The sequence below is a fragment of the Citrobacter sp. 506 genome, assembly GCF_050434985.1.
GTDB classification, from domain to species: domain Bacteria; phylum Pseudomonadota; class Gammaproteobacteria; order Enterobacterales; family Enterobacteriaceae; genus Citrobacter; species Citrobacter braakii.
The window spans coordinates 401,481-516,823 of sequence record NZ_JBNDJN010000003.1; the positions used below are offsets into that span (position 1 = coordinate 401,481).

98 protein-coding genes and 1 pseudogene (2 of these 99 cut by a window edge) are annotated in these 115,343 nt (G+C 53.4%); 57 read left to right on the plus strand and 42 right to left on the minus strand.

Going from position 1 to position 115,343, the window contains the following annotated elements; all coding sequences use genetic code 11:
- A protein-coding gene (gene araC, locus ABIE10_RS14855; protein WP_003018834.1) for an arabinose operon transcriptional regulator AraC crosses the window boundary here: on the plus strand, positions 1-661 show its 3' portion. 185 nt of this gene lie to the left of the window's left edge; only the last 661 of its 846 coding nucleotides appear in the window; its start codon lies beyond the left edge, outside the window; it ends in the stop codon at positions 659-661.
- A 119-nt stretch (positions 662-780) separates the two neighbouring features.
- Positions 781-1,548 (plus strand): DedA family protein, encoded by a 768-nt coding sequence (locus tag ABIE10_RS14860; protein ID WP_016155679.1) that lies wholly within the window; start codon positions 781-783, stop codon positions 1,546-1,548.
- A 49-nt stretch (positions 1,549-1,597) separates the two neighbouring features.
- Here ABIE10_RS14860 and thiQ read toward each other — a convergent pair whose 3' ends face one another.
- From thiQ to sgrR, 4 genes are all read right to left on the minus strand, one after another.
- Positions 1,598-2,299: a thiamine ABC transporter ATP-binding protein ThiQ gene (thiQ, locus tag ABIE10_RS14865; protein ID WP_429156166.1), complete on the minus strand. Its 702-nt coding sequence runs from the start codon at positions 2,297-2,299 to the stop codon at positions 1,598-1,600.
- Complete coding sequence (gene thiP, locus ABIE10_RS14870; protein WP_429156168.1) at positions 2,283-3,893, minus strand: thiamine/thiamine pyrophosphate ABC transporter permease ThiP; 1,611 nt, start codon at positions 3,891-3,893, stop codon at positions 2,283-2,285. Before thiP ends, thiQ begins: the two co-directional genes overlap by 17 nt.
- Entirely contained in the window at positions 3,869-4,852 is a 984-nt protein-coding gene (thiB, locus tag ABIE10_RS14875; RefSeq protein ID WP_429156170.1) for a thiamine ABC transporter substrate binding subunit, read from the minus strand. Before thiB ends, thiP begins: the two co-directional genes overlap by 25 nt.
- Positions 4,853-5,227: 375 nt before the next feature.
- Complete coding sequence (sgrR, locus tag ABIE10_RS14880) at positions 5,228-6,883, minus strand: HTH-type transcriptional regulator SgrR (protein WP_016155682.1); 1,656 nt, start codon at positions 6,881-6,883, stop codon at positions 5,228-5,230.
- Between the two features lie 99 nt (positions 6,884-6,982).
- Here sgrR and sgrT point away from each other — a divergent pair, with 99 nt between their 5' ends.
- Together sgrT and ABIE10_RS14890 are read left to right on the plus strand one after the other, a co-directional pair.
- Positions 6,983-7,105, plus strand: a complete 123-nt coding sequence (sgrT, locus tag ABIE10_RS14885) for a glucose uptake inhibitor SgrT (protein ID WP_047498374.1) — start codon at positions 6,983-6,985, stop codon at positions 7,103-7,105.
- 115 nt (positions 7,106-7,220) lie between these two features.
- A complete protein-coding gene (locus ABIE10_RS14890; RefSeq protein ID WP_429156173.1) occupies positions 7,221-8,399 on the plus strand; it encodes a sugar efflux transporter in 1,179 nt (392 codons plus the stop codon).
- Positions 8,400-8,444: 45 nt separating this feature from the next.
- On the opposite strand, the gene leuD is transcribed toward ABIE10_RS14890, so the two are convergent.
- The 5 genes from leuD to leuL form a co-directional block, all read right to left on the minus strand.
- Complete coding sequence (gene leuD, locus ABIE10_RS14895; protein WP_016151683.1) at positions 8,445-9,050, minus strand: 3-isopropylmalate dehydratase small subunit; 606 nt, start codon at positions 9,048-9,050, stop codon at positions 8,445-8,447.
- Positions 9,051-9,060: 10 nt separating this feature from the next.
- On the minus strand, positions 9,061-10,461 hold the full coding sequence (leuC, locus tag ABIE10_RS14900; protein ID WP_047498383.1) for a 3-isopropylmalate dehydratase large subunit: 1,401 nt from the start codon (positions 10,459-10,461) through the stop codon (positions 9,061-9,063).
- 2 nt (positions 10,462-10,463) lie between these two features.
- Positions 10,464-11,555, minus strand: coding sequence for a 3-isopropylmalate dehydrogenase (leuB, locus tag ABIE10_RS14905; RefSeq protein ID WP_181221202.1), 1,092 nt, complete (start codon positions 11,553-11,555; stop codon positions 10,464-10,466).
- Complete coding sequence (gene leuA / locus ABIE10_RS14910) at positions 11,555-13,126, minus strand: 2-isopropylmalate synthase (protein ID WP_016151686.1); 1,572 nt, start codon at positions 13,124-13,126, stop codon at positions 11,555-11,557. Before leuA ends, leuB begins: the two co-directional genes overlap by 1 nt.
- A 90-nt stretch (positions 13,127-13,216) precedes the next feature.
- Positions 13,217-13,303: a leu operon leader peptide gene (gene leuL / locus ABIE10_RS14915; protein ID WP_049269161.1), complete on the minus strand. Its 87-nt coding sequence runs from the start codon at positions 13,301-13,303 to the stop codon at positions 13,217-13,219.
- Between the two features lie 655 nt (positions 13,304-13,958).
- Here leuL and leuO point away from each other — a divergent pair.
- The 23 genes from leuO (at position 13,959) to mutT (ending at position 41,208) form a co-directional block, all read left to right on the plus strand.
- Positions 13,959-14,906, plus strand: a complete 948-nt coding sequence (gene leuO / locus ABIE10_RS14920) for a transcriptional regulator LeuO (protein WP_016151687.1) — start codon at positions 13,959-13,961, stop codon at positions 14,904-14,906.
- Between the two features lie 318 nt (positions 14,907-15,224).
- Positions 15,225-16,949, plus strand: coding sequence for an acetolactate synthase 3 large subunit (gene ilvI / locus ABIE10_RS14925; RefSeq protein WP_016151688.1), 1,725 nt, complete (start codon positions 15,225-15,227; stop codon positions 16,947-16,949).
- A gap of 2 nt (positions 16,950-16,951) precedes the next feature.
- The gene (ilvN, locus tag ABIE10_RS14930; protein WP_003829566.1) at positions 16,952-17,443 is read left to right on the plus strand and encodes an acetolactate synthase small subunit; all 492 of its coding nucleotides are present in this window, start codon (positions 16,952-16,954) and stop codon (positions 17,441-17,443) included.
- A gap of 175 nt (positions 17,444-17,618) precedes the next feature.
- Positions 17,619-18,623, plus strand: coding sequence for a catabolite repressor/activator (cra, locus tag ABIE10_RS14935; RefSeq protein WP_016151689.1), 1,005 nt, complete (start codon positions 17,619-17,621; stop codon positions 18,621-18,623).
- A 613-nt stretch (positions 18,624-19,236) separates the two neighbouring features.
- Positions 19,237-19,695, plus strand: coding sequence for a division/cell wall cluster transcriptional repressor MraZ (mraZ, locus tag ABIE10_RS14940; protein ID WP_005124560.1), 459 nt, complete (start codon positions 19,237-19,239; stop codon positions 19,693-19,695).
- Between the two features lies 1 nt (position 19,696).
- Positions 19,697-20,638 carry a 16S rRNA (cytosine(1402)-N(4))-methyltransferase RsmH gene (gene rsmH / locus ABIE10_RS14945; protein WP_016151690.1) on the plus strand — a complete coding sequence of 314 codons (942 nt, stop codon included), beginning with the start codon at positions 19,697-19,699 and terminating at the stop codon, positions 20,636-20,638.
- On the plus strand, positions 20,635-21,000 hold the full coding sequence (gene ftsL / locus ABIE10_RS14950; RefSeq protein WP_006686695.1) for a cell division protein FtsL: 366 nt from the start codon (positions 20,635-20,637) through the stop codon (positions 20,998-21,000). The genes rsmH and ftsL overlap by 4 nt, the downstream gene beginning before the upstream one ends.
- Before the next feature lie 15 nt (positions 21,001-21,015).
- Positions 21,016-22,782 carry a peptidoglycan glycosyltransferase FtsI gene (gene ftsI / locus ABIE10_RS14955; RefSeq protein ID WP_016151691.1) on the plus strand — a complete coding sequence of 589 codons (1,767 nt, stop codon included), beginning with the start codon at positions 21,016-21,018 and terminating at the stop codon, positions 22,780-22,782.
- Positions 22,769-24,256, plus strand: coding sequence for a UDP-N-acetylmuramoyl-L-alanyl-D-glutamate--2,6-diaminopimelate ligase (murE, locus tag ABIE10_RS14960; protein WP_429156179.1), 1,488 nt, complete (start codon positions 22,769-22,771; stop codon positions 24,254-24,256). Before ftsI ends, murE begins: the two co-directional genes overlap by 14 nt.
- The gene (murF, locus tag ABIE10_RS14965) at positions 24,253-25,611 is read left to right on the plus strand and encodes a UDP-N-acetylmuramoyl-tripeptide--D-alanyl-D-alanine ligase (RefSeq protein ID WP_429156181.1); all 1,359 of its coding nucleotides are present in this window, start codon (positions 24,253-24,255) and stop codon (positions 25,609-25,611) included. The genes murE and murF overlap by 4 nt, the downstream gene beginning before the upstream one ends.
- Positions 25,605-26,687: a phospho-N-acetylmuramoyl-pentapeptide-transferase gene (gene mraY / locus ABIE10_RS14970; RefSeq protein ID WP_016151694.1), complete on the plus strand. Its 1,083-nt coding sequence runs from the start codon at positions 25,605-25,607 to the stop codon at positions 26,685-26,687. Before murF ends, mraY begins: the two co-directional genes overlap by 7 nt.
- Before the next feature lie 2 nt (positions 26,688-26,689).
- A complete protein-coding gene (gene murD / locus ABIE10_RS14975) occupies positions 26,690-28,006 on the plus strand; it encodes a UDP-N-acetylmuramoyl-L-alanine--D-glutamate ligase (protein WP_016151695.1) in 1,317 nt (438 codons plus the stop codon).
- Complete coding sequence (ftsW, locus tag ABIE10_RS14980; protein ID WP_016151696.1) at positions 28,006-29,250, plus strand: cell division protein FtsW; 1,245 nt, start codon at positions 28,006-28,008, stop codon at positions 29,248-29,250. Before murD ends, ftsW begins: the two co-directional genes overlap by 1 nt.
- Complete coding sequence (murG, locus tag ABIE10_RS14985; protein ID WP_429156184.1) at positions 29,247-30,314, plus strand: undecaprenyldiphospho-muramoylpentapeptide beta-N-acetylglucosaminyltransferase; 1,068 nt, start codon at positions 29,247-29,249, stop codon at positions 30,312-30,314. The genes ftsW and murG overlap by 4 nt, the downstream gene beginning before the upstream one ends.
- Before the next feature lie 51 nt (positions 30,315-30,365).
- Entirely contained in the window at positions 30,366-31,841 is a 1,476-nt protein-coding gene (gene murC / locus ABIE10_RS14990; RefSeq protein WP_016151698.1) for a UDP-N-acetylmuramate--L-alanine ligase, read from the plus strand.
- Positions 31,834-32,754, plus strand: coding sequence for a D-alanine--D-alanine ligase (locus ABIE10_RS14995; RefSeq protein WP_016151699.1), 921 nt, complete (start codon positions 31,834-31,836; stop codon positions 32,752-32,754). The genes murC and ABIE10_RS14995 overlap by 8 nt, the downstream gene beginning before the upstream one ends.
- Before the next feature lies 1 nt (position 32,755).
- The gene (gene ftsQ, locus ABIE10_RS15000) at positions 32,756-33,589 is read left to right on the plus strand and encodes a cell division protein FtsQ (RefSeq protein ID WP_003018758.1); all 834 of its coding nucleotides are present in this window, start codon (positions 32,756-32,758) and stop codon (positions 33,587-33,589) included.
- A complete protein-coding gene (ftsA, locus tag ABIE10_RS15005) occupies positions 33,586-34,848 on the plus strand; it encodes a cell division protein FtsA (RefSeq protein WP_003018755.1) in 1,263 nt (420 codons plus the stop codon). The genes ftsQ and ftsA overlap by 4 nt, the downstream gene beginning before the upstream one ends.
- Before the next feature lie 186 nt (positions 34,849-35,034).
- Positions 35,035-36,186 carry a cell division protein FtsZ gene (gene ftsZ / locus ABIE10_RS15010; protein ID WP_003018753.1) on the plus strand — a complete coding sequence of 384 codons (1,152 nt, stop codon included), beginning with the start codon at positions 35,035-35,037 and terminating at the stop codon, positions 36,184-36,186.
- Positions 36,187-36,286: 100 nt separating this feature from the next.
- Positions 36,287-37,204, plus strand: a complete 918-nt coding sequence (gene lpxC, locus ABIE10_RS15015; protein WP_006686706.1) for a UDP-3-O-acyl-N-acetylglucosamine deacetylase — start codon at positions 36,287-36,289, stop codon at positions 37,202-37,204.
- Positions 37,205-37,489: 285 nt separating this feature from the next.
- Positions 37,490-37,996: a secA translation cis-regulator SecM gene (gene secM / locus ABIE10_RS15020; protein ID WP_029139762.1), complete on the plus strand. Its 507-nt coding sequence runs from the start codon at positions 37,490-37,492 to the stop codon at positions 37,994-37,996.
- Between the two features lie 60 nt (positions 37,997-38,056).
- Positions 38,057-40,762, plus strand: a complete 2,706-nt coding sequence (gene secA, locus ABIE10_RS15025; RefSeq protein WP_016151702.1) for a preprotein translocase subunit SecA — start codon at positions 38,057-38,059, stop codon at positions 40,760-40,762.
- 56 nt (positions 40,763-40,818) lie between these two features.
- Positions 40,819-41,208, plus strand: coding sequence for an 8-oxo-dGTP diphosphatase MutT (gene mutT / locus ABIE10_RS15030; protein ID WP_429156189.1), 390 nt, complete (start codon positions 40,819-40,821; stop codon positions 41,206-41,208).
- 88 nt (positions 41,209-41,296) lie between these two features.
- Here mutT and yacG read toward each other — a convergent pair whose 3' ends face one another.
- The 3 genes from yacG to coaE are packed head-to-tail and all read right to left on the minus strand — an operon-like array spanning position 41,297 to position 42,864.
- Positions 41,297-41,491, minus strand: a complete 195-nt coding sequence (gene yacG / locus ABIE10_RS15035) for a DNA gyrase inhibitor YacG (RefSeq protein WP_016151704.1) — start codon at positions 41,489-41,491, stop codon at positions 41,297-41,299.
- A 9-nt stretch (positions 41,492-41,500) separates the two neighbouring features.
- Positions 41,501-42,244, minus strand: coding sequence for a cell division protein ZapD (gene zapD / locus ABIE10_RS15040; protein ID WP_429156191.1), 744 nt, complete (start codon positions 42,242-42,244; stop codon positions 41,501-41,503).
- On the minus strand, positions 42,244-42,864 hold the full coding sequence (gene coaE, locus ABIE10_RS15045) for a dephospho-CoA kinase (RefSeq protein WP_046275369.1): 621 nt from the start codon (positions 42,862-42,864) through the stop codon (positions 42,244-42,246). The genes zapD and coaE overlap by 1 nt, the downstream gene beginning before the upstream one ends.
- Before the next feature lie 225 nt (positions 42,865-43,089).
- Here coaE and ABIE10_RS15050 point away from each other — a divergent pair, with 225 nt between their 5' ends.
- Positions 43,090-44,133, plus strand: coding sequence for a GMP reductase (locus ABIE10_RS15050; RefSeq protein WP_003829510.1), 1,044 nt, complete (start codon positions 43,090-43,092; stop codon positions 44,131-44,133).
- 55 nt (positions 44,134-44,188) lie between these two features.
- On the opposite strand, the gene hofC is transcribed toward ABIE10_RS15050, so the two are convergent.
- From hofC to nadC, 4 genes are all read right to left on the minus strand, one after another.
- Positions 44,189-45,391, minus strand: coding sequence for a protein transport protein HofC (gene hofC / locus ABIE10_RS15055; protein WP_429156194.1), 1,203 nt, complete (start codon positions 45,389-45,391; stop codon positions 44,189-44,191).
- Positions 45,381-46,766: a type II secretion system protein GspE gene (gspE, locus tag ABIE10_RS15060; protein ID WP_049269183.1), complete on the minus strand. Its 1,386-nt coding sequence runs from the start codon at positions 46,764-46,766 to the stop codon at positions 45,381-45,383. The genes hofC and gspE overlap by 11 nt, the downstream gene beginning before the upstream one ends.
- A 9-nt stretch (positions 46,767-46,775) precedes the next feature.
- On the minus strand, positions 46,776-47,213 hold the full coding sequence (ppdD, locus tag ABIE10_RS15065) for a prepilin peptidase-dependent pilin (protein WP_016151710.1): 438 nt from the start codon (positions 47,211-47,213) through the stop codon (positions 46,776-46,778).
- A 244-nt stretch (positions 47,214-47,457) separates the two neighbouring features.
- Positions 47,458-48,351 carry a carboxylating nicotinate-nucleotide diphosphorylase gene (nadC, locus tag ABIE10_RS15070; protein WP_016151711.1) on the minus strand — a complete coding sequence of 298 codons (894 nt, stop codon included), beginning with the start codon at positions 48,349-48,351 and terminating at the stop codon, positions 47,458-47,460.
- Positions 48,352-48,438: 87 nt separating this feature from the next.
- Between nadC and ampD the strand changes: the two genes are divergently transcribed.
- Together ampD and ampE are read left to right on the plus strand one after the other, a co-directional pair.
- Positions 48,439-49,002, plus strand: a complete 564-nt coding sequence (gene ampD / locus ABIE10_RS15075) for a 1,6-anhydro-N-acetylmuramyl-L-alanine amidase AmpD (protein WP_016151712.1) — start codon at positions 48,439-48,441, stop codon at positions 49,000-49,002.
- Positions 48,999-49,853, plus strand: a complete 855-nt coding sequence (gene ampE, locus ABIE10_RS15080; RefSeq protein ID WP_016155697.1) for a beta-lactamase regulator AmpE — start codon at positions 48,999-49,001, stop codon at positions 49,851-49,853. The genes ampD and ampE overlap by 4 nt, the downstream gene beginning before the upstream one ends.
- 85 nt (positions 49,854-49,938) lie before the next feature.
- Here ampE and ABIE10_RS15085 read toward each other — a convergent pair whose 3' ends face one another.
- The 3 genes from ABIE10_RS15085 to aroP form a co-directional block, all read right to left on the minus strand.
- Entirely contained in the window at positions 49,939-50,889 is a 951-nt protein-coding gene (locus ABIE10_RS15085) for a glycoside hydrolase family 43 protein (RefSeq protein WP_429156197.1), read from the minus strand.
- Positions 50,889-52,295 carry a glycoside-pentoside-hexuronide (GPH):cation symporter gene (locus ABIE10_RS15090; RefSeq protein ID WP_016151715.1) on the minus strand — a complete coding sequence of 469 codons (1,407 nt, stop codon included), beginning with the start codon at positions 52,293-52,295 and terminating at the stop codon, positions 50,889-50,891. The genes ABIE10_RS15085 and ABIE10_RS15090 overlap by 1 nt, the downstream gene beginning before the upstream one ends.
- A 157-nt stretch (positions 52,296-52,452) precedes the next feature.
- Positions 52,453-53,826, minus strand: a complete 1,374-nt coding sequence (gene aroP / locus ABIE10_RS15095; protein WP_087121850.1) for an aromatic amino acid transporter AroP — start codon at positions 53,824-53,826, stop codon at positions 52,453-52,455.
- Between the two features lie 564 nt (positions 53,827-54,390).
- On the opposite strand from aroP, the gene pdhR reads away from it, so the two are divergent.
- The 5 genes from pdhR to traT all read left to right on the plus strand — a co-directional run bounded on the left by pdhR (position 54,391) and on the right by traT (position 62,409).
- A complete protein-coding gene (gene pdhR, locus ABIE10_RS15100; protein ID WP_003018699.1) occupies positions 54,391-55,155 on the plus strand; it encodes a pyruvate dehydrogenase complex transcriptional repressor PdhR in 765 nt (254 codons plus the stop codon).
- A 162-nt stretch (positions 55,156-55,317) separates the two neighbouring features.
- The gene (gene aceE, locus ABIE10_RS15105) at positions 55,318-57,981 is read left to right on the plus strand and encodes a pyruvate dehydrogenase (acetyl-transferring), homodimeric type (RefSeq protein WP_016151717.1); all 2,664 of its coding nucleotides are present in this window, start codon (positions 55,318-55,320) and stop codon (positions 57,979-57,981) included.
- A gap of 14 nt (positions 57,982-57,995) precedes the next feature.
- Positions 57,996-59,882, plus strand: coding sequence for a pyruvate dehydrogenase complex dihydrolipoyllysine-residue acetyltransferase (gene aceF / locus ABIE10_RS15110; protein ID WP_200046652.1), 1,887 nt, complete (start codon positions 57,996-57,998; stop codon positions 59,880-59,882).
- A 175-nt stretch (positions 59,883-60,057) separates the two neighbouring features.
- The gene (gene lpdA / locus ABIE10_RS15115; protein WP_016155701.1) at positions 60,058-61,482 is read left to right on the plus strand and encodes a dihydrolipoyl dehydrogenase; all 1,425 of its coding nucleotides are present in this window, start codon (positions 60,058-60,060) and stop codon (positions 61,480-61,482) included.
- Between the two features lie 195 nt (positions 61,483-61,677).
- Positions 61,678-62,409 (plus strand): conjugal transfer complement resistance protein TraT, encoded by a 732-nt coding sequence (traT, locus tag ABIE10_RS15120; RefSeq protein ID WP_043018444.1) that lies wholly within the window; start codon positions 61,678-61,680, stop codon positions 62,407-62,409.
- Between the two features lie 60 nt (positions 62,410-62,469).
- Here traT and ABIE10_RS15125 read toward each other — a convergent pair whose 3' ends face one another.
- Together ABIE10_RS15125 and ABIE10_RS15130 are read right to left on the minus strand one after the other, a co-directional pair.
- Complete coding sequence (locus ABIE10_RS15125) at positions 62,470-63,264, minus strand: DUF2950 family protein (RefSeq protein ID WP_047499851.1); 795 nt, start codon at positions 63,262-63,264, stop codon at positions 62,470-62,472.
- Positions 63,265-63,274: 10 nt separating this feature from the next.
- Entirely contained in the window at positions 63,275-64,876 is a 1,602-nt protein-coding gene (locus ABIE10_RS15130; protein ID WP_429156202.1) for a DUF3300 domain-containing protein, read from the minus strand.
- 447 nt (positions 64,877-65,323) lie between these two features.
- Between ABIE10_RS15130 and acnB the strand changes: the two genes are divergently transcribed.
- Both acnB and yacL read left to right on the plus strand, forming a co-directional pair.
- Positions 65,324-67,921, plus strand: a complete 2,598-nt coding sequence (gene acnB / locus ABIE10_RS15135; protein WP_016151723.1) for a bifunctional aconitate hydratase 2/2-methylisocitrate dehydratase — start codon at positions 65,324-65,326, stop codon at positions 67,919-67,921.
- Between the two features lie 174 nt (positions 67,922-68,095).
- Entirely contained in the window at positions 68,096-68,458 is a 363-nt protein-coding gene (yacL, locus tag ABIE10_RS15140; protein ID WP_075847966.1) for a protein YacL, read from the plus strand.
- 83 nt (positions 68,459-68,541) lie between these two features.
- On the opposite strand, the gene ABIE10_RS15145 is transcribed toward yacL, so the two are convergent.
- Positions 68,542-70,605 (minus strand): glycoside hydrolase family 36 protein, encoded by a 2,064-nt coding sequence (locus ABIE10_RS15145; protein ID WP_429156204.1) that lies wholly within the window; start codon positions 70,603-70,605, stop codon positions 68,542-68,544.
- 17 nt (positions 70,606-70,622) lie between these two features.
- Complete coding sequence (locus ABIE10_RS15150) at positions 70,623-72,026, minus strand: sugar porter family MFS transporter (RefSeq protein ID WP_181546585.1); 1,404 nt, start codon at positions 72,024-72,026, stop codon at positions 70,623-70,625.
- A gap of 238 nt (positions 72,027-72,264) precedes the next feature.
- On the opposite strand from ABIE10_RS15150, the gene ABIE10_RS15155 reads away from it, so the two are divergent.
- Positions 72,265-73,260: a LacI family DNA-binding transcriptional regulator gene (locus ABIE10_RS15155; protein ID WP_103766822.1), complete on the plus strand. Its 996-nt coding sequence runs from the start codon at positions 72,265-72,267 to the stop codon at positions 73,258-73,260.
- Between the two features lie 27 nt (positions 73,261-73,287).
- Here the strand turns inward: ABIE10_RS15155 and ABIE10_RS15160 are convergent, their stop codons facing one another.
- On the minus strand, positions 73,288-73,635 hold the full coding sequence (locus ABIE10_RS15160) for a YacC family pilotin-like protein (protein WP_003018667.1): 348 nt from the start codon (positions 73,633-73,635) through the stop codon (positions 73,288-73,290).
- Between the two features lie 153 nt (positions 73,636-73,788).
- Between ABIE10_RS15160 and cueO the strand changes: the two genes are divergently transcribed.
- Both cueO and ABIE10_RS15170 read left to right on the plus strand, forming a co-directional pair.
- On the plus strand, positions 73,789-75,405 hold the full coding sequence (cueO, locus tag ABIE10_RS15165; RefSeq protein ID WP_181598580.1) for a multicopper oxidase CueO: 1,617 nt from the start codon (positions 73,789-73,791) through the stop codon (positions 75,403-75,405).
- A 121-nt stretch (positions 75,406-75,526) separates the two neighbouring features.
- Positions 75,527-76,048, plus strand: a complete 522-nt coding sequence (locus ABIE10_RS15170) for a hypothetical protein (RefSeq protein WP_016155709.1) — start codon at positions 75,527-75,529, stop codon at positions 76,046-76,048.
- Positions 76,049-76,082: 34 nt separating this feature from the next.
- On the opposite strand, the gene ABIE10_RS15175 is transcribed toward ABIE10_RS15170, so the two are convergent.
- Positions 76,083-78,473: a glucose/quinate/shikimate family membrane-bound PQQ-dependent dehydrogenase gene (locus ABIE10_RS15175; protein WP_429156206.1), complete on the minus strand. Its 2,391-nt coding sequence runs from the start codon at positions 78,471-78,473 to the stop codon at positions 76,083-76,085.
- 203 nt (positions 78,474-78,676) lie between these two features.
- On the opposite strand from ABIE10_RS15175, the gene hpt reads away from it, so the two are divergent.
- A complete protein-coding gene (hpt, locus tag ABIE10_RS15180) occupies positions 78,677-79,213 on the plus strand; it encodes a hypoxanthine phosphoribosyltransferase (RefSeq protein ID WP_016151732.1) in 537 nt (178 codons plus the stop codon).
- Between the two features lie 70 nt (positions 79,214-79,283).
- Here the strand turns inward: hpt and can are convergent, their stop codons facing one another.
- Positions 79,284-79,973, minus strand: coding sequence for a carbonate dehydratase (gene can / locus ABIE10_RS15185; RefSeq protein ID WP_016151733.1), 690 nt, complete (start codon positions 79,971-79,973; stop codon positions 79,284-79,286).
- A gap of 101 nt (positions 79,974-80,074) precedes the next feature.
- Here can and ABIE10_RS15190 point away from each other — a divergent pair, with 101 nt between their 5' ends.
- The 4 genes from ABIE10_RS15190 to ABIE10_RS15205 all read left to right on the plus strand — a co-directional run bounded on the left by ABIE10_RS15190 (position 80,075) and on the right by ABIE10_RS15205 (position 83,603).
- Positions 80,075-81,001 (plus strand): ABC transporter ATP-binding protein, encoded by a 927-nt coding sequence (locus ABIE10_RS15190; RefSeq protein WP_046275357.1) that lies wholly within the window; start codon positions 80,075-80,077, stop codon positions 80,999-81,001.
- Positions 80,998-81,768 carry an ABC transporter permease gene (locus ABIE10_RS15195; protein WP_003829467.1) on the plus strand — a complete coding sequence of 257 codons (771 nt, stop codon included), beginning with the start codon at positions 80,998-81,000 and terminating at the stop codon, positions 81,766-81,768. The genes ABIE10_RS15190 and ABIE10_RS15195 overlap by 4 nt, the downstream gene beginning before the upstream one ends.
- A gap of 103 nt (positions 81,769-81,871) precedes the next feature.
- Complete coding sequence (locus ABIE10_RS15200) at positions 81,872-82,312, plus strand: PTS sugar transporter subunit IIA (RefSeq protein WP_016151735.1); 441 nt, start codon at positions 81,872-81,874, stop codon at positions 82,310-82,312.
- Positions 82,313-82,373: 61 nt separating this feature from the next.
- Positions 82,374-83,603 (plus strand): polysaccharide deacetylase family protein, encoded by a 1,230-nt coding sequence (locus ABIE10_RS15205; RefSeq protein WP_016151736.1) that lies wholly within the window; start codon positions 82,374-82,376, stop codon positions 83,601-83,603.
- Positions 83,604-83,609: 6 nt separating this feature from the next.
- Here the strand turns inward: ABIE10_RS15205 and panD are convergent, their stop codons facing one another.
- The 9 genes from panD to thpR all read right to left on the minus strand — a co-directional run bounded on the left by panD (position 83,610) and on the right by thpR (position 90,770).
- Positions 83,610-83,990: an aspartate 1-decarboxylase gene (panD, locus tag ABIE10_RS15210; protein WP_000621526.1), complete on the minus strand. Its 381-nt coding sequence runs from the start codon at positions 83,988-83,990 to the stop codon at positions 83,610-83,612.
- A 95-nt stretch (positions 83,991-84,085) separates the two neighbouring features.
- On the minus strand, positions 84,086-84,940 hold the full coding sequence (panC, locus tag ABIE10_RS15215) for a pantoate--beta-alanine ligase (protein ID WP_181221212.1): 855 nt from the start codon (positions 84,938-84,940) through the stop codon (positions 84,086-84,088).
- Between the two features lie 125 nt (positions 84,941-85,065).
- Positions 85,066-85,857 (minus strand): 3-methyl-2-oxobutanoate hydroxymethyltransferase, encoded by a 792-nt coding sequence (gene panB, locus ABIE10_RS15220; RefSeq protein WP_429156215.1) that lies wholly within the window; start codon positions 85,855-85,857, stop codon positions 85,066-85,068.
- Positions 85,858-85,977: 120 nt separating this feature from the next.
- Positions 85,978-86,457 (minus strand): 2-amino-4-hydroxy-6-hydroxymethyldihydropteridine diphosphokinase, encoded by a 480-nt coding sequence (gene folK, locus ABIE10_RS15225; protein WP_016151739.1) that lies wholly within the window; start codon positions 86,455-86,457, stop codon positions 85,978-85,980.
- Positions 86,454-87,848 (minus strand): polynucleotide adenylyltransferase PcnB, encoded by a 1,395-nt coding sequence (gene pcnB, locus ABIE10_RS15230; RefSeq protein ID WP_203457720.1) that lies wholly within the window; start codon positions 87,846-87,848, stop codon positions 86,454-86,456. Before pcnB ends, folK begins: the two co-directional genes overlap by 4 nt.
- A gap of 71 nt (positions 87,849-87,919) precedes the next feature.
- The gene (gene gluQRS / locus ABIE10_RS15235; protein ID WP_429156217.1) at positions 87,920-88,816 is read right to left on the minus strand and encodes a tRNA glutamyl-Q(34) synthetase GluQRS; all 897 of its coding nucleotides are present in this window, start codon (positions 88,814-88,816) and stop codon (positions 87,920-87,922) included.
- A gap of 70 nt (positions 88,817-88,886) precedes the next feature.
- On the minus strand, positions 88,887-89,342 hold the full coding sequence (gene dksA / locus ABIE10_RS15240) for an RNA polymerase-binding protein DksA (RefSeq protein ID WP_003018625.1): 456 nt from the start codon (positions 89,340-89,342) through the stop codon (positions 88,887-88,889).
- A gap of 177 nt (positions 89,343-89,519) precedes the next feature.
- Positions 89,520-90,224, minus strand: coding sequence for a DNA/RNA nuclease SfsA (sfsA, locus tag ABIE10_RS15245; RefSeq protein WP_016151742.1), 705 nt, complete (start codon positions 90,222-90,224; stop codon positions 89,520-89,522).
- A 15-nt stretch (positions 90,225-90,239) separates the two neighbouring features.
- Complete coding sequence (gene thpR, locus ABIE10_RS15250; RefSeq protein ID WP_016155716.1) at positions 90,240-90,770, minus strand: RNA 2',3'-cyclic phosphodiesterase; 531 nt, start codon at positions 90,768-90,770, stop codon at positions 90,240-90,242.
- A 73-nt stretch (positions 90,771-90,843) separates the two neighbouring features.
- Here thpR and hrpB point away from each other — a divergent pair, with 73 nt between their 5' ends.
- The 6 genes from hrpB to fhuB all read left to right on the plus strand — a co-directional run bounded on the left by hrpB (position 90,844) and on the right by fhuB (position 102,130).
- Entirely contained in the window at positions 90,844-93,273 is a 2,430-nt protein-coding gene (gene hrpB / locus ABIE10_RS15255; RefSeq protein ID WP_429156220.1) for an ATP-dependent helicase HrpB, read from the plus strand.
- Between the two features lie 135 nt (positions 93,274-93,408).
- Complete coding sequence (gene mrcB, locus ABIE10_RS15260; protein ID WP_279265262.1) at positions 93,409-95,949, plus strand: bifunctional glycosyl transferase/transpeptidase; 2,541 nt, start codon at positions 93,409-93,411, stop codon at positions 95,947-95,949.
- Between the two features lie 232 nt (positions 95,950-96,181).
- Positions 96,182-98,416, plus strand: coding sequence for a ferrichrome porin FhuA (gene fhuA, locus ABIE10_RS15265; protein WP_016155718.1), 2,235 nt, complete (start codon positions 96,182-96,184; stop codon positions 98,414-98,416).
- 47 nt (positions 98,417-98,463) lie between these two features.
- A complete protein-coding gene (gene fhuC, locus ABIE10_RS15270) occupies positions 98,464-99,261 on the plus strand; it encodes a Fe3+-hydroxamate ABC transporter ATP-binding protein FhuC (RefSeq protein ID WP_003845793.1) in 798 nt (265 codons plus the stop codon).
- Positions 99,261-100,151 carry a Fe(3+)-hydroxamate ABC transporter substrate-binding protein FhuD gene (gene fhuD, locus ABIE10_RS15275; RefSeq protein ID WP_049042714.1) on the plus strand — a complete coding sequence of 297 codons (891 nt, stop codon included), beginning with the start codon at positions 99,261-99,263 and terminating at the stop codon, positions 100,149-100,151. Before fhuC ends, fhuD begins: the two co-directional genes overlap by 1 nt.
- Positions 100,148-102,130, plus strand: a complete 1,983-nt coding sequence (fhuB, locus tag ABIE10_RS15280) for a Fe(3+)-hydroxamate ABC transporter permease FhuB (protein WP_103766818.1) — start codon at positions 100,148-100,150, stop codon at positions 102,128-102,130. Before fhuD ends, fhuB begins: the two co-directional genes overlap by 4 nt.
- 100 nt (positions 102,131-102,230) lie before the next feature.
- Here fhuB and hemL read toward each other — a convergent pair whose 3' ends face one another.
- Positions 102,231-103,511 carry a glutamate-1-semialdehyde 2,1-aminomutase gene (gene hemL, locus ABIE10_RS15285; protein ID WP_429156223.1) on the minus strand — a complete coding sequence of 427 codons (1,281 nt, stop codon included), beginning with the start codon at positions 103,509-103,511 and terminating at the stop codon, positions 102,231-102,233.
- 168 nt (positions 103,512-103,679) lie between these two features.
- Here hemL and clcA point away from each other — a divergent pair, with 168 nt between their 5' ends.
- The 3 genes and pseudogenes from clcA to erpA all read left to right on the plus strand — a co-directional run bounded on the left by clcA (position 103,680) and on the right by erpA (position 105,527).
- Positions 103,680-105,101, plus strand: a complete 1,422-nt coding sequence (gene clcA / locus ABIE10_RS15290; protein ID WP_019078400.1) for a H(+)/Cl(-) exchange transporter ClcA — start codon at positions 103,680-103,682, stop codon at positions 105,099-105,101.
- A 23-nt stretch (positions 105,102-105,124) separates the two neighbouring features.
- Positions 105,125-105,190 (plus strand): annotated as a pseudogene (gene yadW / locus ABIE10_RS15295) (small protein YadW).
- Positions 105,183-105,527: an iron-sulfur cluster insertion protein ErpA gene (gene erpA, locus ABIE10_RS15300; RefSeq protein ID WP_003018581.1), complete on the plus strand. Its 345-nt coding sequence runs from the start codon at positions 105,183-105,185 to the stop codon at positions 105,525-105,527. Before yadW ends, erpA begins: the two are co-directional and overlap by 8 nt.
- Before the next feature lie 119 nt (positions 105,528-105,646).
- Here the strand turns inward: erpA and ABIE10_RS15305 are convergent, their stop codons facing one another.
- The 3 genes from ABIE10_RS15305 to mtnN are packed head-to-tail and all read right to left on the minus strand — an operon-like array spanning position 105,647 to position 107,799.
- Positions 105,647-106,270, minus strand: coding sequence for a TRIC cation channel family protein (locus ABIE10_RS15305; protein WP_006686772.1), 624 nt, complete (start codon positions 106,268-106,270; stop codon positions 105,647-105,649).
- 37 nt (positions 106,271-106,307) lie between these two features.
- Positions 106,308-107,108: a vitamin B12 ABC transporter substrate-binding protein BtuF gene (gene btuF / locus ABIE10_RS15310; protein ID WP_016155723.1), complete on the minus strand. Its 801-nt coding sequence runs from the start codon at positions 107,106-107,108 to the stop codon at positions 106,308-106,310.
- On the minus strand, positions 107,101-107,799 hold the full coding sequence (gene mtnN / locus ABIE10_RS15315) for a 5'-methylthioadenosine/S-adenosylhomocysteine nucleosidase (RefSeq protein ID WP_016151752.1): 699 nt from the start codon (positions 107,797-107,799) through the stop codon (positions 107,101-107,103). The genes btuF and mtnN overlap by 8 nt, the downstream gene beginning before the upstream one ends.
- An 83-nt stretch (positions 107,800-107,882) precedes the next feature.
- Between mtnN and dgt the strand changes: the two genes are divergently transcribed.
- The 3 genes from dgt to cdaR all read left to right on the plus strand — a co-directional run bounded on the left by dgt (position 107,883) and on the right by cdaR (position 112,269).
- Positions 107,883-109,400 carry a dGTPase gene (dgt, locus tag ABIE10_RS15320; RefSeq protein WP_200108410.1) on the plus strand — a complete coding sequence of 506 codons (1,518 nt, stop codon included), beginning with the start codon at positions 107,883-107,885 and terminating at the stop codon, positions 109,398-109,400.
- 129 nt (positions 109,401-109,529) lie between these two features.
- Entirely contained in the window at positions 109,530-110,963 is a 1,434-nt protein-coding gene (gene degP / locus ABIE10_RS15325; protein ID WP_016151754.1) for a serine endoprotease DegP, read from the plus strand.
- 148 nt (positions 110,964-111,111) lie between these two features.
- Complete coding sequence (gene cdaR / locus ABIE10_RS15330) at positions 111,112-112,269, plus strand: DNA-binding transcriptional regulator CdaR (protein WP_016151755.1); 1,158 nt, start codon at positions 111,112-111,114, stop codon at positions 112,267-112,269.
- A 42-nt stretch (positions 112,270-112,311) separates the two neighbouring features.
- Here the strand turns inward: cdaR and ABIE10_RS15335 are convergent, their stop codons facing one another.
- The 3 genes from ABIE10_RS15335 to glnD form a co-directional block, all read right to left on the minus strand.
- A complete protein-coding gene (locus ABIE10_RS15335; RefSeq protein ID WP_003018562.1) occupies positions 112,312-112,698 on the minus strand; it encodes a DUF3461 family protein in 387 nt (128 codons plus the stop codon).
- 109 nt (positions 112,699-112,807) lie between these two features.
- The gene (dapD, locus tag ABIE10_RS15340; RefSeq protein WP_003829186.1) at positions 112,808-113,632 is read right to left on the minus strand and encodes a 2,3,4,5-tetrahydropyridine-2,6-dicarboxylate N-succinyltransferase; all 825 of its coding nucleotides are present in this window, start codon (positions 113,630-113,632) and stop codon (positions 112,808-112,810) included.
- 31 nt (positions 113,633-113,663) lie between these two features.
- Positions 113,664-115,343, minus strand: partial view of a bifunctional uridylyltransferase/uridylyl-removing protein GlnD gene (glnD, locus tag ABIE10_RS15345; protein ID WP_016151756.1) — the 3' portion only. Its footprint extends 993 nt past the window's final position; only the last 1,680 of its 2,673 coding nucleotides appear in the window; its start codon lies beyond the right edge, outside the window; the stop codon is at positions 113,664-113,666.

Below are 115,343 nucleotides of genomic sequence, written 5' to 3' on the forward strand. Positions count from 1 at the left end.
ACAATTTGTCTGTCGGCCTGGCGATATTTTGCTGTTTCCACCCGGAGAAATTCACCACTACGGACGCCATCCTGATGCCAGTGAGTGGTATCACCAGTGGGTTTACTTTCGCCCACGCGCCTACTGGCAGGAGTGGCTGACCTGGCCGGCCATTTTTGCCCAGACTGGATTCTTTCGTCCGGATGAAGCACATCAGCCGCATTTTAACGAACTGTTTGGGCAGATAATCAACGCCGGGCAGGGAGAAGGTCGCTATTCCGAACTGCTGGCGATTAATTTACTGGAACAGTTATTGCTCCGCCGTATGGAAGCCATTAATGAATCGCTGCATCCCCCCATGGACAACCGCGTGCGCGACGCCTGCCAGTACATCAGCGATCACCTGGCGGACAGTAATTTTGATATTGCCAGCGTCGCACAGCACGTCTGCCTGTCGCCTTCCCGTTTGTCGCATCTGTTCCGTCAACAGTTGGGTATCAGCGTATTAAGCTGGCGCGAGGATCAGCGTATCAGCCAGGCCAAGCTATTGCTGAGTACCACTCGTATGCCCATTGCTACGGTGGGGCGCAATGTTGGCTTTGACGATCAGCTCTATTTTTCTCGCGTTTTCAAAAAATGTACCGGTGCCAGTCCGAGCGAGTTTCGCGCCGGATGTGAATAAAAAGTGAATGATGTGTCCTGAAAGTTGTCATAACTCGCAATCTATTCAGACAATTGATGGCTTGACGAAGTTGAGACGGGTTATCAAAATCCCTGCTTCGTAAATCTGACGGACACATTATGCAAGCATTGCTGGAACACTTTATTCTTCAGTCCGCCCTGTACTCCCTGATCGCCGTACTGCTGGTGGCCTTTCTGGAGTCACTGGCGCTGGTTGGCCTGATTCTGCCCGGTACCGTGATGATGGCGGGACTGGGGGCGCTGATTGGCAGTGGCGAACTGAACTTCTGGCATGCCTGGCTTGCGGGCATCATTGGTTGCCTGTTAGGGGACTGGATCTCTTTCTGGCTGGGCTGGCGCTTTAAAAAGCCGCTGCACCGTTGGTCGTTCATGAAAAAGAACAAGGCGTTGCTGGATAAAACCGAGCACGCGCTGCATCAGCACAGCATGTTTACCATTCTGGTGGGGCGTTTTGTGGGACCGACGCGTCCGCTGGTGCCAATGGTGGCGGGCATGCTGGATCTGCCTGTCGCTAAATTTATCGTCCCGAATATTATTGGTTGCATACTGTGGCCGCCGTTCTACTTCCTGCCGGGGATCCTGGCGGGGGCGGCAATTGATATTCCTTCTGAGATGCAGAGCGGGGATTTCAAATGGTTGCTGCTGGCGACGGCGCTGTTGCTATGGGTAGGGGGCTGGTTTTGCTGGCGACTGTGGCGTAGCGGCAAAGCGGCAGTCGATCGCTTAACCGCGTATTTCCCCCGCAGCCGTTTACTGTATCTGGCGCCGTTGACGCTTGGGATCGGCGTGGTTGCGCTGGTGGCGTTACTGCGCCATCCGCTGATGCCGGTGTATATTGATATTCTGCGTAAAGTCGTGGGTTTCTGACGATTCTTTTGCCGGATGGCGCTGACGCTTATCCGGCCTGGGAAATCAATCACTCGGCTTTGATGCCCAAGAGCGTCGAGGCGCTGGCCTGACCGCTTAATAACTCATCCGTTTTGCCCTGCCAGGCGATGCGCCCGTCGGCGACCACAATCGAACGGGACGCAATTCGCGCCGCATCTTCTACGCTGTGGGACACCATCAGCAACGTAAGCTGTTTATCGCGACAGACCTCGGCAACCAGCGTTAACATCTCCTGGCGCAGGGCGGGATCGAGCGCAGAGAACGGTTCATCAAGCAGCAAAATGGGTTGTTCCCGCACCAGGCAACGCGCCAGCGCTACGCGCTGTCGCTGACCGCCGGAAAGCTCACCGGGGAGGCGCTCCAGCAGTGAGTCGATCCCCATTTGCTGGGCGATGTGATGCATTTTCTCCCGCTGCGATGCGTTCAGCTTCAATCCCGGGTTAAGGCCCAGGCCGATGTTTTGCTGCACGCTCAGGTGGCTGAACAGGTTATTTTCCTGAAACAGCATCGAAACAGGGCGACGTGAGGGCGGCGTGGCGGTGTGATCTTCACCTTTAATCAACATGGTACCGCTGGCAGGCGTGAGAAAGCCGGCGATCAGATTCAGCAGCGTACTTTTCCCGGCGCCGCTGGGCCCGAGGATCGCGACCTGCTCACCGCGTGCGATCGACAGCGTAAAGCGCATCGGCAAATGGTGATAAAGCCATGTGATATCAATCAGTTTTAACATTTCGACCCGGCAATTTCTCAATAACGGTAAACAGCGTAAAGCACAGGATCAGCAGCAATAACGCCGTAACTGCGCCATCCTGACTGCGATAAGAGCCAATCTGCTGATATAAATAAAACGGCAGGGTGCGGAAATCCTCATTACCAAATAGCGCGACCACGCCAAAATCGCCAATCGACAGCACGCAGGCAAAAGCCATCGCCTGCGCCAGCGGGCGCTTCAGGGCACGCAGTTCAACCACTTTCAGGCGCGACCATCCCTCAATTCCCAACGACTGGCACAACATACTGTAGCGGGCGGTGACGTCCCGCATTGGGTTTTCCAGCACCTTCAGCGCGTAAGGGATCGCCATCAGCGCATTGGTAAAAATGACAATGCCGTCGGCTGATTCGGGGAGTCCAATGGTGTTATTGAGCAGCAGAAAGAAGCCGGTTGCCAGCACGATGCCCGGCATGGCGAGGATCAACATGCCGCTAAGTTCCAGCATCTGACCTGCCAGTACCTGCTGTCGGGCACGCAGTTCACGACTGCTCCATAACAGCATCATGGTGAGAACTACGCACAACGCACCTGCCGCCAGCGCAATGCGCAGCGAGGTTCCCAGTGCGTGCCACAGTACAGGTTGCTTAAGAACATCCAGCATATGGCGGTTAAAACCATCGACAATTACCGCCAGCAGCGGCGGCAGCAGTAGCAGCAGGGCCAGAATAATCAGCAGTGCGTCTGCCAGGCGGCTGTGCAGACGATCGTCGGGATCGCGCCAGCCCTGAACCAGCGTGGTACTGGGGGCAATGGCGCGGCTCAGACGTTGGCTGAAGAGCACCAGCGCTAAACAACAAACCATCTGGATCAACGCCAGCATGGCGGCGCGGGCGGGATCGTAATCAAAGTTCAGCGCCTGATAAATCGCCAGCTCGATGGTTGTGGCCTGCGGTCCACCGCCCAGTGACAAAACGGTGGCGAAGCTGGCGAAACAGAGCATAAAGATGAGCGCCGCGACGGGAAGGATTTGCCGACGCAGCCACGGCCATTCAACAAAGCGGAAGAAATGCCAGCCGCGCAGACCCAACTGAGCGGCTAACTGTCGCTGTTCGCCGGGAATATTCTCCAGCGACTGCAACAGCAGACGACTGGCCATCGGCAGATTGAAAAAGACGTGCGCCAGCAGAATGCCCTGCAGACCGTACGGCGAAAACGTCCATTCCAGCCCGAATGTATGCCAGATCGAGGCCAGCCAGCCCTGACGACCGTACACGCTAAGAATACCGAAGACCGCGACCAGCACTGGCAGGATTAACGTCATCGCGCACAGGCGCAGCAGCGCCAGTCGTCCTGGAAAACGGCGGCGATAGAGCGCTCTGGCAAGGAAAATCGCCGGGATGACCGACAGCACTGCGGATAAAAAAGCCTGCCAGAAAGAAAAACGCACCACGTGCCACAGGTAGTCGTCTTGCCACAGTGAGAGCCACTCCCCCCGTGGGGCGTTAAACCATAGCGCCAGAAACGCGGCCAGGGCAACGGCCACCATCAGCGTGGCGGTGGTAAGCCCTGGAACCAGCCAGCCGGGAATTAACGGCTGACGGCGCGTTGCCATTCGCTAATCCATGCCTGGCGTTGAGCCGCAACCTGCTGCGGCGTAAATTCCAGCGCGGTGGCTGGCTTATTCAGTTGCTCGAATCCAGACGGTAGGGCGACCTGGGTTACCGGATACATCCAGTTGCCGGTCGGAATCGCATTCTGGAAGGCTGGAGACACCATAAACTTGAGGAATTTCTCGGCCAGTTCCGGCTGTTTGCTGGCCGCAGTACGGGCGGCGACTTCTACCTGCAAATAGTGGCCTTCGCTAAAGTTGGCTGCGGCGTAGTTGTCTTTTTTCTCGGCGATGATGTGATAGGCCGGAGAGGTGGTGTAGCTGAGTACCAGGTCGCTTTCGCCTTTCAGGAACAGGCCGTAGGCTTCACTCCAGCCCTTGGTGACCGTGACGGTTTTTGCCGAAAGCGCGCGCCAGGCCTCCGGCGCCTTATCGCCATAGACTTTCTGCATCCATAGCAGCAGGCCCAGCCCCGGCGTGCTGGTACGCGGGTCCTGATAAATGACGCGCCATTTTTGATCGCTCTCTACCAGTTCTTTCAGGCTTTTGGGCGGATTCTTCAGCTTGTTCTTATCATAAACGAAGGCGAAATAGCCGTAATCAAACGGAACGAAGGTATCGTTTTTCCAGCCGCCGGGCACGTTTACGGCTTCACTTGCTACACCGCTTTTGGTAAACAGTTTGGTTTGGGTGGCGGCTTCCAGAAGGTTGTTATCGAGGCCCAGTACGACGTCAGCTTTACTGTTTTTTCCTTCCATGCGCAGGCGGTTAAGCAGCGAGACGCCATCTTCCAGCGCGACCAGTTTCAGTTCACAGTTGCAGTCAGCTTCAAAGGCTTTTTTTATTGTCGGGCCCGGGCCCCAGTCAGCTGCGAACGAGTCGTAGGTATAAACGGTCAGTACAGGTTTGGCGAAAGCAGGCGCTGCGCACAGCAGTAAAAGCGGAAGACATTTTTTAAACACTTTGCACCTCATAAAGTTGGGTGGCAAAGGACTTGAGTTGCAGCCTCAAATCCCTTCGCCGGCATTATCCGGATCAGGTTCGACGGGTATCTCTCAGCCCATACACTTCATCATTCACGCTGCCTCTGTGTTGGCTGCGTTACTCGGCCCATCTCCGGGCCTCGCCCCTTCGGGGCCGCTGCAAGCAGCGTTCAAATCTGCTCCCGGCAGATTTGTCGCTCACCCCAGTCACATAGTTATCTATGCTCCTGGGGACTCACTCGCTTGCCGCCTTGATGCAGCGTGAATGATTTTGTGTATGTTTTTATTTAGCACCCCGTTGAGAACGGCGTTAGTGTAATGATTTTGTTGCTATGCGGCAATCAAGAGCCGGATCTAAGGATCCGGTGGTGCAAACCACGCTGATTTAAAATCAAACCAGCCGAGGGTGTTCATGCGTAATCCGCGCATACTGCGCTGTCCTTGAATGATGAGCCAGTGGTGGATCAGCGGCACAATGGCCTTTGTGGCGAGCAGCTGTTGGCACCATGCCGCCAGGCTCATTTCGCCCGTTCGCCAGCGGGCCGCATCGTTTTCCCAGTCCCGCGAGATACAGTTTTGCAGCAACGGGACTTCGCACAAATGGGCGAACAGCGAGAAATCCAGCGGTAGGGTAAAGTTGGCGCTGTTGAGCCAGATATCGCTGACAATTTCACCCGCATGCCATTGATCGTAGTCGATCTCCTGAATATTTAACTGTACCTGATGCTCTGCCAGCAACGTCTTCATGATCTGCGCGATAATCCGATGTTCGATGTGATCGCGATAGTAGGTAATCGTCAGCGTTTCCAGTCCGGCGGGTTTTTCACCATGGCCGGGTTTGGCATGGTGCCAGCGGGGGAGCAAACCGTAGGCGGGAAACCACAGTCGCTGAAACTGTTCGTCGGCGTGGCAGATGAGATGGGTTGGCGAAAGAACGCGGCTAACCCAATCGCGAACCTCCTGATTAGCGCCACGGTGGGTGCGCGCATCAAACAGCAGGTAGTAGCAACCTTCCTCGAGGCGGCTTTCGATCGCCTTTTCATCCTCCGTGGGGCCTTTTAGCGTCAACCCACCGCCAGGCTCTTCGCCGATATCGGGTAACACCCAAACGTTAACTTCGTCGATCAGCGCCCGGTAGCCAAAATAATCATCAAATGCATGAATTTTCAGTTGGTTATTGGTATTGCGCATCACCGCATAGGGACCAGTACCAATTGGGTGGCTGGAGAAGTTGCTGAGCGTCTCCCATTCTCGCGGCAGGATCATGGCGGGGACTTGCCCCAATAGCCAGGGAAGCCAGCGGTCGGGTTGGGCGAGATGGATATCCAGCGTCCAGGCCGTGGGAGAAACGATCTGCGTGATGTGCGAGTACAGCGGCAGGGCGTTAATGCGCATCAGCGAGGTGATGACATCTTCCATTTCCAGTTCGCGGCCATGATGAAAATGAATCCCCGGACGCAGGAAGAATCGCCAGTGTAAAGGTGAAATCTGCTGCCAGTGATGGGCGATGTCCGCTTCCAGTTCCCCATTTTCCTCATTTACCCGAATTAAGGCGCTGAAGATTTGCCGGGCGATATGAGTTTCTGAACGGCGTAGCGCCGTACCGGGAAGCAGGTTGTGCATGGGACGATAATAGAGAACGCGCATGATGTGCCGCCCCTGGCGAAAACTGCGCCCCAGGTGAGAAACCAGCATCTGTCGTACGGCCGTTTTGTCACCGACCAGCTGCACCAGTTGATCGATGCGATCCTGTTCCAGCAGGTCTTCTGCCCGCTGCTGCTGGAGTGCCAGCCCGGTATAGAGGAAAGTCAGGCGCGAGCGTTTACCTCGCCCCACTTCGGCTTCCCACGTTAACCAGCCGCGTTCTTGCATGGTATTGAGCAGGGTACGCATATGGCGGCGCGAACAACTCAGCAGCTCCGCTAGCTCGTTCAGCGTCGTGTCTTGCGTTTTGCCGTCACAGCATTGCCACAGACGGATGAACTGTTGTTGCAGACGACCAGAAGACATAAAAGGGGAACTCCTGCGAAAAACTCAGCAATTTTATTATCCCTATATTAAGCCAATAATAGATTCCGATGAAGCGATGAGACAACGAAGGGGTCATCTATGCGTCAGTTCTGGTTGAAATACTTTACCGCGACAGAAACATCGTCCTGGTTGGCTTGCCTGAGCGCACCGCAGCGCTTAAAGATGCTCGAAGAACTGATGCAGTGGGAGGTGACAACCTGACTCCTGAATTGGGAATTGCAGACATCATGTGTGACTGAGTATTGGTGTTAATCGCCGCGCCAGCAGATAATCACTGCTGGCTTTTTTTGTTTCTGCTGCGCTAAAAGGAACTGTAATGCTCTGGATTATGACCATGGGACGGCGCCTCAACGGCGTTTACGCGGCATTTATGCTGGTTGCTTTTATGATGGGCGTAGCAGGTGCGTTGCAGGCACCCACGCTGAGCTTGTTCCTGAGCCGTGAAGTCGGGGCGCAGCCGTTTTGGGTCGGGCTGTTTTATACCGTCAATGCGATTGTCGGGATCGTTGTCAGCCTTGCCCTCGCGAAACGATCCGACAGCCAGGGCGACAGGCGCAAGCTGATCATGTTTTGCTGCCTGATGGCAATTGGAAACGCGCTGCTGTTTGCGTTTAATCGTCACTATCTTACGCTTATCACCTGCGGTGTGCTGCTGGCCTCGCTGGCGAATACTGCCATGCCGCAGCTGTTTGCGCTGGCGCGGGAATACGCTGATAACTCCGCGCGTGAAGTGGTGATGTTTAGCTCGGTGATGCGTGCGCAGCTTTCGCTGGCCTGGGTAATTGGACCGCCGCTGGCCTTCATGCTGGCGCTGAATTACGGCTTTACGGCGATGTTTTCCATTGCCGCAGGGATTTTCGCCATTAGCCTGGTGCTGATTGCGCTGATACTGCCGTCAGTCACACGGGTGGAGCAACCTGTTGACGTACCGCTGGAACAGACTGGCGGTTGGCAGGACAAAAATGTGCGCATGTTGTTTATTGCCTCCACGCTGATGTGGACCTGCAATACCATGTACATCATCGATATGCCGCTGTGGATAAGCCTTGAGCTGGGGTTACCGGACAAGCTGGCCGGGCTCCTGATGGGGACGGCGGCTGGGCTGGAAATTCCGGCGATGATCCTGGCGGGCTACTATGTGAAGCGCTTTGGCAAACGGCGAATGATGATCGCGGCCGTCGCGGCGGGCGTACTGTTTTATCTTGGTTTGATCTTCTTTCACAGCCGCACGGCGCTGCTGGTGCTGCAATTATTTAATGCAGTATTTATCGGTATCATCGCCGGGATAGGAATGCTGTGGTTTCAGGATCTTATGCCCGGGCGTGCGGGGTCAGCGACCACATTATTTACCAACAGTATTTCAACGGGGGTCATTCTCGCGGGAGTGATTCAGGGGGCTATTGCGCAAAGCTACGGTCACTTTGCCGTCTATTGGGTGATTGCGGCGATTTCTGTGGTCACGCTGGTGATGACCGGGCGGGTGAAGGACGTTTGATTTTTGGCGTGCCGGATGCGCTGCGCTTATCCGGCACCACAAGGACTAGCGCATAAACGCTGGCTGCTTGTCTTCGTACTCGGTGATGGCTGCTTCATGCTGCAGCGTCAGCCCGATGCTGTCCAGACCGTTCAGCATGCAGTGGCGGCGGAAGTCGTCGATTTTAAAGCTGTAGGACTTATCGCCCGCTTTCACCACCTGCGCTTCCAGATCCACTTCAAATTTAATGCCCGGATTGGCTTTCACCAGGGCGAACATTTCATCTACCTGCGCGTCGCTCAGGGTCACCGGCAGCAGTTGGTTATTGAAGCTGTTGCCGTAGAAAATGTCAGCGAAGCTTGGCGCGATCACTACTTTAAAGCCGTAATCGGTCAGCGCCCATGGCGCATGTTCACGGGAAGAGCCGCAGCCAAAGTTTTCCCGCGCCAGCAGAATTGACGCGCCTTTATATTCCGGGAAGTTCAGTACGAACTCTGGGTTAGGCTGTTGCCCTTTTTCATCCAGAAAACGCCAGTCGTTAAACAGATGAGCGCCAAAACCGGTGCGCGTAACCTTCTGCAAAAACTGTTTGGGAATAATCGCGTCGGTATCCACGTTGGCGGCATCCAGTGGGACAACCAGGCCGGTATGTTGGGTAAATTTCTCTGCCATGGTAGTTTCCTTATTTGATGCTGCGAATGTCGGCAAAATGACCGGTAACGGCGGCAGCGGCGGCCATGGCCGGGCTGACTAAGTGCGTGCGACCACCGCGGCCCTGGCGGCCTTCAAAGTTACGGTTGCTGGTGGATGCACAGCGCTCGCCTGGGTTCAGGCGGTCATTGTTCATGGCCAGACACATGGAACAGCCCGGTAAACGCCATTCAAACCCGGCTTCGATGAAGATCTTGTCCAGACCTTCCGCTTCAGCCTGCGCTTTCACCGGACCAGAACCCGGCACAACCAGCGCCTGTACGCCTGGCGCAACTTTGCGCCCTTTGGCGATTTGGGCCGCAGCGCGTAAATCTTCAATACGCGAGTTGGTACAGGAACCGATAAACACTTTATCAATAGCCACTTCTGTTAACGGAATACCCGGTTTCAGCCCCATATATGCCAGCGCTTTTTCAGCCGATGCGCGCTCAACGGGATCGGAAAATGACGCCGGGTCGGGAATATTATCGTTCACCGAGATGACCTGACCCGGGTTCGTACCCCAAGTGACCTGCGGTGCGATTTCTTCTGCCTGCAGGGTAACGACGGTATCAAACGTCGCGTTGTCGTCGGTTTTCAGCGTTTTCCAGTACGCAACCGCGTTGGTAAAATCCTCACCCTTCGGTGCGTGTAAACGCCCCTGCACATAGTTAAAGGTGGTTTCATCCGGTGCGACCAGACCCGCTTTGGCGCCCATTTCAATGGCCATGTTGCACAGGGTCATACGACCTTCCATGCTCAGCGCACGGATGGCTTCGCCACAAAATTCAACGACGTGCCCGGTACCGCCTGCACTACCGGTTTTACCGATAATCGCCAGCACGATATCTTTGGCGGTAATGCCAGGTGCTGCCGCGCCGTTAACTTCAATCTTCATAGTTTTGGCACGCCCCTGTTTCAGGGTCTGCGTCGCCAGAACGTGTTCAACTTCAGAGGTGCCAATACCAAAGGCCAGCGCGCCAAACGCGCCGTGTGTGGCGGTGTGGGAGTCGCCGCAAACGATGGTCATACCCGGCAACGTTACGCCTTGCTCAGGCCCCATCACGTGAACGATCCCCTGATACGGGTGGTTCAGGTCGTACAGTTCGACGCCAAACTCATTGCAGTTTTTGATCAATTCCTGCATCTGAATGCGCGCCATTTCGCCGGAAGCGTTAATGTCTTTGGTTTGCGTGGAGACGTTATGGTCCATGGTGGCAAAGGTTTTACCCGGCTGGCGCACCTGACGGCCATGCGCACGCAGGCCATCAAACGCCTGCGGAGAGGTCACTTCATGCACCAGATGTCTGTCGATATACAACAGCGGGGTTTCGTTTTGCGCTTCGTAGACGACGTGCGCATCGAACAATTTTTCGTATAACGTTTTGGCCATGATTACACCCCTTCTGCGACGTAACGGGCAATAATGTCACCCATTTCATCGGTACCGACTGCGGCAGCGCCACGGGCTAAGTCACCGGTGCGAATGCCTTCTTCTAATGCGCGGTTGATGGCGCTCTCAATTGCGGTTGCCGCATCATTGGTGTCCAGGCTGTAGCGCAGCAGCAGCGCCAGCGAAAGGATTTGGGCGATAGGGTTAGCAATGTTTTTCCCGGCGATATCCGGAGCGGAGCCGCCAGCGGGCTCGTACAGACCAAAGCCCTGCTCATTCAGGCTGGCGGACGGTAACATCCCCATTGATCCGGTGATCATGGCGCATTCGTCAGACAGAATGTCGCCAAACAAGTTGGAGCATAGCAGCACGTCGAACTGGGATGGATCTTTGATCAACTGCATCGTCGCGTTGTCGATGTACATATGCGCCAGCTCAACGTCCGGATATTCATTAGCAATTTCATTGACGATTTGGCGCCACAGAATAGACGTTTGCAGTACGTTGGCTTTATCAATCGACGTGACTTTGCGGCGACGCTGGCGAGCAGATTCAAACGCGATACGTGCGATACGCTCGATCTCGAAACGGTGATAAACCTCGGTATCAAAGGCTTTTTCATGTTGTCCGCTGCCTTCGCGGCCTTTTGGCTGACCGAAGTAGATACCGCCGGTCAGTTCGCGCACGCACAGGATGTCGAAACCGTTCGCGGCAATATCTGCGCGCAGAGGGCAAAATGCTTCCAGCCCCTGGTACAGCTTAGCCGGGCGCAGGTTGCTGAATAATTTGAAGTGTTTACGCAACGGCAGCAGCGCGCCGCGTTCAGGCTGCTGATTGGGTGGCAGATTTTCCCATTTCGGACCGCCAACGGAGCCAAACAGAATGGCGTCAGCTTGCTCACAGCCTTCAACCGTCGCTGGCGGCAGCGGCTGACCATGGTTATCGATAGCGGCCCCCCCCACGTCGTAGTGGCTGGTGGTAATGCGCATGTTAAAACGGTTGCGGATTGCGTCCAGTACCTTCAGGGCTTGCGCCATCACTTCCGGGCCAATACCGTCGCCCGGCAAAACAGCAATATGATAATTCTTCGACATCACACGGTTTCCTTGTTGTTCTCGTTGTTCTGAGCTTTGCGTTGCAATTCTTTTTCGACTTCTTCGGCGCGCCAAATGTTGTTCAGCACATGAACCATCGCTTTCGCGGACGATTCGACGATATCTGTTGCCAGACCGACGCCGTGGAAGCGGCGACCGTTATAATTAGCAACGATATCCACCTGGCCCAGCGCATCTTTACCGTGCCCTTTGGCGGTCAGGCTGTATTTCACCAGTTCGATGTTGTACTCGGTCACACGGTTGATGGCCTGATAAATGGCATCGACCGGACCGTTACCGTTCGCCGCTTCGGCTTTGACTTCTTCACCGCAGGCCAGCTTGACGGAGGCGGTGGCGATGTCATTTGAGCCGGACTGCACGCTGAAGTAATCCAGACGGAAATGCTCCGGCTCTTCCTGCTGTTTATTAATAAAGGCCAGCGCTTCCAGGTCGTAATCAAATACCTGACCTTTTTTATCCGCCAGCTTCAGGAATGCGTCGTACAGGTTGTCCAGGTTGTATTCGTTCTCTTTATATCCCATCTCGTCCATACGGTGTTTCACCGCGGCGCGTCCGGAACGGGAAGTCAGGTTCAACTGCACCTGGTTCAGACCGATGGATTCAGGCGTCATGATTTCGTAGTTTTCACGATTTTTCAGTACGCCGTCCTGATGGATGCCAGAGGAGTGGGCAAAGGCGCCGCTACCGACAATGGCTTTGTTGGCCGGAATGGGCATGTTGCAGATTTGGCTGACTAACTGACTGGTACGCCAGATTTCCTGGTGATTAATGCGGGTCTGTACGTTCAGGATATCTTTGCGCACTTTGATCGCCATGATCACTTCTTCCAGTGAGCAGTTACCGGCGCGTTCGCCGATACCGTTCATCGCGCCTTCCACCTGGCGAGCACCGGCGTGGACGGCCGCCAACGCGTTGCCAACGCCCAGACCTAAATCATCATGGGTGTGCACGGAGATGATGGCTTTATCGATATTCGGTACGCGTTCATACAGACCAGAAATGATTGCTCCGAATTCGAAAGGCATGGTGTAGCCAACGGTATCGGGGATATTGATAGTTTTGGCACCCGCATTAATCGCGGCTTCGACCACGCGGGCCAGATCGGCAATAGGGGTACGGCCAGCATCCTCGCATGAGAACTCCACGTCATCCGTATAATTACGCGCACGCTTCACCATGTAGACTGCTCGCTCGATCACTTCATCCAACGTGCTGCGCAGTTTCGTCGCGATATGCATCGGCGAGGTGGCGATGAACGTATGAATGCGGAAGGCCTCAGCGACCTTCAGAGATTCTGCGGCAACGTCGATATCTTTTTCTACGCAGCGGGCTAAGGCGCAAACGCGGCTGTTCTTCACCTGACGAGCGATGGTTTGTACGGACTCAAAGTCACCCGGTGAAGAGACCGGAAAACCGACCTCCATCACGTCAACGCCCATACGCTCGAGGGCCAGCGCAATCTGCAGTTTTTCTTTCACACTCAGGCTCGCCTGTAACGCCTGTTCACCGTCACGTAAGGTGGTATCGAAAATAATGACTTGCTGGCTCATGGTTTAGGTCCTTGGTCTTTAGGGCGCCTTGCTTCGAGCATAAAAAAACCCGCGCAACGGCGCGGGTTTTTTGTCTTAACTGGAGCTGACTTAATGCTGAATGTCGTCCACCAGTCTACCGCGCAATGAGAATGCGTTTAGTAGTAGTAGACCGATAAAACGAGCAATGTAAGTCATCAATCAAGCTCCAGGCGAATGCGATATGCTTTTAGTGGTACTGGATATGAAGACTGATGTCAACCCCATTCCCTGCAAATGCTCCCGTTAAGGGGGGGGAGTTTATGATAAACTTAAGCGAATTGTGCTGAATTTCTCAGGGTATATTAAATTAATCATCTGATCGTTGAACATGTTTTTCACGGTTTGACATATTTAAGCATATTTATTTGCATTTATGGTCACGAAGAACTGAAGATAACGCCTCGTTTGGGATTCCATATCTTTATGATTTATCAGAATTTATAGCTATTCTGAATGGATTGAATCAATGTGCCACCCTATAATTGATAAATTAATGTTAACTTTTAATGTGTTAATAATAGAAATGTTTAATTAAAACTTAAAAACGTATTCACTGTGCGCATGATTGTGTATTCGCCACGCTTATGGTTATATTGTTTTCGAAATTTAAACATATGAATCATCGCGCAGTGACATCTGCCACACTACGTTTGTAGTGTTTTTTTGTACATTTAGATTTGTGCCTTTATGTTTTCCTAATTTTAATGTTTTTCCTTTTTCTTATTTTATATGCATGGTAAATCATATTAACGGAGATTATTTCTGCACTCCGTCTGGGAAAAGGGAGTTTAGAGTGACAGTGGAGTTAAATATGCCAGAAGTAAAAATAATAGATAAATCTAATCTCATAGAGATGGGGAAGCCACAGCTTCGCATGGTTGATCTTAATTTATTAACTGTTTTTGATGCGGTGATGCAGGAACAAAATATTACGCGTGCTGCACATACGCTGGGGATGTCGCAACCCGCTGTCAGTAATGCGGTGGCACGCCTGAAAGTCATGTTTAACGATGAGCTTTTTGTTCGTTATGGCCGTGGAATCCAGCCGACAGCAAGAGCCTTCCAGCTGTTTGGCTCCGTTCGTCAGGCTTTACAATTAGTGCAGAATGAACTGCCTGGTTCCGGCTTTGAACCTACCAGCAGCGAGCGTGTATTCAATCTTTGCGTATGCAGTCCATTGGATAATATTCTTACTTCGTTGATTTATAATCGGGTTGAGCAAGTCGCACCGAACATCAATGTCGTTTTTAAATCCTCACTAAATCTAAATACCGAGCACCAATTACGTTATCAGGAAACTGAGTTTGTTATTAGCTATGAAGAATTCCGTCGTCCGGAATTTACCAGTGTTCCGTTATTCAATGACGAAATGGTGTTAGTGGCAAGTAAAAAACATCCGCGCATTAGTGGCCCATTGCTGGAAAGCAATCTCTATCATGAACAGCATGCCGTGGTTTCGCTTGATCGCTTCGCCTCATTCAGCCAGCCGTGGTATGACACACCGGATAAACAATCCTGCGTGGCTTATCAGGGAATGGCATTAATCAGCGTGCTTAATATTGTGTCGCAAACGCACCTGGTCTCTATTGCGCCGCGTTGGTTGGCGGAAGAGTTCGCCGATTCTTTAGAACTGCAGATATTGCCTTTACCTTTAAAATTGAATAGCCGCACATGTTATCTTTCCTGGCATGAGGCTGCGGGGCGCGATAAAGGACATCAATGGATGGAAGAACTGTTGGTCTCCGTCTGTAAGAAGTAGCCGCTGGCAGAATAAATCGGGGAATACATCTGGTTTATTCTGCTTTTATCTTTATATCTAAAATTTTGTGCTGAACTCGACTTTTTACGTATGTCCGAAAGTGTAAAAAAATAGACTAATTGCTGTAAGTCCCCCTTTTTAAGCGATTATTTATCATATCAATTGCTTATGCTGGTTTAATTCTCCATTTATTCAATTCTTACCTCCGTTTTATTCTTATTTACTCCAGTGCCACCCCTTCGGAGTCAATTGCCATGCGTCATCGTCAGCGGTTAATGTGTTGTTAAACCGTAATTCATTATAAGAGTGAGGCAAGCCATGGAGATGTTGTCTGGAGCCGAGATGGTCGTCCGATCGCTTATCGATCAGGGTGTGAAGCAGGTATTCGGTTATCCCGGGGGGGCCGTCCTCGATATTTATGATGCATTGCATACGGTCGGCGGTATTGATCATGTGTTAGTCCGTCATGAGCAAGCCGCAGTACATATGGCTGATGGCCTGGCGCGTGCCACAGGAGAAGTGGGCGTCGTTTTGGTCACTTCCGGACCAGGAGCAACCAATGCGATCACCGGGATTGCAACGGCATATATGGATTCCATTCCGTTGGTGATCCTCTCCGGCCAGGTCGCCACCTCCCTGATTGGCTACGATGCCTTCCAGGAGTGCGACATGGTGGGTATATCCCGCCCGGTGGTAAAACACAGTTTTCTGGTTAAACAAACGGAAGATATCCCGCAGGTGCTGAAAAAAGCCTTCTGGCTGGCGGCAAGCGGTCGTCCGGGGCCGGTGGTGGTGGATTTGCCGAAAGATATTCTGAATCCGGCGAAAAAACTGCCTTATAGCTGGCCGGAGTCGGTGAGTATGCGTTCGTATAACCCGACAACGACCGGGCACAAAGGACAGATAAAACGTGCTTTGCAGACGCTGGTCGCGGCGAAGAAACCGGTTGTCTATGTTGGTGGTGGCGCGGTGAATGCCGCCTGTCACGAACAACTGGGGCAAATTGCCGAAGCACTCAATCTGCCGGTTGTCTCCTCGCTGATGGGGTTAGGCGCGTTTCCGGCCACGCATCGCCAGGCGCTGGGAATGTTGGGCATGCATGGTACTTACGAAGCGAATATGACCATGCATCATTCTGATGTGATCTTTGCCGTCGGCGTTCGTTTTGACGATCGAACGACCAATAACCTGGCAAAATATTGCCCGAATGCGACCGTGCTGCATATCGACATCGATCCGACCTCAATTTCAAAAACCGTCACTGCGGATATTCCGATTGTGGGCGATGCTCGCCTGGTGCTGGATCAGATGCTTGAACTGCTGCCGCAGGAGAAATCGCAGCAGCCGCTGGATGATAACCGTGACTGGTGGCAACAGATCGAACACTGGCGCGCTCGTCAGTGCCTGAAATACGACACGCAAAGTGAAAGTATTAAACCGCAGGCGGTGATTGAAACCATCTGGCGTCTGACGAAAGGGGATGCATACGTGACCTCTGACGTTGGTCAGCATCAAATGTTTGCCGCACTTTACTATCCGTTCGATAAACCACGCCGCTGGATTAACTCAGGCGGCCTCGGCACCATGGGATTCGGTTTACCCGCGGCGTTAGGGGTGAAAATGGCGCTGCCGGATGAAACGGTGGTGTGCGTTACCGGGGATGGCAGCATTCAGATGAACATCCAGGAACTGTCGACGGCGCTGCAATATGAGCTACCGGTACTGGTGCTTAACCTTAACAACCGCTATCTCGGCATGGTCAAACAGTGGCAGGACATGATTTACTCCGGGCGTCACTCCCAGTCTTACATGCAGTCGCTACCCGATTTTGTGCGCCTTGCTGAAGCTTATGGGCATATCGGTATCCAGATTAATCATCCAGGCGAACTGGAGAGCAAGCTGGGCGAAGCGCTGGAACATGTGCGTAACCATCGCCTGGTGTTTGTTGATGTCACCGTCGACGGCAGTGAGCATGTCTACCCGATGCAGATTCGTGGGGGCGGGATGGACGAAATGTGGTTAAGTAAAACGGAGAGGACCTGATTATGCGCCGGATATTATCAGTATTGCTGGAAAACGAGTCGGGTGCATTGTCACGTGTGATTGGCCTCTTCGCCCAGCGCGGATACAACATTGAAAGCCTGACCGTCGCGCCGACTGACGACCCGACCTTATCGCGGATGACGATTCAAACGGTAGGGGATGAGAAAGTCCTGGAGCAGATCGAAAAGCAGCTACACAAACTGGTGGATGTTCTGCGCGTCAGCGAACTGGGGCAGGGCGCCCACGTTGAACGAGAAATCATGCTGGTGAAAATCCAGGCCAGCGGCTATGGCCGGGAAGAGGTGAAACGCAACACGGAGATATTCCGTGGGCAAATCATCGATGTTACGCCGTCGATCTACACCGTACAGCTGGCGGGCACCAGCGATAAGCTGGATGCGTTTCTGGCAACGCTACGGGAAGTCGCCAAAATCGTGGAAGTTGCCCGTTCCGGCGTGGTGGGGCTTTCCCGCGGCGATAAAATTATGCGCTAACGCTTACCTGACCTACGCGAGATGCATTGGCTATCGGTTGCTTTTTTTTGCGAAATCAGCAGTAACCAGAGACAAAAGCGGTTGCCGCAGTCATTATTCTGCGCTTAGATGTTAAGAAGTTTAACCCATGCCATCTCAAAGGTTATGGTTTGTACATTTTACGCAAGGGGCAATTGTGAAACTGGATGAAATCGCTCGGTTGGCCGGCGTTTCGCGAACGACTGCAAGCTACGTTATTAACGGCAAAGCAAAGCAATACCGCGTAAGCGACAAAACGGTTGAAAAAGTCATGGCGGTGGTGCGTGAGCATAATTACCACCCGAATGCCGTGGCGGCCGGGCTGCGTGCTGGACGCACACGTTCTATCGGGCTGGTGATCCCGGATCTCGAAAACACGAGCTATACCCGGATCGCAAACTATCTGGAGCGCCAGGCGCGTCAGCGCGGGTATCAACTACTGATTGCCTGCTCTGAAGATCAGCCTGATAACGAAATGCGCTGTATTGAGCATCTTTTACAACGTCAGGTTGATGCCATTATCGTTTCGACTTCCTTGCCGCCTGAACATCCGTTTTATCAGCGCTGGGCGAACAGTTCATTCCCGATTGTGGCGCTGGATCGCGCGCTGGATCGTGAACATTTCACCAGCGTGGTGGGCGCAGACCAGGATGATGCGCAGATGCTGGCGGAGGAGTTACGTAAATTCCCTGCTGAAACCGTGCTCTATCTGGGGGCGCTTCCTGAATTGTCCGTCAGTTTCCTGCGCGAACAGGGTTTCCGTACCGCGTGGAAGGACGATCCGCGTGAAGTGCATTTTCTCTATGCCAACAGCTATGAGCGGGAGGCGGCCGCGCAGTTATTTGATAAATGGCTGGAAACGCATCCAATGCCTCAGGCGCTGTTTACCACGTCGTTTGCCCTGTTGCAGGGGGTGATGGATGTGACCCTGCGCCGCGACGGGCAGTTACCGTCTGATTTAGCGATTGCGACTTTTGGCGACCACGAGCTGCTCGACTTCCTGCAGTGCCCGGTACTGGCGGTGGCGCAGCGCCATCGAGATGTCGCGGAACGCGTGTTGGAGATTGTGTTGGCAAGCCTGGATGAGCCGCGTAAACCCAAACCAGGTTTAACGCGTATACGGCGTAATCTGTACCGTCGCGGTATTCTAAGCCGTAACTAAGTTGCCTCAATTGATGATGTCGGCGGATAAGCCTCTGACATCATCAATTATCCCGTTCTCGGAAATAACCGCATTATAATTAAGAATATTCTTTAGAATTATCTGAAATTGATTCTTCTATTATGCCGAATTAAAAATGCAACTATCCATTTTTGGGTAATTGAGACGTAACGATGCGTTACGGTTGTATTATTTTGTTACAAGCATGTTGGGATTTGCCGAATTAACAAACACTTTACTGGTGTGTTGCGGCAATCTCGCCCTTATCTCGCTCCTGTGCGGCGTACAGACTGATTAACTGGTACTGTTATCTCGCTGCATATTGTCCTAAAATGCCGCTCGCGTCGCAAACTGACACTTTATATTTTTCTTTTGATGATATTCAGTTGTTTTAAACAATCATGAGTTGTTGGATTTTTTTCTTACAAATATTCATGACGTTAATTTGCTTCGTTTGCTGTACGGAATTTGTTCAACGCTGATATTAGCCGTAAACAATGGGTTTTTTGCTCCGCTAAGCGCCGTGACTTGCTTGACAAGGTTTTCCTCCGCTCCGTAAACTCCTTTAAGTGGGAATTTGTGGGATAAAGTGGTAATCGGGGGTGAGGCTGGCATGTTCCGGGGAGCAACGTTAGTTAATCTCGACAGTAAAGGGCGCTTATCTGTGCCTACCCGTTATCGGGATCAACTGCTCGAGAGCGCTACCGGTCAAATGGTTTGTACCATTGACATCCATCACCCGTGCCTGCTGCTGTACCCCCTGCCTGAATGGGAAATTATCGAGCAGAAGTTATCGCGTCTGTCGAGCATGAATCCAGTTGAGCGTCGCGTACAGCGCCTGTTGTTGGGTCATGCTAGCGAATGTCAGATGGATAGCGCTGGTCGATTATTGATAGCGCCCATTCTGCGGCAACACGCAGGGCTAACGAAAGAAGTGATGCTGGTTGGGCAGTTCAATAAGTTTGAGCTGTGGGATGAAACGACCTGGTATCAACAGGTCAAGGAAGATATCGACGCTGAGCAGTCTGTTACCGGCGCGCTGTCGGAACGATTGCAGGATTTGTCTCTATAAAATGATGGAAAATTATAAACATACAACGGTGTTGCTGGATGAAGCCGTAAACGGCCTGAATATTCGTCCAGACGGCATCTACATTGACGGGACATTTGGTCGCGGTGGTCACTCACGTCTGATCCTCTCGCAACTTGGCGAAGAGGGGCGTTTACTGGCCATCGATCGCGATCCGCAGGCGATTGCCGTTGCAAAGACGATTACCGATCCCCGTTTTTCCATCGTCCATGGTCCTTTTTCTGCGCTGGCTGATTATGTCGCCGAGCGCGGACTTACCGGTAAGATCGACGGGATTCTTCTTGATCTTGGGGTGTCTTCTCCACAGCTTGATGATGCTGAGCGCGGATTCTCATTTATGCGTGACGGTCCGTTAGATATGCGTATGGACCCAACACGCGGTCAGTCAGCGGCCGAATGGCTGCAAACCGCCGATGAAGCAGACATTGCCTGGGTGATTAAAACCTTTGGCGAAGAGCGCTTCGGCAAACGCATTGCTCGCGCCATCGTAGAGCGCAACCGCATCGAACCGATGACCCGCACTAAAGAGCTGGCGGAAGTGATTGCGGCGGCAATGCCGGTGAAAGACAAATTCAAACATCCCGCGACCCGTACCTTCCAGGCGGTGCGCATTTGGGTGAACAGTGAACTGGAGGAGATAGAGCAGGCGCTAAAAAGCTCGCTCAGCGTGCTGGCACCAGGTGGTCGCCTTTCGGTAATCAGTTTCCATTCGCTTGAAGATCGCATTGTGAAACGCTTTATGCGCGAACAAAGCCGTGGTCCTCAGGTTCCGGCTGGAATACCGATGACTGAAGCGCAGATCAAAAAGCTGGGCGGCCGTGAGTTAAGAGCACTAGGCAAGATGATGCCGGGTGAAGAAGAGGTAGCTGAAAATCCTCGTGCCCGTAGTTCAGTTCTGCGTATTGCAGAGAGGACGAACGCATGATCAGCAGAGTGACAGAAGCCCTCAGCAAAGTTAAAGGATCGATAGGAAGCAACGAGCGCCATGCCTTGCCTGGCGTGATCGGTGACGATCTTTTGCGGTATGGGAAGCTGCCACTCTGCCTGTTCATTTGCATTATTTTGACGGCGGTTACCGTCGTGACAACAGCACACCATACGCGGTTACTGACCGCGCAGCGTGAGCAGCTGGTTCTGGAGCGAGATGCGCTGGATATCGAATGGCGCAACTTGATCCTTGAGGAGAACGCGCTCGGCGACCATAGCCGTGTTGAACGGATCGCAACGGAAAAGCTGCAAATGCAGCATGTTGATCCCTCACAAGAAAATATCGTAGTACAAAAATAAGGATAAACGCGACGCATGAAAGCAGCGGCAAAAACGCACAAGCCAAAACGCCAGGAAGAACAAGCCAACTTTATCAGTTGGCGTTTTGCGTTACTGTGCGGCTGTATTTTGCTGGCACTGGGTTTTCTGCTGGGGCGCGTTGCCTGGCTGCAAATCATCGCGCCGGACATGCTGGTGCGTCAGGGCGACATGCGCTCTCTGCGCGTACAGGAAGTGTCCACATCGCGCGGGATGATTACTGACCGTTCAGGTCGTCCGCTGGCGGTGAGCGTTCCGGTTAAGGCGATTTGGGCCGACCCAAAAGAGGTGCATGACGCAGGCGGCGTAAGCGTTGGTGAACGCTGGAGAGCGCTGTCGACCGCGCTGAATCTCCCGCTCGATCAACTGGCTTCCCGCATTAACGCCAACCCGAAAGGGCGCTTTATCTATCTGGCGCGTCAGGTAAACCCTGACATGGCTGACTACATCAAAAAACTGAAGCTGCCAGGCATTCACCTGCGCGAAGAATCCCGCCGTTACTATCCTTCCGGAGAAGTGACCGCTCACCTTATCGGTTTTACTAACGTCGACAGCCAGGGGATTGAAGGCGTTGAGAAGAGCTTCGATAAATGGCTCACCGGGCAACCGGGCGAACGCATTGTACGTAAAGACCGTTATGGCCGCGTCATTGAGGATATTTCCTCTACCGACAGCCAGGCGGCGCATAACCTTGCGCTGAGTATCGATGAGCGTTTACAGGCGCTGGTCTACCGTGAACTGAATAACGCCGTGGCGTTTAACAAGGCGGAGTCAGGCAGTGCGGTACTGGTGGATGTGAACACCGGTGAAGTGCTGGCGATGGCCAACAGCCCGTCCTACAACCCGAACAATCTCACCGGTACGCCGAAGGATGCGATGCGTAACCGTACGATTACCGACGTGTTTGAACCGGGTTCCACCGTCAAACCGATGGTGGTGATGACGGCGCTGCAGCGTGGCGTGGTTCGCGAAAATACCGTACTTAACACTATCCCTTACCGAATTAATGGCCACGAAATTAAAGACGTGGCGCGTTATAGCGAATTGACCCTCACCGGGGTTTTGCAGAAGTCGAGTAACGTCGGTGTTTCCAAGCTGGCGTTAGCGATGCCGTCCTCAGCGTTAGTAGACACTTACTCACGTTTTGGGCTGGGAAAAGCGACCAATTTGGGGTTGGTCGGAGAACGCAGTGGCTTATATCCTCAAAAACAACGGTGGTCTGACATAGAGAGGGCCACCTTCTCTTTCGGCTACGGGCTAATGGTAACGCCGTTACAGTTAGCGCGAGTCTATGCAACGATCGGCAGCTATGGCGTTTATCGGCCACTGTCGATCACCAAAGTTGACCCTCCTGTTCCGGGCGAGCGTATCTTCCCGGAATCAACCGTGCGTACCGTAGTGCACATGATGGAAAGCGTGGCGCTGCCCGGCGGCGGCGGCGTGAAGGCGGCGATTAAAGGCTATCGTATCGCCATTAAAACCGGTACGGCGAAGAAAGTAGGGCCGGATGGCCGCTACATCAACAAATACATTGCTTATACCGCAGGCGTTGCGCCTGCGAGTCAGCCGCGCTTCGCGCTGGTTGTTGTTATCAACGATCCGCAGGCGGGTAAATACTACGGTGGCGCCGTTTCCGCGCCGGTCTTTGGTGCCATCATGGGCGGCGTACTGCGCACCATGAACATCGAGCCGGATGCGCTGACAACGGGCGATAAAAATGAATTTGTGAATAATCAAGGCGAGGCAACAGGTGGCAGATCGTAATTTGCGCGACCTTCTTGCTCCATGGGTGCCGGGTGCACCGGAGCGAGCACTGCGGGAGATGACGCTCGACAGCCGTATGGCTGCATCGGGCGATCTCTTTGTCGCAGTATTGGGTCATCAGGCGGACGGGCGTCGATATATCCCGCAGGCGATAGCGCAAGGTGTGGCTGCCATTATTGCAGAAGCAAAAGATGAAGCTACTGACGGTGAAATCCGTGAAATGCACGGCGTTCCAGTTATCTATCTCAGTCAGCTTAACGAACGTTTATCTGCACTGGCGGGCCGCTTTTACCACGAGCCTTCTGAAAAAATGCGACTGGTCGGCGTGACCGGGACCAACGGTAAAACCACCACCACCCAATTGCTGGCACAGTGGAGCCAACTGCTTGGCGAAACCAGCGCGGTGATGGGAACAGTCGGCAATGGCCTGCTGGGCAAAGTGATCCCGACGGAAAATACCACCGGTTCAGCCGTTGATGTCCAGCATGTGCTGGCGGGGCTGGTTGCACAAGGCGCAACGGTTGGCGCAATGGAAGTGTCTTCACATGGTCTGGTTCAGCATCGCGTGGCGGCGCTGAAGTTTGCCGCATCAGTATTTACTAACTTAAGCCGTGACCATCTTGATTACCACGGCGACATGGAACATTACGAAGCCGCGAAATGGCTGCTGTATTCCACGCACCATTGCGGCCAGGCCATCGTTAATGCGGATGATGAAGTCGGTCGTCGCTGGTTGGCCAAACTTCCGGATGCGGTTGCCGTATCGATGGAGGACCACATCAACCCGAACTGTCACGGTCGTTGGTTAAAGGCGATTGACGTGAATTATCACGACAGCGGGGCAACAATTCGTTTTACCTCCTCATGGGGTGACGGCGAAATTGAAAGTCGCCTGATGGGCGCGTTTAACGTCAGCAATCTGCTGTTGGCGCTGGCAACGCTGCTGGCGTTGGGATATCCGTTAGCTGATTTACTGAAAACGGCGACACAATTACAGCCGGTTTGTGGGCGCATGGAAGTGTTCAGCGCGCCGGGTAAAACCACCGTTGTGGTTGATTATGCCCATACGCCAGATGCGCTGGAAAAAGCGCTGCAGGCGGCACGTCTGCACTGTACTGGCAAACTGTGGTGCGTCTTTGGCTGCGGCGGCGATCGCGACAAAGGTAAACGTCCGTTGATGGGCGCGATTGCCGAGCAGTTTGCTGATGTTATCGTGGTGACCGATGACAACCCGCGTACCGAAGAGCCGCGCGCCATTATTAACGACATTCTGGCGGGTATGCTGGATGCCGGACAGGCGAAAGTGATGGAAGGTCGCGCAGAGGCTGTGACAAACGCCATTATGCAGGCGAAAGAAAACGACGTGGTGCTGGTGGCCGGGAAAGGTCACGAAGACTACCAGATCGTTGGCTCGCAGCGCCTCGACTATTCTGACCGCGTCACGGCAGCGCGTCTGCTGGGAGTAATCGCATGATTAGCGTAACGCTCAGCCAACTGGCGGAGATCCTCCGTGGCGAACTGAAAGGAGTCGATCTGACTCTTGATGCGGTGACAACCGATACGCGTAAAGTTACGCCGGGCTGCCTGTTTGTCGCGCTGAAAGGCGAACGCTTTGATGCCCACGATTTTGCAGACAAGGCGCAAGAGAGCGGGGCGGGTGCGCTGCTGGTCAGCCGTCCGTTGGACACCAACCTGCCGCAGCTGATTGTTAAAGATACACGTCTGGCGTTTGGTGAACTGGCGGCATGGGTACGCGCCCAGGTTCCGGCGCGCGTTGTCGCGCTGACCGGCTCTTCCGGTAAAACGTCCGTCAAAGAGATGACCGCATCCATTCTGAGTCAGTGTGGCAACACCTTATATACCGCGGGCAACCTGAATAACGACATCGGCGTACCGATGACGCTGTTGCGCTTAAACAACGATTACGACTATGCCGTGATTGAGCTTGGCGCTAATCATCAGGGCGAAATCGCCTGGACCGTTGGTCTGACGCGTCCGGAAGCGGCGCTGGTGAATAACCTGGCGGCCGCGCATCTGGAAGGCTTTGGTTCACTGGCGGGCGTTGCGAAGGCAAAAGGTGAGATTTTTACCGGCCTGCCAGCGAACGGAATCGCCATTATGAATGCCGACAATAACGACTGGCTGAACTGGCAAAGCATTATCGGCGATCGCAAAGTCTGGCGCTTCTCCCCGAATGCGGCCAACAGCGACTTTTCGGCGGCCAATGTTCATGTGACTTCACACGGCACAGAGTTTTCTCTGCAAACGCCAACCGGAAGCATTGATGTTCTGCTGCCGTTGCCGGGTCGTCACAATATTGCTAACGCCCTGGCGGCGGCTGCGCTCTCTATGGCGGTAGGCGCGACGCACGAAGCGATTAAAGCGGGTCTGAAGGAACTGCAAGCGGTACCGGGGCGTCTGTTCCCGATTCAACTGGCAGAAAATCAGCTACTGCTGGATGACTCCTATAACGCAAATGTCGGGTCAATGACCGCAGCGGTAAACGTGCTGTCCGAAATGCCGGGCTACCGCGTGCTGGTCGTTGGCGATATGGCAGAGCTTGGCGCGGAAAGCGAAGCATGCCACGTGCAGGTGGGTGAAGCTGCGAAGGCTGCAGGTATCGACCGTGTGCTGAGTACAGGGAAACTGAGTCAGGCAATTAGCCATGCCAGCGGTGTGGGTGAGCATTTTGCGGATAAAACCGCGTTGACCGCGCATCTTAAGGCGCTGATTGCAGAACATCAGATTATGACGATTTTAGTGAAGGGTTCACGTAGTGCCGCCATGGAAGAGGTAGTACGCGCATTACAGGAGAATGGGACATGTTAGTTTGGCTGGCCGAACATTTGGTCAAATATTATTCCGGCTTTAACGTCTTTTCCTATCTGACGTTTCGCGCCATCGTCAGCCTGCTGACCGCGCTGTTCATCTCTTTGTGGATGGGCCCGCGCATGATCGCCCGCTTGCAAAAAATGTCCTTTGGACAGGTCGTGCGTAACGACGGTCCGGAATCACACTTCAGTAAACGCGGTACGCCGACCATGGGCGGGATTATGATCCTCACCGCGATTGTTATCTCCGTACTGCTGTGGGCATACCCGTCGAACCCGTACGTATGGTGCGTGCTGGTGGTATTGGTCGGTTACGGCATTATCGGTTTTGTCGATGACTACCGCAAAGTGGTACGCAAAGACACCAAGGGCCTGATCGCGCGCTGGAAATACTTCTGGATGTCGGTGATTGCGCTGGGCGTGGCCTTTGCCCTGTATCTGGCTGGTAAAGATACCCCGGCCACTGAGCTGGTGGTGCCGTTCTTTAAAGACGTGATGCCGCAGTTGGGGCTGTTCTACGTGCTGCTGGCGTACTTCGTGATTGTGGGTACTGGCAACGCGGTCAACCTCACCGATGGTCTGGATGGTCTGGCGATTATGCCGACCGTGTTTGTGGCCGCAGGTTTTGCGTTGGTAGCGTGGGCGACCGGTAACATGAACTTCGCCAACTATCTGCATATTCCCTATTTACGTCATGCCGGCGAATTGGTGATCGTTTGTACGGCAATTGTCGGTGCGGGGTTAGGCTTCTTGTGGTTTAACACCTATCCGGCGCAGGTCTTTATGGGCGACGTCGGATCGCTGGCGCTGGGCGGCGCGCTGGGCATTATTGCCGTGCTGCTGCGTCAGGAGTTCCTGCTGGTGATCATGGGCGGTGTATTCGTCGTAGAAACACTGTCGGTCATTTTGCAGGTTGGCTCCTTTAAGCTGCGCGGACAGCGCATCTTCCGTATGGCGCCGATCCACCATCACTATGAACTGAAAGGCTGGCCGGAACCGCGCGTAATTGTGCGCTTCTGGATTATTTCGCTGATGCTGGTGCTGATTGGCCTGGCAACGCTGAAGGTACGTTAATCATGGCTGATTACCAGGGTAAAAAAGTCGTCATTATCGGTCTGGGTTTGACCGGGCTGTCCTGCGTGGATTTCTTCCTGGCGCGTGGCGTGACGCCGCGCGTAATGGATACCCGCGCGACGCCGCCGGGCCTGGACAAATTACCGGAAGCGGTTGAGCGTCATGTTGGCAGTCTGAATGATGACTGGCTGCTGGCCGCTGATCTTATTGTCGCCAGCCCTGGTATTGCCCTGGCGCATCCTTCGTTGAGCGCCGCCGCCGATGCGGGAATTGAAATTGTCGGCGACATTGAGCTGTTCTGTCGCGAAGCACAGGCACCGATCGTCGCGATCACCGGTTCCAACGGGAAAAGCACAGTCACTACGCTGGTAGGTGAGATGGCGAAAGCGGCCGGTGTGAACGTGGGGGTTGGCGGTAATATTGGCCTGCCCGCGCTGATGCTGCTGGATGACGAACGTGAGCTGTATGTTCTGGAACTGTCGAGCTTCCAACTGGAAACGACCTCCAGCTTACAAGCCGTAGCCGCTACCATTTTGAACGTCACCGAAGACCATATGGACAGATATCCGTTTGGCTTGCAGCAGTACCGTGCGGCCAAACTGCGCGTCTATGAAAACGCGAAAGTGTGTGTGGTCAACGCTGATGATGCGCTGACCATGCCGGTTCGCGGAGCGGATGAGCGTTGCGTGAGCTTTGGCATCAACATGGGTGACTATCACCTGAACCGTCAGCAGGGCGAAACCTGGCTGCGAGTGAAGGGTGAAAAAGTTCTTAACGTGAAAGAGATGACGCTTTCCGGTCAGCATAACTATACCAACGCCCTGGCTGCGCTGGCGCTGGCGGATGCCGCAGGTCTGCCGCGGGCGTCGAGCCTGAAAGCGCTCACCACGTTTACCGGTCTGGCGCACCGTTTCCAGACTGTGCTTGAGCACAACGGCGTGCGCTGGATTAACGATTCTAAAGCCACCAACGTCGGCAGCACTGAAGCCGCTCTGAATGGCCTGCACGTTGACGGTACGTTGCACCTGCTGCTGGGTGGCGACGGGAAATCCGCTGACTTTACGCCGTTGCAACGATATCTGACCGGCGACAACATTCGTCTGTACTGCTTTGGTCGCGATGGCGCGCAGCTTGCCGCTCTGCGACCTGACGTTACGGAACAAACTGAAACCATGGAGCAGGCAATGCGTCTGCTCGCACCGCGCGTGAAGTCGGGCGATATGGTGCTGCTGTCGCCCGCCTGCGCCAGCCTCGACCAGTTCAAGAACTTTGAGCAACGCGGTGACGTATTTACCCGTCTGGCGAAGGAGTTGGGTTGATGCGCTTATCTCTCCCTCGTCTGAGAATGCCGCGCTTACCGGGACTGGGTATCCTGGCGTGGGTCTTCGCGGCACTTAAAGGCTGGGTGATGGCTTCGCGTGATAAAGACGCGGATAGCCTGATCATGTATGACCGCATGCTGCTGTGGTTGACCTTTGGTCTGGCAGCGATCGGTTTTGTGATGGTGACATCGGCATCGATGCCCGTAGGGCAACGCCTGGCGGGCGATCCTTTCCTGTTTGCTAAGCGTGATGCACTGTACATCTTCCTCGCCTTCTGCCTGGCGATGGTGACGCTGCGTCTGCCGATGGAGTTCTGGCAAAAGTACAGTACGACGATGCTGATAGCCTCGATCATCATGCTGCTGATTGTGCTGGTGGTGGGTAGCTCCGTTAACGGGGCGTCGCGCTGGATTGCGCTCGGGCCGCTGCGTATTCAGCCTGCGGAATTTACTAAGCTGTCGCTGTTCTGTTACCTCGCCAACTACCTGGTGCGTAAAGTTGATGAAGTGCGTAACAACTTGCGCGGTTTCTTAAAACCGATGGGCGTGATCCTGGTGCTGGCTATTTTACTGCTGGCACAGCCTGACCTTGGTACGGTGGTGGTGTTGTTTGTCACTACCCTGGCGATGCTGTTTCTCGCCGGAGCGAAACTGTGGCAGTTCATTGCCATCATTGGCATGGGGATTTCAGCGGTCGTGCTGCTGATCCTTGCCGAACCGTATCGTATTCGCCGCGTAACCTCCTTCTGGAACCCATGGGAAGATCCGTTCGGCAGTGGCTACCAGCTGACGCAATCCCTGATGGCATTTGGTCGCGGTGAGGTTTGGGGGCAAGGCTTAGGTAATTCAGTCCAAAAACTGGAGTATTTACCAGAAGCGCACACCGACTTCATCTTCGCCATCATTGGGGAAGAGCTGGGTTATATCGGTGTGGTATTGGCACTTTTAATGGTATTCTTCGTCGCTTTTCGCGCGATGTCGATTGGCCGTAAGGCGTTGGAAATTGACCACCGTTTTTCAGGCTTTTTAGCCTGCTCAATCGGGATCTGGTTTAGCTTCCAGGCACTGGTAAACGTCGGTGCGGCGGCGGGTATGCTGCCAACCAAAGGTCTGACGCTGCCGCTGATCAGTTATGGTGGTTCAAGTTTGTTGATTATGTCGACGGCCATCATGTTTTTGTTACGTATTGATTATGAAACGCGTCTGGAAAAAGCCCAGGCGTTTACACGAGGTGCACGATGAGTGGTCAACCGAAGCGGTTAATGGTGATGGCAGGCGGTACCGGCGGGCATGTATTCCCGGGGCTGGCGGTCGCGCACCATTTAATGGCCCAGGGCTGGCAGGTTCGTTGGCTGGGCACCGCCGATCGTATGGAAGCGGACTTAGTGCCGAAACACGGCATTGAAATTGACTTTATTCGTATCTCCGGTTTGCGTGGTAAAGGCGTCAATGCGCTGCTTGCCGCACCTGTGCGTATTTTTAATGCCTGGCGTCAGGCGCGCGCCATCGTGAAGCAGTTTAAACCCGATGTGGTGCTGGGTATGGGCGGCTACGTGTCTGGCCCTGGCGGTCTGGCGGCCTGGTCATTAGGTATTCCGGTTGTACTGCATGAGCAGAACGGCATTGCGGGATTAACTAACAAATGGCTGGCGAAGATTGCCACTACGGTGATGCAGGCTTTTCCTGGTGCTTTCCCGAATGCGGAAGTGGTAGGTAACCCGGTGCGCACTGACGTGCTGGCGCTGCCATTGCCCAAAGCGCGTCTGGCCGGGCGTGAAGGTCCGGTTCGTGTATTGGTCGTCGGGGGATCTCAGGGGGCACGCGTACTGAACCAGACGATGCCGCAGGTTGCCGCAAAGCTTGGCGACGCGGTGACTATCTGGCATCAGAGCGGCAAAGGCGCGCAGCAGACCGTTGAACAGGCGTATGCCGACGCGGGACAACCGCAGCACAAGGTCACTGAGTTTATTGATGATATGGCAGCGGCCTACGCGTGGGCTGATGTCGTGGTTTGTCGCTCAGGCGCGCTGACGGTGAGCGAAATTGCCGCCGCGGGTTTGCCTGCGCTGTTTGTGCCGTTCCAGCACAAAGACAGACAGCAGTATTGGAATGCGCTGCCGCTGGAGAAAGCGGGCGCCGCCAAAATTCTGGAGCAGCCGCAGTTTACTGTGGATGCCGTCGCCAGCACCCTTGCCGGGTGGTCGCGAGAAACGTTATTAACCATGGCAGAACGTGCGCGCGCCGCATCCATACCGGATGCCACAGAGCGCGTTGCAAATGAAGTGAGCCGGGCTGCCCGGGCGTAATTGTGGTGATGCCTTTTGCATCGCATGAACTAAGAAGTTAATGGCTAAAGAATGAATACACAACAACTGGCAAAACTGCGTTCCATCGTGCCCGAAATGCGTCGCGTTCGGCACATTCACTTTGTCGGCATCGGTGGTGCTGGTATGGGCGGTATTGCCGAAGTTTTGGCCAATGAAGGTTATCAGATCAGCGGTTCTGACTTAGCGCCGAATCCTGTGACGCAGCAGTTGACGAATCTGGGGGCCACGATTTTCTTCAACCATCGCCCGGAAAACGTGCGCGATGCGAGCGTGGTGGTGGTATCCAGCGCTATTTCTGCGGATAACCCGGAAATTGTTGCAGCGCATGAAGCACGTATTCCGGTGATTCGTCGTGCTGAAATGCTGGCGGAGTTAATGCGTTTTCGTCACGGTATTGCTATTGCCGGGACGCACGGTAAAACCACGACTACGGCAATGGTCTCCAGCATCTACGCGGAAGCGGGTCTGGATCCCACTTTTGTCAACGGCGGTCTGGTGAAGGCTGCAGGCGTGCATGCGCGCCTGGGTCATAGCCGTTATTTGATTGCTGAAGCGGATGAGAGCGACGCGTCGTTCCTGCATTTGCAGCCGATGGTGGCGATTGTCACCAATATCGAAGCTGACCACATGGATACCTACCATGGCGACTTCGAAAATTTAAAGCAGACGTTTATTAATTTCCTGCATAACTTGCCGTTTTATGGTCGTGCCGTGATGTGCGTTGACGATCCGGTTATCCGCGAACTGTTACCGCGAGTTGGCCGTCAAACCACAACCTATGGTTTCAGTGATGATGCCGATGTGCGCGTTGAAGATTACCAGCAGATTGGTCCACAAGGACACTTCACGCTGGTACGTCAGGGGATGGCCGATTTACGTGTTACGTTAAACGCGCCGGGTCGTCACAATGCACTGAACGCGGCAGCAGCAGTGGCGGTCGCGACGGAAGAAGGTATTGAAGACGACGCTATTCTGCGCGCGCTGGAAAGTTTCCAGGGTACCGGACGTCGTTTTGACTTCCTCGGCGAATTCCCGCTTGAGCCGGTGAACGGTAAAGCCGGGACCGCGATGCTGGTTGATGATTATGGCCACCACCCAACGGAAGTGGACGCTACGATTAAAGCCGCGCGCGCGGGTTGGCCGGACAAAAACCTGGTGATGCTGTTCCAGCCGCACCGTTTTACGCGTACTCGCGATCTGTACGACGACTTTGCCAACGTGCTGACCCAGGTCGATGCGCTGTTGATGCTGGATGTGTATGCCGCGGGCGAAGCCGCGATTCCGGGGGCCGACAGCCGCTCGTTGTGCCGTACGATTCGTGGCCGCGGTAAGATCGATCCGATTCTGGTATCCGATCCGGCCCAAGTGGCAGAAATGCTGGCACCCGTATTAACCGGCAACGATCTGATTTTGGTGCAGGGCGCTGGAAATATCGGCAAAATCGCGCGTTCCTTAGCTGAAATCAAACTGAAGCCGCAAAACCCGGAGGAAGAACAACATGGCTGATAAAATCGCGGTCCTGTTAGGGGGAACCTCCGCTGAACGTGAAGTATCGCTGAATTCAGGCGCGGCCGTATTGGCAGGGTTACGCGAAGGTGGTGTAGATGCCCATCCGGTTGACCCTAAAGAGGTCGATGTCACTCTTCTGAAATCTATGGGGTTTCAGAAGGTGTTTATTGCGCTGCACGGTCGTGGCGGTGAAGATGGCACATTGCAGGGCATGCTGGAGCTGATTGGCCTGCCGTATACCGGCAGCGGCGTCATGGCTTCCGCGATTTCCATGGACAAACTGCGCAGCAAGTTGCTGTGGCAGGGCGCAGGTTTACCCGTCGCCCCATGGGTTGCGCTGACCCGCGCTGAGTTCGAAAAAGGTCTTAGCGATGAAGCAGTTACAAAAATTTCTGCGTTAGGCTTGCCGTTGATTGTAAAGCCAAGCCGTGAAGGTTCCAGCGTAGGGATGTCAAAAGTTGAAGAAGAAAATGCTTTGCAGGGTGCATTAGCATTGGCTTTTCAGCATGATGAAGAAGTACTGATTGAAAAATGGCTCAGTGGCCCGGAATTTACAGTTGCGATACTTGGCGAAGAAATTTTACCGTCAATACGTATCCAACCCGCGGGAACCTTCTATGATTATGAGGCGAAGTATCTCTCTGATGAGACACAATATTTCTGCCCTGCTGGTCTGGAAGTCGAACAAGAAGCCTTTTTACAGGAATTAGTCCTGAAAGCGTGGACTGCATTGGGCTGTAAAGGTTGGGGTCGCATTGACGTCATGCTGGACAGCGATGGCCAGTTTTATCTGCTGGAAGCGAATACCTCTCCGGGTATGACCAGCCACAGCCTGGTGCCGATGGCGGCGCGTCAGGCGGGCCTGAGCTTCTCGCAGTTGGTGGTAAGAATTCTGGAGTTGGCGGACTGATATGTCGCAGGCTGCGCTGAACACGCGAAACGGTGATGAAGAAGAAGTAAACTCCTCACGCCGCAATAATGGAACGCGTCTTGCAGGAATACTGTTCCTGCTGACAGTGCTGTGCACCGTGTTTGTCAGCGGCTGGGTAGTGTTGGGATGGATGGAAGATGCGCAGCGCCTGCCATTGTCAAAACTGGTGTTAACCGGTGAACGGCATTACACGCGCAATGATGATATCCGTCAGTCCATCCTGGCGCTGGGCGCTCCGGGAACATTTATGACTCAGGATGTGAACATCATCCAGAGTCAGATTGAACGCCTCCCCTGGATCAAACAGGCGAGCGTCAGAAAGCAATGGCCTGATGAATTGAAGATTCATCTGGTTGAATATGTGCCAATAGCGCGTTGGAATGACCAACATATGGTGGATGCCGAAGGAAATACCTTCAGTGTCCCAACCGGTCGGGCCAATAAGCAGGTATTACCTATGTTGTACGGACCGGAAGGCAGCGCAAGTGAAGTGCTGCAAGGGTTCCGCGATATGGGGCAGGTGCTGGCTAAGGACAGATTCACCCTGAAGGAAGCGGCAATGACCGCTCGTCGTTCCTGGCAGTTGACGCTGAATAACGATATTAAGCTGAATCTGGGCAGGGGCGATACGATAAAACGTTTGGCTCGCTTTGTGGAACTCTACCCGGTTTTACAGCAGCAGGCGCAAACCGATGGCAAACGGATTAGCTACGTTGATTTGCGTTATGACTCAGGAGCGGCAGTAGGCTGGGTTCCCTTGCCTCCTGAGGAATCTAATCAGCAACAGAATCAGGCACAGGCAGAACAACAATGATCAAGGCGACGGACAGAAAACTGGTAGTTGGACTGGAGATTGGCACCGCGAAGGTAGCCGCTTTAGTAGGGGAAGTTCTGCCCGACGGTATGGTCAATATCATTGGCGTGGGCAGTTGCCCATCGCGAGGTATGGATAAAGGCGGGGTGAATGACCTTGAGTCAGTGGTGAAGTGCGTACAGCGCGCCATTGACCAGGCTGAACTGATGGCAGATTGCCAGATCTCTTCAGTGTATCTGGCGCTTTCCGGTAAACATATTAGCTGTCAGAATGAAATTGGTATGGTGCCCATTTCCGAAGAGGAAGTGACGCAGGAAGATGTGGAAAACGTGGTACATACGGCAAAATCCGTACGCGTTCGCGATGAACATCGTGTTCTGCACGTCATCCCGCAGGAATACGCCATCGACTACCAGGAAGGTATCAAAAATCCGGTCGGTCTTTCCGGTGTGCGTATGCAGGCAAAAGTGCATCTTATTACCTGCCACAACGACATGGCGAAGAATATTGTCAAAGCCGTTGAACGTTGTGGTCTGAAAGTTGACCAACTGATTTTTGCCGGGTTGGCAGCCAGTTATTCCGTATTGACGGAAGATGAACGTGAACTGGGTGTCTGCGTGGTGGATATTGGTGGTGGTACAATGGACATCGCCGTTTATACTGGCGGGGCGTTGCGCCACACTAAAGTTATCCCTTATGCAGGGAATGTCGTGACCAGCGATATCGCGTATGCCTTTGGTACGCCGCCGAGCGATGCTGAAGCCATCAAAGTGCGTCATGGCTGCGCACTGGGTTCCATCGTGGGTAAAGACGAGAGCGTTGAAGTGCCAAGCGTTGGTGGTCGTCCGCCGCGTAGCCTGCAACGTCAGACTCTGGCAGAGGTCATTGAGCCGCGTTATACCGAGCTGCTCAACCTGGTCAACGAAGAAATTTTGCAATTACAAGAACAGCTTCGCCAGCAGGGTGTGAAACATCATCTGGCGGCGGGGATTGTGTTAACCGGCGGTGCTGCGCAAATTGAAGGTCTTGCGGCCTGCGCACAGCGCGTGTTCCATACACAAGTACGTATTGGCGCACCGCTGAATATTACCGGTCTGACGGATTATGCCCAGGAGCCGTATTATTCAACGGCGGTGGGGCTGCTGCACTACGGGAAAGAATCCCATTTAAGTGGTGAGGCTGAAGTAGAAAAGCGCGTAACTGCCTCGGTCGGCTCGTGGATCAAGCGACTGAATAGCTGGTTACGTAAAGAGTTTTAATTTTTAAAGAGACCGACGCAAATTAACGGTCTCAGGCGACAGGCACTACACAAAGTCATTCAAGTTGCATCGCGGCGGCAACTGAGCGAATCTCCTGGAGCATAGTTTACTATGTCACGGGAGTGAGTGAAGGCAGCCAACAACGAGGCGGCTTGAAGGATGAAGTGTAAAACGGAGAGAGAAACTATGTTTGAACCTATGGAACTAACCAACGACGCGGTGATTAAAGTCATCGGCGTCGGTGGCGGCGGCGGTAATGCCGTTGAACACATGGTGCGTGAGCGCATCGAAGGTGTTGAATTCTTCGCGGTGAATACCGACGCTCAGGCGTTGCGTAAAACCGCGGTTGGACAGACCATTCAGATTGGTAGCGGCATCACCAAAGGTCTGGGCGCGGGTGCAAACCCGGAAGTCGGTCGTAATGCGGCAGACGAAGATCGCGAAGCGCTGCGCGCAGCGCTTGACGGTGCAGACATGGTGTTTATCGCAGCTGGCATGGGCGGCGGTACCGGTACCGGTGCAGCGCCAGTGGTAGCTGAAGTCGCAAAAGATTTAGGTATTCTGACCGTTGCTGTCGTGACTAAGCCTTTCAACTTTGAAGGCAAGAAGCGTATGGCATTCGCGGAGCAGGGTATCACCGAGCTGTCCAAACACGTGGACTCTCTGATCACTATCCCGAACGACAAGCTGCTGAAAGTACTGGGCCGTGGTATCTCCCTGCTGGATGCATTTGGCGCAGCGAACGACGTGCTGAAAGGCGCAGTCCAGGGTATCGCTGAACTGATTACTCGTCCGGGCCTGATGAACGTCGACTTTGCAGACGTGCGCACCGTGATGTCCGAAATGGGCTACGCGATGATGGGTTCTGGCGTGGCGAGCGGTGAAGACCGTGCAGAAGAAGCGGCTGAAATGGCTATCTCTTCTCCGCTGCTGGAAGATATCGATCTGTCCGGCGCACGCGGCGTGCTGGTTAACATTACTGCGGGCTTCGACCTGCGTCTGGATGAGTTCGAAACCGTGGGTAACACGATTCGTGCCTTTGCATCGGATAACGCGACCGTGGTTATCGGTACCTCTCTGGACCCGGATATGAACGACGAACTGCGCGTGACCGTTGTTGCGACTGGAATTGGTATGGACAAGCGTCCTGAAATCACTCTGGTGACCAACAAACAGGTACAGCAGCCGGTAATGGATCGTTACCAGCAGCACGGTATGGCGCCGTTGACGCAAGAGCAGAAACCGGTAGCGAAAGTGGTTAACGACAATACGCCGCAAACCACGAAAGAGCCGGATTATCTGGATATCCCTGCATTCCTGCGTAAGCAAGCTGATTAAGAATTAGCTGGAATTTGGGAATTGTGGCTCTTTGTGCTAAACTGGCCCACCGAATGTATAGTACACTTCGGTTGGATAGGTAATTTGGCGAGATTATACGATGATCAAACAAAGGACTCTTAAACGTATCGTTCAGGCGACTGGCGTCGGTTTGCATACCGGCAAAAAAGTCACCCTGACATTACGCCCTGCGCCGGCCAACACCGGGGTCATCTATCGTCGCACCGACTTGAATCCTCCGGTAGATTTCCCGGCCGATGCCAAATCTGTGCGTGATACCATGCTCTGTACGTGTCTGGTCAATGAGCATGATGTGCGGATTTCAACCGTAGAGCACCTTAATGCTGCTCTGGCGGGCTTAGGTATCGATAACATCGTTATTGAAGTTAACGCCCCGGAAATCCCGATTATGGATGGCAGTGCCGCTCCGTTCGTTTACCTGCTGCTTGATGCAGGTATTGAAGAACTGAGCAGCGCCAAAAAATTTGTTCGCATCAAAGAGACCGTTCGTGTCGAAGATGGCGATAAGTGGGCTGAGTTTAAGCCGTATAATGGTTTTACGTTGGATTTCACCATCGACTTTAACCATCCGGCGATCGACTCCAGCACGCAGCGCTACGCGATGAACTTCTCTGCGGATGCGTTCATGCGCCAGATCAGCCGCGCGCGTACTTTCGGCTTCATGCGTGATATCGAATATCTGCAGTCCCGCGGCCTGTGCCTGGGCGGCAGCTTCGATTGTGCCATCGTTGTTGACGATTATCGCGTATTGAACGAAGACGGCCTGCGTTTTGAAGACGAATTCGTTCGTCACAAAATGCTCGACGCGATTGGTGACTTGTTCATGTGTGGTCACAACATTATTGGTGCATTCACCGCGTATAAATCCGGTCATGCACTGAATAACAAACTATTACAGGCAGTCCTGGCAAAACAGGAAGCCTGGGAATATGTGACCTTCCAGGACGATGCAGAACTGCCGTTGGCGTTCAAAGCACCTTCGACTGTACTGGCATAACGACATACGCTGTCGCATAAATTCGACTGGTAAATCTGGCACTCTCTCCGGCCAGGTGAGCCAGTCGTTTTTTTATCTTCCGATTGCAAAACCACCTTATCTGAAGCGACTTTTTCCCCACCGACAGATTAAAACACCGTTCGATCGCTGCTTTCTTAAGCATATTTACCCGCGACTTGCTGTCATTACTGCTGTGGAGCGTACGCTTTAATGGTAATATTTATGCGCAAAAAAATGGTTTTGCATTTGTAACCCCAAACGCAGGGTATATCAGGTGGCAATAACGTGAGTGGAATACTGACGCGTTGGCGACAGTTAGGCAGACGGTACTTCTGGCCGCATCTCCTGTTGGGGATGGTCGCGGCTAGTTTTGGCCTGCCTGCGCTCGGTAATGCTGCTGAACCTAATACTCCCGCGAAGGCGACCGCCAGCAATCACGATCAATCTGCCAAAGTTAACTTTAGCCAGCTTGCTTTGCTGGAGGCAACCAATCGCCGCCCGAATTTTACCGTTGACTACTGGCATCAGCATGCCATTCGTACAGTCATTCGCCATCTTTCTTTTGCTATGGCTCCTCAGGCGCTGCCTGTTGCCGAAGAGCCGTTGCCAATCCAGGCGCACCATCTTGCGTTACTGAATACGCTCAGCGCGATGCTGACGCAAGAAGGCAGACCGCCCGCGACCGTGAGTCGCGTGACATATGCCCATTTTACCTCTCAGGCCGCATTTAGCGTTCCGGTCTGGATCAGCCAGCTGCAGGGTATCCGCGCTGGCCCTCAACGCCTCAGCTAAAAAAGAACCTTCCAACTTATAATTTTTGACTCCGCATCGCGGGGCGTTTGAGATTTTATTATGCTAATCAAATTATTAACAAAAGTATTCGGTAGCCGTAACGAGCGTACGCTGCGTCGTATGCGTAAAGTGGTCAATGTCATCAATGCAATGGAACCGGAGATGGAAAAACTCTCCGATGATGAACTGAAAGCGAAGACCGCTGAATTCCGCGCCCGTCTGGAAAAAGGCGCCAGCGTTGAAAGCCTGATCCCGGAAGCGTTCGCGGTGGTCCGCGAAGCGAGTAAGCGTGTGTTCGGCATGCGTCATTTCGACGTACAGCTGCTGGGTGGTATGGTGCTTAACGATCGCTGCATCGCGGAAATGCGTACCGGTGAAGGTAAAACCCTGACCGCAACGCTGCCAGCCTACCTCAACGCCTTAAGCGGGAAAGGTGTACACGTGGTAACCGTGAACGACTACCTGGCTCAGCGTGACGCCGAAAATAACCGCCCGCTGTTTGAATTCCTCGGCATGACCGTGGGTATCAACATGTCTGGCCTGCCTGCGCCAGCCAAGCGTGAAGCCTACAATGCCGATATTACTTACGGTACCAACAACGAATACGGCTTTGACTACCTGCGCGACAACATGGCGTTTAGTCCGGAAGAGCGCGTTCAGCGTAAACTGCACTATGCGCTGGTCGATGAAGTCGACTCCATCCTGATCGATGAAGCGCGTACGCCGCTGATCATTTCCGGTCCGGCTGAAGACAGCTCGGAAATGTATAAAAAAGTGAACAAAATCATCCCGCACCTGATTCGTCAGGAGAAGGACGATTCCGACACGTTCCAGGGGGAAGGCCACTTCTCTGTTGATGAGAAAGCGCGCCAGGTCAACCTCACCGAACGTGGTCTGGTACTGATTGAAGAGCTGTTGGTTAACGAAGGCATTATGGATGAGGGCGAGTCGCTGTACTCTCCGGGCAACATTATGCTGATGCACCACGTGACTGCTGCACTGCGCGCGCACGTTCTGTTTACCCGCGACGTTGACTATATCGTGAAAGACGGTGAAGTTATCATCGTCGACGAACACACCGGTCGTACCATGCAGGGCCGCCGCTGGTCCGATGGTCTGCACCAGGCTGTTGAAGCCAAAGAAGGCGTAGATATCCAAAACGAGAACCAGACGCTGGCATCTATTACCTTCCAGAACTACTTCCGTTTGTACGAAAAACTGGCCGGTATGACCGGTACAGCAGACACTGAAGCCTTTGAATTCAGCTCCATCTACAAACTGGATACCGTTGTTGTGCCGACCAACCGCCCGATGATCCGTAAGGATTTACCGGATCTGGTGTACATGACTGAAGCGGAAAAAATTCAGGCGATCATTGAAGATATTAAAGAGCGTACCGCAAATGGCCAGCCGGTGCTGGTTGGTACTATCTCTATTGAAAAATCGGAAGTGGTTTCTAACGAGCTGAACAAGGCGGGTATCAAACACAACGTTCTGAACGCCAAGTTCCACGCCAACGAAGCCGCAATCGTCGCCCAGGCGGGTTATCCGTCCGCCGTGACTATCGCGACAAACATGGCAGGTCGTGGTACCGATATCGTGCTGGGTGGTAGCTGGCAGGCGGAAATTGCCGAGCTGGAAGACCCGACTCCAGAACAAATCGCGCAGATCAAAGCCGAGTGGCAGGTTCGCCATGATGCGGTGTTAGCAGCAGGTGGTTTACATATTATCGGTACCGAGCGTCACGAATCTCGTCGTATAGATAACCAGCTGCGTGGTCGTTCTGGTCGTCAGGGGGATGCGGGGTCTTCTCGTTTCTATCTGTCGATGGAAGATGCGCTGATGCGTATTTTTGCTTCTGACCGCGTGTCCGGCATGATGCGTAAACTGGGCATGAAGCCTGGTGAAGCGATTGAACACCCGTGGGTGACTAAAGCGATTGCAAACGCGCAGCGTAAAGTAGAAAGCCGCAACTTCGATATTCGTAAGCAACTGCTGGAATATGATGACGTTGCCAATGACCAGCGTCGCGCAATCTACACCCAGCGTAACGAACTGCTGGACGTAACTGACGTTAGCGAAACCATTAATAGCATCCGTGAGGATGTCTTCAAAGCGACGATTGATGCCTATATTCCGCCGCAGTCTCTGGAAGAAATGTGGGATATCCCAGGTCTGCAGGAACGTCTGAAAAACGACTTCGATCTGGAAATGCCTATTTCAGAGTGGCTGGATAAAGAGCCTGAGCTGCATGAGGAAACGCTGCGCGAACGTATTCTGGCAAACGCCATCGAAGTTTATCAGCGTAAAGAAGAAGTTGTGGGCGCGGAGATGATGCGTCACTTCGAAAAAGGCGTGATGCTGCAAACTCTCGATTCTCTGTGGAAAGAGCACCTTGCGGCGATGGACTACCTGCGTCAGGGTATCCACCTGCGTGGTTATGCGCAAAAAGATCCGAAGCAGGAATACAAGCGTGAATCCTTCTCTATGTTTGCATCAATGCTGGAATCACTGAAGTACGAAGTGATCAGCACCCTGAGCAAAGTTCAGGTACGTATGCCTGAAGAAGTAGAAGCGATGGAGCAGCAACGTCGTGAAGACGCGGAACGTTTAGCGCAGATGCAGCAGTTGAGCCATAAAGGTGACGATTCTGCTGCGGCAGAAGAGCTGGCAGCACAAACTGGCGATCGTAAAGTGGGTCGTAACGATCCGTGTCCTTGCGGTTCCGGGAAAAAGTACAAACAGTGCCATGGCCGTCTGAGCTAAGAAAGTAACTTACTGAAAAGGCGCAGAATTCTGCGCCTTTTTTATGGACTATAAAGATGAAAATACTGCAGATCGCCGTCGGGATTATTCGCAACCAGCACCATGAAATTTTTATAACCCAGCGTGCGGCTGATGCCCACATGGCAAATAAGCTGGAGTTCCCCGGCGGGAAAATTGAAGCAGGCGAAACGCCGGAGCAGGCGCTGATTCGCGAGTTACAGGAAGAAGTAGGCATTACGCCGTCTCAAAGCTCACTGTTCGAAAAGCTGGAGTACCAGTTTCCGGACCGGCATATCACTCTGTGGTTCTGGCTGGTTGAAAGCTGGGAAGGCGAACCGTGGGGGAAAGAGGGGCAACCGGCGCAGTGGATTGCGCAAGATGCTCTGAATGCAGAAGATTTTCCGCCTGCGAATGCGCCGGTAATTGAAAAGCTGATTGCTGGATAAAGGTGTTCGTAGGCCGGATTAGGCAACCCCACCATCCTGCAAATTAGGGCGGGGTCGCTACGCTTGCCCGCCCTACGTTTTAGCTGAATTACTTCTGCTCTTCACTCCAGTCGTCGTTTTCCGACAGATCACCAGAGCTTGGGATACGTTTCTCTTCTGCGGCCCACTCACCCAGATCGATTAACTGGCAGCGCTTGCTGCAGAATGGGCGAAACGGGCTGACTTCACCCCACACTACGGGTTTGCCGCAGGTTGGGCAGTTGACGATGGTTTGTTCAGACATGTTGACTCCTTAACAGCACGCCAGATCAAAATCGAGACGCTCAGGCACCTGGCCATTCTCGCTATCCAGCGGCATAAAGCGAATAGCAAAGCGGCTCTTATGACCAGAAATTTGCGGATAAAGCTGCGAATCAAGCGGCAGCTGCAAGCGAAGCAGATCGGCATCTTCGCCGTTGTCCTGATAAAAACCATTCAAGCTGGTTTGCTTACGGAATGGCGCAGAGTTGCGAATTAAATCCAGCACCAGCGACAGTGCCTGATTGAGCGGATTCAGACTTGCAAGCCATATTTCAACCTGCGCGTCGCGATGCGACTGCGGTAGATGTAACCAGATATGCAGGGTCGGCAGATCGAAACTGCAGCATCCGCCAGGAATGCTTAAACGCTGACGTACAAGGCCAATTAGACGATCTTCGCGCAGCGTCTGTCCAATGCGCGGAGCCGAAATCAGAATGCTGCCCGCGCTTTTTAACTGCTGGCGCAATGCGTCGATCCTGTTTTGATCGACGCCGGGAACTTCAACCCAGACCTGGAGTTTACGCTGTTGTCTTTCCAGCTCTTTGAGGAGTTCGGTACGGACTTCGCCGCGTTCAAAGACATCCAGTAAGTCTCCGATGTTGCGGAAAAAATGCAGTGCGCCTGCATGGTCCGCTATGGGTACATTAACGGAGAGCTGTTGGATTAAAAACTCAATGCGCAGCCATGTACGCATCTTCTCATTGAGAGGGTGTTCAAAAAGGACCTGGGTGTGCATTACGGTTTTTCCTGTGAGACAAACTGCAACGCGCATTGCAAATAGAGCGCGTGCAGGCGGGCGACATCCGAGGCGATGGCCTCCGGTGCGCCATTATTATCAATAACATCGTCTGCCACGGCCAGACGCGCTTCGCGCGTTGCCTGGGCAGCAAGAATTTGTTCAACATGCTCACGCGTGACGTCATCGCGCTGCATAGTGCGTCTGAGCTGTGTCTCGGGGGTAACATCCACCACGAGTACGCGGTTGGCTTTTTTATACAGCGAATTTTCCACCAGCAAAGGTACAACCCACAACAGATAAGGGGAGGTTGCTTGCTGAAACTGGCGCTGCGTTTCCTGCTGAATAAGCGGATGGAGCAAGGCATTCAGCCAGCTTTTCTCCTCAGGACTGGAAAAAATGCGTTCGCGTAAAATGCGTCGCTGCAACGATCCGTCGGTAGCTATAACTTCGGTACCAAAATGTTCTTCGATCGCCTTAAGGGCTGGGGTACCGGGTTCAACTACCTGGCGCGCAATAATATCTGCATCAATGACGTTTATTCCGAGGTCAGCGAACGCATTTGCAACGGTACTTTTACCACTGCCAATGCCGCCGGTTAAGGCTACCGTATACCTCATAGATGCAGATCCTGGAGTTTAAGTTTGATTATCAAACAGTTAAAAGTTACGCGTGCGACGGCGAGGTTGCTGCAGGATTAACCTACTATTCGCCAGGTAAATTTATGGGATTGTAGCGTAAAAAAAGAGAATTTCGCAGTCTTGCGCGGCATTGATTAGTGCGTATGATAGCGTCACTGGAGTTGTGAGTTTCGATTTTTCGCCATTAACCCCAGGAATCCGCACATGCGTATCGAAGAAGATCTGAAGTTAGGTTTCAAAGACGTTCTTATCCGCCCTAAGCGTTCTACTCTCAAAAGCCGTTCCGATGTTGAGCTGGAACGTCAATTTACCTTTAAGCACTCAGGTCAGACCTGGTCCGGCGTACCGATTATTGCCGCGAACATGGACACTGTCGGGACGTTTGCCATGGCAACGGCGCTGGCATCCTTCGACATCCTGACTGCGGTGCACAAACACTATTCTGTTGAAGACTGGGCTGCTTTCATCGCAGAGAGCTCTGCTGATGTGCTCAAACACGTAATGGTTTCAACCGGCACCTCTGATGCAGATTTCGAAAAAACCAAACAGATTCTGGCGCTCAACCCGGCGCTGAACTTTATCTGCATTGATGTGGCAAATGGCTACTCAGAGCATTTTGTTCAGTTTGTGTCGAAAGCGCGTGAAGCATGGCCGACAAAAACAATTTGTGCGGGCAATGTGGTTACTGGAGAAATGTGTGAAGAGCTGGTACTTTCCGGCGCGGACATTGTTAAAGTCGGCATTGGCCCGGGTTCTGTATGTACCACACGTGTAAAAACCGGCGTTGGCTACCCACAGCTTTCTGCGGTTATTGAATGTGCCGATGCAGCTCACGGTCTGGGCGGCATGATTGTCAGTGACGGCGGCTGCACAATGCCGGGTGACGTGGCAAAAGCGTTCGGCGGTGGCGCGGACTTCGTTATGCTCGGCGGTATGTTGGCCGGTCATGAAGAAAGCGGCGGCAAAATTGTTGAAGAGAACGGTGAGAAATTCATGCTGTTCTACGGCATGAGCTCTGAATCAGCCATGACGCGTCACGTCGGTGGTGTTGCACAATACCGCGCTGCTGAAGGTAAAACCGTTAAGTTGCCTCTGCGTGGCCCGGTTGATAACACTGCACGCGATATCCTTGGCGGCCTGCGTTCTGCCTGTACCTATGTCGGTGCATCTCGCCTGAAAGAACTGACCAAACGTACAACGTTTATTCGTGTACAGGAACAAGAAAACCGCGTTTTCAATAGCCTGTAAGAACAGGTAGGACTATGACATGCCGGATAAGCAGTGCGCCATCCGGCATTTGAATTTATCCCACCCCGCTCATCGCATCTCCTAAATGAAAAATCGGCAAATACATCGCAACGACCAGCGTACCGATTATCAGCCCCGTAATGACCAGTAACGCAGGCTCGAGTAGCGCAGCCAGATTCTCTGCCTGAGACAATGTTTTCTCGCCGTGGTGATGGGCGAGATTACGCAGCATTGTATCCAGCGAGCCGGAAGCCTCACCTGTTCTGACCAACTGTATGCACAATGGGCTGAATTCACCGCAATTTTTTAGCGCTAACCAGACCGGTTTTCCGGCGCTGATGTCGTGATGTACCTGCGCTAAGCGTTGCGACCAGAAAGGGTTGGCCAGCGTTTCAGTGACGCTCTCAAGACCTTGCAGAAAAGGAATACCTGCATTTTGCGTTAACGCCAGAACAGTGAAGATCTGCGTGAGTTTTTGCCCTCTCACCATCGGTCCTATGACCGGGGAGCCGAGCAGCAATTTCTGGCGCAGAGTGAGCCAGTATGGCTGCTGCTTCATCAGGTGATATGCTGCAACCGCTATCAGGCTGAATGCTCCCGCCAGCCATCCCCATTGGCTGCTAAAATGCGCGATGGCAATAATCCACTGAGTGAGTACTGGTAGCGGGGTGTTAAACGTCTGGTAAATGGCGGCAAACTCAGGGAGTACAAACTGCAGCATCGCGAATACCACCATCACTGCCATCGTGATGATGAATATCGGATAGCGCAGGGCTTTTTTAACTTTATCCGCCAGCTGCTGTTGATTCTTCTGCTGGCGGGCGAGTTCAAAGCAGCAGTCGTCCAGCTTACCCGTAAGCTCTCCGGTACGGATCATTGCCTGATAAAGAGGCGGAAAAACGTGTTGCCACTGAGATAGCGAGGTGGAGAGAGAAATACCCTGTTCAATATCGTGAGCCAGCGTGCGCAGTAGCGCTTGCCATTGGCTGCTGGGATGCTGTTCAGCCAGCAAAGCTAAACTTGCCGAGAGTGTTAGCCCTGCTTTCAGCAACGTCGCCAGTTGATGTATGGTTTCAGCGCTTTTTTCACGGCTCCATTGTGAGGCTTTGACACGCATACGATTAATGCGCAGCGGCGTAATATGCCGTTGCTCGAGAGCAAGCATCAATGAGGGGCGGGTATCGGCCCAAAGTACGCCTTCCAGTGGATTACCTTCGTTGCTAATACCTTGCCAGCGCCAAAGCAGTTTAGCTGACATGGGGCATGCCCAGTACGCGTACCAACTCTTCAAATGTTGTTAACCCTTGTTCGACGGCCTTGCAACCATTTTCGAAAAGCGTGCTCATCCCCAGTTGCTGAGCATTCGATTCCACTCCGTCTACGGACGTACCGTTGGCGATGCTCTGGCGCAATGCAGGTGTAACGGGGAGAACTTCAAACAATGCCGTACGGCCATAAAATCCGTGATAGCAATGTTGGCAGCCCGGAGCCTGCCAACGAGGCAGTGGCGTAGGCCAGATCGCTTCCGGGAGCATGATCGGCGTTTCCAGACGTTGTCGGCAATGGGGACACAATTTTCTCACCAACCGCTGCGCAATAACGAGCGTCAGCGCGGAGGCGATCATCCAGCGTGCAACCCCCATTTGCTGCAAGCGTATTAGTGTTTCTGTGGTGGAATTGGTATGCAGTGTTGATAGAACCAGATGACCGGTTTGTGCGGCTTTAAGGGCTATTTCAGCCGTTTCGCCATCACGGATTTCACCCACCATGATAATGTCGGGATCCTGGCGCAGCAGCGCGCGCAATACTCCCTGAAAAGTGAGACCGGCACGTGGATGAATTTGTGTTTGGTTAAGACCTGCGATCGGGATCTCGACTGGATCTTCCACGCTACAGAGGTTAACGTCCGGAGTGTTTCGGGTCTGCAGCGCACTGTACAGCGTGACCGTTTTACCGCTTCCGGTCGGTCCGGTGACCAGAATCAGCCCCTGAGGCTGCTGCAACGCTTGTGAAAATGCTGCCAGCTGCGCGTCCTGCATTCCCAGCGCGGTGATTTCCAGCGCTTGATCGACCTGATGCAGTAGCCGTAGCACCACTTTTTCGCCAAAGCGACAGGGCAGGGTGGCGATGCGAAACGAGACCGGCTCTCCTGAAATCTCAACGGTAAACTGGCCGTCTTGCGCAAGTCGGTGCTCGGCAATATCCAGACTGCCTAAAACTTTTAGTCTGGCAGTGATGGCGATACCCATCTCGGTCGTGACGTCCGGTAAAGCATGCAGTACGCCATCTACACGTAATCTGATGCGATAGTGATTTTCCGCTGGCTCAAAATGAATATCAGAAGCCCGTTGCACCAGAGCGGATTGAAACGTCTGATTCAGCAAATCTGCTGCGCTGGCGCTGCTTTTCGTGACCACTGCCGGGAGCATTTTCTGTGGCGTATGCGTGTGGCCTTCCATTTGTTGACGCGTCCAGCAGACAATGTCGATACGTCGGGTGGTGGCAAAATGCAGTGCGTCCAGCAATTCGTGGGACGGAGCGTCCACGACGGCGATGTGCACCACTTCATTGTCTGCATCCAGTAATATTCCCTGATGACGTTGGCACAGCGCCGTAAGTTGGGTGGTATTCATCTCTTTTCCTTAATTAATATCGAAACGGAAAACATCTTCACAGGCCTGTTGCAATGCGCTGTCATTCTGGATAACGCAGTTACGGCTCCAGCCGGTAATACCGTTGGCATTGTCCCAACCCGGCGTCATGGTGATGCTTAACCCGTTCAGGCTTTCTTGTCCGCTGAGGCTGACCACCCCTTTTTCAACGCTCATGGCGGAGACATAACGGGTGGTGGCTGGAGAAGGGATGCCATTCGTTCCGGCATCACAGGTTGTTGTTCCGCCATGCTCCAGCGCACAGAGCTCAACCGCCGTGCGATAGGGAACAAAGGTTTGCAGCATGTCTGTTAACGCAGCTTTGCGCAGATAGTTTTGATAAGCCGGAATACCGATGGCGCTAAGGATGGCAATAATGCCAATGACCACCATGAGTTCGATAAGTGTGAAGCCTCGTTGCTTGTCCATCGTTCGCTCCTTGAGTTAGCTGGCGCTACTTTGGCAAACGCTCGGGGTCACGGCGAGAGGCAAAAAACAGAACGGGAAGGCGGGTTCCGAGGATTTTTATGAAATTACAGAGTCAGACAACGTAGTTGCGAAGAGGCTCGAAGAAACAGCCGTATGGCGGCGTAAACGCTTTATCCGGCCGATAGAAAAAACCGACGTGATGGGCCCGATAAGTGAAAGTACTATCGGGCTACACCATCAGTAATTAGCGAAAACGCATAGAGAGATCGAGCGCGCGAACATGCTTGGTCAGCGCGCCAACAGAGATGAAATCCACGCCGGTTTCAGCAAATTCGCGCAGAGTTTCATGAGTGACGTTACCCGACACTTCCAGACGCGCCTGGCCGTTGGTGCGTTTTACCGCTTCCCGCATTTGGTCAGTTTCGAAGTTATCGAGCATGATGATGTCGGCCCCTGCTTTCAGCGCGTCGTCCAGTTCATCCAGGCTTTCTACTTCGACTTCAACCGGCACATCCGGGTGCAGCCAGAAGGCTTTTTCAACGGCCTGACGTACCGAACCTGAAGCAATAATGTGGTTTTCTTTAATCAGGAAAGCGTCAGAAAGGCCCAGACGATGATTTGCGCCGCCGCCGCATAATACGGCGTATTTCAGCGCGGTACGTAGCCCCGGCAGAGTTTTACGTGTATCCAGTAGTTGGGTTTTTGTTCCCGCCAGCAGGTCGACATATTTACGCACCTCGCTCGCCACACCCGAAAGCGTCTGTACAAAATTAAGCGCGGTACGTTCGCCGGTTAGCAGCACGCGGGAAGGGCCGTCCAGTTCAAATAGCGGCTGATTGGCCTTAATGCTGTCGCCATCTTCGACATGCCAGGTGATGTTGACATCATCGCCAGCCAGTTGAATAAAGACCTCTTCCACCCAACGTTTTCCACAAAAAACGCCATCTTCGCGGGTGATCACGGTGGCGTGGGAGCGCATCTCCGCGGGTAAAAGCTGTGCGGTGATATCGTTATTGGCATCAACTTCTCCGCCTAAATCTTCACGCAGCGCCTGAGCTACAGCGGCAGGGATATCCAGATTTATGCGTTCCAACAGCGCGTCACGTCGGTAGTCAGGGTTATAGCGGCGAGGCGGCATGATAAAACTCCAAATTGCTAACGAATCATAAGGTGGAAACATGCTACCCTGAACCTGATATGAGCACCACCAATAAGGAGATTCTGCATGTTGTTAGACGAGGGCTGGCTGGCAGAGGCGCGACGCGTTCCCTCTCCTCATTACGATTGCCGCCCGGATGACGAAAACCCTTCTCTGCTGGTGGTGCATAATATCAGCCTGCCGCCCGGCGAGTTTGGCGGCCCGTGGATCGATGCGCTGTTTACGGGCACGATTGATCCCAATGCCCATCCTTATTTTGCCGGGATCGCCCATTTGCGCGTTTCGGCACATTGTTTAATTCGCCGTGACGGTGAAATCGTGCAGTATGTCCCCTTTGATAAACGCGCCTGGCATGCTGGCGTGTCCAACTATCAAGGCCGCGAACGCTGTAATGATTTCTCAATTGGTATTGAGCTGGAAGGGACGGATACGCTGGCCTATACCGATGCGCAGTATCAGCAACTGGCAGCCGTGACGAATGCCCTGATTACGCGTTATCCGGCCATTGCCAACAACATGACAGGACATTGCAATATTGCGCCCGAGCGTAAGACCGATCCCGGGCCCTCTTTTGACTGGGCAAGGTTTCGCGCCCTGGTCACCCCCTCGTCGCACAAGGAGATGACATGACGCTGTTTACAACATTACTGGTGTTGATTGTTGAACGCCTGTTTAAGCTGGGTGAGCACTGGCAGCTTGATCACCGGGTTGAAGCTTTTTTCCGCCGGGTGAAGCATTTTTCGATGATGCGTACGGTAGGCATGGCCCTTATTGCGATGGGGGTGACGTTCCTGCTGCTGCGCGCACTTCAAGGCCTGTTGTTTAACGTGCCTTTGCTGGTGGCGTGGATCTTAATTGGTTTGCTGTGCATCGGCGCTGGCAAGACGCGTCTTCATTATCATGCATATCTGAACGCGGCTGCTCGCGATGACGCTCACGCCCGTGAAGCGATGGCCAGCGAGCTGACCCTGATTCATGGGATTCCGCCTGAGTGCGATGAGCGTGAGTTCTTGCGCGAACTGCAGAACGCGCTGTTATGGAACAACTTTCGCTTTTATCTTGCGCCGTTATTCTGGCTGATTGTCGGTGGCCCGTGGGGACCGGTGACGCTGGTGGGTTATGCCTTTCTACGTGCCTGGCAGTCCTGGCTGGCGCGCTATCAGACGCCGCACCAGCGTTTGCAATCAGGTATCGATGCGATCCTGCATGTGCTGGACTGGATCCCGGTGCGCCTGGCGGGTGTCGTCTATGCGCTGCTGGGGCACGGCGAGAAGGCGTTGCCTGCCTGGTTTGCGTCGCTGGCGGATCTGCATACTTCGCAATATCAGGTGCTTACTCGCCTTGCACAGTTTTCTTTGGCGCGTGAACCACATACCGATAAAGTCGCAACGCCAAAAGCCGCGGTTTCGATGGCGAAGAAGACCTCGTTTGTGGTGGTGGTGGTCATTGCCGTGCTGACCATTTATGGAACATTAATTTAAGCCATTATTATTGGTGGATGGCGTTGCGCTTATCCGTCGAGGAAAAAAGATTGGCCCGGTCACTTTGTGCTTGCGGGCCAATCTTTCAAAACGTATCAGCAGGTGGGATGCCAAAATCTGGCATCCCGTTTTTGTTCCAGCGCACCAGCTTCAGACGAGTGTGGCGGTTTGGGTCGTACAGCGGATCGCCCTCGATTTCAGTGTAATTTCTCGCGTGGTACACCAGCACATCTTCACCTTCCGGCGTTTGCGTAAAGCTGTTGTGCCCCGGCCCGTATTGGCGGTTTTCGTAGCTGGTGGTAAAGACCGGGCGCGGCGATTTGTGCCAGTTCTGCGGGTTGAGCGGATCGGCATTGAGATCAATCCACAATAATCCCATACAGTAGTTCTCATCGGTGGCGCTGGCGGAATAGCTGATAAACAGCTTATCGCCGTGAACCATGACGGCCGGGCCTTCGTTGACCCAAAAACCCCGGCATTCCCAGTCATACTCTGGATGACTGAGCATTACCGGCTCGCCTTTAATCGTCCATGGATTTTCCAGTTCGGCGAGATAGATATTGGAGTTTCCGGCGATATCGGGGGATTTCTGCGCCCACAGATACCACTGTTTTCCCTGATGGTTAAAGGTGGTGGCATCGAGCGCGAAGGTATCAAACTGCGTTTTAATCTGCCCTTTCACTGTCCATTGGCCAGTCAGCGGATCGGCGTCTGCACATTCGAGCGCAAACATACGGTGCTGGAACATCCCCTGCTTGTCGAGCGCCTGTGTGTGGGCGGCGGCAAAATAGATGTACCACTTGCCTGCCAGATGATGGATCTCAGGCGCCCAGATCAGCTGGCTCATGGGGCCGTTTTCTGGTTTGCGCCAGACGACAACCGGGACGGCGGTGCGTAACCCTTCCAGCGAGTCCGCTTGGCGGATCTCCAGACGATCGTATTCGGGCACTGAAGCAATGAAATAGTAGTGGCTACCGTCACGTAAAATAAACGGGTCGGCACGCTGTTCAATAAAGGGGTTTGGCCACTGATTCATTAGGCTTTCCTTACGTTTTCAGTCGTTTTTATATCGTGGTACTCATTCAGTTCACGGTAGTTGGCGCGGCGCTTTTCTAAATCTGTCTGGATTTGTTGCATAAACTCGCGGTCAACTTTCAGCAGACGAACTACGCCTGCGGTAATCAGGTAGCCTACACCCGGTATGATGGTAAACAGCAGCATAATACCGTTAATGGCGGAGTCGCTTTGCGCTTTCGCCCCTGCGTCGTAGCCATACCAGGAGAGCAGGAAACCAACCATCGCTCCGGCAATCGCCAGGCCCAGTTTCAGGAAGAACAGGTTGCCGGAGAAGCTGATTCCGGTGATACGTTTACCGGTTTTCCACTCGCCGTAATCATCGACATCCGCCATCAGCGACCAGTGCAGTGGGGATGGGATCTGATGCAGAATGTTGAGCAGGAAGTAAAGCACCATAATCATCATGGTGGCTTTAGGATCGAAGAAGTAAAACGCGCCGGAGAAAATCGCCAGGATGATATTGGTCCAGAAGAAGACTTTCAGTTTGCACCAGCGATCGGTTAACACCTTCGCCAGCATGCTGCCGATCATCATGCCCACAACGCCAAGGCTGATAAACAGCGTTGCGAACTGCGTGCTTTGCTGCATAACCCAGGTTACGTAGTACATGGTGGCAGCCATGCGAATAAAGCCCGGACAGACGTTGCACAGGGTTAACAGCAGGATTTTTACCCACTGATCGTTCTTCCATACGTCTTTCAGGTCGGCTTTTAAATCGTCGTTAGTCGGGACGGCAGGACGTACGCGCTCACGGACGGTTGCAAAGCAAAACAGGAACATACACATGCCGATGAAGGCCAGCACTGCCATCGCCATCTGATAGCCTTTAGCTTTATCTTCCCCGCCAAACCAGTCCGCCATTGGCAGCAAGGTGAGGGAGAGCAGCAGGGTTGCAATTCCTACCAACACAAAGCGATATGACTGGCAGGCGACACGTTCCTTTGGATCGTTAGTGATGACGCTGCCGAGCGAGCAGTAAGGGATGTTGATCGCCGTATAGGTGATAGAGAGCAGGAAGTAGGTGACGAACGCATAGATTACTTTGCTGTTATATGTCCACTCAGGGGTGGTAAACATGAGTACGCTAAATAATGCGTATGGGAAAGCCATCCACAAAAGCCATGGACGAAATCGACCATATTTGCTGCGGGTGCGGTCGGCCATCGCGCCCATAATAGGGTCGGTAACGGCATCTATAACGCGTACTGAGAGCAGTAACACGCCGACCAGGGCCGGGGCCAGGCCAAAAATATCTGTGTAAAAATAGTTAACAAACAACATGATGGCGCCAAAGATGATGTTGCATCCGGCGTCGCCCATTCCATAGCCGATCTTTTCTTTCACCGTGAGCTTACTGGTTTCCATCAACTGCACTCCATTAATAAGATATGGAGATAATTATTGTCTGGTAGAGGTGTTTTTGCGTTGCAGGATAACGCCAGTGATATGGACGAAACAGTCGTGAGTGGGAAAGTGTGAGGCAGGTAACAACCCCCACCTGATGCCGGTGGGGGAGGGAGAATTAATGTGCTTTAGCTACTTTGGCGGTTTTCTGTTTGCACAAATAGCCGATGCCAAGAATGGCAATCCATACCGGGATTAAGTACACCGAAATCGCCATGCCCGGCGTCATCAGCATAATCACCAGCACTGCAGCCATGAAAATCAGACATACCCAGTTACCAAGCGGATAGAGCAGCGCCGGGAAACGGGTGGTAACGCCTTGCTGCTGTTTGGCTTTGCGGAACTTCATGTGCGCCAGGCTAATCATTGCCCAGTTGATCACCAGTGCGGAAACCACCAGCGCCATCAGCAGGCCAAAGGCGGATTCCGGTGCCAGATAGTTGATCAGTACACACAGAGCCGTAACCAGCGCGGAGACCAGAATGGTGTTCACCGGTACGCCGCGTTTGTCGACGTTCATCAGCGCTTTTGGCGCGTTGCCCTGCTGTGCCAGACCGAACAGCATACGGCTGTTGCAGTATACGCAGCTGTTATAGACAGAAAGGGCAGCGGTCAGCACTACGATGTTCAGAGCATTGGCAACAAAGGTGTCGCCCAGCTCGTGGAAAATAAGGACAAACGGGCTGGTATCAGCCGTGACGCGCGTCCACGGCATCAGGGAAAGCAGAACAGCCAGCGAACCTACATAGAAAATCAGGATACGGTAGATAACCTGGTTGGTTGCTTTGGGAATGCTTTGCTCCGGGTTATCGGCTTCTGCTGCGGTGATCCCGACCAGCTCCAGCCCACCGAAAGAGAACATAATAATAGCCATCATCATCACCAGACCGGTGAAGCCGTGCGGCAGGAAGCCCCCCTGGCTCCACAGGTTACTGACGCTGGCCTGCGGGCCGCCGTTGCCGCTAAACAACAACCAGCCGCCGAACAGAATCATCGCAACCACGGCAATGACTTTAATAATGGCGAACCAGAACTCCATTTCCCCAAACACTTTCACGTTGGTCAGGTTGATGGCGTTGATCAGCACGAAGAAGGCTGCAGCAGAAACCCAGGTGGGGATCTCCGGATACCAGAACTGGATGTATTTACCTACGGCAGTCAGTTCAGCCATGGCAACCAGGACGTACAGTACCCAATAGTTCCAGCCAGAAGAGAAACCCGCGAAACCGCCCCAGTATTTATAAGCAAAGTGGCTAAAGGAGCCTGCAACCGGCTCTTCAACCACCATTTCACCTAACTGACGCATAATCAAAAAGGCGATAAAGCCGGCAATTGCGTAACCCAGAATAATACCCGGTCCTGCAGACTGGATAACAGATGCGCTACCGAGGAATAACCCGGTACCAATCGCGCCACCCAGCGCGATTAGCTGTATATGGCGGTTCTTAAGACCGCGCTTGAGCTGATCGCCATGCTGTTGACTTTCCATCATTAAACCTCGTGTGTGGTTTTACTCTTCATATTTCGAGTACTTATTTTTTGAACTACGCAGCAATGCGTGTGTAAGTTTGCAATTCCGTTTGTTGTATTTATTTGTTTACAGATGCTTTAGATAAAATGTTGCCTCAATGCTTTTGTCTTGATCAGAATAATGATATGCGAGCGCGAATGCACCTGCTTTATGCGGGCAAGATGACGAGTTGAATAAAAAGAAACCATTTGTAAATGCGAGTTTATCTACCACAAAATTTCCATTTTGAATTTTTATTCACTAATTGTGGCTAATGTGTCGATAAATAATCAGGTGAATCGGTTCAGATGAGATATTTTTTCGTTTCAATTCCGTTAAAACTACCCCGTGGTGGGTAAATTTAACATTTGTGCATAGTTACATGTTTGAAACGTTATTTCTGTAATGTTGTTAAAATATGCCCCCTTTACTGATTTCAATCAAAACCTGTATGGACAGAAGGTGAATACTTTGTTACTTTAGCGTCAAGAACATGAAATTGGTAAGACCAATTGACTCCGGGCAAATGGCTTAAGACAGGAAATCATGGCCTACAGCAAAATCCGCCAACCAAAACTCTCCGATGTGATTGAGCAGCAGCTGGAGTTTTTAATTCTTGAGGGGACACTTCGCCCCGGAGAAAAACTCCCACCGGAACGCGAGCTGGCAAAACAGTTCGACGTCTCCCGCCCCTCCTTACGCGAGGCGATCCAACGCCTTGAAGCGAAGGGGTTACTGCTTCGTCGTCAGGGCGGTGGCACTTTTGTTCAGAGCAGCCTGTGGCAGAGCTTTAGCGACCCACTGGTAGAGCTGCTCTCCGACCATCCTGAATCCCAGTTTGACCTGCTTGAGACGCGCCATGCGCTGGAAGGTATTGCAGCCTATTACGCTGCACTGCGCAGCACGGATGAAGACAAAACGCGTATCCGTGAACTCCACCATGCGATCGAGCTTGCTCAACAGTCCGGCGATCTTGACGGCGAATCTGACGCGGTACTCCAGTATCAAATTGCTGTCACCGAAGCGGCACATAATGTGGTGCTGCTCCATTTGCTAAGGTGTATGGAGCCGATGCTGGCCCAGAACGTTCGGCAAAACTTCGAATTGCTGTATGCGCGTCGCGAGATGCTGCCGCTGGTGAGCAGTCACCGTACCCGCATCTTTGAAGCAATTATCGCCGGGAAGCCTGAAGAAGCGCGTGAAGCGTCTCACCGTCACCTGGCGTTTATCGAAGAGATTCTGCTGGACAGGAGCCGTGAGGAAAGCCGTCGTGAACGCGCCTTACGCCGTCTGGAGCAACGAAAGAATTAGTGATTTTTCTGGCAGAACGTTAACCAGAAGATGTTGTAAATCAAGCGCTATCGAAAGGCGCGGCAACTAAACGCAGAACCTGTCTTATTACGCTCTCTGGTGAGAACGTAATGGGACAGGTTCCAGATAACTCAACGTATTAGATAGATAAGGAATACCCCCATGTCAGAACGTTTCCCAAATGACGTGGATCCGATCGAAACTCGCGACTGGCTACAGGCGATCGAATCGGTCATCCGTGAAGAAGGTGTTGAGCGTGCTCAGTATCTGATCGACCAACTGCTTTCAGAAGCTCGCAAAGGCGGCGTGAAAGTAGCGGCAGGTGCTGGGGCCAGCAATTATGTAAACACTATTGCCGTTGAAGATGAACCGGAATACCCGGGCAATCTGGAGCTGGAGCGTCGTATTCGTTCTGCTATCCGCTGGAACGCCATCATGACCGTACTGCGCGCGTCTAAAAAGGACCTCGAGCTGGGTGGCCACATGGCATCCTTCCAGTCCTCCGCAACGGTGTATGATGTTTGCTTCAACCACTTCTTCCGTGCACGCAACGAGCAGGATGGCGGCGATCTGGTTTACTTCCAGGGCCACATCTCTCCGGGCATCTACGCTCGCGCATTCCTGGAAGGTCGTCTGACTGAAGAGCAGATGAACAACTTCCGTCAGGAAGTACATGGCAAAGGCCTGTCTTCCTACCCGCACCCGAAACTGATGCCGGAATTCTGGCAGTTCCCGACCGTATCTATGGGTCTGGGCCCAATCGGTGCAATCTATCAGGCTAAATTCCTGAAATATCTGGAACACCGTGGCCTGAAAGATACCTCTAAACAAACCGTTTACGCCTTCCTGGGCGACGGCGAAATGGATGAGCCAGAATCTAAGGGTGCTATCACCATCGCGACCCGTGAGAAACTGGACAACCTGGTCTTTGTTATCAACTGTAACCTGCAGCGTCTTGACGGTCCGGTCACCGGTAACGGCAAGATTGTTAACGAACTGGAAGGCATCTTCGCGGGCGCTGGCTGGAACGTTATCAAAGTCATGTGGGGCGGTCGTTGGGATGAGCTGCTGCGTAAAGATACCAGCGGTAAACTGATCCAACTGATGAACGAAACCGTTGACGGCGACTACCAGACCTTTAAATCCAAAGATGGCGCATACGTACGTGAGCACTTCTTCGGTAAATACCCGGAAACCGCAGCCCTGGTTGCTGACTGGACTGACGAGCAGATTTGGGCTCTGAACCGTGGTGGCCACGATCCGAAGAAAGTCTACGCTGCACTGAAGAAAGCGCAGGAAACCAAAGGCAAAGCAACTGTAATCCTGGCCCATACCATCAAAGGTTACGGCATGGGTGACACCGCCGAAGGTAAAAACATCGCTCACCAGGTTAAGAAAATGAACATGGACGGCGTGCGTTATATCCGCGACCGTTTCAACGTTCCTGTGACCGATGAGCAGGTTGAAAACCTGTCTTACATCACCTTCCCGGAAGGTTCTGAAGAGCACACTTATCTGCACGCTCAGCGTCAGAAACTGCACGGCTATCTGCCTGCTCGTCAGCCGAACTTCACCGAGAAGCTGGAACTGCCTGCTCTGGAAGACTTCGGTGCACTGCTGGAAGAGCAGAACAAAGAAATCTCCACCACTATCGCTTTCGTTCGTGCCCTGAACGTGATGCTGAAGAACAAGTCGATCAAAGATCGTCTGGTTCCGATCATCGCTGACGAAGCGCGTACTTTCGGTATGGAAGGTCTGTTCCGTCAGATCGGTATCTACAGCCCGAACGGTCAGCAGTACACCCCGCAGGACCGTGAGCAGGTTGCTTACTATAAAGAAGACGAGAAAGGTCAGATCCTGCAGGAAGGCATCAACGAACTGGGTGCTGGCGCATCCTGGCTGGCTGCTGCGACCTCCTACAGCACCAACGATCTGCCGATGATTCCGTTCTACATCTACTACTCCATGTTCGGGTTCCAGCGTATCGGTGACCTGTGCTGGCAGGCAGGCGACCAACAGGCTCGCGGCTTCCTGGTAGGGGGAACTTCTGGTCGTACGACGCTGAACGGCGAAGGTCTGCAGCACGAAGATGGTCACAGCCATATTCAGTCTCTGACTATCCCGAACTGTATCTCTTACGATCCGTCTTACGCGTACGAAGTTGCGGTCATCATGCACGATGGTCTGGAGCGTATGTACGGTGAGAAACAAGAGAACGTTTATTACTACATCACCACGCTGAACGAAAACTACCACATGCCGGCAATGCCAGCAGGTGCCGAGGAAGGTATCCGTAAAGGTATCTACAAACTCGAAACCCTCGAAGGTAAGAAAGGTAAAGTTCAGCTGCTGGGCTCCGGTTCTATCCTGCGTCACGTGCGTGAAGCAGCACAGATCCTGGCGAACGACTACGGTGTAGGTTCTGACGTTTACAGCGTAACCTCCTTCACTGAACTGGCGCGTGATGGCCAGGATTGTGAACGCTGGAACATGCTGCACCCGATGGAAACTCCGCGCGTTCCGTACATCGCTCAGGTGATGAACGACGCTCCGGCAGTGGCATCTACTGACTATATGAAACTGTTTGCCGAACAGGTTCGTACTTATGTACCGGCTGATGATTATCGCGTACTGGGTACTGACGGCTTCGGTCGCTCTGACAGCCGTGAAAACCTGCGTCACCACTTCGAAGTTGATGCTTCTTATGTGGTTGTAGCGGCCCTAGGCGAACTGGCTAAACGTGGCGAAATCGATAAGAAAGTGGTTGCTGACGCAATCATCAAATTCAACATCGATGCAGATAAAGTTAACCCGCGTCTGGCGTAAGAGGTAAAAGAATAATGGCTATCGAAATCAATGTACCGGACATCGGGGCTGATGAAGTTGAAATCACCGAGATCCTGGTCAAAGTAGGCGACAAAGTTGAAGCTGAACAGTCGCTGATCACCGTAGAAGGCGACAAAGCCTCTATGGAAGTTCCGTCTCCTCAGGCAGGTATCGTTAAAGAGATCAAAGTCTCTGTTGGCGACAAAACTGAGACCGGCAAACTGATCATGATTTTCGATTCCGCCGATGGTGCAGCAGCCGCTGCACCTGCTCCGGCAGAAGAGAAGAAAGAAGCAGCTCCGGCAGCAGCACCTGCTGCGGCAGCGGCGAAAGAAGTACACGTACCGGACATCGGCGGTGACGAAGTCGAAGTTACCGAGGTTATGGTTAAAGTGGGCGACACCGTTGCGGCTGAACAGTCTCTGATCACCGTTGAAGGCGATAAAGCGTCGATGGAAGTTCCGGCGCCGTTCGCGGGCACCGTTAAAGAGATCAAAATCAACACGGGCGACAAAGTGTCTACCGGTTCTCTGATTATGGTCTTCGAAGTTGCAGGCGCAGCGCCTGCTGCAGCACCGGCTCAGGCGGCAGCTCCAGCAGCAGCGGCGGCTCCGGCAGCTTCTGGCTCGAAAGAGGTTAACGTTCCGGATATCGGCGGTGACGAAGTTGAAGTCACTGAAGTGATGGTTAAAGTGGGCGATAAAATTGCCGCTGAGCAGTCACTGATTACCGTTGAAGGCGATAAAGCGTCGATGGAAGTTCCGGCACCGTTCGCGGGCACCGTGAAGGAAATCAAAATCAGCACCGGTGACAAAGTCAAAACCGGTTCTCTGATTATGATCTTCGAAGTTGAAGGCGCAGCACCTGCTCCTGCTGCCGCGGCTGCTCCAGCCTCTGCAGCTGCACCGGCTCAGGCTGCTAAACCAGCCGCAGCTCCGGCCGCGAAAGCGGAAGGTAAATCTGAGTTCGCTGAGAACGACGCTTACGTTCATGCAACGCCGCTGATTCGTCGCCTGGCGCGCGAGTTCGGTGTAAACCTGGCGAAAGTGAAAGGTTCTGGCCGTAAAGGTCGTATCCTGCGTGAAGACGTTCAGGCTTACGTGAAAGACGCTATCAAGCGTGCTGAAGCTGCTCCGGCAGCAGCAGGCGGCGGTATTCCGGGCATGCTGCCTTGGCCGAAAGTGGACTTCAGCAAGTTTGGTGAAATCGAAGAAGTGGAACTGGGTCGTATCCAGAAAATCTCTGGTGCTAACCTGAGCCGTAACTGGGTGATGATCCCGCACGTTACTCACTTCGACAAGACCGATATCACCGATCTGGAAGCGTTCCGTAAACAGCAGAACGCCGAAGCTGAAAAACGTAAACTGGATGTGAAATTCACGCCAGTGGTCTTCATCATGAAAGCCGTTGCCGCCGCTCTGGAACAGATGCCACGCTTCAACAGCTCTCTGTCTGAAGACGGTCAGCGTCTGACCCTGAAAAAATACATCAACATCGGTGTTGCGGTAGATACGCCGAATGGTCTGGTTGTTCCGGTCTTCAAAGACGTGAACAAGAAGAGCATTACCGAGCTGTCTCGTGAACTGACCACCATCTCCAAGAAAGCGCGTGATGGCAAGCTGACCGCTGGCGAAATGCAGGGCGGTTGCTTCACCATCTCCAGCATCGGTGGCCTGGGTACGACCCACTTCGCGCCGATTGTGAACGCGCCGGAAGTGGCTATCCTCGGTGTCTCCAAGTCCTCTATGGAGCCAGTGTGGAACGGTAAAGAGTTTATGCCGCGTCTGATGATGCCGATTTCGCTCTCCTTCGACCACCGCGTAATCGACGGTGCTGATGGTGCGCGCTTTATCACCATCATCAACAACATGCTGTCTGACATTCGCCGCCTGGTGATGTAAGCGAAAAAGCCGGCCCGACGGCCGGCTTTTTTCTGGTAATCTCATGAAGTCAGTGAGGTTATTGTGCGAAAGACAAATCGGTTGCCGTTTGTTGTTTCAAAATTGTTAACAATTTTGTAAAATACGGGCGGATAGAACGACCCGGTGGACGACGGGTATAAATTAAGAGGTCATGATGAGCACTGAAATCAAAACTCAGGTCGTGGTACTTGGGGCAGGCCCTGCAGGTTACTCTGCTGCCTTCCGTTGCGCAGATTTAGGTCTGGAGACCGTCATCGTAGAACGTTACAGCACCCTCGGTGGTGTTTGTCTGAACGTCGGCTGTATCCCTTCTAAAGCGCTGCTGCACGTAGCAAAAGTTATCGAAGAAGCCAAAGCGCTGGCTGAACACGGTATCGTTTTTGGCGAGCCGAAAACCGATATCGACAAGATTCGTACCTGGAAAGAAAAAGTTATCACTCAACTGACCGGCGGTCTGGCGGGTATGGCCAAAGGCCGTAAAGTGAAAGTGGTTAACGGTCTGGGTAAATTTACCGGGGCAAACACCCTGGAAGTTGAAGGTGAAAACGGCAAAACCGTGATCAACTTTGACAACGCGATCATCGCGGCGGGTTCCCGTCCGATCGAACTGCCATTCATTCCGCATGAAGATCCGCGCGTGTGGGATTCCACCGATGCACTGGAACTGAAAACTGTTCCTAAGCGCCTGCTGGTAATGGGCGGCGGTATCATCGGTCTGGAAATGGGTACCGTGTACCATGCGCTGGGTTCAGAGATCGACGTGGTTGAAATGTTTGACCAGGTTATCCCGGCTGCCGATAAAGACGTGGTTAAAGTCTTTACCAAACGCATCAGCAAGAAATTCAACCTGATGCTGGAAACCAAAGTAACCGCCGTTGAAGCGAAAGAAGACGGTATCTACGTTTCCATGGAAGGCAAAAAAGCGCCTGCTGAAGCTCAGCGTTACGATGCAGTGCTGGTGGCTATCGGTCGTGTACCGAACGGCAAAAACCTCGACGCGGGCAAAGCTGGCGTGGAAGTTGATGACCGTGGCTTCATCCGCGTTGACAAACAGCTGCGTACCAACGTGCCGCACATCTTTGCTATCGGCGATATCGTCGGTCAGCCGATGCTGGCGCACAAAGGTGTTCACGAAGGTCACGTTGCCGCTGAAGTTATCGCCGGTAAGAAACACTACTTCGATCCGAAAGTTATCCCATCCATCGCATACACTGAACCAGAAGTTGCATGGGTTGGCCTGACTGAGAAAGAAGCGAAAGAGAAAGGCATCAGCTTTGAGACCGCCACCTTCCCGTGGGCTGCTTCTGGTCGTGCTATCGCTTCCGACTGCGCAGACGGTATGACTAAACTGATTTTCGACAAAGAATCTCACCGTGTTATCGGTGGTGCGATTGTCGGTACCAACGGTGGTGAGCTGCTGGGTGAAATCGGTCTGGCGATCGAAATGGGTTGTGATGCTGAAGACATTGCGCTGACCATCCACGCGCACCCGACTCTGCACGAGTCTGTGGGCCTGGCGGCAGAAGTGTTCGAAGGTAGCATCACCGACCTGCCAAACCCGAAAGCGAAGAAAAAGTAATCTTCCCGCTTTTGTGAAAACGCCTCTTCGGAGGCGTTTTTTTTGCCTGAAAGCTACCAGTTCTGGTAGTCATCTTATTGATATTTCCACTAAAAAAAATTGCGCAACTGCCGATACTTTTTTCGCCATTGTGTGGCTACTGGCCGCGCGGTTAAGAGGCTCTGGATTCTCTATTACACGAAAAAAGGAAATAACATGTCTTTAAAAAAAATCGCGGTTGTTGGCATGGTTGTCGCGACAATGACGCTGACTGGTTGTGGCGCGATGACCACCGCCGTTAAAAAACGTAATCTCGAAGTGAAAACGCAGATGAGTGAAACCATCTGGCTGGAGCCTTCCAGCGAGAAGACCGTCTACATTCAGGTAAAAAACACTTCTGATAAAGACATGAGCAACCTGCAAACCCTGCTGGCAAACGACCTGTCTGCGAAGGGCTATAAAGTGACCAGTTCACCAGACAGCGCTTACTACTGGGTACAGGCGAACGTACTGAAAGCGGACAAAATGGATCTGCGTGAAGCTCAGGGCTTCCTGAAGACCGGCTATGAAGGGGCAGCGGTGGGTGCTGCGTTGGGAGCGGGCATCACCGCCTATAACAGCAACTCCTCCGGCGCGGCGCTGGGCGTTGGCCTGGCGGCGGGGCTGATCGGTATGGCCGCGGATGCCATGGTAGAAGACGTGAACTACACCATGGTCACTGACCTGCAAATCTCTGAGCGCAGCAAAGCGAAAGTGACAACGGATAACGTTGCCGCACTGCGCCAGGGCACGTCCGGTATCAAGCTGCAAACCAGCAGCGCGCAGGGCGATCGCGCAAAATACCAGACCCGCGTCGTGTCTAATGCCAACAAAGTGAACCTGAAGTTCGAAGAAGCGAAACCGGTTCTGGAAGCGCAGCTGGCGAAATCCGTCGCTAACATCCTGTAATCTCTCGTGAGTTGGCCGGAGGGGGGCGCTTCCCCGGCCAAATCACTATTTGACTGGCATTCAGGGCGCTACGGGCTGCCAGTTTTTATCCAGATGATATGCGGTTAACGCCTCGGCTTTCTGCTGTGCATCAGCGCCGAGATCTGCCTGATAGACTTTATCATCACCGTTAATCATAAAACTCATAACGCCAGTGTGATCGTAGCTGACGGGCCAGGCAACCATCGCAAAGCCGCTGGTTTTATCGGGAAGGATACGGAAACGATAGCCGTGATAGCCCGTGCCAGGCTCTTGCGGACTAAAGGCCGGGCCAAGCGGGCTTGGCGCTTCGCCGGGCGAAACAGGCCAGTACAGACCATCTTTTTTCCCTTCAGAACTGACAATCTTTTGCGCGTATTTTTGGTTCATCGCAAAGTAGCTTTGCTGAGCATCTACATAGGCGTGTAATGCTTCAATAGCCGCAAGTTCGTTGCGCCCAATCTCACGGGTCAGGATCTCTTCAGCCGCTTCCTTGATATCAAATTGCCAGCCGGAAGCGGTTTTAACAACCGGGATCGGCAGTTGCCAGTCGCTGTCCCCGACCACCAGGTGCGCGCTATTGCCGTCGATGACGGTATTATGGCGGACCTTCCAGTCGCGCAGGAAGCGATCAACCGCATCAGGATCGACGCCTTCCGGTGGCAGAAACTCGCGCCAGTTTTCCCCGAGCAGGTTGTTCATCGCGCTTTCATTCTGCTCGCTTATCGCAGTTGCCAGGGCATCGGTCGCCTGGTCTGGTGTGCTGAAGGATTGCTGTGCCATCGCGGTGGTCGAAACCATGAATAACACCATTCCACTGAGTAGTTTATTTTTCATGTCGCTTCCCTTAACGATGACGGAATTCACGGTGTTCAGCACGGTCGCCGGATAGCTGGCGAGATGGCTGATTGCGGGCGACCTGCCTGCTTTGAGCCCCTCGCTGCTGCTGCGCCTGCCAACTGGCGGAGCGACTGTCGTTGCCGCTCAGCGCATTGGCCCGCGGCTGGCTGGTCCGTTGTTGAAGATTGCGCTGCTGCACGTTGCGTTGCTGCGCTGGTTGCGTGACCCGTTTCTCTTGTCGCTGAGTGGCGGCCTGGCGATGTTCATGTTGCTGAGTGTTTGCCCGTTTTGCCGTTTGCGGTTTGCTATCGTAACCACGGTAGTTATTACGCTGGGAAATTTGCTTTAGCTGTTGGCTGGATGCCTGACGCTGGGCGTCTTTCGTTCCCGTACGCGCCGTCTGGGGGAAGGTTTTCCCCGTTGATTTTTCCATCTGGCTCAACGCTGCCTGACGCTGGCTATCACGGTTGACCGGTCTTTGCTGGGTTGAGCTTAGGCCCGTAGCCGTGTTAGTGGAGTGGAAGCGGTTATTGAGCTGGCTATTAGGGTACGGAACCCCTTCGCGATAGGCCGGGTTGTGCTGCCAGGTACGGTTGGCATCCGTCAGACGCTGTCCACTGATTTTATTGAAGTTATCTACGTTGATATTGATGTTGTTATCACCGTTGCGGTTATAGCCGCCATGGTTATCCCAGTCATCGTTATGATGGTGATCCCAGTCATCGTCGTCATCCCAGTCAATATTGCTGAAGATGGCATAAGTTGTGGCGACGCCGAGGCTGAAGCCTAAACCGTTAACGAAGCTGTTGCCAAACTGCTCGCCGGGCGTTGGCGGTAGATAGGTTGGCGGATAGGCGGTGTTCGGCCAGGTACCGTAAACCGTATTTGGGTTATAGGTGGGAACGTAAACTACCTGCGGGTCGGCGGATTCAATTTTTATTACCGTTGGGCTTGCTGAGGCGGCGGTCGTGGCTGTTGTGGTCGTTGACTCGCTGGTGACAGTTTTAGTCGGTGCTGCTTTGGCCACGGTGGTAACGGTCTGCTGCGGTGTTGATTGTAACGCTCCGGTCTGTTGCGCCAGCGCACGCAGGCGTTGAACGGAATCCATAACCTCTTTCGGCTGCGCAAGGAATGCATCGCCCAGGCTCTGTACCCACGGCGGATTTTCACCCATCAGCGACATCAGCTGTGGAAACGCCACCAGCGATTTTACGCTGGGATCCCAGGGTTGGCTGGCAACGGCCTGAATGGCGGCATCACCCTGCATTTTGGGATTGTCTTTTGACCACTGCGCGGCCTGGATGACGTTCGCCGGGTAGGTTGAGGCCATCAAAATTTGCGACAGCAGTGAATCCGGATAGAGCGCGATAGGCGCAACCCACTGATCGATTTGTGCCGATGTGTACGTAGGGGCTGCGGTGGGCGCTGGTTGATCGGCCGGGGCAGGGGCCGCTACGGGAGCTGGAGCCGGTGCGGACGGTTGCTGTGCGACGGGGGCTGGAGCTACTGGCTCCGTTGCGCGACTTTTAACGAACATCACGCCAGAGGCGGCAAACAGCCCGGCACTGCACAGAAGGACAAGCAGATGTGGCTTAAAGGGCAACTTCATAAAATGACTCCAACGAGACAAGCGCTGTGCCGTGAGGCGTTCTGTTGCCGCGAGTATTATTCACCCGTGTTAGATAGTTTTGACTTTTATTGGGGATTCACCCGGCAGGTCCGGAAAAAGAGTGTGAAGATTTATTACACAATTATATCTGATGGCTGAAAAATCGCTGGAATATTCAGCATGTCGCGCTTGAAAATCAACCGTTTTACATCGTTTTTAGGGAGCCTAAATTACGCCCCGCCTTGTCGCTACACCATTCTTAACGATTCAGCCAATTTTTTATGTTGCTTTTTTGTAAACGGATTAACACTTAATGAAAATCCTGTTATTGTGCCTTACGCGGTACCGGGCATTTACCCTACTAACTACTGTCTCACAGGAGCGTGAAGAGAATCGCCCATCTACAAAAGCGCCGCATTATGACAATGAGAGCGAGGAGATATCGTCGTGCTAGAAGAATACCGTAAGCACGTAGCTGAGCGTGCTGCCCAGGGGATTGTGCCAAAACCGTTAGACGCAACCCAAATGGCCGCACTTGTCGAGCTGCTGAAGACCCCGCCTGTGGGCGAAGAAGAATTCCTGTTAGACCTGTTGATCAACCGCGTTCCTCCTGGCGTAGATGAAGCCGCTTATGTTAAAGCGGGTTTTCTCGCTGCCGTCGCGAAAGGCGACACCACCTCCCCGCTGGTGACTCCAGAAAAAGCCATTGAACTGCTGGGCACCATGCAGGGTGGTTACAACATTCATCCGCTGATCGACGCGCTTGACGACGCGAAACTGGCGCCGATTGCCGCCAAAGCGCTCTCTTCAACGCTGCTGATGTTCGATAACTTCTACGATGTAGAAGAAAAAGCCAAAGCGGGCAACGAATATGCGAAGCAGGTAATGCAGTCCTGGGCCGATGCCGAATGGTTCCTGAACCGTCCAGCTCTGGCTGAAAAAATCACCGTTACCGTGTTTAAAGTGACGGGTGAAACCAACACCGATGACCTCTCTCCGGCACCGGACGCATGGTCTCGCCCGGATATCCCTCTGCACGCGCTGGCGATGCTGAAAAACGCCCGTGAAGGTATCGAACCGGACCAGCCGGGCGCGGTAGGCCCGATCAAACAGATTGAAGAACTGCAGAAAAAAGGCTACCCGCTGGCTTATGTGGGTGACGTTGTTGGTACTGGCTCTTCGCGTAAATCTGCAACCAACTCCGTACTGTGGTTCATGGGCGATGATATCCCTCATGTACCGAACAAGCGCGGCGGCGGTCTGTGTCTCGGCGGCAAAATTGCACCGATCTTCTTCAATACCATGGAAGATGCGGGCGCACTGCCAATCGAAGTGGACGTTTCGAACATGAACATGGGCGACGTGATTGACGTTTACCCGTTCAAAGGAGAAGTGCGTAACCACGAAACCGGCGAATTGCTGGCAAGCTTTGAGCTGAAAACTGATGTGCTGATCGACGAAGTGCGCGCTGGTGGCCGTATTCCGCTGATCATCGGTCGTGGCCTGACTACCAAAGCGCGCGAAGCGCTGGGACTGCCGCACAGCGACGTATTCCGTCAGGCGAAAGACGTGGCGGAAAGCAGCCGCGGCTTCTCTCTGGCGCAGAAAATGGTGGGCCGCGCCTGCGGTGTGAAAGGTATCCGTCCGGGCGCGTACTGCGAACCGAAGATGACCTCCGTGGGTTCTCAGGATACCACCGGCCCGATGACCCGTGATGAACTGAAAGACCTGGCGTGCCTGGGCTTCTCTGCTGACCTGGTGATGCAGTCCTTCTGTCACACTGCCGCGTATCCAAAGCCGGTTGACGTGACCACGCACCACACTCTGCCGGACTTCATCATGAACCGTGGCGGCGTGTCGCTGCGTCCGGGCGATGGCGTAATCCACTCCTGGCTGAACCGCATGCTGTTGCCGGATACCGTCGGCACCGGCGGTGACTCCCATACTCGTTTCCCGATTGGCATCTCCTTCCCGGCGGGTTCTGGCCTGGTGGCGTTTGCTGCTGCGACCGGCGTGATGCCGCTGGATATGCCGGAATCCGTTCTGGTGCGTTTCAAAGGCAAAATGCAGCCGGGGATTACCCTGCGCGATCTGGTACACGCCATTCCGCTGTACGCGATCAAACAGGGTCTGCTGACCGTTGAGAAGAAAGGTAAGAAAAACATCTTCTCTGGCCGCATCCTCGAAATCGAAGGTCTGCCGGATCTGAAAGTGGAGCAGGCGTTCGAACTGACCGATGCCTCCGCTGAACGTTCCGCTGCCGGTTGTACTATCAAACTGAACAAAGAGCCGATCGTTGAGTATCTGAACTCTAACATCGTTCTGCTGAAGTGGATGATCGCTGAAGGTTACGGCGATCGCCGTACGCTGGAGCGTCGTGTGCAGGGGATGGAAAAATGGCTGGCGGATCCGCAATTGCTGGAAGCCGACGCTGACGCAGAATACGCGGCGGTGATCGACATCGATCTGGCGGATATCAAAGAGCCAATCCTGTGTGCACCGAACGATCCGGACGACGCGCGTCTGCTGTCTGACGTGCAGGGCGAGAAGATCGATGAAGTCTTCATTGGCTCCTGCATGACTAACATCGGCCACTTCCGTGCGGCGGGTAAACTGCTGGATGCACACAAAGGCCAGTTGCCGACGCGTCTGTGGGTGGCTCCGCCAACCCGTATGGATGCGGCGCAGCTGACCGAAGAAGGCTACTACAGCGTGTTTGGTAAGAGCGGTGCGCGTATTGAGATCCCTGGCTGTTCGCTGTGCATGGGTAACCAGGCGCGTGTGGCTGACGGCGCAACGGTGGTTTCGACCTCTACCCGTAACTTCCCGAACCGTTTAGGTACCGGGGCGAACGTCTACCTGGCTTCTGCGGAGCTGGCGGCGGTTGCGGCGCTGATTGGCAAACTGCCGACGGCGGAAGAGTATCAGACCTATGTGGCGCAGGTTGATAAGACGGCGGTGGATACTTACCGTTATCTGAACTTCGACCAGCTGTCTCAGTATACTGAGAAAGCCGATGGTGTGATTTTCCAGACCGCGGTGTAATACGCTAACGCGATTTGTGTAAAAACGCATCAATGCCCGGAGAAGTCTGCTTCTCCGGGCATTTTTATTTCTATTCCTTATACCCGCTACGCTTTTTTTCTGCCGCGCTGCTGCGATAATTACAGCAAGGTGCAATGCGGTATTGGCGCATTGCCGGGAGCAGAGGAAGACATTATGGATTACGAATTTCTGCGCGATATTACCGGAGTGGTAAAAGTGCGTATGTCCATGGGCCACGAGGTGGTGGGGCACTGGTTTAACGAAGAAGTGAAAGAGAACCTGGCCTTACTTGATGAAGTGGAACAGGCGGCGCATGCGGTGAAGGGCAGTGAGCGCTCCTGGCAGCGAGCAGGGCATGAATACACGCTCTGGCTGGATGGTGAAGAGGTGATGGTGCGCGCCAATCAACTGGAATTCTCCGGAGATGAAATGGAAGAGGGGATGAGCTACTACGACGAAGAGAGCTTTTCACTTTGCGGCGTAGAGGACTTTCTTCAGGTCGTGGCGGCGTACCGCGAGTTTGTACAACAACGCTAATCAACGCGGAGCCACTCGGCTCCGCATTACTATCGGGTGAGCGCTGTGCGCACCCGATAGCCGAGCACTTTTTCGCAGGCCCGTTATCGGGTGTATTCACTGGTAAAAGTAAGGTGAAATAACCTTGCGGTCATCTTTTGGTTCAGAAAAACGCAGGCACCAGACGACTGGAGTATAGGCTGGCAGCGCGACTGTTCGGCCTGGGGATACACGCAGGTGATAGTGGCGAGTTGCGCGAGAGGGACGGTCATCGCTCCTTGTTCGCTGTCCATACGCCATACCGCGAGCCACGCCTCATGCTCGTTACGCAGGCCAAAGGCCAACCACTGTGAGGATAATGTGGGCATACCCAACGGCCAGAAAGGCTGTAGATGCGGAATTTTCTCGCGAAACGTTTTATACAGCGCAATCCCTTCCTGAACCAGCGCAAAACGTTCTTCACTCAACTCCGCCAGATGACCACTCTGATGCACCCGCAGCAGCATGCTGTTAACCATATTCATCACCACTTCTTCCCGATCCCCCTCGCGCAGTGGATAAGACCAGATAGCAGCTTGCTCAGGAGTGACCGCTGACGCTGCGGCGGCAGCGATAGCCGCCATGAGCCGATAGTCGGTTTGATCGGTAACGGATTGAATACTGTGCTGTTGCAGCATCGCGTAATCCATCCGTAAACCACCGCTGCCGCAGTTCTCGATCACCAGTTGTGGGTAGCGTTGCATTGTTTTCTGCAGCCAGGTTAGATAGGCACGGTTATGCTGCAACAGGCCGTCGCCGCTGCTGTCGGCCTGGTAGTCAGTACCGCTGCCTGCATTGATGTTGTAATCCATTTTGATATAGCTAACACCGTAATCCTCGACCAGGCGCGTGATGATCCGTTCGGCATGTTCTTGTACCAATGGGTGGCGGAAATCGAGCTGATAGCGCTGGTGGTCGATAACCCGTTTGCCATGACGCTGGAAAAAACACTCATCGGGCAGCTTTTGCGCCAGCGGACAAGCTATGCCCATGACCTCAAGCTCTAACCACAGACCTGATTTCATCCCTTTGGCGGCAATATACTCAAGCGGTTCGTGGATACCGCCAGGGAAACGCGCGGATGAAGGCAGCCATTCACCAACGCCATCCCACCATTCACCGTCCGAGTACCAACCGCAATCAATGCAGAAATATTCGCAGCCAGCCTTTGCGGCTGCATCAATCAACGGCAGCAACTTTTCAGTCGTAGGGTCACCTGAGAGGCAGTTCATATAATCATTGAAGATCACTGGTAGCTGCACATTATCCTGTGAAGGGCGCATTATTCGTCGACGATAGCGCGTTATCTCTTGTAGCGCCTCTTGCAGCCCGCCGTGTACCTGGCTTACGGCAACAGGCACGGAGGTAAAGGTTTCACCGGGTAGTAGTTGTTTCCACCAGTGATTTTCGTTTTCCGTTGGCCCGCTAGCCTGCAAATAGAGACGATTACGGAAATCGCCGATCTCCCATTGCCACGAACCGTTATGCTCAATTTGCCAGAGCAGTGTTGTTCCTGCCGCCGTGTCTTCAAATGCCGCCATAGGAAGATAGCCAATACTGGACCAGGTTCCTGTGTTTTCGATAGCGATACGATTAAGGGAGAAGACATTCACCTTATCCAGCCCAAGCTCTGGTGGTGTGGCGCTTTTCCACTGTGCTTCGCCGTACCAGTTATTATGCGGTAGATGCAGGACGCTATTTTTTTGCCAGGGCAGGCTGTCGATGGCGAACAACGTCAGCGAACTGACATACTCCAGGCCGATAGTATCGGCGCTGGCGTTACGGATATCACACCAGACGCGGGCCGCCTGTAGCCCACGAAAATGCTGTAGATGCCAGCGGGCGTGAACCGCTGGACTATGTAGATCTATCTCCAGTTTTTTCCCCTGTGCATTTTCGCTTTCCCGATGGGCGTGATAGCGCAGAGAGGAGCCTGGTTCGCTACCGGTATGCTTACGGGCGTGGTGATCGTTTTGATTATGGCCACTGACATGCACCTGAATAAGAGGGAATGCACCCTGTACATCACTCTTTCCGACAAGTAAAAACTGGCTGATATAAATTTGTTGTTCTTCATTTAACTCGAAGGAAATATGGAAGTTATCTTCTTTAAAGTCTATAAAGCTCATCTTGTCGCACCCTTGTATTATTGTCCGATATTTCGCAGTTTTTTCCCTGCCATCAGGTTTTGCTCAATGCGCTCCAGTGAAATATTTTTTGTTTCGGGCACAAAAAGATAGATGATCACGAGGGCGACAATATTCAGTAGCGCATATAAATAAAATGTATGGGCGCTACCTAAACTATTTAGCAATGACAGGAAGGTTGCACTGACAATCATCCCGGCGATGTGACAGGTAAAAGTAGAGCAGGTGATACCAAATTCTCGGCCTTTCAGCGGTTGAATCTCAGAGCACAATAACCAGATAAGCGGCCCGGCAGACATGGAGAAGCCGACGATAAACAGTAACAGCATGGTAACCGTGATACCTTTCTCCAGCGCTGATAACGCATCACCACCCAGCAACGTCCCTACGATGCTCATAGCGAAACCCATCGTGATAAAACCAGCGTACAGCATTGGTTTTCGTCCCCAGCGATCGACGAAGCCGACGGCAATAAAGGTGGCGAGCGTCATCACGAAGCCCACAATAACCGTGCCCCACATCTGCTCGGCTGTTGAAGTGAAGCCAATTTCATGGAATATACGCGGCGCGTAATACATCATCACATTTACGCCAGAGAACTGCTGCATGATTTGCAAAATAATTCCCAGGCTAACACTGCGACGAAAATTCCTGTTTTCTTTGAATAAATTCCAACCTTGTTGCTTAACGTTGAGCTGTTCTTTAATTTCGCTAAGCTCATTCTCCACCTCTTCACGGCTATTACGCAGGCGGATTAACACTATCCGAGCCTCCTCTTCACGGCCATGCATCATGAGCCAGCGCGGGCTGCGCGGCAGGAATAGCGCCCCGAACAGAAAGACCAGTGAAGGGATGGCGACAACCAGCAGCATACCGCGCCAGTTGCCGCTGTAGCTAAAGGCGGTATTGGTCAGAAAAACCAGCAAGATGCCTAGCGCAATCATCAATTGATAGGCTGATATCATTGCACCGCGAATGTTTTTTGGCGTTATTTCAGAAAGATAGAGTGGTGTCGCATAAGATGCGACACCCAGACCGACGCCGAGGATCAGCCGTCCGACGATGAGCATCCCTGGGCCAACTGCGCAGGTACAAATAATCGCTCCTAAGCAAAAGGAGGCCGCGGCGATTAATAAAGCGTATTTACGGCCCAGGCGATAGGCCAGAAAACCGCTACACAGAGTTGCGACGGCGGCGCCGACCATCATTGAACTGACCACCCACTCCTGCTGGCTATCCAGCAGTTGATACTCTTTAGCGATCAGCGGGAGTGCGCCGGAAATGACGCCGATATCCAGGCCAAATAACAGCCCTGCGAGCGCAGCCAACAGGCAAATCCAGATGACTTGGGGGCGCGTTTTATGTTTTTTGGCCGCAGCTGGAAGCGTACTATCTAATGTCATGATATAAGTACCTTTGTTTCTATGATTATTTTCAGGGCTTTTTGTTTTAATACTTAATCGATTTCGTATTGTTTTATGCTAGATCTGAAAAATAATGATTTCAATGGTTGTAACTGCATAATTGTGATCGTTGCTACACAATAAACTCGTGTCGAAATGTTTTTTATTGTCACGTAAAAACTAATCAGTTAAATTGGCAGGAATATCCTTGTTCAGAGCTATTTAGTCCATAATAAATATGAATATAAAAGAGCTAGCGGCGTATCTTAATCTTTCGACAGCGACGGTTTCGAAAGCGCTAAATAATAAAAGTGATATTAGTAACCACACACGTAAAAAGGTACTGGAAGCGGCGGATAAACTGGGTTACCGGCCAAATGCATCAGCCCGCTATTTGCGTAGTGGTAAAACAGGGGTCGTGGCTCTGCTGCTGCCTGCAGCGGATGATGGCAATATCCATACCGCCTCGTTCTTTATGGCTATCGCCAGGGGGCTACAGGCTAGTTTAAAAGAGAGTGCCATCGATCCGGTCATCCATATTTCTACCGATCGCGAAAGTGAGCTACAACTGCTGCATAAAATTGTTGAGCAGAACCGTGCTGACGCGATTATCCTGACAGACACTCGTATTGATGATGAACGGATCCTTCTGCTTGATGAACTAAAGTTTCCCTTTGTGACGATGGGGCAAAGCCGCTCGCTGGGCGGGAACTTCAATTGGGTCGATTTTCATCATGAGGAGATGGGGAAACAATGCGTGCGTGCGGCACTGCGTCTCGGAGCGCAACGTATTGCCATTGCGACGCTTGGCCCGGACAGTATGCATGGCCGTCAGTTCTTGACCGGCTGTTTGCAGGCGTTGGCGGTGCAAGGGATTCATTACCATGACGGGTTGGTTTTCTTTGGCAGCGTAGCTGAATCTTCCGGTGAAGAGGCCGCGCGGCAATTTCTACAGCAGCCAGAGCGGCCTGATTTCATTATTTTCATCAACGACTTTTTACTGATGGGGGCGAGTCACTATCTGGCCTCGTTACCCGAGTGCGGACTCAATGAAAAAAACATGCTGTGTGCCACGGCAAGCAGCGATTTTTCTGTGCGAGTGGTGTCGTCGAGTTGTCTCTTTACCGTTGATCACGAAGAGGTTGGGCGGCAACTGGGGCTGGCGATATTGAGAGTCACTAAAGGGGAAAACCAGGCAAAATCAGTGTTGCTGACGTTGCCGGTAAAAGAGTAAGCGAAGCTTGCTGGTTCCGCAGCGCGGCTATTTAACGTAAGCCAACAGGCTCAGGGAGTCACGTGCCAGCGCTTTGCATTTCTTGGCCGTTGGGATGCCTATACCGCTGAGGTCGCGGTAGCTGTCTTCACCCAACGCTTTCATATTGAAGGTGTCGTAATTACTCAGGTCCCACTGGTTTTGCTGGGCAAAAAAGACCAGCGCGCGACGAATCTGCCCATTTGGCAAATTCTGGTATCCACAGTCATTTTTCAGAAAAACAAAAACTGCCGTTAAATCGGCCATATCTTCGGCTTCGGACTCACTAAGCGCGTAGCTGTTTGCGCATACGGCCATCAGGCTGCCGAACAAAACGGTTCTGAAAAACGTCTTCATTGCTTCTACCACTGCATCACGGAATTTAAACGTTAGCACACTGCGAGCGAAGCGACGACCTTTATTATTAGCCGTTTACTTGACCTTCCCGTAAGGGGAAGGGTTATGCTTAAAAGATAGCCTGCTTAAGCTGCTGAATATAAGGAAGTGATTATGCAACGTCGTGACTTTTTAAAGTACTCCGTGGCGCTGGGCGTCGCGTCAGCGTTACCTCTGTGGAGCCGGAGCGTATTTGCTGCAGACCGTCCCGCATTACCCATTCCAGACCTGTTAACCGCAGATGCCTCTAACCGTATGCAGCTGATCGTGCAAGCCGGACAGTCGAGTTTTGCCGGTAAAACAGCCACGACCTGGGGATATAACGGCAGTTTGCTCGGGCCGGCGGTCAAGCTGAGTAAAGGGCAATCGGTGACGGTGGATATCCATAACCAGCTTGCCGAAGAGACGACGTTGCACTGGCACGGGCTGGAAATCCCCGGTGAAGTCGACGGTGGCCCGCAGGGTATTATTCCGGCGGGTGGGAAACGTTCTGTGACCTTCACACCGGATCAGCGCGCGGCAACCTGCTGGTTCCACCCGCATCAGCATGGGAAGACCGGTCATCAGGTGGCGATGGGCCTGGCCGGACTGGTGCTGATTGAAGATGAAGAGATTCGCAAGCTGCTGCTGCCTAAGCAGTGGGGCATTGATGATGTGCCGGTGATTATTCAGGATAAACAGTTCTCTGCTGATGGTCAGGTTAACTATCAACTGGACATCATGACCGCTGCCGTCGGCTGGTTTGGCGATACGCTGCTAACCAATGGGGCGATTTATCCTCAGCATGCTGCACCGCGCGGTTGGCTACGCCTGCGTCTGCTAAATGGTTGTAACGCACGCTCACTGAATATCGCGGCCAGCGACAATCGTCCTTTGTACGTTATTGCCAGCGACGGCGGACTGTTGGCGGAGCCAGTAAAAGTGACCGAACTTCCTATGCTGATGGGCGAACGCTTTGAAGTGCTGGTGGATGTGAGCGACGGTAAAGCGTTTGATTTGGTCACTCTGCCTGTGGGTCAGATGGGCATGGCGATTGCGCCATTTGATAAGCCGCATCCGGTGATGCGCGTTCAGCCGCTGCTGATTACCGCTTCCGGCACGTTGCCGGATACGCTGACATCCATGCCGGCGCTGCCATCGTTTGAGGGACTGACGGTGCGCAAACTGCAATTATCGATGGACCCAATGCTCGACATGATGGGCATGCAAATGTTGATGAAGAAGTACGGCGCTCAGGCTATGGCGGGTATGGATCATGGCAAGATGATGGGCCATATGAATAATGACAATATGGGCCACGGGAACATGAAGCATGGCAATATGAACCACGGTGAGATGGGGAATATGCAGCATGGTGACATGGGCAACATGAAGCATGGAACATTCGATTTCCATAATGCCAACCGGATTAATGGTCAGGCGTTTGATATGAATAAACCGATGTTTGCCGCGGCGAAAGGTCAACACGAACGCTGGGTGATTTCCGGTCAGGGCGACATGATGCTGCATCCGTTCCACATTCACGGCACGCAGTTCCGTATTCTGTCTGAAAATGGCAAAGCACCTGCTGCGCACCGCGCGGGATGGAAAGATACGGTGCGGGTTGAGGGCGGCGTGAGCGAGGTGCTGGTGAAATTTGACCACGACGCGCCAAAGGAACATGCCTATATGGCGCACTGCCATTTGTTAGAGCATGAGGATACCGGGATGATGCTCGGTTTTACCGTATAAACAGCGGCGGATAGCGGTGGCGCTATCCGCTAAATGTTTATTCCAAAAACGGATTATTACTCTATCGTCGAGTAAAAGCATTCATATACTGATGAGGTTAATCACTCATCACGAGGTATTCATGACCCTTTTGCGTAAAGTACTGACGGCATCTTTTATTATGCTTCTGGCGGTTTCGGCACAGGCTGCGATGAAGATGGAACGCCAACAGATTTCAAAACTGAATTTAAGTCTCGAAATTCCGCAGACGCTCACGCCAATGCCGGACGAAATGGCAAAAATCAAATACCCTTCTGAAAACCGTCCACAGGTGATTTACGGTGACGAACGCGGTAAAGCGTCTCTAGGTATTACTGCCGGGCGCAACGCGTTGCCTGCCGCTCAGTTGGATATGGCAAAGGATGCGACGCTGAAGATGCTGACCAATTTCAAGCCGCAGGCGGAACCTGTCACGGTTGATGGACATAAAGCGTGGCTGATTACTTTCCGTTCTCAAGCGCCGGATACTGAAATTCTCAATATGCTGCTGATTACCTCGCAAAACGAGAAAGCGGTGCAGGTCTCCTTCAATATGACCAAAGATCTGGTGGCTCAGTATCAGGAAGCCGCAAAAGCGTCGTTACTGTCACTGAAGTTTGAATAAAAAAACGCCCGCTGATTAGCGGGCGTTGTCCATTTTACTTCGCGTCGTCCGGCAACGCGTATGCCACGATATAATCGCCCATCTTAGTGCCAAATGAGCCGTGGCCCCCGGCTGATATCACCACATACTGCTTACCGTTAACTTCATACGTCATCGGCGTTGCCTGGCCGCCTGCCGGAAGCCGACCCTGCCACAGTTTTTCACCGTTGCTCATGTTGTATGCGCGCAGATAGTTATCGGCAGTCGCAGCTATAAACAGCACGTTACCCGCGGTGGAGATAGGTCCACCCAGCATCGGCATCCCCATATTGAACGGCACCGGAACCGGCATTGGGAATGGCATGCTGTCCTGTGGCGTGCCAATGCGTTTTTTCCATACCACTTGATTGGTTTTCAGATCTACGGCGGAAATGTAGCCCCATGCTGGCTGTTTACACGGCAGACCAAATGGTGAAAGGAACGGATTGAGCGTTACGCCGAACGGTACGCCGTACTGCGGCTGAATACCGGACTCTGTGCCAGTACCTTTGGCATCTTTCGGCGGCTCCATCGGATTGCCGGGACCGCGTGGGATCAGCTTAGAAACGAACGGCAGCGCCATCGGGTTGGCAATGGCTACCTGACGGTTGGGATCAACGGAAATACCGCCCCATTCGAACATGCCGAGGTTACCCGGGAACACCAGAGTGCCTTGCTCTGAAGGCGGGGTAAAAATGCCTTCATAGCGCAGCTGGTGGAACATTACGCGGCACACCAACTGGTCAAACATGGTTGCGCCCCACATATCCGCACCACTGAGATCTTTTTGCGGACGGAAACTGAGATCGGAGAACGGCTGGGTTTTGCTGACATAATCACCTTTGGCTGCACCTTGCGGCACCGGTTTTTCCGGGGCAGGCACCACCAGTTCACCATTACGGCGGTCGAGCACAAAGATATTACCGGTTTTTGCCGGGGCATAAATGACCGGAATTTTCTCTCCATTGACGTTGATATCCGCCAGGGTTGGCTGCGCCGGTAAGTCCATATCCCACAGATCGTGGTGAACGGTCTGATAGCTCCAGGCCAATTTCCCGGTCGTGGCATTTAACGCCAGAATGGCGCTGGCGTAACGTTCCTGTTCCGGTGTGCGGTTACCGCCCCAGATATCCGGCGTGGTAACGCCCATGGGCAGATACACCAGATCCAGCTTCGCGTCGTAGGCCGCAGGCGCCCAGGAGTTGGGTGAGTTAAAGGTGAAGGTATGTTCATCTGACGGGATGAAATTAGGATCCTTGGCACCGGGATCAAACGCCCATAGAAGCTTGCCGTTATTGACGTCAAAACCACGTATCACCCCGGATGTTTCGCGGGTTGAGTAGTTATCGGTTACCGACCCGGCAATAACGATAGTTTTATCGGTGATTATCGGGGGAGACGTTGGTTCGTACAGGCCCGGTGAGGTATCCGGCATATTGGTCTGCAGATTTAAAATACCTTTATTGGCGAAGGTTTCGCACAGCTTGCCGGTCTCGGCATTCAAGGCAAACAGTCGACCATCATTTACCGGCAAAAGGATGCGGCGCGGACAGTCGGCCATCACCTCTGCAGAAGCCGTATCCGGTCTGGCTTCATGATAAGAAACGCCGCGACAGGTTACGTGCTGGAAGCTGGTATTGGTATTGAGTTGGGGATCGAAATGCCACTTCTCTTTCCCGCTGGCCGCATCCAGGGCGAACAGCCGCTGGTGGGCGGTACACAGATAAAGAGTATCCCCTACTTTTATTGGCGTGACTTCATTGGTGATTTCACCGGGATCGTTGGGTTGTTTTAAATCCCCGGTACGAAATACCCAGGCTTCTTTCAACTGATGAACGTTGCCAGCGTTAATTTGTTTTAACGGTGAGTAGCGCTGACCTTCCTGATTGCGACCGTAAGCCGGCCAATCCTCGTCGGCAACCGCTGAGATTGCATCGGCCTGAGAGGTATCTGCACTCAGCGTGCCGTGAACCTCTTGTGGATCGTTGAAGCCAGCCCAGGTCAGGATACCGCCGCTAATCAGCAAGGCCACCACCAGCGCTGCTACTGCGCCCCTGGAAGGGATAATCAGGCGATGCCAGACGAAAGGCAGGATAAGCCAGATACCAAAGAAGACCAGGATGTCGCTACGCGGCGTCAGCGCCCAGAAATCAAAGCCGACTTCCCAGACGCCCCAAATCATGGTGGCGAGAAGCAGGGCGGCATACAGCCAAAGGGCGGAGCGGTTACTGCGCCACAGCAGGAGAGCCACACCGAGCATGGCAAGGCCCGCGATCGGGTAATACCAGGAGCCACCGATGGCGACCAGCCAGCCTCCACCAATCAGGAGATATAGTCCACAAAGTGCCGCAAACAGGGCGCTCAGGGTCACGATAAGCCGTTGAGAACGTACGTTGTTATTTGCCATAAAAAATACCATCACAGGTGTTATTTCTTTAATAGCAGTTAATTATAGGAGCTAAAACGCGTGATAAACGTCACATTATGAACTTTATCAACAGATGCCGCGTATGAATGCTTTTGCTGGTATACTGCGTGCCTTGCGCTTAGATGCTGACGTATTAAAAGTTAGCATTGAGTGATTTGTTTTTAAATCATATGGTTAGAGATATGAAACATACTGTTGAAGTCATGATCCCGGAAGCGGAGATCAAAGCGCGTATTGCTGAACTGGGACGTCAGATTAACGAACGTTACAAGGACAGCGGCAGCGATATGGTGCTGGTTGGTCTGTTACGCGGCTCATTTATGTTTATGGCCGACCTGTGCCGTGAAGTGCATGTCTCCCACGAAGTCGATTTCATGACTGCTTCCAGCTATGGCAGCGGAATGTCCACCACGCGCGATGTTAAAATCCTGAAAGACCTGGATGAAGACATTCGTGGCAAGGACGTGCTGATTGTCGAAGACATCATCGACTCCGGTAACACGTTGTCCAAAGTGCGTGAGATTCTGAGCCTGCGCGAGCCGAAATCCCTGGCTATTTGTACGCTGCTGGACAAACCTACCCGTCGTGAAGTAGATGTTCCGGTTGAGTTTATCGGATTCTCTATCCCAGATGAGTTTGTTGTCGGCTATGGCATTGACTATGCCCAGCGTTATCGCCATCTGCCGTACGTTGGCAAAGTGGTGCTGCTGGACGAGTAATGTCGGGAGCGCCTGATGGCGCTTTGCTTATTCGGCCTGCACGATACTTCCCCGCAGGCCGAAAAGCGACTTAAGCGTCGCTGCCGCTTGTTGGTATCTGCTTGTGATTGGTATGTTTCTGGCTGAGGTTAGACAGCCCCTGGCGATAGCGCTGCTCCAGCGTCTCGCGACTGGTGGCGGTGACGTCCAGATCGCGCAGCAGGCCATCATGAATACCGTAAGCCCAGCCGTGAATGGTAACTTTCTGACCGCGCTTCCATGCTGAACGCATGATGGTTGAGTGGCCCAAGTTGTAGACCTGCTCCATTACATTCAGTTCGCACAGGGTGTCAATGCGACGTTCCTGCGGCATTTCACCCAGCAGTGAACTGTGTTTAAACCAGATATCGCGAATATGCAGTAACCAGTTATCAATCAGCCCCTGTTCTTTATTTTCAATAGCCGCCTGTACGCCACCACATCCATAGTGGCCGCAAATAATAATATGTTCCACTTCCAGCACATCCACCGCATACTGAACCACTGAGAGACAGTTCAGGTCGGTGTGAATAACCAGATTGGCAACATTACGGTGAACAAATAATTCACCCGGCTCAAGACCGGTTAAACGTTCTGCGGGAACGCGACTGTCGGAACATCCAATCCATAAAAAGCGCGGATTTTGTGCGTGAGTCAGCGTTTCAAAAAATCCGGGATCCTCTTCTACCAGCATCTTTGACCATAGCGCGTTGTTGCTGATGAGTGTATCTATGTCTTTCATGGAGGCTGTAACCAATTGAATTGCGTTGCGCTAATATAGGGTAACTCCTGATTTATTAAAACCAAATATCAAGCATTAGAATGTAAGGTAAGTAAAAAACCATGACCATTGCTCTGGAACTTCAACAACTTAAAAAAACCTATCCCGGTGGCGTTCAGGCGTTACGCGGAATAGATTTGCAAGTCGAAGCGGGGGATTTTTATGCGCTTTTGGGACCGAATGGCGCAGGCAAGTCCACCACCATCGGGATAATCAGCTCGCTGGTGAATAAAACCTCTGGGCGGGTGAGCGTCTTCGGATACGATCTTGAAAAAGATACCGTTAATGCGAAACGCCAGCTTGGTCTGGTACCGCAGGAGTTTAACTTTAACCCGTTTGAAACCGTGCAGCAGATCGTAGTCAACCAGGCGGGTTATTACGGCGTTGAGTATAAAGAGGCGGTCAAACGCAGCGAACTATATTTAAAGCAGCTCGATTTATGGGAAAAACGTAACGAGCGCGCGCGCATGCTCTCCGGCGGGATGAAACGCCGTCTGATGATTGCCCGCGCACTAATGCACGAGCCTAAATTACTCATCCTTGATGAACCGACGGCGGGGGTCGACATTGAACTGCGTCGTTCAATGTGGGGCTTTTTAAAGGATTTAAACGACAAAGGCACCACCATTATTCTGACCACTCACTACCTCGAAGAAGCGGAAATGCTGTGTCGCAACATCGGCATTATTCAGCACGGCGAGCTGGTGGAAAACACCTCGATGAAGAGCCTGCTCTCTAAGCTGAAATCCGAGACCTTTATTCTCGATCTGGCGCCGAAAAGCCCGCTGCCAAAACTGGAGGGCTATCAATACCGGCTGGTGGATACCTCCACGCTGGAAGTGGAAGTCCTGCGTGAACAAGGGGTCAACAGCGTGTTCTCACAGCTGAGCGCCCAGGGCATTCAGGTATTGAGTATGCGAAACAAAGCGAACCGACTGGAAGAACTGTTTGTTTCTCTGGTGCATGAAAAACAAGGAGATCGCGCATGATGCAGCTTTATTGGGTTGCGCTGAAAAGCATCTGGGCGAAAGAGATCCACCGCTTTATGCGTATCTGGGTCCAGACTCTGGTTCCTCCCGTCATTACTATGACGCTCTATTTTATTATCTTTGGTAACCTGATCGGCTCGCGAATCGGCGAAATGCATGGTTTTAGCTACATGCAGTTTATCGTGCCAGGGCTGATTATGATGGCGGTAATTACCAACTCGTACGCTAACGTGGCATCGTCATTCTTCAGCGCCAAGTTTCAACGCAACATTGAAGAGCTACTGGTCGCTCCGGTACCGACGCACGTGATCATCGCCGGTTTTGTTGGCGGCGGCGTGGCGCGTGGCCTGTGCGTAGGGATCCTGGTAACAGCGATTTCGCTGTTCTTTGTGCCGTTCCAGGTGCATTCCTGGGTCTTTGTGGCGCTTACGCTGGTGTTAACGGCGGTGCTGTTTTCGTTGGCCGGTCTGTTGAACGCGGTTTTCGCTAAAACCTTTGACGATATCAGCCTGATCCCAACCTTCGTGCTGACTCCGCTGACCTATCTGGGCGGCGTTTTCTATTCGTTAACGTTGCTGCCGCCGTTCTGGCAGGGACTGTCCCATCTGAACCCGATTGTCTACATGATTAGCGGTTTCCGTTACGGCTTCCTGGGGATCCACGATGTTCCGCTGGTCACGACCTTTGGCGTGCTGGTGGTGTTTATCGCGGCGTTTTATTTGCTGTGCTGGTACCTGATTCAGCGCGGACGCGGCCTGCGCAGCTAAGTCTTTCTTCCTCTCCTTGCCCGGGAGAGGAAGACTTTTGATGCTTATCACCATTACGGATTTATCACCCTGATAAACTACTTGCCTGCTAAGGAGGTAGGCAATGCTAGGTTGGGTAATTACCTGTCATGATGATAAGGCACAGGATATGCTGCATCGTCTGGAGAAAAAGTACGGCCCGTTGGTTCAATGCCAGGCGGTGAGTTTTTGGCGTGGGCTTAGCTCGAATATGCTAAGTCGCATGATGTGCCATGCCCTGCATGCTACAGACTCTGGCGAGGGTGTGATATTCCTGACGGATATGGCCGGGGCCGCGCCTTACCGCGTGGCTTCGTTAATGAGCCATAAACATCCCCAGTGTGAAGTGATTTCAGGTATCAGTTATCCATTGCTTGAACGAATGCTTTCGTCGCGGGAATCGATGAGCAGTTCTGCGTTTCGTGATAGCATCGTTGCGCTTGGCGGGCCCGAAGTCTCTAGCCTCTGGCATCAACAACAGAAAAATCCCCCCTTCGTGTTGAAGCATGATTTGTATGAGTATTAATCATTGGTATTGATGGCGCTTTTGCTACAATAGCCGGGGTTTCTCGCCTCGGTTATCTCATATGGTGATGCGCGTTCTGCTTGTTTTATTGCTCCTGTTTTCTGGCAGCATAGCTGCGGCTTTGCCTGCTCGCTACATGCAAACCACCGAAGCAGCCGCCGTGTGGGCGCAGATTGGCAACAAGATGGTGACGGTAGGAAATATTCGCGCCGGGCAGATCCTCGCCGTTGAGCCAATTGCGGCAGACTATTACGAATTTACCTTTGGTTTTGGTACCGGGTTTATTGATAAGGGGCATCTGGAGCCTGTGCAGGGGCGGCAGAAAGTCGATGATGGTCTGGGCGATCTCAATAAACCCCTCAGCAACCAAAGCCTGATCACCTGGAAAGATACGCCGGTTTATAACGCTCCGGATGTTGGTAGCGCCCCGTTTGGCGTGCTGGCGGATAATCTGCGTTATCCGGTTATCAGCAAGCTTAAAGACCGTCTCAACCAAACCTGGTACCAGATCCGTATTGGCGGCAGACTGGCCTATATCAGCGCTCTGGATGCGCAGGAAGACAACGGTATCCCGGTGTTAACCTATCACCATATTCTGCGCGATGAAGAGAATACCCGTTTTCGCCACACCTCTACGACAACCTCCGTACGCGCCTTCAGCAACCAGATGGCCTGGCTACAGGACCGCGGCTACACCACGTTGACGATGTACCAACTGGAAGGCTATGTTCGCAACAATATGAATCTCCCGGCGCGGGCGGTGGTGCTGACTTTTGATGATGGTCTGAAGTCGGTGAGTCGTTATGCTTACCCGATTCTGAAGCAGCACGGCATGAAGGCAACGGCGTTTATTATCTCCTCACGTATCAAGCGCCACCCGCAGAAGTGGGATCCGAAATCACTGCAGTTTATGAGCATCGCGGAACTGAATGAGATTAGGGACGTGTTCGACTTCCAGTCGCATACCCATTTTTTACATCGGGTTGATGCGAATCACCGGCCAATCCTGCTGAGTCGCAGCTATCACAATATTCTGTTTGATTTTGCCCGTTCGCGTCGGGCGTTGTCTCAGTTTAACCCTCACGTTCTTTATCTTTCTTACCCGTTTGGCGGCTATAACGCCACCGCAGTAAAAGCGGCAGGCGACGCGGGATTCCACATGGCGGTCACCACGGTGAGAGGGAAGGTTAAACCGGGGGATAATCCGTTCTTATTGAAAAGACTTTATATTTTAAGAACGGATTCGCTGGAGACGATGTCGCGGCTGATAAGTAATCAGCCGCAGGGGTAAGGGCTGTCAGGCAACCTGTACCGGAATGGCTTTCGCGGTGCGCTTCATTTCGTTGTCGCCTTCAAAATAGGCCACTTTCGGACGCCAGGTGCGGGCTTCTTCATCAGACATGGTGACGAAGCTGGCGATAATCACAATGTCGCCGACTTCAGCACAGTGTGCCGCTGCGCCGTTCACCGAGATGATTCTGGAGCCGCGTTCAGCCGCAATCGCGTAGGTTGAGAAACGTTTACCGTTGGTCACGTTCCAGATATCAATAGCTTCGTTTTCCAGAATACCAGAGGCATCGAGGAAATCCTGGTCGATGGCGCAGGAGCCTTCGTAGTGCAGGTCCGCCTGCGTGACTTTTACGCGGTGGAGCTTGCCTTGCAGCATGGTGCGAATCATAACTTCTATACCCTGTCGTTTACCTTGGCTAAGCAGGCACTACTGGCCTGCTTTGAGAAATTCTCAGGCAGTATTGCCTGATTTTTAACCCCTGTCTACTGGGCTAATGTAACGCTTTGATTATCGATCAGACGTGCCTGACCCAGCCAGGCAGCGGCCAGAATCACCGCGCGTTTACTGGTTTCCGTCAGTTCCAGCAGCGTGTCGGCATCACGAATCTGAATATCGTCGGCACGGAAGCCTTTTTCATTCAGTTCCTGCTCGGCAATGGCAATAATCTCTTCCTGGTCACGATGGCCGGCAAGCAGCTTTTCAGCGATGCCGTTCATCACTTTGTGCAGACCCGGCGCAATTTTTCGCTGCTCTGCGGTCAGATAACCGTTACGTGAGCTAAGCGCCAGACCGTCTTTGGCGCGAATAATCGGCACGCCAACGATCTCAATGTCATAACCCAGATCCGCCACCATTTTGCGGATCAGTGCGAGCTGCTGGAAATCTTTCTCGCCAAAGCAGGCGATATCAGGCTGGATCAGGTTAAACAGCTTGCTGACGATAGTGGAAACGCCACGGAAATGGCCTGGACGGCTGGCGCCTTCCAGCATGGTGGAGAGACCGGGAACTTCAACGAACGTCTGGCCATCCAGACCCTGCGGGTAGATTTCCTCAACGGCTGGCGCAAAAACATAATCGACTTTACGCTTGTTCAGCTTTTCACAATCTTCCTGCAGCGTGCGCGGATAGCGCACCAGATCGTCCGGTCGGTCAAACTGCATCGGGTTGACGAAAATGCTGACGATCACCACATCAGCCCGCGCTTTTGCCTCATCGACCAGCTTCATATGGCCGTCGTGCAGGTTGCCCATGGTGGGAACCAGAGCGACGCGTTTGCCTTCCTGACGCAGACGACGAATATGCTGGCGCAGCAGCGGCAGGGTTTCAATGATTAACACGACAAGACTCCTTGAGTTGCCTGAGGAACCGTAGGCCGGATAAGACGTTTACGCCGCCATCCGGCAACATGCAGCGAACCGCCTGATGGCGCTACGCTTTTCAGGCCAATATATGGCCTGAAAAATTAGTGGAAACTGTGTTCTTCGCCCGGATAAACGCCGGACTCCACTTCAGCCATATACTGCCGCACTGCGGCGCGCATGTCGCCTGCTTCATTGAGGAAATTCTTCGCAAATTTCGGGATGTGGCCACCGGTAATACCAAAGGCATCGTGCATGACGAGGATTTGTCCATCGGTGACGTTACCTGCGCCGATACCGATAACCGGAATCGACAGCGCTTCGGTGACGCGCTTCGCCAGCTCAACCGGCACGCACTCCAGCACCAGCAACTGAGCGCCAGCGGCTTCTAAGGCCAGCGCGTCATCCAGCAATACCTGCCCGGCGTCGCCGCGGCCCTGAATTTTATAGCCGCCGAAAATATTCACCGACTGCGGTGTTAATCCCAGATGACCGCAAACCGGTACGGCGCGTTCGGTGAGCATTTTTACCGTATCCGCCAGCCAGGCACCGCCTTCAATTTTGACCATATTGGCACCCGCCCGCATCACCACCGCGGCGTTTTCAAATGCTTGTTGCGGCGTGGCGTAAGCCATAAATGGCAGGTCGGAGAGCAGCAGACAGTTGGGGGCGCCACGACGTACGGCACGAGTGTGGTAAGCAATATCTTCAACGGTGACCGGTAGGGTGGAGTCATGCCCCTGAATCGTCATGCCCAGTGAGTCGCCAACCAGCATCACATTAATGCCTTCGTCGGCAAATAACTTAGCGAAGCTGTAGTCGTAGGCGGTAATGGTCGCGAAGCGTTTTTTCTCTTGCTTGCATTTCTGCAGCAGTGAAATGGTGGTGGGTTTCATAACATTTCCTGATGATGAAAGTCATATTTATCGGCATTCTAACAGTCACATTCAGGGGGGCAATTGTTTTAAGCAACCGTTTGGCACTAAAGTGGTAAACGCTGAAGTGGAGGGGATACTTTACCAGTGTGCAGGTTTTGCGGCACCAAGATGGGTGAGGTGCTGATGCAGGCTGATACCCTCCGGGAAGATAAGCTCAGGTGCGATTTCAGCGAGCGGCCACAGCATAAAACCACGGTTTTTCATGTCGTAGTGCGGCACGGTCAGACGTTCGGTGTTAATCACTTCATCGCCAAACAGCATAATATCGAGGTCCAGAGTGCGCGGCCCCCAGCGTTCGGCTTTACGTACGCGTCCCTGTTGCAGCTCAATGCGTTGGGTATGATTAAGCAATTCTTCGGGAGCGAGAGTGGTTTCCAGCGCCACGGCAGCGTTCAGGTAATCTGGCTGATCCTGTGGGCCTAATGGCGGTGTGCGGTAAAAGGAGGAAACAGCGACGATACGGCTGTCGGGAATGTCGCCAATCGCTTTTACGGCAGCATTAACCTGCTCCAGGGGAGAGGCCAGATTACTGCCGAGAGCGATATAGGCGATGGTCACGCGGAACCTTCACGGCGCGGGGCGCGTTTACGCGGGCGACGATGACGACGGCGCTCCGGTTCTTCGTCGAGTTCGTTGAGCATGCCTTTTTGTTCCGGCGGTGCTGAAACCTGGAATTCTCCCCACCACTGCGCCAGACGCTGCAGCTCAGCGTTGTTTTCCACTTCGGCACGCAGGGCCAGCAGATCGTAAGCGGCGCGGAACTTCGGATGCTCCATCAGCTTCCAGGCGCGTTTGCCCTGGCGACGAGACATGCGTAGCTGCAACTGCCAGATATCACGGGTCAGCGAGGTCAGACGTTTCGGGATCGCCAGCGAGCGGCAGGCTTCATCCAGTACGTCGTTCATCGCCAGTGCGAAGGCATCGTAGTAAGCCAGACCGCTTTCCTGGGCAATTTTCTGCGCAGCTTCCAGTAACGGATACCAGAACATGGCGGCGAACAAGAACGCCGGGTTAACGCGCATATCATTGTGGATGCGGTTATCGGTATTCTTCAGCACCTGAGCGATGATGCGTTCCATTGGGCTGTCACCGTCTTCGGTGAAATAGCGCGTAATGGTGGGGAACAGCGGCTGGAACAGGCTGTACTCACGCAGTTTTTTATAGGTTTCATACCCATAGCCCGCCTGTAACAGTTTGAGTGCTTCTTCAAACAGGCGTGCGGGGGGAATATCGTTAAGCAGTGTTGCCAGACGCGGGATTGGCTCAGCGGTTTCCGGGCTGATACGCATGTCGAGCTTGGCGGCAAAGCGCACGGCCCGCAGCATACGTACAGGGTCTTCGCGGTAGCGCGTTTCCGGATTACCGATCAGGCGAACGATGCCCTCTTCGAGATCCTGCATGCCACCAACGTAATCACGCACGGTGAAATCGGCCACGCTGTAATACAGGCTGTTAATCGTGAAGTCGCGACGCTGGGCATCTTCTTCGATGGAGCCGAAGATGTTGTCGCGCAGCAGCATACCGTTTTGTCCGCGCTGTGAGGTTGTGCGATCGGACTCGCTGCCTTCATGATGACCACGGAAAGTTGCCACTTCGATAATTTCCGGGCCAAACATGACATGGGCCAGACGGAAACGGCGACCAACCAGACGACAGTTACGAAACAGTTTTCGCACCTGATCTGGCGTGGCGTTAGTCGTGACATCAAAATCTTTCGGCTTTTTGCCCAGCAAAAGATCGCGTACGCCTCCGCCAACCAGCCATGCCTCGTATCCGGCCTTATTGAGCCTGTACATTACCTTCAGGGCATTTTCACTGATATCTTTGCGGGAGATAGAGTGCTGCTCACGCGGGATTACCGTCATATGTGGACGGGCGACGGCGAGCTCGGCCTCGCGCTCCTCGCGGCTTAGCACCTTGCGGCAAAAATTAGCGACTCGGGTAAAAATAGTGCACCTCGGTAGTGTCAAACTTCAATCAGAACAAGTGTTGCTGTGTAAAAATAGCGGCTAATCATAGCTCAGCATGATGCATTTGAGAATGGCGGATTTACGATCGCCGATTCTGGCACCGCTGTCAGACTCCAGTTTTCAATGGCAAACGTGAGAATCTGATCCACGCGCATCTCCTGCCACGGGATATCGGAGTGCTGGCCGAGAAAGCGCAGCGCAGCAACAATCACCGGGCGTGGATCGCCTTGCGGCAGTGCAGGTGCATGATTTTGTTTTGAAAGTTTAGCGCCTTGTTCGTTGAGCGCCAGCGGCAGATGAATATAGTCCGGCGCTTGCCAGCCGAACTGTTGATACAACGAAATTTGCCGTACCGTCGGTTCGATAAGATCGGCACCGCGCACAATTTCCGTCACGCCCTGGAAGTGGTCGTCTACCACCACCGCGAGGTTATAGGCAAACAGCCCGTCGCGACGGTGAATAATAAAATCTTCCCTTGCAAGCCGCGGATCAGCCAGAATCACACCGCGCAGTTGGTCCGTAAACTGCATCACCGGATGGCGTTGCTTAATGCGGACCGCCGCCTGTTCAGGCCTGTGGCGTAGCTCACGGCAATGACCGTCGTAAATACCGCCGACGCTTTGAATACGCGCGCGCGTACAGGTGCAGTAATAGCTCAGATCCTGCTGATGCAGCCAGGCCAGCGCCTCGCGGTAGGCGTCATGACGCTGGGATTGCCATAGAATATCGCCATCCCAGTGCAGTCCGTAATGTTCCAGCTGACGCAGAATCGTGTCTGCAGCACCGGGAACTTCACGAGGGGGGTCAATATCTTCAATGCGTACCCGCCAGATTCCGCGACGAGCACGGGCCTGCAGGTAACTCCCGAGGGCGGCAATCAGTGAACCAAAATGGAGTTCGCCAGAGGGGGAAGGGGCGAAGCGGCCAATATAATGTGAATCGCTCATTTTGCGGGCTAACAAATAATAAGGCGGGAGAAGCTCCCGCCTGAAGTAAACGTGGTAAAAATGACCGGAATTAACCTGCCATTTGTTTTTCGCGGATTTCTGCCAGCGTTTTACAGTCGATGCACAGATCGGCTGTCGGACGCGCTTCCAGACGGCGAATACCAATTTCTACGCCGCATGATTCGCAGTAGCCGAAATCTTCGTCTTCTACTTTCTTCAGCGTCTTCTCGATCTTTTTGATCAGTTTGCGCTCACGATCACGGTTACGCAGCTCAAGGCTGAATTCTTCTTCCTGTGCGGCGCGGTCCACCGGATCAGGGAAGTTAGCCGCTTCGTCTTGCATATGAGATACGGTGCGATCAACTTCATCCCTAAGTTGATTACGCCATGCCTCAAGAATACGCCTGAAGTGCGACAGCTGGGCTTCGTTCATATACTCTTCGCCCGGTTTCTCCTGGTACGGCTCCACCCCAGCGATGGCGAGAATACTCAGGGACGATGTTTTACGGTTTTGCCCTTCTTGCATGTTGCTTCTCCTTAACACGCACTATCGATCCCCATGTTCGGGGGAAAAATCAGGTCGCTATAAATAGCAGATGCTTTTCCGGATAGCAATTATCTAAACGTAACACTTGACAACCCTGTGAGGAAAAGCGTATTTGCCCACGCGCCCAGAATACTAATTAACCGAATGTTTACACCATTACAAGGTAATGGGCAACGGCTCTTTAAGAGTCATACCATGGGCAGAAAGTTCCGCTTTATAAACCAGAATTTCTACCCCCTTAAGCTGTGCTTCAACTAATAATTGCGCATATTTTGCATCGATATGGCGCGCGGGTGAAAACCGTGTAATGGCTGAATGCAACACCGCGAAAAATATCACCGCGCGCTTGCCTTCGGCCGCTACGCTCATCAATTCCCGAAGATGTTTCTGACCTCGTTCAGTGATGGCATCGGGAAAATAACCCTGATCTTTTTCCGCCAACGTGACTGATTTCACTTCAATATAGCAGTCAGGTCGGGAATCCGCCTGTAACAAAAAGTCGATGCGGCTCCCTTCGGCGCCGTATTTTACTTCACTTTTCAAGGTGCTGTAGTCTGAAACTTCCGAAATTAACGAACGCTGAATAGCCTCTTTCGTTAATCTATTGGCCCACAGCGTGTTAACACAAATAAGTGCACCGGATTGGGTTTGCGTTAATTCCCAGGTATGTGGATATTTTCGTTTGGTATTTTCTGATGTCGAATACCAGACAGTATCTCCCGGCGTTGCGCAGCCGGTCATCGCTCCCGTATTGGGGCAGTGTAGCGTTAACGTTGTGCCATCCGGTGTGATCACATCCGCTAAAAAACGCTTATAGCGCTGAATGAGCGTTGCAGGTTGTAAAGGTGGAGAAAATTGCATGAACAGTTCCTTTGATTATTCAGTCAGCGTCCAGCGTTGCAACTGCGTGTAACGCGTGCGTCCTCGCATGAATGAGGAGGAGTAAAGCCCAAACTCCGTTACCGGAAACGACCAGCCAAACCCTGGCGGAGGGATAGATACCGCGTGACCGGCGTCACGCAGCAGCGTGATATGCGGGTGAAAAGGCTGCGGGCTCTGGTGGCACCCACTGCGTGCGGCTTGTGCCCGCAACATGTTCGCCAACTGCAGCAGCCCGCGCGGCGGCTGACGCATTCCCAACCACACGACACGCGAGCGCAGCCATTGCCCGGCATCGTCGAGTTTGAGCGTAAAACCCGGCTGGCGAATACGCCCCGCAAGCTGCGTTAACGCATGCTGCTTCTCAGCGCTGACGTCGCCCAAAAAGGCGAGCGTCAGATGCAGATTATCGGCGGCGACGGGACGACCCGCTTCAGGGGGGAACTGCGCGGCCCGCCAGTGGATTAACTGCTCCCGAACCTCGCCAGGCAATTCAATCGCAAAGAACAGCCTTTTTGGCTCAGACATGATGGATACTCGGTTATGAATTAACGCGATGCTACAATGCAGCGCGAAGAATGTTAACCCTCTGGAGTCATTTGTGACGTCGTTGCCCGTTGCCGCCGTAGTGCCTGAACTACTTACCGCCCTTGATGCCTCGTCGCAGGTTTTGCTGACGGCGCCGACCGGTGCCGGGAAATCAACCTGGCTGCCGTTGCGACTCCTTGAACATCGCGGTATCAAGGGACGGATTATTTTGCTGGAGCCTCGGCGTCTGGCAGCACGCAATGTGGCGCAGCGGTTGGCGGAATTGCTGAATGAAAAGCCTGGCGAGACCGTGGGGTATCGCATGCGTGCGCAAAGCTGCGTAGGGCCGCAGACCCGCCTTGAGGTGGTGACGGAGGGGGTTCTGACACGCATGATCCAGCGCGACCCCGAATTGACGGGCGTTGGGCTGGTCATCCTCGACGAATTTCACGAGCGGAGTTTGCAGGCCGACCTGGCGCTGGCGCTGTTGCTGGATGTGCAGCAAGGGCTGCGTGACGATCTGAAACTGTTGATCATGTCTGCCACTTTGGACAACGGGCGTTTGCAGCAGATGTTGCCCGATGCGCCGACGATCGTTTCTGAAGGCCGCGCATTTCCCGTTGAGCGACGATATCAGCCGTTGGCGGCGCATCTGCGTTTTGCTGAAGCGGTAGCGATAGCGACGGCAGAACTCCTGCGCCATGAAAGCGGGTCGCTGCTGCTGTTTTTACCGGGTGTAGGGGAAATCCAGCGCGTGCAGGAGCAACTGGCAACGCGTGTGGGCAGCGATGTGTTGTTGTGCCCACTGTACGGCGCGCTGACGCTTGCCGAGCAGCGTCAGGCGATTTTGCCCGCGCCGCAAGGCAAGCGCAAAGTGGTGCTGGCGACCAATATTGCCGAAACCAGCTTAACTATCGAAGGCATCCGGCTGGTGGTGGACAGCGCCCAGGAGCGCGTGGCGCGCTATGACGCGCGTACCGGTTTGACGCGACTAATTACCCAACGCATAAGCCAGGCCTCGATGACCCAGCGAGCGGGACGCGCGGGCCGTCTGGAACCCGGTATCTGCCTACATTTACTTGCCAAAGAGCAGGCGGAAAGAGCGGCGGCACAGGGAGAACCGGAGATTTTACAGAGCGACCTGTCCGGACTGCTGATGGAGTTGCTGCAATGGGGATGTTCCGACCCTGAGCAACTGAACTGGCTGGATACCCCGCCCGCCATCAACCTGCAGGCGGCAAAGCGGCTGCTGCAGATGCTGGGGGCGATTGAGGGTGACAGGCTCAGCGCCAGGGGGCAGAAAATGGCGACGTTGGGTAACGACCCCCGTTTAGCGGCTATGCTGGTTAGCGCCAACAATGACAATGAAGCGGCAACGGCGGCAAAACTGGCTGCGATTCTGGAAGAGCCGCCGCGCAGTGGCAGTACCGATCTGGCTGTAGCGTTTTCACGAAATCAGCCCGCCTGGCAGCAGCGCAGCCAACAATTGCTGAAACGGCTTAACGTTCGCAGCGGACAGCCGGACAGCGCGCTGCTCCCCTCATTACTGGCGCAGGCGTTTGCCGATCGGATCGCGCGTCGGCGCGGGCAGGAAGGGCGCTATCAACTGGCGAATGGCATGGGGGCAATGCTGGATGCCGATGACGCCTCCGGACGCCATGAATGGCTGATTGCGCCGCTGTTACTGCAGGGCAGCGCTTCGCCGGATGCGCGTATTCTGCTGGCTCTGCCGCTGGATATCGAAGCGCTGATACAGGCATGCCCTGAACTGCTACAACAATCTGACACCATCGAATGGGATGAAACTCAGGGAACGTTAAAAGCATTGCGTCGGTCGCGCATTGGCCAGCTAACGGTAAAAGTACAGGCGCTGGCCAAACCCTCGGAAGAGGAGTTGCACCTGGCGATGTTGAACTGCATTCGCGATAAAGGGCTAAGTGTGCTCAACTGGACGCCGGAAGCCGAGCAGTTTCGCCTGCGTCTGCAATGTGCGGCAAACTGGTTGCCAGAGTATAACTGGCCCGCGGTAGATGAGGATTCTCTGCTGGCGACGCTGGAGAGCTGGCTGCTGCCTCACATGAGCGGTGTGCACTCGTTACGCGCGTTAAAAGCGCTAAATGTGGGTCAGGCGTTGCGCGGTTTGCTGGATTGGTCAATGCTGCAACGTCTGGATAGTGAACTGCCAGCGCATTACACTGTGCCGACGGGAAGCCGGATTGCCATTCGCTATCATGAGGATAACCCTCCGGTATTGGCGGTTCGGATGCAGGAAATGTTTGGTGAAGCGAAGACCCCAACCATCGCCGAGGGGCGCGTGCCGCTGGTGCTGGAACTGCTGTCTCCGGCCCAACGACCGCTGCAGGTAACGAGTGATTTGAGCGCGTTCTGGCAGGGATCGTACCGTGAGGTGCAAAAAGAGATGAAAGGGCGCTATCCCAAACATGTCTGGCCGGATGATCCAGCTAATACCGCGCCAACGCGGCGAACAAAGAAGTATTCGTAATGAAACTGTAGCCCGGATAAAGCGAAGCCGTCATCCGGTATAAACACGGCAGTAAATTGAGAGATTTCTTCTTCTGTTAACTGACGGAAGAACAGAGAATCGGGCCCTTGCGCCTGAATGTTGCGGAGAAAAAGCATGGCCGGGAATGACCGCGAGCCAATTGGACGTAAAGGGAAACCCTCGCGTCCGGTGAAACAAAAGGTGAGCCGTCGTCAACTCAGAGATGAAGAGTATGACGACGATTATGATGATGATGACTATGAGGATGAAGAACCGATGCCGCGTAAGGGTAAAGGCAAAGGGCGTAAGCCTCGTGGTAAACGCGGCTGGTTCTGGCTGCTGGTAAAACTGTCGATTGTTTTTTTGGTGCTGATCGCCATTTACGGCGTTTATCTGGACCAAAAAATCCGCAGCCGTATAGATGGTAAAGTCTGGCAGCTTCCTGCGGCAGTATATGGCCGTATGGTTAACCTTGAGCCAGAAATGCCGATCGGCAAGAACGAGATGGTGAAACTGCTGGAGGCTACGCAGTATCGTCAGGTGACGAAAATGACGCGCCCTGGCGAATTCACCGTGCAGGCGAAAAGCATCGAGATGATCCGTCGTCCGTTTGATTTTCCGGACAGTAAAGAAGGGCAGGTGCGCGCGCGTCTGACCTTTGATGGCGACCATCTGGATACCATCGAGAATATGGATAACAACCGCCAGTTCGGTTTCTTCCGTCTCGATCCGCGACTGATTACCATGCTCTCTTCGCCTAACGGTGAGCAGCGCCTGTTTGTCCCGCGCAGTGGATTCCCGGATCTGCTGGTGGACACGCTGCTGGCGACCGAAGATCGTCACTTCTATGAGCATGACGGTATCAGCCTCTATTCCATTGGCCGCGCGGTGCTGGCGAACCTGACGGCGGGGCGCACGGTACAAGGGGCCAGTACGCTGACCCAGCAACTGGTGAAAAACCTGTTCCTGTCCAGCGAACGTTCCTATTGGCGTAAAGCCAACGAAGCCTATATGGCGCTGATCATGGATGCGCGTTACAGCAAAGACCGCATTCTTGAGCTGTACATGAACGAAGTCTATCTCGGTCAAAGCGGTGACAATGAGATCCGCGGCTTCCCGCTGGCGAGCCTCTACTACTTTGGCCGTCCGGTGGAAGAGCTGAGCCTCGACCAGCAGGCGCTGCTGGTAGGGATGGTTAAAGGAGCGTCAATCTATAACCCGTGGCGTAACCCGAAGCTGGCACTGGAGCGTCGTAACCTGGTGCTGCGCTTGCTACAACAGCAGCAGATTATCGACCAGGATCTGTATGACATGCTGAGTGCGCGTCCGTTAGGCGTACAGCCGCGTGGTGGGGTGATCTCACCGCAGCCCGCCTTTATGCAGATGGTGCGCCAGGAGCTACAGGCGAAGCTGGGCGATAAAGTTAAAGACCTCTCCGGCGTGAAGATTTTCACCACCTTTGATTCCGTGGCGCAGGACGCTGCAGAAAAAGCGGCGGTGGAAGGTATTCCGGTGCTGAAGAAACAACGTAAGCTGAGCGATCTGGAAACCGCGATTGTGGTGGTTGACCGCTTTAGCGGCGAAGTGCGTGCCATGGTCGGTGGGGCAGAACCGCAGTTCGCTGGTTATAACCGTGCGATGCAGGCACGTCGTTCGATTGGTTCTTTGGCTAAACCGGCGACCTATCTGACCGCGCTCAGCCAGCCGAAGCTGTATCGTCTGAATACCTGGATTGCCGATGCCCCGATTGCGCTGCGTCAGCCTAACGGCCAGGTGTGGTCGCCGCAGAACGATGACCGTCGCTATAGCGAAAGCGGAAAAGTGATGCTGGTGGATGCGTTAACGCGCTCAATGAACGTGCCAACGGTAAATCTGGGGATGGCGCTGGGCCTGCCTGCCGTCACCGATACCTGGCTGAAGCTGGGCGCGCCGAAAGATCAGCTTAATCCGGTTCCAGCCATGCTGTTGGGGGCGTTGAACCTGACGCCGATCGAAGTGGCGCAGGCGTTCCAGACTATCGCCAGCGGCGGGAACCGCGCGCCGCTGTCGGCGCTGCGTTCGGTGATTGCCGAAGATGGTACGGTGCTGTATCAGAGCTTCCCGCAGGCCGAGCGTGCCGTTCCGGCGCAGGCGGCGTATATGACGCTGTGGACCATGCAACAGGTGGTTCAGCGTGGTACGGGGCGTCAGCTTGGCGCGAAATATCCTGGGCTTCATCTGGCAGGGAAAACCGGGACCACTAACAACAACGTGGATACCTGGTTTGCCGGGATCGACGGCAGCCAGGTAACCATCACCTGGGTGGGCCGTGATAACAACCAGCCAACCAAGCTGTACGGTGCCAGCGGTGCGATGTCGATTTATCAGCGTTATCTGGCTAACCAGACGCCAACACCGCTGGTGCTGACGCCGCCGGAAGATGTGGTGGATATGGGCGTGGACTACGACGGTAACTTCGTTTGTAGCGGGGGGATGCGTACGCTTCCGGTATGGACTACCGATCCTGATTCACTGTGTCAGCAGGGTGAAATGATGCAACAGCCGACCGGGAATCCGTTCGATCAGTCAACGCCGCAGCAGCAGCCTCAACAGCAGCAGCAACAACCGGCGCAGCCGGAAAAGAAAGATAGCGACGGTGTCGCTGGCTGGATAAAGGATATGTTCGGCAGTAACTGATATTGCTCAAAACCCGCTTCGGCGGGTTTTTCTTCTTTGGCCCATTCTCAGGGCCGAATAACATTCCAGCCTAATTTATTAACCCTTTCTTTTCATCTGGTTATTTCTTAACCCCTCAGTTTTAGTAGGGACGCGTATTGCTTGCTATCTCGCCAGAGTTTCGAATATTATGCTGCCGTTATAATAATAATTCTCGTTTACGTTATCATTCACTTTCATCAGAGAAATACCAATGGCGCGTCTTAAAACTGCTCAGCCAAGTTCATCGCTGCGTAAAATCGCAGTAGTGGTAGCCACAGCGGTTAGCGGCATGTCTGTCTATGCACAGGCGGCGGTTGACCCGAAAGAAGAAACCATCACCGTAACTGCTGCACCTGCCGCACAAGAAAGCGCATGGGGGCCTTCGCCGACAATTGCCGCGAAGCGTTCCGCCACCGCTACCAAAACCGACACGCCGATCGAAAAGACGCCACAGTCTGTTTCGGTAGTGACAAACGAAGAGATGCAGATCCATCAGTCTCGTTCCGTCAAGGAAGCGCTGGGTTATACCCCAGGGGTTGTGGTCAGTAATCGTGGTGCTTCAAATACATACGATTTTGTCAGCATCCGTGGTTTTACCTCTGTCGGTTTAAGCCAGAACAACTATCTGGATGGTCTGAAGCTACAAGGGAACTTCTATAACGACGCGGTTATCGATCCTTACATGCTGGAGCGTGTAGAGTTGATGCGTGGGCCAACTTCCGTGTTGTACGGTAAGAGTAACCCTGGCGGTATTATTTCGATGGTCAGCAAACGTCCAACCACCGAGCCGCTAAAAGAAGTTCAGTTTAAAATGGGAACAAATAATCTGTTCCAGACAGGATTTGATTTTAGTGATGCATTGGACGATAACGGTGAATTCTCTTACCGTTTAACCGGTCTGGCTCGTTCCACAAATGAGCAGCAGCAAGGTTCTGAATCACAGCGTTATACCGTTGCTCCGTCCTTCTCATGGCGTCCTGACGACAAGACTAACTTTACATTCCTTTCTTATTTCCAGAATGAACCCGAAACGGGTTACTACGGTTGGTTGCCGAAGGAAGGTACGGTTGAACCGCTACCTAACGGCAAGCGTTTGCCGACTGATTTTAATGAAGGTGCTTCAAATAATACTTATTCCCGCAATCAGAAAATGGTGGGGTACAGCTTTGAACACGACTTTAATGACACCTTCACTGTCCGGCAGAATTTACGTTTTGCTGAAATGAAAACGTCGCAGCAGAGCGTGTACGGTACGGGTATCTGTACAACAAATGCGTTTAACGCGCCTTGCCAGGCAATTCCGGCCGATCAGCGCGACCATTATCTTGGTCGTGGCACGGTTGTCGATGATGAACGTTTGCAGAACTTCAGTGTTGATACCCAGTTGCAGAGCAATTTCGCGACAGGAACGGTGGACCATACGTTGCTGACAGGTGTTGACTTCATGCGTATGCGTAATGATATCAATGCTAAATTTGGCACAGCTCCTGTTCTGGATCTTTATAACCCACAGCCTCTGGAAGATTTTGATTTCGACTCTACCGAGCCTTATCAGATGAACGAAACCAAACAAACCGGTATCTACATCCAGGATCAGGCGGAATGGGATAAGTGGGTCTTTACGCTGGGTGGTCGTTATGACTGGTCACAGCAAGCGACGACGATTCGTCAGAATTCAACCACTCCGCAAGCGGGTTATATTGAGCGTAACGATCATCAGTTCACATGGCGTGGCGGTGTAAACTACCTGTTTGATAATGGTATTTCTCCGTACGTTAGCTATAGCCAGTCATTTGAACCAAACGCATTCGATCTCTACAGCACTCCACGCATGGCTTTTGCGCCATCCAAGGGTGAACAGTATGAAGCGGGTGTAAAATATGTGCCGAAAGATCTGCCTGTGGTTATTACGGCTGCGGCATATCATCTGACGAAGACGAATACGCTGACAACCGATCCGACCAACTCGAATCTGCAAGTTCCGTCAGGCGAAGTACGTTCTCAGGGCTTTGAATTTGAAGCTAAAGCGGCCTTGAATGCCAATATCAATGTGACTGCTTCATATACTTACACTGATGCGGAGTACACTAAGGACACCAATCTCAAAGGGAACAACGTAGAACAAGTTCCTGAAAATATGGCATCACTCTGGGGCGACTATACCTTTAACGAAGGCGTTCTGTCGGGACTGACCCTGGGAACCGGTGGACGTTTTATCGGTTCAAGCTATGGAGATCCTGCAAACACCTTTAAAGTGGGAAGTGCTGCTGTAATGGATGCTGTCGTGAAATACGATTTAGCGCGTTTTGGTATGGCTGGCTCTAGTGTTGCTGTCAACGTTACCAACCTGCTGGATCGTGAATACGTTTCTAGTTGCTTCCAAACCTATGGCTGCTTCTGGGGCGCAGAACGTCAGGTCGTTGCAACCGCAACCTTCCGTTTCTAATTTCTTTTTGGGCACGCTTTGCGTGCCCGTTTTACAAGTTGGCTGCTATGCAGGAAAACAGATCCCATCCCGACACCACTTTCGCGTTGCGTAATGTCTCCTTTCGTGTGCCTGGCCGCACGCTTTTGCATCCTCTCTCATTAACTTTTCCGGTGGGGAAAGTAACCGGCCTTATCGGCCACAACGGGTCCGGAAAATCGACGTTATTGAAAATGCTGGGACGTCATCAGCCGCCGTCGGAAGGTGAAATCCTGCTCGACGAACAGCCGCTGGAGAACTGGAGCAGTAAAGCGTTTGCCCGCAAGGTCGCCTATCTGCCGCAGCAGTTGCCTCAGGCCGAAGGGATGACGGTGCGTGAACTGGTGGCGATTGGCCGCTATCCGTGGCACGGGGCGCTGGGACGTTTTGGCGTTGCCGACAGAGAGAAAGTAGAAGAAGCTATTTCGTTGGTCGGCTTAAAACCGCTGGCGCACCGCCTGGTGGATAGCCTGTCCGGCGGAGAACGCCAGCGTGCGTGGATTGCCATGCTGGTGGCGCAGGACAGCCGCTGTCTGCTGCTTGATGAGCCGACTTCCGCGCTGGATATCGCTCATCAGGTTGACGTGCTGGCGCTGGTGCATCGCTTAAGCCAGCAGCGTGGGCTAACGGTGATTGCGGTGCTGCATGATATCAACATGGCGGCCCGCTACTGCGATTACTTAGTTGCGCTGCGCGGTGGTGAAATGATTGCGCAAGGAACGCCTGCTGAACTGATGCGCAGTGAAACTCTGGAACAGATTTACGGTATCCCGATGGGCATTTTGCCGCATCCGGCCGGTGCCGCACCCGTGAGTTTTGTCTATTAATGATTGAATTACATCATATTACCCGTCGGCGTCTGCTTACGGCGATGGCGTTGTCGCCGCTGCTGTGGCGGATGAATACGGCGTCCGCCGCGGCGATTGATCCGCAGCGTATTGTGGCGCTGGAATGGCTGCCGGTAGAGCTGTTGCTGGCGCTGGGTATTACGCCGTATGGCATTGCGGATATCCCTAACTACAAGCTGTGGGTCAGTGAGCCACCTCTACCGGACTCGGTGATTGATGTTGGGCTACGCACGGAACCCAATCTCGAACTGCTGACCGAAATGAAACCCTCGTTTCTGCTCTGGTCGGCAGGCTATGGTCCTTCCCCGGAAAAGCTGGCGCGTATTGCACCTGGTCGGGGATTTAACTTCAGCGACGGTAAAAAACCGCTGGTCGTTGCGCGACAATCGCTGCAGGAAATGGCGCAATTGTTCAATCTGCAGGACTCTGCTGAACGCCATCTGACTGAGTACGATCGTTTTATTGCCAGCCTGAAGCCGCGCTTCATTCAACGCGGTGCGCGCCCTGTGCTTCTCACCTCTCTGCTTGATTCGCGGCATATGCTGGTGTTTGGCCCAAACAGCCTGTTTCAGGACGTGCTGGACGAATATGGGATCCCCAACGCCTGGCAGGGAGAGACAAACTTTTGGGGCAGCACTGCCGTGAGTATTGACCGTCTGGCTGCTTTTCAGGATGTCGATGTATTGTGCTTTGATCACGGCAACGATAAAGAGATGGCTGCACTGATGTCTACGCCGTTGTGGCAGGCGATGCCCTTTGTTCGCAGCGGACGTTTTCAGCGCGTGCCGGCCGTCTGGTTCTATGGCGCAACGCTATCAGCCATGCATTTTGCCCGCATTCTGGATAATGCGCTGGGAGGCAAAGCGTGAGTAAACGTATCGCGCTGTTCCCCATTCTCCTGCTGGCGGTTCTGTTTGTTGCCGCCTGTTGGCTCACATGGGTTAACTTCTCCGTTGCGCTACCGCGCAGCCAATGGCAACAGGCTATCTGGTCACCGGATATCGATGCCATTAAACAGATGGTTTTCCACTACAGCCTGCTGCCGAGGCTGGCGATTTCGCTGTTGGTCGGTGCCGGGCTGGGACTGGTCGGCGTATTGTTTCAGCAGGTGCTGCGTAACCCACTGGCGGAGCCAACCACGCTAGGCGTTGCGACCGGTGCGCAGTTGGGCATTACCGTCACGACGCTGTGGGCTATTCCCGGTGCGCTTACCACGCAATTTGCTGCGCTGGCAGGTGCTTGTGTCGTTGGGGCGCTGGTGTTTGGCGTCGCCTGGGGCAAACGTCTTTCTCCGGTGACGTTAATCCTCGCCGGACTGGTGGTCAGCCTGTACTGCGGGGCGATTAACCAGTTGATGGTTATCTTCCATCACGATCAACTGCAAAGCATGTTTTTATGGAGCAGCGGCACGCTAACCCAAACCGACTGGAGCGGCGTACAGCGACTGTGGCCACAGCTGCTGGGCGGCGTGATGCTGACTCTGCTGCTGTTGCGTCCAATGACGCTGATGGGACTGGATGACGGCGTGGCGCGTAACCTCGGTCTGGCGTTGTCGCTGGCGCGCCTGGCGGCCTTATCGCTGGCGATTGTCATCAGCGCCTTGCTGGTTAACGCGGTTGGGATTATCGGCTTTATTGGCCTGTTTGCACCGCTGCTGGCGAAAATGCTCGGCGCGCGGCGTCTGTTGGCGCGTCTGATGCTGGCCCCGCTGATTGGTGCGTTGATCCTCTGGCTCTCTGACCAAATCATTCTGTGGCTGACCCGCGTATGGATGGAGGTCTCCACCGGTTCGGTGACGGCGCTGATTGGCGCGCCATTGCTGCTGTGGTTGTTGCCGCGCCTTAGAAGTATGAGCGCACCGGATATGAATGCCAGCAACCGTATCGCCGCGGAGCGTCAGAATGTACTGATGTTTGCGCTGGCGGGCGGGGTGGTTTTGCTGCTGACTCTGGTGGTGGCGCTGTCGTTTGGCCGCGATGCGCACGGCTGGACATGGGCCAGCGGCGCGATGCTGGATGAACTGATGCCCTGGCGCTGGCCACGTATTCTGGCGGCGTTGATTGCCGGGGTGATGCTGGCGGTAGCGGGCTGTATTATTCAGCGTCTGACCGGAAACCCAATGGCGAGCCCGGAAGTTCTGGGCATTAGCTCCGGCGCGGCATTTGGCGTGGTGTTAATGCTGTTTCTGGTCCCCGGAAATGCCTTTGGCTGGCTGCTGCCCGCAGGGAGCCTCGGGGCTGCGGTCACCTTGCTTATCATTATGATTGCCGCCGGGCGCGGTGGTTTTTCGCCGCACCGTATGCTGCTGGCAGGGATGGCGCTCAGTACGGCGTTTACTATGTTGTTGATGATGCTGCAGGCCAGCGGCGATCCGCGTATGGCGGGCGTGCTGACCTGGATCTCCGGCTCAACTTATAACGCGACGGGCGAACAGGTACTGCGCACCGGAATTGTGATGGTTATCCTGCTGGCGCTGACACCGCTGTGTCGTCGTTGGCTGACGATTTTACCGCTCGGCGGCGATACGGCGCGTGCGGTGGGTATGGCGATCACGCCGTCACGCGTGGGGTTACTGCTGTTGGCTGCGGGGCTAACGGCGACAGCAACCATGACCATTGGACCGTTGAGTTTTGTCGGGCTGATGGCTCCGCATATTGCCCGAATGATGGGTTTTCGTCGCGCGATGCCGCATATGCTGATTTCGGCGCTGGCGGGAGGTGTGCTGCTAGTCTTTGCTGACTGGTGCGGCAGGATGGTGCTGTTTCCGTATCAGATTCCGGCAGGATTACTGTCGACGTTTATTGGCGCGCCGTACTTTATCTATCTGCTACGTAAGCAGAGTCGCTGAGGTTAATCTCTTCCATTTAGGCTGCGTCGCCATCCGGCAATAAAAAAGCCGGGTGGCGGCTTCGCCTTACCCGGCCTACGTTATTTCTGGGCGTTATCTTTTACAATTTCGCAAACACCCGGCGCGCGGCGTCGATGGTGTTATTGATATCGTCTGCACTGTGCGCGACGGACATAAAGCCCGCTTCGAAGGCGGACGGCGCTAGGTAAATCCCTTCATCCAGCATCATGTGGAAGAAACGCTTGAAGCGTTCAACGTCGCATGCCATCACATCCTGATAGCAGGTCACGGTTTCTGCATCGGTGAAGAAAATCCCGAACATCCCGCCCACATGGTTAACCACCAGCGGAATATTCGTCTCTTCGGCGGCTTCCAGCAGACCTTCCGCCAGACGCGTCGTCAGTTCGTTCAGCGTTTCATGAATACCCGGCTGGGCCACTTCGTTCAGACAAGCAAAACCTGCTGCCATCGCAATCGGGTTACCTGAAAGCGTACCCGCCTGATAAACCGGACCGGTTGGCGCCAGCGCGTCCATCACATCACGGCGACCGCCGAATGCGCCAACGGGCATCCCGCCACCGATGATTTTGCCAAGGCAGGTCAGATCCGGAACGACGCCGTAATAATCCTGCGCACCGGCCAGCGCCACGCGGAAACCGGTCATGACTTCATCGATGATCAACAGCGCGCTAAACTCATCACACAGGGCACGCAGGCCCGGCAGGAATTCTGGCAGCGGCGGGATGCAGTTCATGTTGCCCGCGACCGGCTCAACGATAATGCAGGCGATCTCCTGCGGATACTGTTCGAATGCCGCGCGAACGGAAGAGAGATCGTTGTAGGTGCAGGTCAGGGTGTGTTTCGCGAAATCGGCTGGAACGCCCGGGGAGTTTGGCTGACCCAGCGTTAACGCGCCGGAACCAGCTTTAACCAGCAGGCAGTCGGCATGACCGTGATAGCAACCTTCAAATTTGATGATCTTATCGCGACCGGTGAAACCGCGCGCCAGACGGATTGCGCTCATCGTCGCTTCCGTACCGGAGTTCACCATACGCACCATATCCATGGTCGGCACAAGTTCAGTGACCAGCTCCGCCATTTTCACTTCCATCTCGGTCGGCGCGCCGAAGCTTAAACCGCGCTCTGCGGCTTCAATCACCGCATTGCGAATTGCCGGGTGGTTATGGCCCAGTACCATCGGTCCCCAGGAACCGACGTAATCGACATAGGCTTTACCATCGACATCGTACAGATACGCGCCGTCCGCTTTTTCGATAAACAGCGGAGTACCACCCACGCCAGTAAAGGCGCGAACGGGGGAGTTAACGCCGCCAGGGATAAGTTCGCGTGCTGCGCTGTAGAGATTTTCAGACTTACTCATGGATGGGGTCCTGGTTCGTAGAAAAAGTAAATGCCCGCTATTCTAGTTATTCAGAGAAGGTTATGAAAGTTTTACGCATTTGAAACAATGCGATTTGCAGGGGATTTTCGTGAAATGTGCGAGTAGAATGCCGATTCCGTATTTGTATTACCAATTAATGATCATCTGATGAAGACTGACTCTCCCTCTTTTGAAGCACAACAAATTGTGCGTTTACGCCGCAGGGATCAAATCCGTCGACTCCTGGAACGCGATAAAACGCCGCTGGCGATCCTGTTGATGGCCGCCGTTGTCGGTACCGTGACGGGGCTTGTTGGCGTGGCATTTGAGAAAGCGGTGACCTGGGTACAAAATCAGCGCATTGGCGCCCTGGCCCAGGTTGCGGACCATGCCATTCTGCTGTGGCCGCTGGCGTTTATTCTCTCTGCATTGCTGGCGATGGTCGGCTATTTTCTGGTTCGTAAATTTGCGCCGGAAGCGGGAGGCTCGGGGATCCCTGAGATTGAAGGCGCGCTGGAAGAGCTACGACCTGTGCGCTGGTGGCGCGTTCTGCCGGTGAAATTTATTGGCGGCATGGGCACGCTGGGAGCCGGTATGGTGCTCGGGCGAGAAGGGCCGACCGTACAGATAGGCGGGAACATTGGGCGCATGGTGCTGGATATTTTCCGCATGCGCAGCGCTGAAGCGCGACATACCCTGCTGGCCACCGGTGCGGCTGCGGGTTTGTCGGCGGCGTTTAATGCGCCTCTGGCTGGGATCCTGTTCATTATTGAAGAGATGCGCCCGCAGTTTCGCTATAACCTCGTCTCGATCAAAGCCGTGTTTACCGGCGTTATTATGTCGAGCATTGTGTTTCGTGTGTTCAACGGTGAAGCACCGATTATTGAAGTCGGAAAGCTGTCTAATGCGCCGGTAAATACGCTGTGGCTGTATCTTGTACTCGGGCTTATTTTTGGCTGTGTCGGGCCGTTGTTCAACACGATGGTGTTGCGTACCCAGGATATGTTCCAGCGCTTCCACGGCGGTGAAATTAAAAAATGGGTGCTGATGGGTGGCGCGATTGGTGGCCTGTGCGGGATCCTGGGATTAATTAAACCGGAAGCGGCAGGCGGCGGGTTTAACCTGATTCCTATCGCCGCGGCGGGTAATTTTAGCGTCGGTTTACTGCTGTTTATATTTATTACCCGGGTGATCACCACGCTGTTGTGCTTCTCGTCCGGCGCGCCCGGTGGGATTTTTGCCCCGATGCTGGCGTTGGGCACATTACTTGGCACCGCGTTCGGTATGGCCGCGGCGGCCTCTTTTCCACAGTATCATCTGGAGGCCGGAACCTTTGCCATTGCCGGAATGGGGGCTTTGCTGGCGGCTTCGGTACGTGCACCGCTAACCGGTATTGTACTGGTGCTGGAGATGACCGATAACTATCAGCTCATTTTGCCAATGATTATTACCTGCCTTGGCGCAACACTATTAGCCCAATTTATGGGTGGAAAGCCGCTATACTCGACTATCCTTGCCCGCACGCTGGCAAAACAGGAAGCGGAGCAGGCGGCAAAAAGCCAGAGTACTGCCGCTGGCGAGAATACTTGAACGAAATACCAGGGTATTAGATAATGGCCTTAACCATTGGGTTATAATTTGCCCAATTGCCAATGTCGTTTGGAGCAAAATATGAGTGATGACGTAGCGCTGCCACTGCAATTTACTGAAGCAGCAGCCAATAAAGTAAAAAGCCTGATCGCTGACGAAGATAACCCGAATCTGAAATTACGCGTGTATATCACCGGCGGTGGTTGCAGCGGTTTCCAGTACGGTTTCACCTTTGATGATCAGGTGAACGATGGTGATATGACCATTGAGAAACAAGGTGTGGGTCTGGTGGTTGATCCGATGAGCCTGCAATATCTGGTGGGCGGCGCGGTTGACTATACCGAAGGTCTGGAAGGTTCCCGCTTCGTTGTGACTAACCCCAATGCGAAAAGCACCTGCGGGTGTGGTTCTTCTTTCAGCATCTGATTGCTGCCTGTAATACCGATGGTCTGATGGTGTAGGCCCGGTAAGCGTAGCGCCACCGGGCAATGTGCCGGTTGGCGGCGTAAACGCCTTATCCGGCCTACATGTTCTGCATCATCACATCAACGCCCGTTATCATCCAGAGCAAACGTCGGCAATTTCAAATGCCAGCGAATGGCGGCAAGCCTAATCAGCAGGGTGACGATCATCCCCATCATACTGGCGTTTTCCAGCGATACATTAAAGGTATAAAACGCTGTCGCATGCACGATCCCGCCGATAATACATGCCGTGGCGTAGATTTCGGTGCGCAGAATCATCGGGACTTCACGAGCTAACACATCGCGAATGATCCCGCCGCCGACGCCGGTAATCACCCCCATACAGATCGCCACCAGGGGGCCCGTCCCTGCGAGAAATGCTTTATTGACGCCAATCCCCACGAACACAGCCAGGCCAACGGCATCCAGCACCGGAAGGATCCACTTCGGTAAACGTCGTGGCTGACGTACCAGCAGGATTGTCAGCATGCTGGTGATCATTGCCACCACCAGATCGGTGGGATCCTTAACCCAAAATACCGGCCCATGATCCAGCGCCATATCGCGGATCGTTCCGCCGCCAACGGCGGTAACCACCCCGAGGACCAGGACGCCAAACGGGTCCATTCGCAATTTTCCGGCCAGTAAGACGCCAGAGATAGCAAATACCGCGGTACCGACAATATCCAGCCAATAGACGAGCATTTTTAAATCCTCACAACAGACCTGGTGGGGGCAGGCGCTAATTTATCTGTGAAAGCGCATTACAGAGTTGTTTTGCGGCGAGGATAATACGCGGGCTCGCGCGTTCGAACCAGTCACTATTAAGTGTAATAATGGGTATTTTTAGCTGGTTTCCCCAGTATTGTTCAATTTTCAGAGTTTCGCCTGGCCCTCCGGTTGCAACAATAGCCTGGGGCGCTCGTGCCAGGACCTGCTCACGGCTAACCTGTGGCCAGGGGACCCGACTGCCGGCAAAGATGTTTTCTCCACCGCATACCTCAAGAACTTCGTGCTGAATGGAGCCTTTTCCACTGGTAAACAGAGGATTTGCGCCAAACTGGAGAAACACGCGTTTTTTCGGTTTGTTGGCATACCGAGATTTTAGTAAAGCATAGTCATCAAGCATGGTTTGCGCCGCCTGTTTTGCCTGCTCAGGCTTTGGGCTCCACGCTGCCAGCTGGCGGAGCGCATCGGCGACCTGCTCGATGGTAACGGCGTCCACCCAGATGACCTTAATTCCCAGGGCGGTCAGTTGATTCACCTGCCGCTCAGCATTTCCCCCGCGCCAGGCGACGACTAAATCCGGTTTAAGCGCCACAATGCGTTCAAGGTTCATACCTTGCCAGGTGGAAACCTCCTCGATATTTTTGGCCGCTGGCGGGTAGTTTGAGTAGCTACTGACGCCTACAGGTGTAATGCCGGCGGCAAAGGCGAGTTCGGTATTGGCTGGAGAAAGCGTCACAACACGCGGTGCGGCGTACAGGAACGCCGGAAGAGTGAAAAGCAGGGCGACCAGCGCCCTGGAGAGTAATTTAGCCATGCGCCAGTTTCTGTACCAGCGTTTCAACCATCAGGCTTGACTGTTTCGCGGCAACAACCAGGAACTCGTCAAAGCTGAGATGGGACTGCTGATCGGCGACGTCAGAGATGGCGCGAACCACGACAAACGGCACATTGAAGTTATGGCAAACGTGCGCAATCGCGGTCGCTTCCATCTCAACGGCAATGGCCTGCGGGAAGTTATGCTTAATTTTAGCCAGGCCCACGGAGCCATTAATGAAGGCATCGCCGCTGACGATAAGTCCGCGAACGGCGTTCAGATTGAGTTGCGCAATGCAGGATTCTGCTGCAGCAATCAGCGCAGGATCGGCTTTAAAACCAGCCGGGCAGCCCGGTAACTGACCAAATTCATAGCCAAAGGCGGTAACGTCGGCATCGTGATAGCGCGCTTCGTCAGAAACCACGATATCGCCGACTTTCAGCGTAGAGGCCAGGCCGCCCGCGGAACCGGTGTTAATGATGGCATCCGGCTTGCAGCGTTCAAGCAGCAGCGTAGCGCCCAGCGCCGCCGCCACTTTACCGATACCTGATTTCAGTAGCGCAACCTCTGTACCGTTCAGTTGGCCGGTGTAAATTTCACAACCGCCGAGAGAGAGGGTCTGACGGTTTTCGATTTTGTCACGCAGCAGCGTAACTTCTTCTTCCATTGCACCAATGATGCCGATTTTCATAGATTTACTCGCGATAAGCCAGATTTGAGGGCATAGTCTATCATGCGCTTAAGGGGTAGCGCATTTCTCAGGCGGGAGAGGATATGGTACAGATCGATTTCCGAAAAAAAATAAACTGGCATCGTCGTTACCGTTCGCCGCAGGGCGTGAAGACGGAGCATGAGATCCTGCGTATTTTCGAAAGCGATCGTGGACGTATTATCAATTCTCCGGCTATTCGCCGACTGCAACAAAAAACCCAGGTCTTTCCGCTGGAACGTAACGCGGCGGTGCGCACGCGCCTGACGCACTCGATGGAAGTTCAGCAAGTTGGGCGCTATATCGCTAAAGAGATCCTCAGCCGACTGAAAGAACTAAAACTGCTGGAGCAGTATGGTCTGGATGAACTGACGGGACCGTTTGAGAGTATTGTCGAAATGTCGTGCCTGATGCATGACATTGGCAATCCGCCGTTTGGTCATTTTGGTGAAGCGGCGATTAATGACTGGTTCCGCCAGCGGCTGTATCCCGCCGACGCGGAAAGTCAGCCCCTCAGCGACGACCGCTGCCTGGTGGCGGCGTTACGTTTGCGCGAAGGCGAAGAGTCGCTGAATGATATTCGCCGTAAGGTGCGCCAGGACCTGTGCCATTTTGAAGGTAATGCCCAAGGTATTCGTCTGGTGCATACTTTGATGCGTATGAATCTTACCTGGGCCCAGGTTGGTGGTATTTTAAAATATACCCGTCCGGCGTGGTGGCGTGGAAGTACGCCTACGACGCATAACTATTTAATGAAGAAACCGGGCTATTACCTTTCTGAAGAACCGTATATTGAACGGTTACGTAAAGAATTATCATTAGCGCCTTACAGTCGCTTTCCATTAACCTGGATTATGGAAGCTGCCGATGATATCTCTTATTGCGTGGCCGACCTGGAAGATGCCGTTGAGAAAAGAATCTTTAGCGTCGAGCAACTTTATCACCATCTGCATGAGGCGTGGGGGCACCACGAAAAAGGTTCCCTGTTTAGCCAGGTTGTTGAGAATGCCTGGGAGAAATCACGGTCAAATACATTAAGCCGGAGCACGGAAGATCAGTTCTTTATGTATTTACGCGTCAATACGCTGAATAAACTGGTGCCGTATGCAGCCCAGCGGTTTATTGATAATTTACCGCAGGTTTTTGACGGCAGCTTTAATCACGCGCTGTTAGAAGATGCCAGTAGCTTTAGTCAGTTGCTGGGGGTCTATAAAAATGTGGCGATAAAACACGTATTTAGTCATCCGGACGTTGAGCAGTTGGAATTGCAGGGGTATCGGGTGATCAGCGGGTTGCTGGAGATCTATCAGCCTTTATTAAAAATGTCCCAGTCAGATTTTACTGAGCTGGTCGACAATGAAAGAGTTAAACGTTTTCCTATCGAATCACGATTATTTCAGAAGTTGTCTACTCGCCATCGTCTTGCTTATGTCGAGGCGGTTAGTAAAATATCAACGGGTTGCGCTGAGTTTTCGGTAATGGAATATTATTATCGCTGCCGGCTGATTCAGGATTATATCAGCGGGATGACCGATCTGTATGCCTGGGATGAATATCGTCGCTTGATGGCCGTAGAACAATAAATACTCATTTGTAAAGACGGCCAATAAAATTTTACTTTTTCCTTAAACTCAATTCTGGAACTTAGCGTTATAAAACGACTCTGACGTATACAGCAATTTTGCGTTACCTGTTAATCGAGAACGAAACACATGAAAAAAACCACATTAGCAATGAGTGCACTGGCTCTGAGTTTAGGTTTGGCGTTGTCCCCCCTGTCTGCCACAGCGGCTGAGACGTCGTCTTCAGCAATGACCGCCCAACAGATGCCAAGCCTGGCCCCGATGCTCGAAAAAGTGATGCCATCGGTGGTAAGCATTAACGTCGAGGGGAGCACGACGGTAAATACGCCGCGTATGCCGCGTAATTTCCAGCAGTTCTTCGGTGATAATTCACCATTCTGCCAGGACGGTTCACCGTTCCAGAGTTCACCGTTCTGCCAGGGCGGCGCACCGGGCGCTGACAACGGCGGCGGCCAGCAGCAGAAATTTATGGCGCTGGGTTCCGGCGTAATTATTGATGCCGCGAAAGGGTATGTCGTGACCAACAACCACGTGGTGGATAACGCCACGGTGATTAAGGTTCAGTTGAGCGATGGCCGTAAATTTGATGCGAAGATCGTGGGTAAAGATCCGCGCTCCGATATCGCGCTGATCCAAATTCAGGACCCGAAAAACCTGACGGCGATTAAGCTGGCAGATTCCGACGCGCTGCGTGTGGGTGATTATACCGTAGCAATTGGTAACCCGTTTGGCCTCGGTGAGACCGTGACCTCCGGTATTGTTTCTGCGCTGGGCCGTAGCGGTCTGAACGCGGAAAACTACGAAAACTTTATTCAGACGGATGCCGCGATCAACCGGGGTAACTCCGGCGGCGCACTGGTCAACCTGAACGGTGAGCTGATCGGTATTAACACCGCGATCCTTGCGCCGGACGGCGGTAACATCGGTATTGGCTTTGCAATCCCGAGCAACATGGTGAAAAACCTGACGTCACAGATGGTTGAGTTTGGTCAGGTTAAACGCGGTGAGCTGGGTATTATGGGTACCGAGCTGAGCTCTGAGCTGGCGAAAGCGATGAAAGTTGATGCTCAGCGTGGCGCATTTGTCAGCCAGGTGATGCCGAACTCTTCCGCAGCGAAAGCAGGTATTAAAGCCGGGGATGTGATTACCTCCCTGAACGGTAAACCGATCAGCAGCTTCGCCGCCCTGCGTGCGCAGGTGGGTACGATGCCGGTAGGCAGCAAAATTAACCTTGGTCTGTTGCGTGACGGTAAACCGGTCACTGTGAATCTGGAACTGCAGCAGAGCAGCCAGACTCAGGTTGATTCCAGCTCTATCTTCAAAGGCATTGAAGGGGCTGATATGAGCAACAAAGGCCAGGACAAAGGGGTCGTGGTCAGCGAGGTGAAAGCGAATTCTCCGGCTGCACGGATTGGCCTGAAGAAAGGGGATGTGATTATCGGTGCGAACCAGCAGCCGGTGAAAAATATCGCCGAACTGCGCAAAATCCTCGACAGCAAACCGGCTGTACTGGCGCTGAACATTCAGCGTGGTGACAGCTCCATCTATCTGTTGATGCAGTAATCTCACTAAACCCCTTCCTGCACAGGAAGGGGTTTCTTTTTGTGATACTTCCCACAACTCCATACTTCTCCCTCTCGCTTTGTGCAGTTGCACAATGCCGCCGCTTATTATCTTCCCTATGCTTGAGCTCTGCTCACAGGAGGGGTTTATGGCTGGCTGGCATCTTGATACCAAAATGGCGCAGGATATCGTAGCGCGAACCATGCGCATCATTGATACCAATATCAACGTAATGGATGCCCGCGGGCGGATCATTGGCAGCGGCGATCGCGAACGAATTGGTGAATTGCACGAAGGCGCGCTGCTGGTGCTTTCACAAGGTCGGGTGGTCGATATTGACGATGCGGTAGCCCGGCATTTACATGGTGTGCGTCAGGGGATAAACCTGCCGCTGCGTCTGGAAGGCGAAATCGTTGGCGTTATCGGTCTTACTGGCGAGCCGGAACATCTGCGCAAGTATGGCGAACTGGTGTGCATGACCGCCGAAATGATGCTGGAACAGTCGCGTCTGATGCATCTGTTAGCGCAGGATAGCCGTCTGCGTGAAGAGCTGGTGATGAACCTGATTCAGGCGGAAGAGAATACCCCGGCACTGATGGAATGGGCACAGCGATTGGGCATTGATTTGAACCAGCCGCGCGTGGTGGCGGTAGTGGAGGTCGACAGCGGTCAGCTTGGCGTTGATAGTGCGATGGCGGAGCTACAGCAATTGCAGAACGCGTTGACTACACCCGAACGTAATAATCTGATTGCGATTGTTTCTCTGACCGAGATGGTGGTGCTGAAACCAGCCCTCAATCAGTTTGGCCGCTGGGACGCTGAAGATCATCGCAAGCGCGTTGAGCAACTGATTGCCCGCATGAAAGAGAATGGACAACTGCGTTTTCGCGTGTCGCTGGGCAACTATTTTACCGGGCCCGGCAGCATTGCCCGTTCGTATCGTACGGCGCGCACCACCATGATGGTCGGCAAGCAGCGGATGCCGGAAAGCCGGAGCTATTTCTATCAGGACTTGATGCTGCCGGTGCTGCTGGACAGCCTGCGCGGCGGCTGGCAGGCCAATGAGCTGGCGCGCCCGCTGGTAAGGCTGAAAGCGATGGATAACAACGGTTTGCTGCGTCGAACATTATCGGCATGGTTTCGACATAACGTTCAGCCGCTGGCGACCTCAAAAGCATTGTTTATTCACCGCAATACGCTGGAGTATCGCCTGAACCGTATTTCAGAGCTGACCGGGCTGGATCTGGGGAATTTTGACGATCGACTGCTGCTGTATGTGGCGTTGCAGCTGGATGAGCAGCATTGATTAATTGCCTGATAAGCGTAGCGCTATCAGGCAACAATCTACTTATTTGCGCGTCAGTTTTTCCAGATCGGCTTCAATCTCGCTGATCTTGTTGGTCACGACGCTTTCCAGATGACGTAAATCATCGAGGATCTTGCGTTTAAGATCGACTTCGCTGCGATCTCGCTGGCAGATCTGATCCAGTTCGTCGATCACGTAGCGCAGGTTGGGACTGATCTCCTGCACTTCTTTGTAACCCTGACCGACGCCATCGGCGACAACCGTTTTACGCTGACGGGGATATTTGAACTTCACGCTCTTGGCAAAAAACTCGCCTTTATCCTTCTGGAAATAGATTTTCAGGATATCGTTGTTGGCTTCTTGCCGCAGGCTGTAACGATCGATCTCTTCAGGATTAGTAATGCCCAGACTTTTCAGATTGTCATACATAGCGGTACCCTTAAGCTCACTATAACCATTGAATAATTAACGAAAAGCCTTGTTTATGCCACTCGCAGATGTAAAAAAAGCGGGCTAAGCCCGCTTTTTCAAATCGCTGTTAGTCGATGGTGCGTAACAGTTCGTTGATTCCCACTTTGCCACGCGTTTTGGCATCGACTTTCTTCACAATCACCGCGCAGTACAGGCTGTATTTGCCATCTTTCGACGGCAGGTTGCCGGAGACGACCACGGAGCCCGCTGGAACGCGGCCGTAATGCACTTCGCCGGTTTCGCGATCGTAAATACGGGTGCTCTGGCCGATATACACACCCATGGAGATGACGGAGCCTTCTTCGACGATCACGCCTTCAACCACTTCAGAGCGCGCGCCGATGAAGCAGTTGTCTTCGATGATGGTCGGGTTAGCCTGCAACGGTTCCAGTACGCCACCAATACCAACGCCACCGGACAGGTGTACATTCTTACCGATTTGCGCACAGGAACCCACTGTCGCCCAGGTATCAACCATCGTACCTTCATCAACATAAGCGCCGATGTTCACGTAAGACGGCATCAGCACGGTGTTACGGGCGATAAACGCGCCCTGACGCACTGCCGCAGGCGGAACCACGCGGAAACCTTCTTTCTGGAAGCGCGCTTCGTCGTAGTTGGCGAATTTCATCGGCACTTTATCGAAGTAACGGCTTTCCGCACCCTCGATAACCTGATTATCGTTAATACGGAAAGAGAGCAGGACCGCCTTTTTCAGCCACTGATGCGTGACCCACTGACCCTCAATCTTTTCTGCGACGCGCAGTGCACCGGAATCCAGTAAAGAAATAACCTGATTCACCGCTTCGCGGGTTACGGTATCTACATTTGCCGGAGTAATGTCGGCACGGCGCTCGAAAGCGGACTCAATAACGTTCTGTAACTGCTGCATTGTTAAACTCTTTCCATAATAAATAAAAACATTACCCTTTATCGTTTGGATTGAGGGCCTCTGTCAACCGTTGATGCACTTCCTGCTGCAGCTCATTATTAAGGGCGCGCCGGTCGGCGGTGGCGATTATGAATAAATCTTCTACTCGCTCGCCAATAGTTGTAATTCGGGCGCCATGCAGCGAAATTCCCAGATCGGCAAAAATCTGCCCAACCCGCGCCAGCAGTCCTGGCTGGTCGAGAGCGATAAGCTCAAGAAATGATTTTCGGTCGGTATGGGTCGGCAGAAAAGTGACCTCGGTATCGACGGTAAAGTGACGTAATTTTGCCGGCTGTCGACGCGGTTGCGGCGGCTGCCAGCTACGCTGGGTGATCGCCTGTTCCAGCCCAAAACGGATCGCTTCGTGTCGGTCTGACGACAGCGGGCTACCGTCTGGTTCCAGCACAATGAACGTATCCATCGCCATCCCATCGCGGGTGGTGAAAATCTGCGCATCGTGGACGCTAAGGTTGCGCCTGTCCAGTTCGGCGCAGACGGCAGCAAACAGGTAAGGGCGGTCAGGGCTCCAGATGAAAATTTCCGTCCCGCCTCGCGTGGCCTGCGGGCTGAGCAGGATCAGCGGCTTGCTGAGATCGTGTTGCAGCAGATGACGTGCATGCCAGGCCAGCTGATTTGGGCTGTGACGTACGAAATAGTTGGCGCGACAGCGCGACCAGATATGGTGTAGCGCTTCTTCATCAATGTTGTCCATGCGCAGTAGCGCCAGCGCCTGAAGCTGATGATGGCGTACGCGCTCACGCATATCCGGCGTGTTTTGCATCCCGCGCCGTAACTGTTTCTCCGTCGCGAAGTACAGCTCGCGCAGCAAGCTTTGCTTCCAGCTATTCCACAGCGTTTCGTTGGTGGCGCAAATATCTGCGACGGTCAGGCACACCAAAAAGCGCAGACGATGTTCCGTTTGCACCTCTTCGGCGAATTGCTTAATGACTTCGGGATCCTGAATATCGCGGCGTTGAGCGGTAACCGACATCAGCAAATGCTGGCGCACCAGCCACACGATCAGTTGCGTTTCGCGGGAGTTCAGACCGTGCAGTTCGGCGAATTTGAGCACATCCTGGGCGCCGAGAACCGAGTGATCGCCGCCGCGACCTTTGGCGATATCGTGGAACAGCGCGGCAATCAGAATCAGCTCCGGCTGTCGTAGACGCGGCCACAGATCCACGCACAGCGGATGGCGCTGACGGGTCTCTTCGTTAGCAAAACTTTCCAGCTTAAGCATTACGCGAATAGTGTGTTCATCCACCGTATAGGCATGAAACAGGTCAAACTGCATTTGGCCGACAATATGCGACCATTGCGGCATATAGGCCCACAACACGCTGTGGCGATGCATAGGCAGCAGGCCGCGACTCACCGCGCCCGGATGGCGCAACATACTGAGAAACAGCGAACGCGCTTCCGGGATGTAGCACAGCGGCTGCGTTAAATGACGGCGGGCATGACGCAAATGGCGCAGCGTAGTGGAGTAAATTCCGCTGATCGCGCTATTACGCACCATGATGTAAAACATCCGCAATATCGCTTCGGGTTTGCGAATAAACAGGTCGTCGTCGCGCAGATCAATCAACGTGCCGCGCAGTTGAAAGTCGTCATCAATCGGACGTGGTTTTTCATCGGCGGGCAGGGCGAGGATCGCCTCGTCGAACAGTTG

What these genes read in the sequence shown, in the direction of transcription:
- nadC (WP_016151711.1), bottom strand. Translation starts at nt 48,351, where the DNA reads ATGCCGCCTCGCCGCTATAACCCTGACTACCGACGTGACGCGCTGTTG.
- hemL (WP_429156223.1), bottom strand. Translation starts at nt 103,511, where the DNA reads ATGAGTAAGTCTGAAAATCTCTACAGCGCAGCACGCGAACTTATCCCT.
- ampE (WP_016155697.1), top strand. Translation starts at nt 48,999, where the DNA reads ATGACGCTGTTTACAACATTACTGGTGTTGATTGTTGAACGCCTGTTT.
- thiP (WP_429156168.1), bottom strand. Translation starts at nt 3,893, where the DNA reads ATGGCAACGCGCCGTCAGCCGTTAATTCCCGGCTGGCTGGTTCCAGGG.
- traT (WP_043018444.1), top strand. Translation starts at nt 61,678, where the DNA reads ATGTCTTTAAAAAAAATCGCGGTTGTTGGCATGGTTGTCGCGACAATG.
- aceE (WP_016151717.1), top strand. Translation starts at nt 55,318, where the DNA reads ATGTCAGAACGTTTCCCAAATGACGTGGATCCGATCGAAACTCGCGAC.
- cdaR (WP_016151755.1), top strand. Translation starts at nt 111,112, where the DNA reads ATGGCTGGCTGGCATCTTGATACCAAAATGGCGCAGGATATCGTAGCG.
- dksA (WP_003018625.1), bottom strand. Translation starts at nt 89,342, where the DNA reads ATGCAAGAAGGGCAAAACCGTAAAACATCGTCCCTGAGTATTCTCGCC.
- pdhR (WP_003018699.1), top strand. Translation starts at nt 54,391, where the DNA reads ATGGCCTACAGCAAAATCCGCCAACCAAAACTCTCCGATGTGATTGAG.
- ABIE10_RS15335 (WP_003018562.1), bottom strand. Translation starts at nt 112,698, where the DNA reads ATGTATGACAATCTGAAAAGTCTGGGCATTACTAATCCTGAAGAGATC.
- fhuA (WP_016155718.1), top strand. Translation starts at nt 96,182, where the DNA reads ATGGCGCGTCTTAAAACTGCTCAGCCAAGTTCATCGCTGCGTAAAATC.
- ABIE10_RS15190 (WP_046275357.1), top strand. Translation starts at nt 80,075, where the DNA reads ATGACCATTGCTCTGGAACTTCAACAACTTAAAAAAACCTATCCCGGT.
- ABIE10_RS15195 (WP_003829467.1), top strand. Translation starts at nt 80,998, where the DNA reads ATGATGCAGCTTTATTGGGTTGCGCTGAAAAGCATCTGGGCGAAAGAG.
- aroP (WP_087121850.1), bottom strand. Translation starts at nt 53,826, where the DNA reads ATGATGGAAAGTCAACAGCATGGCGATCAGCTCAAGCGCGGTCTTAAG.
- murF (WP_429156181.1), top strand. Translation starts at nt 24,253, where the DNA reads ATGATTAGCGTAACGCTCAGCCAACTGGCGGAGATCCTCCGTGGCGAA.
- ABIE10_RS15150 (WP_181546585.1), bottom strand. Translation starts at nt 72,026, where the DNA reads ATGACATTAGATAGTACGCTTCCAGCTGCGGCCAAAAAACATAAAACG.
- ppdD (WP_016151710.1), bottom strand. Translation starts at nt 47,213, where the DNA reads ATGGACAAGCAACGAGGCTTCACACTTATCGAACTCATGGTGGTCATT.
- murD (WP_016151695.1), top strand. Translation starts at nt 26,690, where the DNA reads ATGGCTGATTACCAGGGTAAAAAAGTCGTCATTATCGGTCTGGGTTTG.
- leuO (WP_016151687.1), top strand. Translation starts at nt 13,959, where the DNA reads ATGCCAGAAGTAAAAATAATAGATAAATCTAATCTCATAGAGATGGGG.
- mraY (WP_016151694.1), top strand. Translation starts at nt 25,605, where the DNA reads ATGTTAGTTTGGCTGGCCGAACATTTGGTCAAATATTATTCCGGCTTT.
- can (WP_016151733.1), bottom strand. Translation starts at nt 79,973, where the DNA reads ATGAAAGACATAGATACACTCATCAGCAACAACGCGCTATGGTCAAAG.
- dapD (WP_003829186.1), bottom strand. Translation starts at nt 113,632, where the DNA reads ATGCAGCAGTTACAGAACGTTATTGAGTCCGCTTTCGAGCGCCGTGCC.
- clcA (WP_019078400.1), top strand. Translation starts at nt 103,680, where the DNA reads ATGAAGACTGACTCTCCCTCTTTTGAAGCACAACAAATTGTGCGTTTA.
- ftsL (WP_006686695.1), top strand. Translation starts at nt 20,635, where the DNA reads ATGATCAGCAGAGTGACAGAAGCCCTCAGCAAAGTTAAAGGATCGATA.
- sfsA (WP_016151742.1), bottom strand. Translation starts at nt 90,224, where the DNA reads ATGCAATTTTCTCCACCTTTACAACCTGCAACGCTCATTCAGCGCTAT.
- ftsA (WP_003018755.1), top strand. Translation starts at nt 33,586, where the DNA reads ATGATCAAGGCGACGGACAGAAAACTGGTAGTTGGACTGGAGATTGGC.
- ftsI (WP_016151691.1), top strand. Translation starts at nt 21,016, where the DNA reads ATGAAAGCAGCGGCAAAAACGCACAAGCCAAAACGCCAGGAAGAACAA.
- cueO (WP_181598580.1), top strand. Translation starts at nt 73,789, where the DNA reads ATGCAACGTCGTGACTTTTTAAAGTACTCCGTGGCGCTGGGCGTCGCG.
- degP (WP_016151754.1), top strand. Translation starts at nt 109,530, where the DNA reads ATGAAAAAAACCACATTAGCAATGAGTGCACTGGCTCTGAGTTTAGGT.
- ABIE10_RS15090 (WP_016151715.1), bottom strand. Translation starts at nt 52,295, where the DNA reads ATGGAAACCAGTAAGCTCACGGTGAAAGAAAAGATCGGCTATGGAATG.
- mrcB (WP_279265262.1), top strand. Translation starts at nt 93,409, where the DNA reads ATGGCCGGGAATGACCGCGAGCCAATTGGACGTAAAGGGAAACCCTCG.
- ABIE10_RS14995 (WP_016151699.1), top strand. Translation starts at nt 31,834, where the DNA reads ATGGCTGATAAAATCGCGGTCCTGTTAGGGGGAACCTCCGCTGAACGT.
- ftsZ (WP_003018753.1), top strand. Translation starts at nt 35,035, where the DNA reads ATGTTTGAACCTATGGAACTAACCAACGACGCGGTGATTAAAGTCATC.
- ftsQ (WP_003018758.1), top strand. Translation starts at nt 32,756, where the DNA reads ATGTCGCAGGCTGCGCTGAACACGCGAAACGGTGATGAAGAAGAAGTA.
- gspE (WP_049269183.1), bottom strand. Translation starts at nt 46,766, where the DNA reads ATGAATACCACCCAACTTACGGCGCTGTGCCAACGTCATCAGGGAATA.
- leuA (WP_016151686.1), bottom strand. Translation starts at nt 13,126, where the DNA reads ATGAGCCAGCAAGTCATTATTTTCGATACCACCTTACGTGACGGTGAA.
- mraZ (WP_005124560.1), top strand. Translation starts at nt 19,237, where the DNA reads ATGTTCCGGGGAGCAACGTTAGTTAATCTCGACAGTAAAGGGCGCTTA.
- yacG (WP_016151704.1), bottom strand. Translation starts at nt 41,491, where the DNA reads ATGTCTGAACAAACCATCGTCAACTGCCCAACCTGCGGCAAACCCGTA.
- lpdA (WP_016155701.1), top strand. Translation starts at nt 60,058, where the DNA reads ATGAGCACTGAAATCAAAACTCAGGTCGTGGTACTTGGGGCAGGCCCT.
- leuD (WP_016151683.1), bottom strand. Translation starts at nt 9,050, where the DNA reads ATGGCAGAGAAATTTACCCAACATACCGGCCTGGTTGTCCCACTGGAT.
- ABIE10_RS15205 (WP_016151736.1), top strand. Translation starts at nt 82,374, where the DNA reads ATGGTGATGCGCGTTCTGCTTGTTTTATTGCTCCTGTTTTCTGGCAGC.
- leuL (WP_049269161.1), bottom strand. Translation starts at nt 13,303, where the DNA reads ATGACTTACATTGCTCGTTTTATCGGTCTACTACTACTAAACGCATTC.
- fhuD (WP_049042714.1), top strand. Translation starts at nt 99,261, where the DNA reads ATGATTGAATTACATCATATTACCCGTCGGCGTCTGCTTACGGCGATG.
- dgt (WP_200108410.1), top strand. Translation starts at nt 107,883, where the DNA reads ATGGTACAGATCGATTTCCGAAAAAAAATAAACTGGCATCGTCGTTAC.
- murG (WP_429156184.1), top strand. Translation starts at nt 29,247, where the DNA reads ATGAGTGGTCAACCGAAGCGGTTAATGGTGATGGCAGGCGGTACCGGC.
- ABIE10_RS15125 (WP_047499851.1), bottom strand. Translation starts at nt 63,264, where the DNA reads ATGAAAAATAAACTACTCAGTGGAATGGTGTTATTCATGGTTTCGACC.
- ABIE10_RS15130 (WP_429156202.1), bottom strand. Translation starts at nt 64,876, where the DNA reads ATGAAGTTGCCCTTTAAGCCACATCTGCTTGTCCTTCTGTGCAGTGCC.
- sgrT (WP_047498374.1), top strand. Translation starts at nt 6,983, where the DNA reads ATGCGTCAGTTCTGGTTGAAATACTTTACCGCGACAGAAACATCGTCC.
- murC (WP_016151698.1), top strand. Translation starts at nt 30,366, where the DNA reads ATGAATACACAACAACTGGCAAAACTGCGTTCCATCGTGCCCGAAATG.
- hpt (WP_016151732.1), top strand. Translation starts at nt 78,677, where the DNA reads ATGAAACATACTGTTGAAGTCATGATCCCGGAAGCGGAGATCAAAGCG.
- ABIE10_RS15050 (WP_003829510.1), top strand. Translation starts at nt 43,090, where the DNA reads ATGCGTATCGAAGAAGATCTGAAGTTAGGTTTCAAAGACGTTCTTATC.
- lpxC (WP_006686706.1), top strand. Translation starts at nt 36,287, where the DNA reads ATGATCAAACAAAGGACTCTTAAACGTATCGTTCAGGCGACTGGCGTC.
- ABIE10_RS15305 (WP_006686772.1), bottom strand. Translation starts at nt 106,270, where the DNA reads ATGCTCGTCTATTGGCTGGATATTGTCGGTACCGCGGTATTTGCTATC.
- thpR (WP_016155716.1), bottom strand. Translation starts at nt 90,770, where the DNA reads ATGTCTGAGCCAAAAAGGCTGTTCTTTGCGATTGAATTGCCTGGCGAG.
- ABIE10_RS14890 (WP_429156173.1), top strand. Translation starts at nt 7,221, where the DNA reads ATGCTCTGGATTATGACCATGGGACGGCGCCTCAACGGCGTTTACGCG.
- ABIE10_RS15200 (WP_016151735.1), top strand. Translation starts at nt 81,872, where the DNA reads ATGCTAGGTTGGGTAATTACCTGTCATGATGATAAGGCACAGGATATG.
- mutT (WP_429156189.1), top strand. Translation starts at nt 40,819, where the DNA reads ATGAAAATACTGCAGATCGCCGTCGGGATTATTCGCAACCAGCACCAT.
- gluQRS (WP_429156217.1), bottom strand. Translation starts at nt 88,816, where the DNA reads ATGAGCGATTCACATTATATTGGCCGCTTCGCCCCTTCCCCCTCTGGC.
- ABIE10_RS15145 (WP_429156204.1), bottom strand. Translation starts at nt 70,605, where the DNA reads ATGAGCTTTATAGACTTTAAAGAAGATAACTTCCATATTTCCTTCGAG.
- ABIE10_RS14860 (WP_016155679.1), top strand. Translation starts at nt 781, where the DNA reads ATGCAAGCATTGCTGGAACACTTTATTCTTCAGTCCGCCCTGTACTCC.
- thiQ (WP_429156166.1), bottom strand. Translation starts at nt 2,299, where the DNA reads ATGTTAAAACTGATTGATATCACATGGCTTTATCACCATTTGCCGATG.
- ampD (WP_016151712.1), top strand. Translation starts at nt 48,439, where the DNA reads ATGTTGTTAGACGAGGGCTGGCTGGCAGAGGCGCGACGCGTTCCCTCT.
- fhuC (WP_003845793.1), top strand. Translation starts at nt 98,464, where the DNA reads ATGCAGGAAAACAGATCCCATCCCGACACCACTTTCGCGTTGCGTAAT.
- ABIE10_RS15175 (WP_429156206.1), bottom strand. Translation starts at nt 78,473, where the DNA reads ATGGCAAATAACAACGTACGTTCTCAACGGCTTATCGTGACCCTGAGC.
- ABIE10_RS15085 (WP_429156197.1), bottom strand. Translation starts at nt 50,889, where the DNA reads ATGAATCAGTGGCCAAACCCCTTTATTGAACAGCGTGCCGACCCGTTT.
- btuF (WP_016155723.1), bottom strand. Translation starts at nt 107,108, where the DNA reads ATGGCTAAATTACTCTCCAGGGCGCTGGTCGCCCTGCTTTTCACTCTT.
- yacL (WP_075847966.1), top strand. Translation starts at nt 68,096, where the DNA reads ATGGATTACGAATTTCTGCGCGATATTACCGGAGTGGTAAAAGTGCGT.
- leuC (WP_047498383.1), bottom strand. Translation starts at nt 10,461, where the DNA reads ATGGCCAAAACGTTATACGAAAAATTGTTCGATGCGCACGTCGTCTAC.
- ilvI (WP_016151688.1), top strand. Translation starts at nt 15,225, where the DNA reads ATGGAGATGTTGTCTGGAGCCGAGATGGTCGTCCGATCGCTTATCGAT.
- leuB (WP_181221202.1), bottom strand. Translation starts at nt 11,555, where the DNA reads ATGTCGAAGAATTATCATATTGCTGTTTTGCCGGGCGACGGTATTGGC.
- ABIE10_RS15170 (WP_016155709.1), top strand. Translation starts at nt 75,527, where the DNA reads ATGACCCTTTTGCGTAAAGTACTGACGGCATCTTTTATTATGCTTCTG.
- coaE (WP_046275369.1), bottom strand. Translation starts at nt 42,864, where the DNA reads ATGAGGTATACGGTAGCCTTAACCGGCGGCATTGGCAGTGGTAAAAGT.
- ilvN (WP_003829566.1), top strand. Translation starts at nt 16,952, where the DNA reads ATGCGCCGGATATTATCAGTATTGCTGGAAAACGAGTCGGGTGCATTG.
- secA (WP_016151702.1), top strand. Translation starts at nt 38,057, where the DNA reads ATGCTAATCAAATTATTAACAAAAGTATTCGGTAGCCGTAACGAGCGT.
- rsmH (WP_016151690.1), top strand. Translation starts at nt 19,697, where the DNA reads ATGATGGAAAATTATAAACATACAACGGTGTTGCTGGATGAAGCCGTA.
- zapD (WP_429156191.1), bottom strand. Translation starts at nt 42,244, where the DNA reads ATGCACACCCAGGTCCTTTTTGAACACCCTCTCAATGAGAAGATGCGT.
- panD (WP_000621526.1), bottom strand. Translation starts at nt 83,990, where the DNA reads ATGATTCGCACCATGCTGCAAGGCAAGCTCCACCGCGTAAAAGTCACG.
- panB (WP_429156215.1), bottom strand. Translation starts at nt 85,857, where the DNA reads ATGAAACCCACCACCATTTCACTGCTGCAGAAATGCAAGCAAGAGAAA.
- ftsW (WP_016151696.1), top strand. Translation starts at nt 28,006, where the DNA reads ATGCGCTTATCTCTCCCTCGTCTGAGAATGCCGCGCTTACCGGGACTG.
- hofC (WP_429156194.1), bottom strand. Translation starts at nt 45,391, where the DNA reads ATGTCAGCTAAACTGCTTTGGCGCTGGCAAGGTATTAGCAACGAAGGT.
- mtnN (WP_016151752.1), bottom strand. Translation starts at nt 107,799, where the DNA reads ATGAAAATCGGCATCATTGGTGCAATGGAAGAAGAAGTTACGCTGCTG.
- aceF (WP_200046652.1), top strand. Translation starts at nt 57,996, where the DNA reads ATGGCTATCGAAATCAATGTACCGGACATCGGGGCTGATGAAGTTGAA.
- ABIE10_RS15155 (WP_103766822.1), top strand. Translation starts at nt 72,265, where the DNA reads ATGAATATAAAAGAGCTAGCGGCGTATCTTAATCTTTCGACAGCGACG.
- erpA (WP_003018581.1), top strand. Translation starts at nt 105,183, where the DNA reads ATGAGTGATGACGTAGCGCTGCCACTGCAATTTACTGAAGCAGCAGCC.
- ABIE10_RS15160 (WP_003018667.1), bottom strand. Translation starts at nt 73,635, where the DNA reads ATGAAGACGTTTTTCAGAACCGTTTTGTTCGGCAGCCTGATGGCCGTA.
- sgrR (WP_016155682.1), bottom strand. Translation starts at nt 6,883, where the DNA reads ATGTCTTCTGGTCGTCTGCAACAACAGTTCATCCGTCTGTGGCAATGC.